A 115,343-nucleotide genomic window follows, 5' to 3' on the forward strand; every position below is an offset into this window, starting at 1 on the left:
TAATCTCCGGCAAGATCTATTTCAAAACTACCGTCTCCATCTTCAAATAAATAACGCAGGTCACTCGAATCCATCAAGATACACCCTCCCGGGCGGAGTAACTGTTTCATCTTTTTAAAGAAAGCGGGCATGTTTTCCAGTCTACCAATAATGCCTGAACCATTCATCAACATTAAAATGGTATCAAATTGCCCGGTAAATTGTTCATCAAACAGATTGACTAAGCGGGCGTCATTGATTCCGCGCTGCTTCATGACTTCTACCGACAGCGGAGAAATATCGATGGCACATACTTCTTTATCCATTTCCTGAAGGGCCAGAGCATGACAGCCACTTCCGGCTCCCACATCTAAAATCTTTCCTGTGGCTAATTGCAGAGCTGTACGCTCGAGCATTGGCATCGTTTTTATATTACGGAAGAGTTGCCCGACAGGTATTTCATCTTCATCAAACTGTGAAGAAAAAACACGTAAGCGGTCGGCTTTATGATGATTGAAGTAATCGGCTATGGCGGTACCCATCGGATCCTTATCGGCCGTTAGTATGCTTGTTTCCATCAGGTCATTATTTGTTGTTGAGGGGGCAAAGATAGATAATTCGTAGAAAAGGATTATCTTTGTGCACAGAAAATTATGAAATAAAGAAGTTAGATTATGAGCTTAGAAGATGCAATGATGGGTGGAATCGTTTTTAAGGGTAAGAAAGACGGTCCGAAACAGGATGAGAAGAAAGTAAAGACGAAAGCGAAAAAAGCGACTTATATCAAAGGATTGCACGGCTCCGGTGCAGCCAAAATGAAAGCGGAGATAAGGAAAAAGAGGGCGAACAGGCATAAAAAATAGTGATAGAATGAAGCCTCTCCCCAACCCTCTCCGTGGGAGAGGGAGCTAAGTTAGTTTTGTAACTAATTGATAAACAGTAGTATCTGTACTCCCTCTCCCACGGAGAGGGCTGGGGAGAGGCTTCATTTATTACTGTTTTTGCGGTAATATCTCAATCCAGTAATCATCCGGATCGTTAATGAAATATAGGCCCATTGCGGTATTTTCAAAGCATACACAGTTCATTTCTTTGTGGTATTGGCGGACAGCATCATAGTTTCCTGCTACGCGAAAACATAAATGACTTTCATTCTCTCCTAATTCATAGGGTTCTGAATGGTCTTTCAACCAAGTGAGCTCCAATAGAAATCCAGTTTCGTTATCTGTCAGATATACCAGAATGAATGAACCGTCAGAAGCTTCTTTCCGATGGTGTTCTTTTAGTCCGAGCGCTTTTTCGTAAAAGGTAATGCTGCGTTCCAGATTGGTGACGTTGATGTTGAAATGGTCAAATCTACTTTTTATTTCCATGATGTAAAATTTAATAATGAATGAATGTGCCAATATACCAATGTGCCAATTTACCATGCGGCATAATGGCGCAGCCAATTGGCACATTGACATATTGGCACATTGAATAATTATTTAATCCAAGCTTTCACAATTTCCCCTATATAAGTACGTGGCTGTCCCTCCATTGGAGTTTGCGACGGAAGCTTTTTACATTCAAGTATTATAGATGGTTCAGATTGATTCGTAGGATAGAATCTTACGGAATAAGTATCTGCCTTTTCTATTTGTTCATAAGATTGCTCCGGAGAGAATATGGTGAAAACAACAGGTTTACCATTCATTTTTCCTAAAGAACCTCCGGCATTGGCTGTCATCATAGTCATATTGAAAGCATTCTTACCGATAGCGACAACCAAGTTTCCCGCTCCCATTTGGATGGCGTTAGCCGGTATTTGGTCGGGAGTTATTTCTTTGTAGCCGGGTACATTGGCAGCTGATGGATTATTGTTTACGGAAGGATCGGTTGCTATTACAGGATTGGCTGGAGTAATAACTACCGGTCCGGGGGTGATTACCGCTTGTTTGCCCGGTTGTATAACCGGTTCGGTTGCAACTCCTGCGGCTCCTAATGCTTGGGCTGCACCGGTAAACAGATTATCGGCAAAGTCAACGGTTTTTCTACGCCATTTGGCCAGTCCGCGTATTAATTTTGTTTTTGCCTTATTGAGTGCGTATTTATCGGAAATCCAATCCTCTGCTGTATACTTCTCGTTTTCGCCATAAGTGAAACGTATTTTTTCCACCTCCATAAAACACTTTTCCGGTTTGCAGGTGACGGTGATCTGATAGTTTACCCAAGTACGGTCCAGCGACAGGGCACTTGACTTGAATACGATCCATTCTTCGCCTACGCCTGCAATTATTCCTTTCTCTTTGTCCGAATAAGCAACTCGGCTTCCTTGGTTTTTGTTCTCTTTGAGCCTTGTTTCCATCCATTTCATCATTCGGTCGAATATCTCATCTTGTGACATTCCGGGAATATTGAACTCTTTGGAGAATACTACTTTGCCATCCACTTCGGGAACTGCACCTGCGAGATATTTGCTGTCATCGTTTTTATCTTTCTGTGCCATTACGCTCACCGGCAGGCATAGAAGGAACAATACAAAAAAAAGTTGTGTCAATCTGTTCATAATTCTATGTTTTATTTAGTAATATCAAATGTTTCGCCCCGGTGAGTGATGCTGATGAAGCGGCATCCATTCGCTTCGGCTACACTCCGGAAGGCGTTGCCGCCTTCATAATCTTCGCTGAAGTGCATGGGTACAAATATAGTAGTTTTTATTTGTTCGATGAATTGTTCGGCACCTTTCATATAATCTTTTCCCATTCGCCGGTCCACCGGAAACATAACGAGATCGATGGCGGAAATTTGTTGTTTAAGGTACTTGACTTCTGCCAAGAAATCTCCGTTGGCTTTACGTATTTCTTGTTCGGTCGATTCTTCACTCCAATGCCAGTTGTTGAGATCGCCGGCATGGAATATGCTCATCCCTTGTAAATGGATAAGAAAAGAAATGCCGACATCTGTAGAGCCGAATGCATCGATACGTAAATTGTCGTCTTCGTAGGATTCTCCTTTATTTATATATATGGCGTCTTCCGGATTGGCGCGACGATGCTTCAGGATATCTTTTGAAAAGAGATATATGATGTCCAGGCGCTGTTCTTTCCACGTCAATATTTCACGGTTGAAGTGATCGGGATGGAAATGAGTGGAAAGTACGTACAGCTTACCGGGTTTTTGTAGCAGGCAGTCGTGTACGATGCCTTGATTTCGTATGGTTTCCGATGAGTCTTTGTAGTAATCGATGATGATAGTTACCCCTTCGGCTTCGATGGCGAATCCGCTATGGTAGATATAATCCAGTTTCATAGGCTAATGGTTTAGAGATGCAATATTACATATTCTTCTTGTGACGGACAAGAAAAAACAGGAAAATCAAGGGGCAAGGCGTTCTACTTTCCAATTTCCGTCTTTTTGCAGACTGTATAAGAAGCGGTCGTGTAAACGGTTGGGCCTGCCTTGCCAGAATTCTATCCGAGTGGGAGTAACCGCATATCCACCCCATTCCTGTGGACGTTCTATCTCTTTCCCAATCCATTGGGTGGCTTCTGTTACGAAACTCCGTATAAGTTGCATCCGGCTGCCGATTGGGCGGCTTTGCGGAGATATGCGTGCTCCGATACGGCTTTTATACGGGCGGGTTTTAAAATATTCGTCCGACTCGTGAGCTGGAACTTTACCGGCAGTTCCTTCTATGTGCACCTGTCTTTCTAATGGATGCCAGACAAAAGAGAGTGATATATGCGGATTTTTTGCGAGTTGCTTTCCCTTGCGACTTTCATAATTAGTGTAGAATATAAACTTGCCATCGTGTATATCTTTCAGTAATACAGTGCGGGTAGACGGCTGGCCTTCGGGTGATACCGTGCCTACGATCATTGCCGTAGGTTCGTTTACTTGGGCATTAATGGCCTCTTGGAGCCATTGACTGAACAATAAAAGCGGATCATCAGGGAGTTCGCTTTCCCCTAATCCGCCTTTTGTATATTCTTGCCGGATACCGGCGAGATTGATTTTCATAATTTCTATTAAATGAATGCTTTACATCGGGACTTCTATCAATAAGATATGGGAATCTTTTAATGTTTCGATTTCAAAGCTGTTTGTTTCGTACACTCCCATGCCATCACGACGTTTCAATACAGTGCCGTCTACAACAATTTCTCCTTCGATCAGGAAAATGTATACGCCGCCGTGAGTCTGATGCATGTGATAACCTAATTTTTTGCCGGTTTCCACTTTTCCGATAGAAAACCAGGTGTCTTGTAGCAATGAGGCAGGCGTACTGCCATCGGGCGAAACAATTGGTACCAGTTCGTTTTTACGTTCCAGTTCACGGATGCTGTAATCATTGTAGGCAGGGTGTGTGTTTCGTTCGCGTGGCATAATCCATATTTGTAAGAATTCTACCGGTTCCGTGGTGCTACCGTTTATTTCACTATGGAAAATTCCTGTTCCGGCACTCATCACCTGAATGTCTCCCACAGTAATGACACGGCTGTTCTTTTTGCTGTCTCCATGTTCCAACTTTCCTCTCAGGGGGATGGAGACAATTTCCATGTTTTTGTGAGGATGCGTCTGGAATCCTTTTCCCGGTGCAACGCGGTCATCATTCAATACGCGAAGCGCACCGAAGTTGATACGTTCCGAATCGAAGTATTCGTCAAAACTGAATGTATGATGACTGTCCAGCCAATCGTAAAGTGAACGTCCGCGAGTATCTGCTTTATGTATTACCTTTTTCATAATTTCTCTTTTGTTTTATGGGTTTATATATGCTGTTAACATTTCGGGAGAGGGAAAGGTTCTATTTCTTCACTTCATTTAGCAAGGGTTTATGATTTATAAAATCGCGGATATTCTGTAAAGTGGTGGTGGCGATATTTCCCAATGCTTCTTTGGTGAAAAAGGCTTGGTGGGAAGTGACGATCACATTGTTGAACGATAACAAACGGGCCAGTACATCGTCATCAATGATCCTGTCTGATTTGTCTTCGTAAAAATATTCACCTTCTTCTTCGTATACATCCAGTCCGGCAGAACCGATCTTTTTATTTTTCAATCCTTCGATAAGGGCATTCGTGTGGATCAGTTGTCCGCGTCCGGTATTGATAATCATCACTCCGTCTTTCATCTTACTGATGGAGTAGTCATTGATGAGATATTTAGTCTGTTCGGTGAGCGGGCAGTGTAGCGAAATGATGTCTGCGCTATGATAGAGTTCGTCCAGCGAAGTGTATACCACTTGATTTTCACGGGCGAAATTATAGTCCGGATATACGTCGTATGCCAGTATGTTCATGCCGAACCCGCGTAGAATGTGGATAAGTATCTTAGCGATTTTTCCCGTACCGATGATTCCTGCTGTTTTTCCATGCATATCGAATCCCATGAGGCCGTGTAGAGAGAAGTTTCCGTCGCGTGTACGCCAGGAAGCGCGTGGGATTTTGCGATTGAGGGATAACATGAGGGCTACGGTGTATTCTGCTACGGCATAGGGAGAATATGCCGGCACACGTACTACGGTTATTCCATTGGCAACGGCTGCATCGATATCCACATTATTATATCCGGCACATCTCAATGCTAAGAGTTTCACACCATTGGCAGCCAGTGTACTGATTACCTCTGCATCGGCCGTATCGTTAACAAAGATACAGACGGCATCGACCCCTTGTGTCAATAACACATTATTTTTATTCAGATGTCCTTTGAAATAACGTATCTCGAATCCGAATTCTTTGTTTTTCTCATTGAATGAAGCTTCATCATAAGGTTTAGTTCCGAAAAATGCAATTGTATATGCCATAATTTTCTGTTTTTAGTTTATATAATAAACACTTATGTAGGGAGGATTGTTTCGATTATCGACACGTCTTTGATGCGTATCTTATGATTTTGTTTCATTAGAAACAGTTTGTACTTTCTACTAATTTGGCTCTTGAAATGAAAATAAATGCACAAATATAATTCTTATGTGCAATATTGTTGTACCTTTGCGGCCGAAATAACTTAAAAAAGATTTAGATGAGAAAATTATCCTTGATTAGCATTGTGTTGCTGATCGTTTCAATTCCAACTTTTGCGGGAGGTCTCCTGACAAATACCAATCAACATGTTTTATTTTTGAGAATGTTGGCTCGTGATGCTTCAACAGATATTGATGCAGTATATTCCAATCCTGCCGGTCTGGCTTTTATGGAAGACGGATTTCATCTCTCTTTTAATGGTCAGAGCGCATTTCAGACGAGAACGATTACCTCCACATTTGCTCCTTTTGCCGGATTCGGCGGGAATGCGACAAAAGTATATAAAGGAGAAGCATCAGCTCCATTTGTTCCCAGTGTGTTTGCTGTTTATAAGAAAGGCGATTGGGCGTTTTCCGGAAGTTTTGCAGTAACAGGCGGTGGCGGAAAGGCTACTTTTAATGAAGGGCTTGGTTCTTTTGAATCACAAGTATCTGTTATTCCAATGGCTATGAAAGCGGCCGGAGCAGGTTTAGTGAACGGAGGGCTGCTTCCTGAAAATCCATTTGCAAATACGGACAGGTATTCTGTAGATAGTTATATGCGTGGAAAGCAAATGATTTTCGGTGTTCAATTGGGTGCCACTTATAAGATAACGGATTATTTATCTGTTTTTGGTGGGCTTCGTATGAATTATGTAAGTAATGGGTATGAAGGACATATTCGTGATATTCAAGCTAATATCGGCGATAAAATGGTAAATCTGAATCAGACGTTTGCTGCTTATGCGGATCAGTTCAATAAATTGGCAGCGGCGGCGGAAGTTGCCGGCCAACCGGAAGCTGCTAAAAAATATGCAGCTGCGGCGGCAATGGCTACCGATTATGCAGGGAAAACTCAAGACAAATATTTGGATTGCGATCAGACCGGTTGGGGAGTAACACCTATCATCGGTGCTGATTTCAAGATGGGTAAATGGAATGTAGGTGTGAAATATGAGTTTAATACCAAATTGAATGTAGAGAATAAGACCCGTGTGGATGATACTAAGCTATTTGCTCCCGGTGTAAATACTCCTCATGATATCCCGAGTCTGTTGACAGTTGGCGTTTCTTATGAGATTCTTCCTGTACTCCGTGCTTCTGTAGGTTATCATCATTTTTTCGATACCCATGCCAAGATGGCTGATGCTACTAATCTTATTACCGGCGAAAGAACCGGAAAACAACATTTTATAGATAAAGGTACTAATGAATATTTGGCCGGTATAGAATGGGATGTATGCAAATGGGCACAGATTAGTGCCGGTATGCAACGTACTAAATATGGTGTGGAAGATAGTTATCAAAGCGACATGAGTTTTGCTGTCAGTTCTTATTCTTTCGGTTTTGGTGCTGGCTTTAATATAGCTAAAAATCTGAAATTGAATATTGCTTATTTTTGGACTGATTATGAGGATTATACGAAAAAGTGGAGTGATTACAACGGAATTTCTGCTTTGGCAGGACAAGCTATCCCGGGTACTGATGTCTTTTCGCGTACCAATAAAGTATTTGGTATCGGTCTTGATTATAAATTCTGATAAGGTGAACTAACTTTCAATAATTATATAAAAGGAGATTTCACTCTTGCTTTTTCAAAAAGCAGTGAAGTCTCCTTTTCCATTTTGATCGAGACGAAAAGTCTTTCTTTTTAGAACGAGTATTGCACTAATAAATTCATTCTATTAGCATGACGGGTAGCATCGTTGAAGTCTGTGCGCCATCCTCTTAAATACTCGGCGCCTACTTGCAGGTTACTGGTTACATTCCAGAACATGTTGGCCACCAGGTATTGTCCTTTACGGTAGGCGTCCGGATTGTCGCTGGGGTAATTGTGTTCCGAATAGAGTCTTGATAAGCTATAAGTGCCCGATACGAATACGTTTTTGCAGATGTTATACTGTAAGCCGGCATACCAACCCAACATAGGAAGGGTTTGCATTCTGCCTTCTTTTTCCGGATTCGGAACAAGATCCACATTCAGATTACTCAAATCATTGAGAAACTGACCGATGCCTTTACCATAATTAAGTTGCCCGAACACCTGCCATTTGGGAGTAACAGTGAAAGTGGTCGATGCTTGTAGTCCGAAGCCGGTAGTTGAATAGGCTTTTTGGTAAACATCACTTGAGTAAGTCATACTGCGGATGATAGCTGCCAGACGAATGTGACTGTTTTTATTCCAATTGTATTGAGCGGAAGCGGCAAAATCCGGCATACGTTGGGTGCTGATAGATACTTTATCGGTAGTTGTACCGTCTACAGAAGGCATTTCGGCGGCTATTCCGAATTTCCAGTTTTTTAATCCGCTATACAGATAGCTTAATTGTGTAGTACGGTAAAATGCAGAGCCGTTAGGTCCGGCAAAGTCGATGGTGGCGGGTAGTGCTGCCAAGTCCATGAACGAACCGTAGCTGTATCCCAATGTAAATCCTAAGAATGAAGCATATGCATTTTGAAGTTCGAATGTTTTGCCGTCTCCCCGGAAATTTCCGGCTGTATAAACTACAAAATCTCCTAAATTCTTCGTATGACCTACCAGTTTCAAGAAGAGAGTGGAAGTACTGGCATCCATCTGGAACTGATTTTTCACATAACCGTTTCCTTTATTGGGGATAAGGGCGGGATAGAAGTCCACGTCTTTTACAATACCCCCGAAGTCATATTCTGCAGTAGCACGTACATATCCTCCAATGCCGAGGGCAAATTTTCCTTTTTGGTCCGTCAGTAAAAAGCGTGGAGCTTTCGGTTCATGGAAACGTTTAAGTTGGGTTTCTTCCATTATCCGGATAATTTCATCTCCGGCTTTATCCCTTGAGACAAACATGATGGAGTTTGGTTCTTTATCTTCAATGATTACTTTTTTCTGCGCATTTGCGCAGAGTGGGAGTAGGCTCATCCCAAGTAGCAAGGCTACTGATTTAAATTTTGTTTTCATTATAAGTTAAGTTTTAGGTGAATGTGCAAACAACAACTTAAACGGGAAAAGGTTGAAACCCCTCAGGGAAAAATAGTCAAATATTGCGGAAAAATTGTCATGGTGTATTATGTGAAAATGCTCCATCTTTGTACTCAGTATAAATTATGATAATAGAGGAACGATGGATAAACTAACATGCAAAATAGTAGAGATGGAATCGGAATTGCGTCATTTTGCTTTCAAACTGACTGCAGATCAGGATTCTGCCAATGATTTAGTACAGGAATGTATGTTGAAGGCATTGGATAACAAAGAGAAGTTCGTTCATGCACAGAATTTTAAAGGTTGGATGTATACTATCATGCGCAACCTTTTTATTAATAATTATCGCCGTGCCACCCGTGAGATGTCTATGATTGATGATAATTATACAATCAGCCAACAAAGTATGATTGAAGCGGAAGATGCAGACCGTTTTGAATATGCTTACGATCTGAAGGAACTCCATAAAGTGATCAATGCTGTACCGGAATCAATGCGTAGGCCTTTTCTCATGTATGTTTCCGGCTTTAAATATACTGAAATAGCAGAGAAGATGGGGCTTCCGGTCGGCACGATAAAGAGCCGGCTATTCTTTGTGCGCAAGCGGTTACAGAAAGACTTGAAGGAATTTGGAAATTAGTGATAGTCGATTTCAAAAAAATGTCTTATCTTTGCCGTCCGAATTAATAAACGTATGATGCCGTGAATAGCGGTCGTGTATTCTAGAACACCACGTAAAAAACAGGAGTATGAAAGAAAAAGTATCAGTTCCCTTCATGTTGCTTGGCATATTATTTAATGTATGTCTGATCGCAGCCAATCTTCTTGAAACAAAAGTGATTCAGGTGGGTAGTATTACCGTTACTGCCGGTTTGCTTGTATTTCCTATTTCGTATATTATCAACGACTGCATTGCCGAAGTCTGGGGATTCAAGAAAGCGCGTCTTATTATCTGGAGTGGTTTTGCCATGAACTTTTTTGTGGTAGCATTGGGGTTGATTGCGGTTGCTATTCCGGCAGCACCTTTTTGGGAGGGTGAAGAACATTTTGATTTTGTTTTTGGAATGGCTCCCCGTATTGTGATAGCCAGCCTGACGGCCTTTTTAGTGGGGTCATTCCTCAATGCCTATGTGATGAGTAAAATGAAAGTGGCGAGTGGCGGTAAGAATTTCTCGGTACGTGCCATTTTGTCTACGATAGTGGGAGAGACGGCTGATTCACTCATTTTCTTTCCGGTCGCTTTCGGAGGTGTCATTGCTTGGCCGGAACTTTTGATAATGATGGGTATCCAGATTATACTGAAATCGATGTACGAAGTCATTATCCTGCCGGTTACCATCCGGGTGGTGAATGCTATCAAGAAAATAGACGGCAGCGATGTCTATGATGAGAATATCTCCTATAATATACTAAAAATTAAAGAAATTTGATCAATGATGAATAAAGATACCGCTCTGGTTATTTTCAGTGGAGGACAGGATTCTACGACCTGTCTGTTTTGGGCAAAACGTGAGTTTAAAAAAGTGTGTGCATTGAGTTTTCTTTACGGTCAGAAACATCAGAAGGAAGTGGAACTGGCGCGTGAGATAGCCCGTAATGCCGGTGTGGAGTTTGAAGTGATGGACGTTTCCTTTATCGGAAAGTTAGGGCATAATTCCTTGACGGATACCACCATGGTGATGGATCAGGAGAAGCCGGCCGATAGTTTTCCGAATACATTCGTGCCGGGGCGCAATCTGTTTTTTCTTAGCATTGCTGCCGTATATGCCCGTGAGAGAGGTATTAATCACATTGTGACCGGTGTGTCACAGACTGATTTCAGCGGGTATCCGGATTGTAGGGATGCTTTTATCAAGTCTCTTAACGTGACGCTGAATTTGGCAATGGACGAACAGTTCGTTCTTCACACTCCCCTTATGTGGATCGATAAGGCACAGACTTGGGCGCTTGCCGATGAATTGGGGGTACTGGAGATTATCCGTAATGATACGCTGACTTGCTACAATGGTATACAGGGAGATGGATGCGGGCATTGTCCGGCATGTAAGTTGCGGCGTCAGGGGTTGGATGAGTATTTGTTAAGTAAAAAATAAATTTTTGAGATATGGCTAAGTTAGAAGACCAGCTTTCCCTTTTAGGGAGGAAGACCGAATATAAACAAGACTATGCTCCCGAAGTTTTGGAAGCATTTGATAATAAGCATCCTGAAAATGATTATTGGGTACGTTTCAATTGCCCTGAGTTTACCAGCCTTTGTCCGATTACTGGACAGCCTGATTTTGCGGAAATACGTATCAGCTATTTACCGGATGTAAAGATGGTGGAGAGTAAAAGTTTGAAGCTTTATCTTTTCAGTTTTCGAAATCATGGCGCTTTCCATGAGGATTGTGTCAACATTATAATGAAAGATCTCATTCGGTTGATGGATCCTAAGTATATTGAAGTGACGGGAATCTTTACTCCACGTGGCGGTATTTCTATTTATCCGTATGCCAACTATGGCCGTTCCGGAACGAAATATGAAGAGATGGCGATGCATCGGTTGATGAATCATGAGTAAAACTCTTTTGGATGATACAAGATGTGCCGGCAAAGTAGGGTAAACACTACATGCCGGCACATTTTTTATACTTATATACTTATGGACTTATTCTTATTTTACGATAAGCTTAACAGTCTCTATTCCGTTTTCTGTATTAATAACCACCAGATAAGTACCTGCACTCAAAGTGCTGATATCCAAGTTTTGTTCTGCCGTACCATTGCCGATTGCGGTAAGAACCGTCTGGCCTACTAAGCTGTGGATACTGATTTTTTCAATATTCTTTCCAACAGTTTTAATGGTAATCGCTTCGCTGGCAGGATTGGGGTAAAGTTGCAGGGTTGTTTCTATTGCTGTACCGTTCTGTAATCCTGTAGAAGCATTTTTGCTAAAGTTAGGACGTACATAAGGATAACCATATCCGGGTAACTCGTTGAGGAAACCGTTTTTACCAACTGCAATTAGACCGTTTGCAGTTTGGTCGCATACAAGTCCCATGTTGTTGCTTCCTTCCTGCTTAACTTCGAACATATATTTTCCGGGAACTACATTGAGTTCAGGAAGTTCATATGTGATTTTCTCTCCACCTTCTCCTCTAACTACAGATTTACTAACCAAAGGTTGTCCCATAGAAGAGTCGCTGGTATCTATTTTGTATACGTTCAGTGTCAGCTTATCATTTGCCTGAGCAGGTTTAGGCATGAATCCGAGAGTGATTGAAGTCAATACATCTTCTTTCAGGATAGTGAATGCCGTACCGAATGCCGTACCGGCAGTTTTACCACCTACACCAAATTCAAAGTCTGACGGATTGTCCCATGCATAGGTTGAATCGGATACCATGGTTGCGATACCCAAAGCGTTGTCTTCCGGATAGTCATCTTTGGAGATACTTGCTAAGGCCATGAAGGAGAATGCTTCGTCTTCATTACTTACGGCATTTACCAAGTTTACATCCATTGTCTCTTCTTTCACTTCACCTACGGCCAAAGTTGGGATAGTAGTTGTTGCCAATACCTCGTTGTTACCTTTAATTTCCAGTTTTATGTCGTTTTCAACTTGCTTACCGTTGTTTACAATAGATACTGTAAACTGGTGTGCTGTGTTGATGTGATATTGCGGAACAATTCTCGGAAGTTGTATTTTCGGAGTTATCGACTCTACTTTTACGTCATGGTCGGCAATTTTGCTTACCGCGATATCATGAATTTCGAGATATGCCAATTCGGTAGAAGTGAAGCAGATGACATAGTTACCTTCTTCTGCTACAGTAAATTGCACTTCTTTCTTGGTGACGGTGTTTTGAGTGTTTTCTTTGAATTCTTTGATTTTTGTCCATGTTGCCATGTCGCTACCGCTTTTTCCGAATGCTATGTAGAAGTAATCATATTTGAGCCCGCCGATCAACAACTCGTCTCCGGCATTATAGCTGAAAATGATTCTGTATTCACCCGGTTCCATGTAGATACATCTGGATGACAGGGTAGAGGTCGTATTAGCCTTGTAACAACCGGACTGACTGTTCCATTCCCAACCATTGGCGGTAACAGGATTCCAGTTAAGTACATCAATGGCTTTTTTAAAGCTGGATTCGAAAGGAACTTTTGTTGGTGATAAATTAACAACACGTCCTTTGACGGTATCATTGCTTGTCACTGTCTGGTTGTCACAATTTGCCACTACTTTTACATTATATGCCTGATCTATGCCGGAGAAATCGGCCGGGGTAGTGAAAGTAACGTCCAATGAACCTCCTACGGCAATCTTATCAGTAAAGTCTTGTGTTATTTTATTGGCATCGTCTATTTCGTAGTAGAGACTAAAGCCATTGATAGCACCGGTACCGATGTTTTTTACCGTAACTCCGATGGGAGCAGTTCCTAAATTACAATCCGAAGCCGGAAGTACCAGATTTTCTAATGTAATATCCGGAGTTCCTTGGAATCCTCCTTCGTCTATAGCAATATTGTCAAGCCAAAATCCTGCCCGATTTTTCTCTGAAATAACATGGAATGAGAAATAATAATCTCCGGCTTCTTCAACGTTGAAATCATTAATGCTGACTTCCCATTCATTGATGCTGACATCTGTTAGAGTTGTCAGTACTTTCATGGTAGAGAAATCTTTTGATTTACCATAAAGAACTTTCATACTTTCTTTATTTCTGGTGGTAGACGTGCGGTAATAGAAAGAGAGACAGTGAGTTCCTGTTTTTAGTGTGACGGGTTCACGAGTCGTCAGATAATCATCTGCTGCATTGTTTCTTTCGTATAGATACTTTGCCAAACCTGTACCGCCATCTGCATCCGGAGAAGAGGTCTCATCGATATATTCCCATGTCTTACTGTCATTATTGGCATCTGTAACAGTCCAATTAACTGAGAAATTGTTTTTGGTCGCGAAATCCTCGTAAAAGAGGTGACCATCAGATCTTGTCTGTGCTCCAACCAGAATTGCTGATTGCATAGCTGCTAAAAGTAATAGTCTTTTCATAAATTCACATTTTTTAGTTCACGATTGCTTTATCTATTGTTTGATAAATTTTAGGGGAATGGAATTTCCGCTGTCATCGGTATAACTTCCTACAAGCCCAAGCCAACCTTCGACGGCAGGAACTTCAAGTCCCAAAGCGTGTCCCATTTCGAATGTTACTACTTTGTTTTTGAAGATTCCCGTTATCGGGTCGGTGGTTTTTACCCATCTGCCGTTGGATACGGCTTTGTGAGTTAATTCGACATTGTCTCCATTGTATGTACCGATTACCTGGCTTGCAGCAATGGTCAGTTTGTATTCTCCCTGGTTTTCGGTTGCTTCTACTTCTACGAGTGCAGCACCTCCTTGTCCGAAGTCAAGGTATAGTTGTTCGAAAGAGTCGTCTACGGAGGTGAGTGTGCAGGCATAGTTAGTTACTCCATTAGGCGTTTGGAGTTGGCTTTTGCCCTCCATCATATATTTACCTTCCAAAGGGCTGTTTTCCAGAATATTTACTTTACATATTGCGTTACTTCCTGCTGTCGCTCCTTCTACGTGGGCGATAGCTATCGAGAAGGAACGGTTCTGTTCGATCTCGTCATTGGCTATGGAAAGAAGCGTTTCGATATTTACACTTTCTACTCCGGCAGGGATTACTAAATTGTAATCGGTAATGAGAATGTCTTTGTCATTTTCAAAACCACTGTTGTTGTCCTTCATTTCTATACGGACTTTTATAAGTCCGTTATTTTCTCCTTTTACCACTATGGGGAGATTCAGGGAAGAGGTCAGTTCTTTGATTTCAATTTCTGCAGATTGAAACTCAACGGTGGCCGTTCCGGTATTGAGGTTGTCATCGTCATTGCAAGCTATCATAATAAGTGGCAAAAGCAATATTGCAAATCGTTTCAGATAGTTCATAATCGTATTTCTCTTTTTGAATAAAATTAATAACCCGGGTTTTGTTGATACTTAATCTGCGGATTGGCATCTGTTTCCGCTTTAGGAATAGCCCATAACCAGCGTGTATTATCTGCTTTTATATTCAGGTCCATACCGAGCTCATAAGATAATTGTACTGATTGGGGATTTTGACGTTTGAATCCCTCTCCATAGCGTTTCAGATCGGTTAGGCGGAATCCTTCTCCATACAGTTCGCGTTCACGTTCGGCACGAATCAGATGTCTGAGACTTAAACCGGAAACCGGATTGAATGATATGGAAGCGTCGCGAGCATACATTAATTCATATAAAACATCATATGCAGCCAGTTCGTCTTCTCCTTCACCTCTCATATAGTAAGCTTCGGCGGCGATGAGGTATTGTTCGGCAATGCGGAAAATTTTGGGCTTGTTTACATAATTGTTAACTCCTTCGTACATTTCCGGATTACCCGGATATTTGGTGAATACCGCCAACCTATGCTTCTCGTTGGTTGAAAATGAGATATCTTCCATTTTGAAGTAACAATTGACACGTATGTCGTTTTCCCGGAATGAATTGATAATGTCGCGTGAAGGAAGGAAAACGGGCTTATGGTTTGTTTCGTCTAAGAAATAATTTCCCATGGCAGGTGCTAACTCTTGCTTGGAACTGAATAATTGGCAAATTACTTCTGTACTGACATCATTACGCCACATTTCTTGCATCTGGGCTGCATTGTTGATAAGCGGATACCGGCCGTCTTTTATAAGTCCTTCCGCGCAGTCGATAGCCGTGTCATAATCTTTTGTCAGCAAGGCGATTCTTGCTTCAAATGCGGTAAGCGCATCGGTCGATAGGTACTCGAAAGAATGTTGCCCGGTGGCTATCATATTCTCTTTGGCCTGTTTGATGTCATCTTTTATGAAACTGTAGGTTGCAGCCAAAGTTGCCCGGGACGGGTATTTTGTATTATCGGCAGAAGGTGAATATTCGTCCACAATGGGCACTCCATAAAAGTTTTCTGCTGTGGCAGGGTCATATGTCGCACAGAATTTATCAACCAGGATAGAGTAAGCTATGGCGCGGATCAGATGAGCTTCTCCCAAGTAGTTTTTGACGGTAGGCAGTTCGCTGTCCGAAAACTTGCCTTCTGTCTGTAGTCTTTTGATGCCTTCGATCAGTAAATTGCATTGGGCTATGGTTACATAGCTATTGCTCCATATGGTGCTGAAAGTACTTTCCGAAGCATTTGCTTCCCAACGATACAGTGCACCGAGTTGATTTCCGAAATAGGAAAGAGGGAGAAATCCGTCGGCTTGTATTTCGGCTGCTAATACATTTGTGGAAACTGCAATAATGCGTAAGTCTCTGTACATTCCCGTCCGTAATTTCTGACAGTCGGCGAATGATTCTATAGCACTCTCTAAAGGTATCTTGTCATATGGATACTTGTCCATATTGCAGGATGCCAGTATAATTGTGAAAAGGAGGGTGAATATGATTGATTTTGATGTTTTCATATAGCTGTCTCTGTTTTTCTTTAGAATTTAACTTCAAGTCCCAATGTATACTGTCTTGAATTAGGATAATCTCCCAATGCAAGGTTTGAGTCTATCTCCGGATCGATTCCTGAGAATTGTGTGAATGTGAGGAGATTACGTCCGGTGGTAAATATTCTGACTCCCTCTACGATTTTTGTTTTCTTCAATATACTTTTGGGGAGTTCATAAGAGATTGTCACATTTTTCAAACGTACAAAGGCGGCATTTTCCAGGAAATAGTTGGTGCGTAGCAGATTCTCACTGGCTACTCCGTAGCGAGGAACATCGGTAATATCACCCGGCTTTTGCCACATGGTCAGCATTCTTTTGTTCATATTGACCATGTTCGAATTGGTGGGATTTTCAGTAAAGAAGCGGTCATTGTTGATCAGGTATCTTTCTCCGATCCATGAGAAGTCAATCATTGCAGACAAGCCTTTCCAACTGACTGAGGTACCGAAACCGCCACTGCAGGGAGCAAACATCTTCTTTCCGGTGAACTGCATGTTGTCCATGGTGAATGTTTTGGTTTTGTTGCCGTTCAAGTCATAATACATCAAAGCGCCGTCACGTGGATCGACTCCGGCACACAGCACGGAAAAGTATTCATTGGGATCGTGTCCTACTTGATATTTCAACCCGTATTGTGGAAATGCCAACTCGTCTAAACCATTGAACAATGATTGGATTTTTGTTTTGTTATAATTGAAATTCGCATATACATTCCATCTGAGGTTGTTAGTGTTCAGAACTTCAAGATTCATATTAAGATCTACACCGGTATTCAGTAGCGTTCCTACATTGCCCATACCTGTGGAATGTCCGGTAGTCATAGAGAAAGGAACGTTCATGAGCATATCTACCGTCTTTTTCTGATAGTACTCGACACTGAAGTCAAGACGATCGAATACCTTTGTCGAAACGCCGGCAGAGAAGTTCTTCAAAGTTTCCCAAGTCAGATCTGAATTGCCTACTGTACCGATTACCCAACCACTCTGATTATTATAGTTGTATGAACCGCCGCCGGCCACCATACCCAAAGAGGCATAATTACCGATTTCAGAATTACCGGTGGTACCGTAGCTGATTTTCAGACGTAAGTCGTTCAGCCATTCTACATCGTTGAGAAATGCTTCATTCTTGATGTTGTACATGGCACCGATAGAATAGAAAGAAGCCCACCGGTGGTCTTCGCTAAAACGTGAAGAACCGTCCCGACGATATGAAGCGTCCAGATAGTATTTCTCGTCATAGTTATATTCTCCTCGGAAGAAGAAAGAATTGAATACATACTCGGAACGTGCTCCGTTCACTTTGGCTGTTGCCGAAGAAACTGCGGATAATTGAGTTAAGCGACTATCCTCGATTCCTTTACCGGATGCTGAAAAACCGTCTGAGTTGTGCATGATGGATTCTTGACCGGCCAGTAACGTCATAAAGTGTTTTCCTTTGAAAGTGTGTTTATATTCGGCCGTATTGGTGAAAGTCCAGTTACTTCCCCTCTGGAATTGTTCGGCCACGTCTCCGTTAAACTCATTATCTTCCCAAGGGTAATTTACACCTCTATATTTATATATATAGCCTTCAAAAGCTTGTGCTCCTTTTAAAGTAAGTCCTTTAAACGGGGTGATTTCAATAAAGGTATTCAAGTTGCCCATGATGCGCTCATTCTTTATGGATGAGTTTTGGAAAATCTTCATCGGGTTGGTGTATCCTGTTCCGGGCAATAGCAGTAAATCCTCACCACGTGACCACGTACCGTCTTCGTTTTCTATAATCTCGTATGGGAAGTCGATAGGTCTGCCTGTACGGGCCAGTATCAACGGAGAGTTTACCCAAGCACCTTCATTATTATCTCTGACTCCCAGAGTCGTGGCATAATCCTGATAAGAGATAGCTGAATTAACTCCGAATTTCAACCAGTTGTTTAGTTTGGTATTTAGATTGACTCTGAAATTTTCGCGGGTTACTCCCGATTGATAAGAGGTTCCTTCCTGGTCGAAATGCCCTGCACTGATGTAATAGTTTGTAGAGCCGGAAGCACCACTGATATTGGCATCTACGGAATAAGTAGGGGTATTGTCTCTCAATACATAATCGGCCCAATCCATACTTAAGCCATATTTCTCTATTCTGGCTTTATCAGCCATGAATTGAGGATTGGTGGCTAATGAAGGATCACACATCAATTTGAATTGAATGAACTCTTGTGCGTTCATCATATCTTTTTTGAAGTCGGGTAATTGTGAAATACCATATTGCCCGCGAATGGTAATGTTGGCTTTTTCACTGGTCTTTCCTTTTTTAGTTGTAATGTAAACAACTCCATTTGCTGCACGTGCACCGTAAATGGAGGTGGAAGATGCATCTTTCAGTACGGTTACATTTTCTATATCATTAGGGTTTAGTGATGTAAATACATCACTCGATACAGGTGCGCCATCTAATATATATAAAGGTGAAGTTCCTGCATTTAAAGAGGTATATCCACGGACACGCATGGAAGAAGATGCCGTAGGCTCACCGGAGGAGGTAAACACTTGCATACCGGCTACTTGTCCTTGAAGTGCATCGGCAAAATTCATTGTCGGCTTGGCTTCTAACGCTTTATTGCTGACCGTAGAAACAGAACCGACTACGGAGCCGAGCTTTTTGCCTGTGCCGTAACCCACAATCACAACTTCATCGACTAATTGTGAGTCCGACTTCATGATAACTTTCATGTTGGGTTTGATTTCTCCTTCATAAGTAGCCATGCCAATAAATGAAATCCGTATTTTTTTTGCGGAAACGGGGATGTCTGATAAGACAAAATTTCCATTGGCATCGGTGATAGTACCGATACTGGTACCCACAAGTAAAACAGAGGCACCAACAACAGGTAAATCGTCCTCTTCTGAAATGACCACACCTGTTACTTTGGATGTCTGTGCCGTTACTACATTTATGCTCGTTAGCAAGCATGCTATTAGCAACATAAATTTTCTAATCATAAGTTTTCTTAAGGTTTAATTTTGTATTGTACACGATTGAATGCATGCAAATATATAAATAAATATGAGATTATCAATTTAAATACGAGACAAATGTGATAATAATATCAAATTGTTACTAATATTGGTTCTCTTTGTGACTTATAATCATTAGATGCTGTCTTTTTTTTATATTAATAGCTGTTTTATGACGATGTAATGAATATTTTATAGCAGTTGATGGGGTATCTTATTTTCTCTTAAATTTCAATTTTAATGAGTGATATAACAGGGTATTTTTCTATTGAATCTACATTCTGTTTTTTATTTATTTATATTTACATGTCACCTTTTCATTGAATTCTCTTGGTTTTATATAGGTGTTGTGTCTTCTGAATTAATGTATCATTTCTCGTAGAGAAACATGTCATTGCTCGTAGAGGAGTGAGGGGTTTCTCTACGAGTTTCGACTTATTTCTCGTAGAGGAAAAATAGTAAATTGTAACTGATTGGTAATTAGGGGTTTATTGGCTTAATTCCCTGTTGTGTATTTTTGATAAGGAAAATGCTTTTTCCCTTTCCGTCTTTTTTTTTTCGTTGCTCTGAAATTGTTACAGATTTGTGTGGACTTCGGAGATGCTTATGGTTGTTTTTAGGAATAGTTAGGTCGGGGGAAGGTGATGAATTAGTTGTACTATGGTATACATGGTAATAATTATCAGTTATTCGTCGAAATTGTATATTTATACATTTTCTCGTAGACTAAGAAAATGAGGCTAAATGTACTGTATTTATTTATTTGTTAAATAACAATGAGTCAGAATGATGGAATATAAAAAGTTATTCATGATGGTAGGGACCGCCATTTAAAATCGTCATTGCTCTATATATTTGTTCTACAAAAATGAGCCGTATCATTTGATGGGAGAAAGTCATCTTCGACATCGAAATTTTTTCGTGTGCTACATCATATACTTTTTGTGAGAACCCATAAGGACCTCCGATGACGAACACCAACCGCTTATTGACCGTGTTCATTTTGCGTTTCATCCACTCCGCAAATTCCAGAGAACGCATTTCCTTTCCATGTTCATCGAGTAATACGATGACATCTCCCGGTTGGAAGGCTTTGCAAATGAGTTCCCCTTCCTTTTCCTTTTGTAGTTCCATCGAAATGTTTTTGGTGTTTTTAAGTTCGGGGATTACTTCCATATCAAAAGTAATGAAGCGTTTCGTGCGCTGAATATAATCGTTGATGGCGGTGATATAATGTTGTTCTACGGTTCGTCCTACGACGAGCAAAGTCGTTTTCATGTTGATACAGTTCTGATTATCGCACAAAAATAGCTGTTTTTTATTGTTTTCTGCAATAAATGCTTACCTTTGCGTATCATTAGGTATCAGATTTTGCTGAAAACTGATGTCTGAAAAGCTTGTGGTTATGAAAAAACGGGTACTTTTATGGATTGCCGGATTGATGTTTTCCGTATCTACGCTTTTGGCACAGGATGTGCCGGTGGGTGTAGTTCTGGCATTTAAGAAAGGAAGCTCTCAAGAGCTGAATAAATTCTTGGGTGATAAGGTTGATCTCATCATTCAGAACCGCTCTACCAACACTGACAAGCAGGCTGCTGAAAGTACAATGAATACTTTTTTTGCCGACAATAAAGTTAGTGGCTTCAATGTAAACCATCAGGGGAAGCGTGACGAATCGAGTTTTGTTATAGGTACCTTGACTACTGCTAATGGAAACTTTCGGGTGAATTGTTTCTTCAAAAGAGTTCAGAACAAATATTTAATTCATCAAATAAGAATTGACAAAACCAATGAATAAAGAAAAAGAATTGATAGACAAGTTGATCGATCTTGCCTTTGCAGAAGATATAGGTGACGGCGATCATACTACTCTCTCATGTATCCCCGCCACTGCAATGGGGAAATCCAAATTGTTGATTAAAGAAGCCGGTGTATTGGCCGGAGTTGAAGTAGCGAAAGAAATTTTCAATCGCTTTGACCCTACAATGAAAGTAGAAGTTTTTATCAATGACGGTACGGAAGTGAAACCGGGTGATATAGTGATGGTGGTAGAAGGCAAAGTGCAATCGTTGTTGCAGACGGAACGTTTGATGCTGAATGTGATGCAACGTATGAGCGGTATCGCTACAATGACCCGTAAGTATGCTCAGAAACTGGTGGGTACTCATACTCATGTGCTCGACACCCGTAAGACTACGCCGGGAATGCGCATTCTGGAAAAGATGGCAGTCAAGATCGGCGGTGGTGTGAATCACCGTATCGGACTTTTTGATATGATCCTTCTGAAAGATAATCATGTGGATTTTGCCGGTGGCATTGATAAGGCCATTACTCGTGCCAAGGAATATTGCAAGGAAAAAGGCAAAGATCTGAAAATAGAAATTGAGGTCCGTAATTTTGATGAATTGCAGCAAGTACTCGATTTGGGCGGGGTAGATCGCATTATGTTCGATAACTTCACACCGGAGATGACAAAGAAGGCGGTTGATATGGTAGCTGGAAAATATGAAACCGAATCTTCCGGTGGTATCACTTTCGACACGCTGCGTGATTATGCAGAATGTGGAGTCGATTTTATTTCCGTAGGAGCTTTGACGCATTCAGTGAAAGGTCTGGATATGAGTTTTAAAGCCTGCTGATAGGGCTTGCTATATTATTAACTGAACTTCCATAGGCTTGCAAACAATCTTGTCTGCCTGATGGAAGTTTTTTTATGGGTAGTCTGTTTTTAACTTCTTTTAGATATTCTTTTTGCAGCATTCTTTCGAATGTTGCGTCTAACTAACAAACGACGCAGAGAGGCGTCTGTAAAAAAGCACTGACATTGGAAAACGAGATAGAACTGATAAAGGGCTGCCGGGCAGGAAAGGATTCCGCCCGAAAGGAACTTTATACCCTCTATTCCAACAAGATGCTGGCGGTTTGTTATCGCTATACAGGCGATGTGGATGCGGCTTATGATGTATTGCATGATGGTTTTATTAAAATTTTTACTCATTTTTCGTTTCGTGGAGAGTCGTCGTTAGGCACATGGATAACAAGGGTGATGGTGACTCAGGCACTTGACTATCTCCGACGGCAAAAGCGTATCACTCAAGTGATAGTGCATGAGGAACAGATTCCGGATATACCGGATATAACAGAAAATGGGAGCGATATATCTGAAGAACAACTGATGGCTTTCGTTGCTGATTTGCCAGATGGTTGTCGAACCGTATTCAACCTTTATGTGTTTGAAGAGAAGTCGCATAAGGAAATAGCCGAAATTCTTCATATCAAAGAACATTCGTCTACTTCACAACTTCACAGAGCCAAATATTTGTTAGCAAAAAGAATTAAAGAATATAGAAACCATGAAGAGAGAAAATGATGAAATAACCGACTTGTTCCGTTCTCGTCTCGGTCATGCTGAAATGACGGTGAGGGAGGGCTTCTGGGAAGAACTGAACGAGGATGTGGCTGCTTGCTGCCAGCAACGGCGCCGGGTATTGTTCTTCCGGGTGGTTGCCGCCGCTTCCGTATTGCTCGTATTGGCAGCATCATCAGCGGCTTTTTGGTTTTTCTCACCCAAAGAGGAGATGGAGGAAGCATTTACACAGCTTGCTGTGTCGGGAGTGGGAACGTTGGATGGCGATAGGGCGAATCAATCATTTTCACCCTCCCGGACCGAACCTGTATTACACAAACCCACACCGGGTAAAATGGCTGTATTGTCCCATGCTGATGAAGAGGATGACGATTCGGTATCTGTGACATTATCCGTGTCATTCAGTTTTTCGGCTACGGCTACCAATAACGGCTATGTAAGAGATAGAAATGCGGGGGATAATATCTGGAAGACAAGTTCGGGAAACGATGATATAGCTCCGGTTGCGGTAGAAAAAGAACCGGATATGGCTTCTGTTGTATCTAAAGTGGAAAAGAAACGTACTTGGGCTGTAAAAACCACTGTCGGTACGGCGCTTCCGGCAGAAAAACGGAAATATAAGATGCCTGTTATGGCAGGAGTAACAATCGAAAAAAGATTGGGTGAATATTTGGGCATAGAGACCGGATTGGCGTATTCAAATCTCCGTGCCAATGGTCAGGGGCTTCACTATCTGGGTATTCCGGTTAAAATGAATGTGTATTTGGCCGATCTGAAGAAATTTGATTTATACGCTTCTATAGGGGCGGTTGCTGATAAGTGTATAGCCGGTGCACCCAGTAATAATTTCAAAAACGAACCGGTACAATTGGCTGTGACGGCCGGAGTGGGAGTAAGTTATAAAGTAAATGACCGGATTGCGCTTTTTGCAGAGCCGGGAGTATCACATCATTTTGATACGGATTCGAGAATTGAAACGATACGTACCAAACGCCCCACTAATTTTAACCTTTTATGCGGACTTCGCATGACTTATTAACCATATAATAATGTGTGTTATGAAAAAAACATGGATGATGCTGTTTGCTGTTTTGATGGCGCTTATGCTTACGGGATGTGGTAAAGAGACCTTGGACTATAATAATCCGGATGTCGACCTTTTTGTGAAACAACTGAAATCCGGAACTTACAATACTAAAAATGAAAAAGGAATTGTTGAAGTTCCTCATTTTACGGAAGAGGATATTCCCGAATTACTTGCTTATGCGGAGGATTTGAGTGTGATACCTGCATTTCCTTCCGTGTACAATAGTAACAGTGGCAAGATACGTTTGGGCGAGTGTATTTTGTGGACTGTAGAAAGTATTCGTCTTGGAATTCCGGCTTCTATGGGATGTCATATGGTCGAAGTGAATGCTGAGAACTATGAAGCTATTTACTTCTTGTCCGATGAAGAAATTCTGGATGCGGCTGCCCGTTATCGTCGTTGGTGGGAAACCAGAAAGTATCCCCGGACGGCTTGGACGATTGATCCCTGTTATGATGAACCGCTTTGCGGAAGTGGTTATCGCTGGTGGTAGTCTAAACAACTGAACATGGCTAAACGTTTTATTATATTGCTGCTGATTTTGTCAGTGGCCGGGGAGTTGTATACTTAATGGACAAGGATGACGGAACATACATTAATGATGCTTTGATCCTATAAATGATAAATGAAATTTGAGAATGACGAAGTGCTTTATATTGTTTTTATTGATCTGTTTGTCTGTTCCTGTGGTTTATTCTCAGGAATGGACGAAGAAGGATTCGTTAAATCTCAGTCGTGTATTAAAAGAGGAGGGCGAGATAAAACTAAATCCGGAGGCTGTGAAACAGATTGATTTCGGTTCGGATATAATGGGAACTCCGTTGATGTCGACGGAGAAGAACTGGATGCTGCCGGACGAATCTCTTCCTTCTGCCTTACCCAATACCTTACCGTTGGAAAAAAGACAGATGCTTTCTCTGCATCCCTATAAGGCGAATACTCCTTACGACTGGGATCCGGTTTATCAGAAAAAGATACAAGTAGGTAAGGATACTTGGAGAGGAGACCCTTTTTATCGGATCAAGACATTCAGAGGGTATACCAATACATCGAAGGCGCCGTTGAGGGTTATGGTGATAACGCAGCCTTCCCTGACCGAGATTGAAGCTATAAAGTTGCAGTATAAGCCGTTATTCGGACAGTCGAATGGCTCGATGGCAGGTGTGGCTATCGGCGGTTTTAATTTCATGTATGTTTTTACAAAGGATTTTTGGGATAAAAAGGGACGTGAACGCCGTGCCCGCACCTTAGAAGTGTTGAAAACCTACGGTGATTCGACTACCGTCCTTGTTCCGAAGCCTGTATTACAATTCATTACCCATTGAACTATCTAAAAGGTGAATTTGTTAAATTAGTAAAATGGAAGGCTTCTCCATACAAAGATGGGGAGAGGAAAATAAATTTAAATAGATTCGATTTATGAATAGAATTTCTACTCTTTTGGGTATTCGTTATCCTATTATTCAAGGAGGTATGGTATGGTGTAGTGGTTGGCGTCTGGCGTCGGCAGTAAGTAATTCCGGAGGGTTGGGACTTATTGGTGCCGGGTCTATGCATCCCGAAGTTCTGCGTCAACACATTCGAAAATGTCGGGCTGCTACCGATTTGCCTTTCGGAGTGAATATTCCATTGATGTATCCGCAGATAGAAGAAGTGATGAATATCGTGGTCGAAGAAGGAGTGAAAATCGTCTTTACTTCTGCCGGTAATCCGAAGACATGGACCGGATGGTTGAAAGAACGTGGAATTACGGTGGTGCATGTTGTCTCTTCTTCTAAATTTGCAGTGAAGAGCGAAGAGGCCGGTGTGGATGCGATTGTGGCTGAAGGATTCGAAGCCGGAGGGCACAACGGACGTGAAGAAACCACTACGTTCTGTCTTGTTCCGGCTGTTCGCCGGGCTACTACTCTGCCCTTGATAGCTGCCGGTGGTATTGCAACCGGTGAAGGAATTCTGGCAGCCATGGTATTGGGAGCGGAAGGTGTACAGATCGGGACTCGCTTTGCGCTTACCTATGAGAGTTCAGCCAGTGATGTATTCAAAGAATATTGCTTACGGCTGAATGAAGGTGACACTAAATTATTATTGAAAAAATTGGCTCCTACCCGTTTAGTGACCAATAGTTTTCGGGATGCGGTAGAAGCAGCAGAAGATCGTGGGGCGTCTGCCGAAGAGTTGCGGGAGCTTTTGGGAAGAGGACGAGCCAAAAAAGGAATTTTTGAGGGTGATCTTGAAGAAGGAGAATTGGAAATAGGACAAGTAGCTTCTTTATTTCGGCAGCAGCAGTCTGTGGCGGAGGTCATGAAAGAATTGCTTGAAGAGTATGAGAGGAGAAAACAAACGCTGACTACCAATTTGTTTTAGACAGAAGCCTCTCCCCAGCCCTCTCCGTGGGAGAGGGGGCTAAGTTAGTTTTGCAACTAATTAATAGACAAGGGTATCTGTACCCCCTCTCCCGCGGAGAGGGCTGGGGAGAGGCTTCTTGTCTTTCTTATTTTTTACTAATCCCAAATACGTCGGCTACAGCTTTGTATACCACTTTTCCTTCTACTATATTCAGCCCTTTTGCAAGTGCCGGATCGTCTTCGCAGGCTTTTTGCCAACCTTTATCGGCAAGAGCTGTCACATAAGGTAAAGTAGCGTTAGTCAGAGCGAGAGTCGATGTGTAAGGTACTGCTCCCGGGATGTTGGCGACAGCATAGTGTACGATTCCGTCTACAATATAAGTAGGATCACTATGGGTAGTCGGGTGCGATGTTTCGAAGCAACCTCCCTGGTCGATGGCTACATCTACCAATACAGTGCCCGGCTGCATCAGTTTCAGCATATCACGGGTGATCAGGTGAGGCGCTTTATCTCCCGGTATAAGGACAGATCCTATCACCAAGTCTACGGTCGGCAATTCCATTTTCAGGCGTAATTCCGAAGCGTAGAGAGTCTTTACATTGGGAGGCAGAGTTTCGCTTAAATAACGCAATCGTGCCAAATTTATGTCGGCGATAGTTACGTCCGCTCCCATGCCGGCAGCCATTTGTGCAGCATTACTTCCCACAATGCCACCGCCCAATATCAGCACTTTTGCCGGTTTTACTCCCGGTACGCCTCCTAATAATATCCCCTTCCCGCCTTGCGGGCGTTCCAAAAAACGAGCCCCTTCTTGGGTAGCCATTCTACCGGCGACTTCACTCATCGGTATTAACAAAGGTAATGAATGGTCGGCTTTTTCTACAGTTTCGTATGCCAGGCAGACCGATCCGTTTTCGATCATTGCCAGTGTCAGTTCTTTATCGGAAGCAAAATGAAAATAGGTGAATAATAATTGTCCTTTTCGGATAAGCTTGTACTCCGGGGCTATCGGCTCTTTCACTTTTACAATCATTTCGGCAATGGCATATACTTCTTCCATGGTAGGTAGAATCTGCGCTCCCACGGCTGTATAGGCTGCATCGGGAAAACCACTGTTGATGCCTGCGGTATGCTGTATGTAAACAGTATGCCCGCGTTTTACAATTTCGGCAACTCCGGATGGAGTCATACCCACACGGTTTTCGTTGTTTTTGATTTCCTTTGGTACTCCGATAATCATAACGTTACTGTATTAAGGGTTAAACATGTACGAATGTACGAAAAATGCTTGTGTACCAATGCATAATAGGAGATGTTTAACAGCATATTGTCAGAAATAGTATCCGCATTAGTTGGATGGAAAGGTAAAATTATCCCTTTCACTGAGGGATGATTTGTTACTCCTTTATTTTAATATTTATCCGGAATGACGTACATTTGTCCTCTTAAAGAAATAATGTACCGCATGAAACTATATATCACAATCTTATTGTTCATTTATTGCATGCCGTCTTTTTCGCAGGAGAAGCAGCGACAGGCATCTTTTGTCCCTCCATTCGATTTTCCTCTGACATTGAGTGGAAATTTTGGAGAGATACGGGCCAATCATTTTCATGGTGGACTTGATTTTAAGACCGGTGGTGTTATCGGAAAGCCGGTTCGCGCATTGGCCGACGGGTATATTTCTCGTATTCGCGTCACACACGGTTCGGGCTATGTACTCGATGTGGTTTACAACAATGGATATTCTACAATCAACCGGCATCTCAGCGGGTTTGTAGGGGCGATTGCAAAGCGGGTGGAAGATCTTCAGTACGAAAAGGAAAATTATGAAGTGGAAATAATTCCCGAACCGGGTGAGTATCCGGTAAAAGCCGGTCAGCAGATTGCCCGGAGTGGGAATACCGGTTATTCTTTTGGTCCGCATTTACATTTGGATGTATTTGAGCCCTCTTCTGGTGATTATATTGATCCGATGCCGTTTTTTTTGAAGCATATCAAGGATACTACTGCGCCTAAGGCAGAAGGTATAATGCTGTTTCCCCAACCGGGTAGGGGAGTAGTGGAAGGAATACAGAAGAACCAAACTTTTCCTCTGAATAATAATGGCCGCCCTATCGAAGCATGGGGCGTAATCGGAGCCGGTATCAAAGCGTATGATTATATGGACGGTGTACACAACCGTTATGGTGTGCATACGGTAGTCTTGACCGTAGATGGGCAGGAGGTATTCCGTAGCACGGTAGATCGCTTTTCGCAGGAAGAGAACCGGATGATAAATTCCTGGACTTGCGGGCAATATATGAAGTCTTTTATTGATCCGGGGAATACTCTTCGTATGTTGGAGGCTGCCAATGATAACCGGGGATTGGTTACTATCGATGAGGAAAGAGATTACCGGTTTCTCTACACGTTGACAGATGCGTTTGGCAATACCTCCCATACTCGTTTCACTGTGCGTGGAAAGAAGCAGCCGATTGAACGTTTACAACATCGTGAAAAGTATTTCTTTGCTTGGAATTGTACTAACTTTTTGCAGGAACCGGGTCTGACTCTGATTGTGCCTAAAGGAATGCTTTATGATGATGTGGCCTTGAATTATCAGATGAAAGCGGATAGCGGCGCTGTGGCTTTTACATATCAGTTGAGTGATGAATCTGTTCCGTTGCATGGCAGTTGCGAGTTACGTATCGGGCTGCGTCGTATGCCGTTGGCGGATACAACAAAATATTATGTGGCGCGTGTCACTCCCAAAGGACTTTACGGAGCCGGCGGTACTTACGAAGACGGATTCATGAAAACGACTGTTCGTGAGTTGGCTACTTATACGGTAGCCATTGATACGGTTCCTCCTGTGATCACTCCGGTCAACCCGAAGAATTGGGGGCGTACAGGGAAGATAGTCTATACCATTAAGGATAAAGCAACCGGTATCCGTTCTTATCGTGGAACTATTGATGGGAAATATGCGTTATTTGGAAGACCTAATTTAACCCGTTCCCAGTATATATGTGAACTTGATCCGAAACGCGTGGAAAAAGGAGGGAAGCATGTAGTGGAAATGGTTGCAGTAGATGGTTGTGGCAATGAAACCGTAGTACGTGACACCTTCGTGTGGTAAGGAATACAATCATATTTAAGTATATAGAACAATGAACAAGAAACTGATTCTTTGTGCTGCCTTTCTTGTGGCGGCAGTGGCGGATACTTTCGCCTGTACCAATCTCATTGTCGGAAAGAATGCTTCTGCCGACGGTTCGACCATCGTTTCCTATTCTGCCGATTCATATGGGCTGTTTGGAGAGTTATATCATTATCCGGCCGCTACTTATAAGAAAGGAACCATGCTGGATGTATATGAGTGGGATACCGGAAAATATCTTGGAAAAATAGAACAGGCTCGCCAGACTTACAACGTCATAGGTAATATGAACGAGTATCAGGTAACCATTGGGGAAACTACTTTTGGGGGGCGTCCGGAATTAGCAGATTCTACCGGGATTATCGATTATGGCAGCCTTATATATATCGGTTTGCAACGTTCGCGTACAGCTCGTGAGGCCATTCGGATTATGACTGACCTTGTACAGGAATATGGCTATTATAGCGAAGGAGAGTCTTTTACCATTGCCGATCCCAATGAAATATGGATTATGGAGATGATCGGTAAAGGTCCCGGTATACGTGGTGCCGTATGGGTGGCTGTACGCGTGCCCGATGATTGTATCTCTGCTCATGCCAACCAGGCGCGTATCCAGCAGTTTGATATGAACGATAAGGAGAATTGTCTTTATTCTCCGGACGTGATTTCTTTTGCCCGCGAAAAGGGATATTTTAATGGGGTGAATAAGGACTTCAGCTTTGCCCAAGCATATGCTCCACTTGATTTCGGTGCCCGCCGTTATTGTGAAGCCCGTGTCTGGAGTTATTTCAATATGTTTACCGATCAGGGAGAGGCATACCTTCCTTATATACAGGGAGAAACAGACGAACCGATGCCGTTGTTCGTGAAGCCTAACCGTAAGATTTCCGTACAGGATGTACAGAATGCCATGCGTGATCACTATGAAGGGACTCCCCTCGATATCAGCAATGATTTTGGTGCCGGCCCTTATAAGATCCCATATCGTCTTTCGCCGCTTTCTTTTAAAGTGGGTGATCAGGAATATTTCAATGAGCGCCCTATTTCCACTCAGCAAACCGGTTTTGTTTTTGTTGCGCAAATGCGTGCCAGTATGCCCGATCCGGTGGGTGGTGTACTTTGGTTTGGTACGGACGATGCCAATATGACGGTATTCACCCCGGTATACTGCTGTACGGATAAAGTGCCTGTATGCTATTCCCGTGTAGGTGGAGCCGATTATATCACTTTCTCTTGGGATTCTTCTTTCTGGATTTTCAATTGGGTATCCAATATGGTATATCCGCGTTACGATTTGATGATCGGTGATATCCGTGCTGCACAGCAGGAACTTGAAAGTACTTTCCACGAGGCACAGGCCGGTATTGAAAATATGGCTACGCGCATTTATCAAAAGGATCCGGCCGGAGCCAAGGCTTTTCTCACCAATTATACTAATATGACTGCTCAAAGTACTTTCGATACTTGGAAGCGGTTGGGAGAGTTTATCATAGTGAAATACGCTGACGGTGTGATTCGCAAGATGAAAGATGGTAAGTTCGAACGTAACTCTATCGGTCAGCCTGCCGGTGTGGTTCGTCCGGGTTATCCGAAAGAATTTCTTGAAGAATATGTAAAACAAACAGGCGAACGTTACAAAGTGAAATAATTATTTAATATATGGATATTCTGTGCTGAAAACCGCATGTCGATTGATGTATCGGCCATTATCACATTAACACAATATTCATTTATTTATTAGGAATTCTTATTTAATTCTTTTACATTTGTGACTTATAGAGATTAATGAATCATTAACCAATAAATAACAATCTAAATGGAAAATCAGGAACTCATCAAGCAGGTGACTGAGAAAGCTGAAAAATGGCTTACCCCGGCATATGATGCCGAAACTCAGGCTGAAGTGAAACGTATGTTGGCAAATGAAGATAAAACCGAGTTGATAGAAGCTTTCTATAAAGATTTGGAATTCGGTACAGGCGGTCTGCGCGGTATCATGGGTGTAGGTACCAATCGCATGAATATCTATACGGTAGGGGCTGCCACTCAAGGGCTTTCCAACTATTTGAATGCTAATTTTAAAGATATTCCGCAGATTTCCGTAGTGGTAGGATACGACTGCCGCAACAACAGTGATCTTTTTGCAAAAATTTCCGCAGATATTTTTGCTGCTAACGGTATCAAAGTATATCTGTTCGAAGATATGCGCCCGACTCCTGAAATGTCATTTGCTATCCGTCACCTCGGTTGCCAAAGCGGTATTATTCTGACAGCTTCTCATAATCCGAAAGAATATAACGGTTACAAGGCTTATTGGGATGATGGTGCACAGGTATTGGCACCGCATGATAAAGGAATTATCGATGAAGTGAATAAGATAACTTCTGCTGCCGACATTAAATTCCGGGGTAATTCTGATGCCGGTTTGATTCAGATTGTCGGCGAAGACATTGATAAACCTTATCTGGAAAAGGTTAAAACCATTTCTATCGATCCGGAAGCTATCGCTCACCAGAAAGATATGAAGATTGTTTATACTCCGATTCACGGTACGGGTATGATGCTTATTCCGCGTGCATTGAAGATGTGGGGTTTTGAGAATGTCCATACGGTTCCCGAACAGATGATTAAGGATGGTAACTTCCCGACAGTTGTTTCTCCGAATCCCGAAAATGCCGAGGCATTGACTATGGCTGTCAATCTGGCTAAGGAAATCGATGCCGACCTGGTAATGGCGAGTGATCCTGATGCCGACCGTGTGGGTATTGCCTGTAAGGATGATAAGGGCGAATGGGTACTTATCAATGGTAACCAGACTTGCTTGATGTATCTTTATTATATCATTACCCAGTATAAGAAATTGGGCAAGATGACAGGGAAGGAATTTGTAGTGAAAACAATTGTTACTACCGAACTTATCAAGAAAATAGCTGAGAAGAACGGCATTGAAATGCTCGATTGCTATACCGGTTTTAAATGGATTGCACGCGAGATTCGTTTGCGTGAAGGTAAGCAGGTTTACATCGGCGGTGGTGAAGAAAGCTATGGTTTCCTTGCCGAAGATTTTGTACGTGATAAAGATGCCGTATCTGCTTGTTGCTTGATTTCCGAAATTGCTGCATGGGCGAAAGACAATGGCAAAACATTGTATCAATTGCTGCTGGATATCTATGTGGAATATGGTTTCTCTAAAGAAAAAGGTATTAGCGTAGTAAAACCCGGTAAGAGCGGTGCGGAAGAAATCAAGCAGATGATGGTTGATTTCCGTAATAATCCTCCGCGCGAACTGGCAGGTTCTAAAGTAATCCTTTGGAAAGACTTCCAGACTTTGAAACAGATTGACGAAGACGGTCGTGTAACCAAAATCGATATGCCGGATAAGTCGAACGTACTTCAATATTTCACTCAGGATGGCGGCAAGGTTTCTATCCGTCCTTCGGGAACAGAGCCTAAGATTAAGTTCTATATCGAAGTGAAAGGAGAGATGGGCTGTCGTAATTGTTTTGCCGGTGCTGATGCAAGTGCCGATGAAAAGATCAAGGCTGTGATGAAATCACTCGGTATCTGAGTACTTCCCTTGCGGGCAGATACTCCAGATAATGGAAAATGATAGATAAAAAGGGGCTATTACCGGATTATGCGGTGATAGCCTCTCTTTTTTGTATTCTTTTTGTTTCTTTAGTCTATCGGGCTTAATCATTCTGTGTTAAACGTTGTTCTATGTGCAACATCTAAACCAATTAATATATGAAAGATCTGATAGCCGGCATCAAATACGATGCCTCGAAAGTGATTAGTCGGGCCATTGGGCCGAGTAAAGAATTTTGCATGGGATATATGAATCCGGGTATGCCGGATGGCGGAGGGTATATATCGACTATGAAACTTTCCGTTGGAACGGTCGATATCAAAGGACTTGATGTCGTGACCGAAAGTATTCTTGCCTATGACCGTTGCGGAAGGAGCGATGCTTATTTCGGACAGGTTAATATGCTGAATACCTCTTCTGCATTTTGCGGACTGAATGGGGCGATATGGGGATTGGATCTTGCCGTACACGAAGATATTGTTTCTGGAAAGGCAGTTCCTATGTACATGCAACCGCAAGTTTCCGGAAAAGAGATCCCCGTGTATAATGTTCGTCCTCTGCTGGATGCTACCGAACGTCTTTTTGGAAAGGAGAAACAACAGCGTTTTCCACCTATGCCGGGAGCACATATTGTTTGTGCCGGACAGGATGTCAGTGCGCGCGGACCATTGTGGGTGTGGGCCTGTATCGGAGTGGCTGTTCCTAAGAACAGGGATGTGGCTGCCTGCTTGTTTGTAGAAGATGCCGATACTTATGGCAATGATTCTACCACAGAGAGTGAAATGATCGGTTATCTTGAGGGCACGCTCCGTAAAGTGACCAATAGCATTGCGCTTTACGGGAAAGATCAGGAAGTGGAATACGAATGTATTTATGCCGGATATAAATATGTATTTGTTGAGTCCGATCAGGTTGGTTGTGCATTGGTGACTGTTCCTGCCGTTTATTTGGCGCAGAATGTTTTGCCCGAGGGTATGGATGCGTTTTCCTTGCACGGACTGCCGCTTGTTGAATGGGAGAAGAAATTGGATTTGAAAGAACTCACTTTCATGGAATAGCTCACGGGGTTTGTTTAAAAAGCAGGTCACGAAGATACATGGGTTTATTGATACTTTTGGAGGATGAATGCTGTTTTCATTCCATTCATAAGTTGTTCGTTTGTAGTTTATATGTACTTCGTGGCCTGTGTTTTTGTCATTTTCCGTTTTCTATCCACCAGTCTATCATTTTTCTTGCCAGACTTAGTTTTCTTGGCAATTCGGGTAAGTTGTCCCGGGTATAAAAGGCTCCGGAACTCAGCTCCTCATCCTGCAACGTGAGTTCTCCACCTGCATAGTCAGCGATAAATCCTACCATCAGTCCACTGGGATATGGCCAAGGCTGATTGGCAAAATAAGTGATATTCTTTACGTCCAGTCCGGTTTCTTCTTTCACCTCGCGCGCAACGCATTCTTCCAAAGTTTCTCCGGTTTCCAGAAAACCGGCCACAAGGCTGTTGAATGTACCTTTGAAATTGCGTGCATGTACCAGCAATAATTTATCTTCTTTACGGATCAGAACTAATATTGCCGTAGAAATAGAGGGATACATCTCGTTTCCGCATTTGGGGCATTTTTTCATGATAGGTGCTTTTTGCTCCATTGCTGTGCCGCATGCGGGGCAGAAACGACTATTGCGATCCCAGTGTAGTATTTCGGCTGCTTTTCCGGCAGTCTGATATTGCTTCAGTGGAATGAAATCGTAAGATGCACGTAGTCCGGTCATCATATACTTATCCGATTCTTCTACCGGATAATCAATGGCAATCGCTTTACAGGGATGCCCATCCAACATACATATTTCATGTATGTTGGTCTCCGGAGAGATATGGATCGGAGGTTGCCCGGCACAGGGGATTGAAAATCCGTTATCTGTTTTTTTAAGTAATAACTGGTCTTTATAGAAAATGATCCACCAGGTAGTTGTTAGTTTACTCATCTTTTTAATAACTTTTTTAATTCTTCTTCATTGAACCATTGTTGTTGTGACGGACGTCCCGTACCTCGGACGGCAGAAGTCTCTTGTGTTGCAGGGATTCCCACTTGACGGGTATGTACAATTTGGCAGGAGATATCCATCGTGTCCAACGGATCTCTCCTGCGAGGTTTGAAACTTGAATATTCTTTTGGAAATTCAACGCCTAATTCATCCAATAAAACTTTTAGTTGACGGCGCGGTCCTTTCGCTTTCGGGTTATCTTTCATTTGATACATCAGCTTGCGATGTTGGTCAAACGGCTCCTGGTATTCCCGCAGCATTTCCCGGTTGACGAAAGTAATGTAAGTGACCGTACCGTTTCCTGCGTATTCTATGATACTCAGCCCTTGGTTGTGTGCCAGATATTTTGTATGCCTGTGCGTACACATTGCCGTGTCGTGTATCAGTTTGGAATAAAAGAAAAGTATAAAATCGTGTTCGTCCTTGAAAGGAATGCCTTTGGGAGTCATATACCGGCTTTTGATACGTTTCATGTAATGCGGTGTCACCCGGCTGCATCTGAAACGGTCGATGAGATAGATACCTTTTTCACCATATTCGTTGGTATAGAAGGTATAGAAAGCTTCGATAAACATTTTATTGTTTAAAACGACGAGCATAATGTTCCATTCGATTCCGGTATGCGGAGAGGTGACACGTACGTGACTCTCCACCGGAAACGTCAGTGAACATCTCAATCGGGTACCGCTTCTCGCCATTAATTCCCGGTATTCTTCGGACAAGAAAGTCCATTCTTTACTTAGTTCTGCTTCTATCTGTATAGGTAGGAGGTTGTTGCTGTATTCTTTCATGAAAAAATCATTATGTTCGCTTGCGGCGTTATCTCTTAGAAGAGGATGATAAATTTCAGACAAAGGTATGAAAATTTTCAATACCTATTTCATTCACGAAATATTTGTCGTGAGAAACCACAACTACCGTGCCTGTATAATTTTTGATTGTCGCCGTGATGATTTCGATGCTTTGAATATCCAGATTATTCGTAGGCTCATCCAGAATGAACATGTCCGGAGTATTGTCACTGATCATCAGACAGCAAAAAGCAAGTCTCATCTTTTCACCGCCACTTAATTTCCGGCAAGATTTGTCCCATACGGTTGCCGGAAACAGGTAGCGGTTGAGTATGGTTTTTATTTCATGTTCAGGTAGATTACGACTATTAAAGGTTTCCGCCTGTTCGAGGACACTCTTGTCATTTTTAATAATGGAATATTCCTGATTGAGGTAAACGTATTTGAAGTCTATACGGGAAAGGCTCCCTTGTGTGGGGACAATCTCTCCGGTAATGAGTTTCAATAAAGTTGTTTTTCCCGATCCATTTACTCCTTTGATACAGAGACGGTCACCGCTTTTTAGCTGAAAACTCAAGGATTCTTTCCATAATGCGTCATTATTGTTATAACTGAAATTGATATCCTTGGCCGTAATCAATATCTTACCGGTATGTAGCGAAGAAGCATTGAAATCAGTTTTTAGCGCTGCCGTACCGGTAAGGGTATTTCTGAGTCGGTTCATTTCATTTGTCAGTTGCTCTGATTTTTCGGCATGTATGTTATTTAGTTTGGTTGTACTTTTTTCTGCTTTATCTTTTAGGGTATTCATTGCTATGCGAGGAATCCTTTTTTTTATATTCGCTTTTTCTCCACGTACGTTTTGTTTATTTTTTCGTTCTGCCATTTCTCTGGCTGTTTTCTTAGCCAGACGTAATTCTTTCTCTTTTTCTTCGAGTTGCTGCTGTAAAGCATTCATCATGATACCTTTCTGTTCTTTGTAGAATTCATAATTTCCTCCATATACGTTTATGCCGCTCCGGGTAAGTTCGCAGGTAGTATTCAGTAAGTTGAGCAGTGTCCGGTCGTGGCTGACGATAATCAAAGTAGAAGAGGTCCTTTTCACAAATTCATAGAGTTGTTTTCTGCCTTCTGTATCCAGGTGGTTGGTCGGTTCATCCAACAGGATGACAGAAGGGGCATGTATTTCCATACCTGCCAGAAACACCCGTGTTTTTTCTCCGCCGCTCAGTTCGCACATCGATTGTGACGTTGATTTATCATGTATTCCCCAAGAAACTAATGCAGTTTGTACCCGCTCTTCAATATTCCAGTCATCATTCAGAATATGAAAGTTTTCTACGGAAGCATCACCGTTCAGGATAGCATGTAGTGCTCTAATTTTCGTATCTATCTGCAATGCTTCTGCAATAGTCTGATTATCGTACTGTCCGAAGTGTTGAGGGATGTAATATAAATCATCCGGACGAATGATTGTACCCGATGAAGGGGGAAGCCATCCCGCAATAATCTGTAAGAGAGTTGATTTCCCTGATCCGTTATTACCGATTAATGCTACTTTTTGTCCTTTATTTACAGATAGATCGAGGTCTTTGAATAGAATATCTTTATCTGCGTGTATGTATGTGATTTTTTGAATGGATATACTCATGCTGATTATGGTTTTGAAAGTTTAAAGACTGGGATTGGTCATCACGAAAAAGTAGGGAGGAGAGAGATAAACACAATAGTGGCCAAACATACACGTTTGTGATGCTCAGTGTCGATAGAAAAATAGCATGTAAAAAGTGATGTTTACCGAAATGTGTTGTCTTACTTGGATATTCTCATCGGAGTAGTTTAATTAATTCCGGGGGCAAAGGTAAGATAAAAAATGAAACTCCCAACACTATATTAGTATCAATATTTAATTTCCTACTAATTTCACGGACAATTTTAAGGTCGACTCATATTAAATATAGTCGCTAAGGCGTGAAAGACTCATTCTGATTAGTTTGGAAAAAGATTTTTGATTGAAATCCATTTCAAACATGTGGAGCTTAAGAACATCTACCCTTGGAGGATAGGAAAACTTTTAAAACAGATCGATGGTTTATATAGTGAGAAAATCGCACGTCTGATTTTAACATTGTTAATCCTGTTTTCGGCATATGGTTTCTTCCGTTGCAAAACATTAATTTCTTTACCTGTAAAGAAGCGTATTCTTACCAACAAGAATACGTATTTAACACAGTATTAAAAGCGTATTCTTACAGGCTAAGAATATCAGTTTAATTGTTTATTAAATAAGTGATTAATTCTTTGATATACAGTGGTTAACGCCATTTGTATTTGTCTCCCGGTATGGAATATCCCCTATTGGTTCGAAAAATGACTCTTTCCTGTACTTGTCAAATTAGCAACTTCAGTTGTGTCAAATTGCTTTTTATCATTACTTATAAAAGTTTCTCATATGCCATGCGGCTTCCTCTTTGATATAATATTTCACCACAATAACTGAATCCTAACTTTTCTAACATTCTGTGCATATAGAAATTATCAAAATTGGTATCTACTTTGAAACTATGAATGCCTTGACTGCGGCTTAGCTCTTCTACTTTCTGCATAAATAGAGAGGCGATTCCTTTTTGTTTCATTTCATTGGCAACGGCCAGCCGATGAACAACTACATAAGGTTGTTCGCTTAACCAGCTACCGTCAATGGAATTATAGGCAGGTTCCCCGTCAAAGACTACTGCGGCATAAGCTATGATATCGGCTTCACTGCACAATACATAGGCATAACCGTTACGAATGTCATTAGCTATATTTTCCGGTAAAGGATATGTTTCGTCCCATTGCTGTTTGTTTTGCCGAAGCATTTGTGCTTTGGCTTGCAAGATGATTTCCCATATTCTGGCAGCATCTTCGGTGGTTGCTTTTCGAAATGTCAGTTGCATATTGTTTTATAAATAACGTCTTACTGTGATAATTCTTTGAAATGAAAAAGTCTTGTTGCAAAAATAGAAAAAAGAAAGGAATCTTACCCTATAATAGTAAAAATAGCACCTGCACTTGCCGATAATTTAAGCAGGCAGGCACAGGTGTTGTTTGAGGAATTTAAAAAAAAAGTTTTTAAGTTTCCTGTTTAATCGAATGTGAATAATTGATTCAGGACTTCGCTCATACTCGGATGCGTGAAAATAAAATCACGCAGGAAGCTGTAATGTTGTCCGGACTTCATGGCTACATTGACGATATTGATCATTTCCGATGCATCTGCACAGAATAAAGTACATCCCATGATTTTTCCGGTGTGCGCATCGACGATTGCCTTCAGCATGCCATCTACCTTTTGTAATGTGCGGGCACGCGCTACGGCTGTTGCCGGTAAACGGGATACTTTGAATGAATAACCTTTTTTTATGGCTTCCTCTTCCGTGAGACCGACGTGTGCCAAAGGAGGATCTATGAATACAGAGTAAGCAAGCGGGTTGCGATCTTCCGTTGTCCGTTCTTTGTCACCGAATAGCTTGTTACGAATAATCCGGTAATCGTCCAAAGAGACATAAGTAAATTGCGGACCTCCTTTCACATCTCCCATCGCCCATATATGCGGAGTGGTAGTATGCAGATGTACATCTGTGATGATTGCACCTTGTGAATCGACTTGTACGCCTGCTGCTTGAAGATTTAATCCGTCGATCATCGGTTTACGTCCTGTTGCCAATAGGATGGCATCTCCATCTATAAAATAAGGAGTACCGTCCGAAGCGTCCGTATAGGCCAGCGTAACGCCGTTGGCCGTATCATGAATTGATTGTGCGCGGGCATTCAAACGGATTTCGATACCTTTTCTTTCCAGAACCTCCCGTACACTGTTGGCAATATCCCGGTCTTCACGCGGCATGAAGAATCTGCCCCCTTCCAGGATGGTTACTTTACTTCCGAATTCGGCATACATAGATGCGAATTCAAGTCCGATATATCCACCGCCTACAATAATGAGGTGTTGGGGAAGTAGTTCCATATCCAGTAAGGTTGAACTGGTATACACCCGCTTGCTATCACGGATACCGTCGATGGCGGGGATAATACTCGTAGAACCGGTATTGATGAAAATTTCTTTTCCTTGCAATTCTATTTCTTCATCGGGGAGTGTTACTTTTACTGTGTCAGGACATATAAAGGAAGCAGTTCCGGTATAGATCGTTACGTTCGGACGGTTGGCCAGGTCATCGAAATTCTTGTCACGCAGGAATGAGGTTAATTTGTCTTTACGGGCAATGGCTAATTTATAAAAGTTACTTTGCTTTTTGTAATCCCCCTGATACATAATTCCGGATATTTCTGCTTCATGTATCAAAGCCTTGGTTGGTATACAAGCTACATTTATACACGTACCGCCATACATTTTGTCAGAGCGTTCTATCAGGGCTATTTTCCAGCCACGATTGGCCAGTTCGGCAGCTAATGTCTTTCCACCTTTGCCGAAACCTATAATAATTGCATCATATTGTTTCATAATTCTTGTCTTTTTAAGAGGTTATTATTTAGAACATAACATTTGGAAGATGACATTTGTTTCGATTGTTGAATGAGAACGGTGAGTGTGATTGAAGCCAGTTCGATGAATAAAAGGTATTTTTAACCATAATAAATTAAATTCATTAAATAACTGTGTATCAATAAGAATTGTTTGTGTAAGCATTTAAGATGTGAAGTAACGGTGAAACGCAGATGTGAAATGATAATTGTATGGTTAAAATGATATACAACGTTTGTGGATTGTAATATCTTGGTTTATAGCATGTTATATAAAAGAATTTTTTCTCGTAGAGGAGTTGGTTGAAACTCGTAGAGAAACCACTCGTTCCTCGTAGAGAAACGAAACGTTTCTTTACGAGAAAACGATGGGGGTTTTATAAAAAGTTACAATATGTGTGGGTTCGACGTAAAAGAGAAGCCTTTTATTGTATGATTTGTTGAATATCTATAAATTGTTTCCGGCTTCTTTATCTGTGTAATTTCTATTCTACTATTTTTCTTGTTTTTCAGCTTCATTACGGAATTGAACGGTACTTTGTCCGGTCATATTCTTAAAAAAACGACTGAATGAAGACTGATCTTCAAAACCTAACAGATCGGCTATTTCTTTGGAACTCTTTGTGCTGTACAATAAGAGACGTTTAGCCTCAGCCTCTATCCGTTCATGAATGATACGGAGTGGGGAGGGGAGTTTGCAAGTTGAAAAAATATTCGATAGTGTTTTCGGGGATTTATGCAGCATATCCGCGTAATCCTGCACTTGTTTCTTTTCCCGATAATGGGTATCTACCAAAATAAAGAACTGGCGGATAATTTCGAAACTATACTCTTTTTCTTGAGTAATATTCAATCGATGGCGTGCAATGCGTGTACTTTGAATAATGAAACGCTTCAATTGTATACGAAGCATTTCCTCCTGCAAATTGTCTGTGACGGAAAACTCTTTACAGAGGGTGTCGGCAATGTCATTCAGGGTTTTCTGTTCCGCTTCGTTCAATGTGAAACGTATCACATGCGAAGAACCGTTGAATAAGAATCCACTACAGGATACTTCGTGGTCATTGCCATAAATACAGTAAAAGTTGCTGTTGAACAACAAAGTCAGATAGTCTCCGTCAATAGATTTAAATTCCAGATGCTGCAAGTTGGAAAGGGAGATTATCTCATTTTTTGCAAGCATTATTTCCTGGTGGTCTATTTCCAGCGTTATACTTCCGCTTCTTACCCAGATAAATTTGTAAAGGCTCTTTTCTTTTTGCAGAGTTTTGTCTGCGTGATAAGAATCGGTAAGAACGAGCTTACCTTTTAATTTGGTATTGAATTGTTGAGTCATCATACTTTCATTGCTGAGGCGTCAAATGAAAGAGGCAACAGTACGCCGATACTTTTTACCTCATAAATGGCTTTTTTCCCATAGAGAAGAATGCGAATGGGCCGTTGGTAACGTTTTTCAGTTTCCAGTATCACCTGTCGGCACGCCCCGCATGGTGGGATCGGGAGATCGATAAAATCTTTTTCCGTTCGGGCGGCAATGGCAAGCGTAGTTACCGGCTGATCCGGATATTGTGAGTTGGCATAGAACAAAGTAGTACGTTCGGCGCACAACCCCGATGGATAAGCGGCGTTTTCCTGATTGGTTCCGGTCACTACAGTGCCATTGGCAAGAAGGGCGGCGGCACCTACGGAAAACTTGGAATAAGGAGCATAGCTACGGCCGGTTGCTTCCATGGCAGCCGTCATCAGAGCCTGATCCGTTTTAGTAAGTTCATCAAACTCATATACTTTGATAGTACTGGTAATCGTCAGGTCTTTCATCTTTATCAAGGGTTTTTGTTCTACAATTAATGTTACAAAGTTAGGAAAGAGATTGATAATCCCAATTATTTTTATGATTTTTGTGGCATTTAACTCACATTATCTATTTATAAAATGGACAAAAGACTTCTCAGACTTATTGTAGTGACTATTGTGCTTGTTTGCTCTGTGGGTGCACAGGCTCAACGCCGGAACTCACGTTATGTGACTTATATCGATAAATACAAGGATCTTGCCATAGAGCAGATGAAAGAACACAAAATTCCTGCCAGCATCACGTTGGCACAAGGGTTGCTCGAGAGCGGTGCGGGAATGAGTGAGTTGGCACGTAAGAGTAACAATCATTTTGGTATCAAGTGTGGGGGAAGTTGGAAAGGCCGTACGGTGCGACACGACGATGATGCCCGTCAGGAATGTTTTCGCGCTTACAAAAATCCGAGGGATTCTTATGAAGATCATTCTACGTTTCTTACCCGGGGGGCTCGTTATGCCTTTCTTTTTAAACTCGACATAACCGATTATAAAGGGTGGGCACGCGGATTGAAGAAAGCCGGTTATGCCACAGATCCTTCCTATGCTAATCGTTTGATTACGATTATCGAAGATTATGATTTGTATAAATATGATGCTCAGGGAGTCTACTCAAAACGGAAATTAAGAAAGCACCCGTGGTTGCTGAATCCGCATCCGGTATACATCGCCAATGATATTGCTTATGTGGTTGCCCGTAGCGGCGATACTTTTAAAGAACTGGGTGATGAGTTCGGGATCAGTTGGAAGAAACTGGTAAAATACAATGATCTGCAGCGCGATTATACGCTGACACAGGGGGATATTATCTATTTGAAGGCGAAAAAGAAAAAGGCTCCGAAGCAGTATAATGTATATATAGTGAAGGATGGAGACTCGATGCATACCATTTCGCAGAAATACGGTATTCGTTTGAAGAATCTTTATAAAATGAACCGGAAAGACGGTGATTATATTCCGGAAGTTGGTGACCGTTTAAGGTTGAGATAGTCGGTTATTTATGCCTTATGATTCTCTAAATTCGTACAGGGTGTTCGAAAACGAACACCCTGTCTTTTTCTTTTTTATCTTGTTTTCAGATGATTATGAATTTGGCACGGATTTGGTATCCCTGATAGCGAATGATGACTGATGATTTATAAGCCATCATTCATAAATCATAATTCCTAAATAAATATAAGATGGACAGAGAAATTCCCAAAGAGATACGCAAGAAAGAGCGTAATAAAAAGATTATCCGTTTTTCAGCTATTGCTGTCACGATTGTTGTGGTTATCAGTATTCTGATTTCCCTGATGCGTACGGGAGTGAAGAAAAAAGACATTATACTCTCTGCCGTTGATCAAGGAACGATTGAAGTCAGTGTCAGTGCATCGGGGAAGGTGGCACCTGCTTTCGAAGAGATTATCACGTCTCCCATCAATAGCCGTATTGTTGAAGTCTATCGTCGTGGTGGTGACAGTGTGGATGTGGGAACACCGATTTTGAAGCTCGATTTGCAAAGTACGGAAACGGAGTATAAAAAACTGCTCGATGAAGAAGAGATGAGACGTTATAAATTGGAGCAGCTTCGTGTCAATAACCAGACGAAACTTTCTGATATGGCTATGCAGATTAAAGTGTCTGCCATGAAGTTGAACCGGATGAAGGTAGAGCTTCGCAACGAACATTATCTGGATAGCCTGGGTGCCGGTACTACCGATAAAGTACGTCAGGCTGAACTGAGTTATAATGTAGCCCAACTCGAATATGAACAGCTCAAACAACAGTATGATAATGAAAAGGAAGTTGCTGCCGCCGAGCTGAAAGTGCAGGAACTCGATTTCAACATTTTCCGGAAGAATCTTGCCGAGATGAAACGTACATTGGATGATGCGCAGATTCGTTCACCGCGTAAGGCCATTCTCACTTATATTAATAATCAAGTGGGTGCTCAGGTTCCTCAAGGTGGTCAGGTAGCTATTATTTCCGATTTAAGTCATTTCAAGGTAGAGGGTGAAATAGCGGATACTTATGGTGACCGTGTGGCTGCCGGTGGAAAAGCGATCGTGAAAATCGGTACGGAAAAGCTGGAAGGAGTGGTCAGCAGTGTGACTCCCTTGTCTAAAAACGGGGTAATCTCTTTCTCTGTACAATTGATGGATGACAATAACCGCCGTTTGCGTTCGGGACTGAAGACGGATGTATATGTGATGAATGCTGTGAAAGAAGACGTGATGCGTATTGCCAATGCCTCTTACTATGTGGGACGTGGTGAATATGATTTGTTCGTAATGACATCGGATGATGAAATTGTGAAACGTAAAGTGCAGTTGGGTGATTCGAATTTTGAATTTGTAGAGGTGGTGAGCGGATTGCAGCCGGGCGATCGGGTGGTAGTGAGCGATATGAGCCAGTATAAGAATAAAACGAAACTGAAGCTAAAATAGAGGATATTTCTTGCCAAAATGAAAGTGCCTTTTATATGGAGTGGGGATAATAAATAAGAGATCAAAAGAATTTGAATAATTATAAAGCTCCCTTCAAATCGGAAATAAAGGACATTAAAACGCTTCTTTATCAAAAAAATATGAGGATATAATTTTGATGTAAAAAAATAGGATATTTGGCGGTAGTTCCAATGGAGTTACCGCTATTTTTGTGTATAGCTCTAAAATATTTATTAAAAAGTTACTCAATTGATAAACTTCTTCTGTCTTTGCTGTATGAACAGAAAGATAATAGCATACAAAAACTACTATAAAGATTTTTTTTGATATTCTGGATAAAGATATGCAAGAAAAAGTCCTATATGGATTACTCTTATTAAAAACTCAAGATAGACTACCGGCAAAGTACGTGAAGTTTTTCAAAGATGGTTTATATGAGTTAAGGATAGAGTGATAAGATAATATCCATCGGATTTTTTTCTGTTATGATGAGGAACATATTGTTGTATTGTTCAATGGTTTTCAAAAAGAGGCGCAGAAAACACCAGATAGAGAAATTGATAAAGCATTAAAACTAAAGAAAGAATATAATGAGCGAAAAAGAACTAAAGATGTTTGATGTCGATGTACAGTTGGATACTGTGTTTGGCAAAGAAGGGACTCCGGAGCGTAAGGCTGCCGAAGATAGGGCGAATGCTTTCTCTACCGGATAGATAATTGAAGAGGCAAGGAAGAAAGCAAACATGACACAGGCAGAATTTGCCGAAAAGATAGGAACTAATAAATCTTATATTTCTCGTGTGGAAACGGGAAAGACAGAACCTAAGGTTTCTACCTTTTATCGTATTGCTTCCACTTTGGGATTGAATGTTGAGTTGACTCCTGCCATGTGGTTTCTGTTACGTAACAGGTTTGATTTTTTATTTTCTTATAATAACGATTAGAGACATAATATTTTATTAAGGATGTAACAGTTGAACTGTATTTTTTCTAATGGACTGTGGAATTATTCCACAAATATGTGGACTGAATCTACAGCCCTTTTTTCATTTCTTAGTTTTCCTTGAATAATTAATGTTTTTATTTACTGACGTTTAGAATTAATTTGTTTCTTCAACGCCTTTAAGGTACAATTATTGAGGTATACAAGCGCAAATAGGTGTTTGTAGATTTAAAATAATTAACCAATGAGAAACTTTAAAGTAGTATTGTTTGTACTGAGTTGCCTGTGTGGTATACATGTTCAGGCACAACAATTGGAAATAAAAGGTGTGGTGACATCATCAGACGACAAACAGCCACTTATCGGGGCTACCGTTTCTGTAAAAGGAGCACCGAGTCGGGGAGTAGTGACGGATATGGATGGTCGCTATACCTTACATGTGGAGCCATCGGATAAAATTCTGGTTGTATCCTATGTCGGTATGAAAACGATAGAGGTAAGAGTGCCGAAAAGTGGAGTATTGAATGTGGAGTTACGTCCCGAATCACTGAGTTTGGACGAGGTGGTGGTAACAGGATATGGTAATTTCTCAAAGTCGTCTTTTACCGGTTCGGCCAATACTTTACGGGCCGATATGCTGAAAAACGTGCCGGTACTTTCTGTTGAACAGAAATTGCAGGGAATGACAACGGGAGTGAACATCACTTCCAGTTCCGGCCAGCCGGGCGCCAATCAGAGTATTCGTATCCGTGGTATGGGGTCGTTCAATGCATCTAACGAACCTCTGTTCGTCATTGATGGCGTACCGGTCACTTCCGGTAATATGGGTGCCGGTACGGGTGCTGATGCTGCTTATATGAATAATGCCAAAACCAATGTGATGAGCACGCTTAATCCTGCTGATATTGAAAATATCACAGTGATAAAAGATGCCGCCGCCGCTTCTCTTTATGGATCGCGTGCTGCGAATGGAGTGATCCTGATTACTACAAAGAAAGGAGCGGCAGGACGTACTAAAGTTACTTTGAGTGCCAGTGGAGGTTTCTCTAATGCCGCCGTCAACTTCCGTCCTACATTGAATGGGGAACAGCGTCGTGAGATGATTTACGAAGGTTTGTATAATTCTGCTGTAGATCAGGGATTAGAATCTCCCGAAGAGTATGCCAACGCCAACATCGATACGTATGCAGGAATACCGGAATTAGGATATACTGATTGGCGGAAAGAATTGATTCGTACCGCCCATAATCAGAATTACGAAGTTTCTGCTTCGGGAGGAAATGAACGTACTACTTTCTACGCTTCTCTTGGTTTCAACCGACAGGAAGGATTAGTGGAGAATTCCAGCTTGGATCGCTATTCCGCCCGTCTGAACATGACGCAGAAGATAGGTAGCCGGGCCGAAGTAGGAGGGAATATGATGTTCACCCAGATGAATCAGGAGATGAATGAAGAGCGCGGTTCCAACATCAATCCGTTTCTTTGTGTAGCGGTATCTGCCACGCCTTCCATGCCGGTACGCGATGCTTCTGGCAATTATGTAGGCTCTTATGCCGGCACCAATGTGAATCCGCTTCGCGACATCCGTACTGATTATAACCGAAGCCGTATAACACGTATGTTCTCTACCGGATACGCTTCTGTAGATATCATTAAAGGATTGAAGTTGAAAGAGACCCTGAGCTATGATTATGCCGTACAGAAAGATTCCCGTTACCTGAATCCTCTTAGTGGGGCAGGACCGAAGAGCGGAAGTGATGCCCAGACTTCGAAGGGGTTTACCGAATATGGTAAGCTATTGTCGTCTACTTCATTAAACTATACCCGTACATTTGCCGCCAAACATCATCTTGATGTACTGGCTGCTTATGAACTGGAAAGCTATCAGAGCGATAAAGCGATGGGAGAGAAGTCCAAACTACCCTCAGATGTATTGCTCGAACCGGATAATGCTGCCGTATTGAAAAGTTTTGTTTCTTCTACGCAGGCATACAGAATGATTTCTTACCTCTCCCGCTTGAATTATGATTATGATGACCGTTACTACATTGCCGGCAGTTACCGTCGCGATGGTAGTTCACGTCTGGCACCGGAAAGCCGTTGGGGAGATTTCTGGTCTGTCTCCGGTATGTGGCATCTGAGCAATGAGTCTTTTATGAACGCTGTGAAACCGGTATTGAATGATGTGAAAATCCGGGCTTCCTATGGTGTCAATGGTAATCAGCCGGGAGCTTTTTACGGATATATGGGATTGTACAGTTACGGACAGAATTATATGGGAGCCGCAGGCTCGTATGAATCTGCACAAGCCAATCCCGGTTTGAAGTGGGAAAAGAATTACAATCTCAATATCGGTCTTGATCTGGCTTTTATCAATCGTATTTTTGTGAGCCTCGAATACTATAACCGCGATACCAAAGACCTGCTTTACAATCGTCCTATCAGTGCTACCACCGGTTTCCTGAATTATCTGGCAAATATCGGTCAGCTCAACAACAAAGGAGTGGAATTCGAGTTACGTACCATCAACTTTGCCAGTCCGGACTTTAACTGGACATCGGTCTTGAACCTGACGCACAACCGTAATAAGATCGTGACACTGGATGGAGATATGACACAGTCTATCGAGGGTTCCTGGTTTATCCATAAGATCGGTCTTCCTTATAATAGTTTCTATGTGAAAGAGTTTGCCGGAGTAGATCCGATGACCGGAAAAGCCCTTTATTATCTGAATACGCAAGATGAACAGGGTAATTATAATAAAGAAAAGACCGATGATGCTTCCAAGGCGCAAGCCATCCCGTATAAATCTGCCGATCCGAAGATTTCGGGAGGATTCACCAATATCATCTCTTACAAATGGTTTGATCTGGGACTTACCTTTACCTATTCATTGGGCGGTTATTCTTTCGATAAAACAGGTACACTGATAGAGACTGATGGCAGTCAAGAGAAGTCATACAATTTGCCCGTATATGCTTTAGACCGTTGGCAGAAACCGGGAGATATAACTGATGTGCCCCGTTTCGTGTTGGAGCAAAGCGCCGGTCCGCAAAACTCGTCCCGCTATATTCACAGTACTGACCATATCCGGCTTAAGAATCTGACAATCGGTTTCACGTTGCCGGGACAATGGACGCGGAAAGCTCTGATAGAAAATGCACGTATCTACTTCTCCGGCAGTAACCTGCTGACGTGGGCCAAGTGGAAGCAGTATGATCCTGAAGTACCGGTTAACGGTGAGGTATTCTGTGAAGCTCCCGCTATGCGTACTTTTAATTTTGGTGTTGAGATAACTTTCTGATTTTTTCAATTCTTATTAATTTTCAGATATATGAAACGTATATTTATATATATATTCGCGGCCACATCCTTTTTTTATTCTTCCTGTTCCGGCGATTGGCTGAATTTGAATCCGTCTACTTCCGTTACCTCCGAACAAGCCATCCGTACGCTTGAAGAGGCACAGATTGCTTTGAACGGCATTTATCGTATTGCAGCTTCGCACAGCTATTATGGCGATAACTATCTCTATTATGCCGATTGCCGGGGCGAAGATGTCCAGGCGCGTATCAGTAAAGGGCCCGGCAAACGTGTGTCGCCTTATTATGAATTTAATGTAACGGCAGATGATGCCTTGAATATTACACGTGTATGGAATCAGCCTTATATCGTGATTCATCAGGCAAACAGTCTTTTGGAGAGAATAGAATCCGGTGCGGTAGCCACGGATAATGTTACTGAACTCAATTGTATCAAAGCCGAGGCGTTGGCTTTGCGCGGATTGGCTCTTTTTGATCTTACCCGTCTGTTTGCTATGCCTTATACATTGAACAACGGTGCGTCTTTAGGAGTGCCTATCGAGACTGAAACTACGCTGCCTACCCATCAGCCTTCCCGTAATACGGTGGCCGAATGTTACCGGCAGGTGATTGACGATATGACCGGTGCTTTGGATCTTTCCGCATTGTCTACCGGCAAAAAAGATGGTTATCTTAATGTGTGGAGTGTCAAGGCATTACTTTCACGTGTTTACCTTTACATGAATAATAATGAAAAGGCGCTCGAACTGGCCAAAGAAGTAATGAATAACGGAGGATTGTACAACCTGTTCACACACGATGAATATCCCACCGTATGGGGAAAAGATTTTAATTCGGAATCTCTCTTTGAGTTTTACTATACTCTTTCGGAACCTGATGGCGGTACCGGAGGTGAAGGGGCTCCGATGGTTTATGCCGATAATGTGAAAGACTGGAATAATCTGGTGCTTACCAAGGCTTTTCTCGATTTGCTGGGAGAAGACCCCGATGATGTGCGGCATGCACTGAACTGCCTGCCGCAAAAGCCGGATGAAGATATATTGCCCGAAGGCTCTACCGGTTATCCTAAGTATCTGAACAAATATCCGGGTAAAACGGGCGATAATCCGCAAGACAACGATATTTGCATCATTCGCCTTTCCGAAGTCTATCTGAATGCTGCTGAAGCAGCGTTTAAGTTAGGGGGAGCAGAAAACCTGAAATTTTCTTTGGATTGTCTCAATGCGATAGTAAGTCGTGCCAATCCCGTGAAGTCGGTAAAAGAATCGGAATTAAGTCTGGAGCGTATTCTGAAAGAACGTAGAAAAGAACTGGTAGGAGAGGGACACGCTTTTTTTGATGCCATGAGAAACGGATTATCCGTGAATCGTACAGGCGGTTGGCATTTGGCTTCCGTAGCTGATGCGGCGGTTATTACTCCGTCTGATCCGAGGGTAGCATTACCTATTCCGCAGACGGAGATAGATGCGAATCCGAATATGGAGCAGAATCCTCGTTAGTCTGTTCTGCTTATAAAGTAACAAAGGCCTGTACTTTCTATATGGTAAGTACAGGCCTTTGCCGGTTATACTGCTTGGGGTTAAGGTACCAGTATTTTTCGGATACTTATCGTATTTTTGGTAGCTATTCTCACGATGTAGTTTCCCGAGGGTAGATCGAAAGAGGTTTCCGTACCGGATGTTTCATGTTTGCGGATCATTGTTCCGGCATAGGTGTATACTTCAATATAACTGTTCCCGGAGATTCCTTCTACATAGACTGTATGGGCCGATACATAAGCGGTGATTTCATCTACCGGTTTGTTTCCGATGCCGGTTCCGCTTCCTTTCAGCCAGCGTGGATCACCGATAACGCCTCCGGTGGTGCTTGCACCGGCTAAAGGGGAATTACTGTCGATACTGAAATCTCCGTTGTCCACGTCAGGAAAATCGATTGTAGTCAGTCCGGAGAGGATTCCTTCTCCTAAAGTTAGGTCATTGACGGTTTTACTCCCTATGTTGTCACAAAGATAGCTTTCGAAGCCGGCAATGAGATTTTTCTCGGCGAGCAGGACACCTTTACTTGTAGTGTTGAGTACGGATGGCGTAAAATCAGCTCCCGGATAAGCACCGTTTATCAGATTGTTTCGGAATGTATAAGTACCGTTGAATGCTGTTTCCTCTATCTTGCATAAACTGAATGTGTTGGTGCTGCTTTTACCGCCTTTGGACCATCTGCTTACGGTATTGTTTTCAAAGGTAAAGGTGAAATCGAGCGCTTCGCCGTAGTTACGCGTCCAAAACAGATGTTCTTGCGGATAGTTGTAAAAGGTGGAATGAGTGATCACTACTTTTTGTGTGGCTCCGCCATTGTTGTAGATGTAACTATAACCTGTTGCCTGGTCGGGGTGCACAATGCAGTTGTCTATTATCAATTCTCCGTTTACGCCTTTACCGCTTATCGTCATCAGTCCGCGTTTGGAGGTTTCGATACGGCAGTTTTTGAATTGCAACGACCGGAGGTATGCACCTTCACTCAGACTGATAAAGTAGTTCACGTTGGCCGGCTCGATTGTCAATCCGTCAAAGACCAGACTACCGTCCTTTTCGCTTTTTCCGGAGATCTCATTGTTGAATTTCAATACCGGTGCAGCCCCTTCTGCCGCTTTCAGGGTGATGGCGCGCCCTCCGGGGATACCGATTGCTTCGGTATATTCTCCGTTGGCGAGCAATAATACGCTTCCGTCAGCTGCTGCATCGAAAACGATTTTTAAGGTAGAGGGAGTTACGTTGATGAGCCCCGGGGTATCGCCACCGTCATCGCCTTCTTGGTTTTGTTTTTCTGTAATGTCTGCAACAAGGCTGTTGAGATATACTTCAAGATTGGTGTAACCTTCTTTGCTAAGCGTGGATGTTTTTCCGTCAGAGGAGTCATTGGGATTCAGCCCGTTGGCAGTTTCCCATACATCGGGCATACCGTCTCCGTCCGTATCCTTGAGTTGGTCGGCAGTCACGCCGCCATCACTTAATTCAGGCCAAGGGCTGGAAGCTCCGGCGGGCATTACGTCGGTAGGCCGGTCGATGAGCCCCGGTTTCTTGGAGGCATCCGATGAAACACTTCCCTTGTAAGTGGCCGTACCTGTTTCTGTCTCTTTAACGATACGTTCGTCAATGATGTCTCTCTCTTTCGAACATCCGGCATAAAGCAAGACTTGCTTGAAAGCCTGTTCTGCGGTATGGGTGGTCACAAATTCGGTTTCGAGCGGCGCACTCAGTTTCATCTCTGCCTTTACCTGATCGTTGAATGTATTGTCACACTCTTTGTTGTTGATCTGTTCGTAGATGCCTTTTGTCCAGTTGTCGGCGGTGACATTGGCGTTTCCCTCTATCACATTTCCATCTACATAGAATTGTCCCCATACGTGTTCCATCGGTTTCCATGCGTTGGGAGTACCGTCGGAATTGGTACAATAAGCGGTTGTTCTGACACCGATTTTGGCAATGCGGTAACGTACGGCGCTATTGGGAGTAGCCGGTCCCGGCTTATAGTAATTGTTCACGATATTTACTTTCATGCCTTCGCCACCATAACATCCGTTGCCGGCCCAGTTATAGAATACATTATTGCGCAGATCCATATATTCACGTTCCTGTGTTCCGGGACGCGGGCCGAGACGGGGGACACGACTTTCATGGTGGGCCATCAGATTATGATGGTAGGAAGCATGGGCGCCTCCCCAGTTACCGCCATAACCATGTACTCCTTTGCTGTGTCCTGAACTGCGTAAACTTTCGGATACGATACACCATTGCACAGTGGTGTTTTCCGAGCCGTATACGGATAAGCATTCGTCCACCGACCAACTGATGGAGCAGTGGTCTACAATGATGTTCTTTCGGTCCATACCACCGAGTCCGTCGGGCTCTCCGCCGTTGGCTATGCTTTCAGTACCTACGCGGAAACGCAGATAGCGGAGGATAACATCGTTGGCTGAGATAATGACGGGATAGTCGGCAATGCAAATACCTTGTCCCGGAGCAGTTTGTCCCGCAATGGTGATGTAGTCATTGGAGATTTTCAAATCGCTTTTCAGATAGATCGTTCCTGCCACATCGAAAACAATGATGCGTGCTCCCTTTTGCTTGACAGCATGGCGGAGGGTTCCTTTGGCCTCACTGTCTTCAAGGGTTGTCACGTGGTAAACGTTGCCGCCCCGGCCACCGGTTGTATATCGGCCGTGTCCTTCGGCACCCGGGAAAGCCGGAAGCAATTGTGCTGCTACAGATGCCGGCAGGCATAATAGCAACATGAGAAGATAGATGGTTTTACTGGTTTTCATTGAGTATCTATTATAAATTAGAGTTCTGTTTAACCTCCACTCGCTGTAAAAATCATGCTGTATGGCTTCTTCTTCTTCAGGAAAGAGGGGGAAGCCGTGCAGGATAAGTTTTATGTCGAACTCAGGTTATCTGTTTTATTAGGTAATAACGATTTTTTCATTTTGCCGGCTTCCGTCGGTCAGGATATAGGTCACGATGTATATGCCCGGTTGCAATGCCGGCAGGCTGATTTCGCTTTTCTTTACCTGCGGATACGAAGAATATACTTGTATACCCGACATGCCGGTGATATTTAGAACGGCTACTTCACGATCCGTAACGAAAGGACGTACGATAGAAGTGCCTGTATCACCGACCAGTCCGTTCAGATAATTCTCCAGATTGGAATATCCGTTAGCCGTGAGGATGCCGCCGTCTGCCGGATCGTTTTTATCCAGTCCGTTGGCTTCTTCCCAACTATCGGGGATACCGTCACCGTCGGTATCTGTCGGAACTGTTTCACCGGCTTTCGGTGTGAGGTCCGGCCAGGGAGTCCAGTTGTCGCCTGCATCGGCGGGCTTCAAGTCTTCTTGTGAATTGATCATACCCACAAATTTGATGTTGCCGGGATCCGGTTCTGTTTTATTCCATTTTATCGCTCCTCTGTCTACCGGCTTTAATTCTCCGGCAGCTTCGGCGAGAATACGCGTATCCACTTCATCCAGTTTGGGAAGTTGTGCTCCTGCCTGTTTGATAACTTTAAGATAAGCCTCTTCTGCTGTTTCGATGGTCAACTCACTGTTAGCTGATGGGGCCGTGAGTTTTATTTCATTTATTTTATCGATGCCGGCACGCAAGTTTACGGCTTTTTGGGAGTTGTTTTCATCGGCATATATCCAGTTGTTGGCGTTTACCTTCGAATGGTCTCCTTTGTTTTTGTCATTCTTATATTCATTTGTTTCAAACATGTTGCCATCGATATACCATTCTCCCAGGCCGGTAGCGCTGGAAGCATCGTGCGAACAATCGGCGAACCAACGGTCTTGAAAAGTGTTGGTAGCCGGTCCCGGCTTATAGTAGTTGTTGATGAGGTTGGTACGCGAATAAGCTCCCTCTACGATGGAATGTAATTGTCCGCCATATAAGGCACCTTTATTGCCCCAGTTGAAGTGTACGTTATTGATGATTTCCGTATCTACGAAAGCATCGTGCCCACTGGCAGATTTATCACGTGCTCCGTTTACCAATGGAGTACGTCCTACGCAGTGTGCAAACAGATTGTGATGGAATGTAGAGTGTTCACCTCCCCATTGGGCACCGTATCCGCGTGCACCTTTATCATGCTTGGATACATAGAGCGGTTCGCTCAATATACACCATTGCATAGTAGTGTATTTGTTGTCGTACATTGTCACGTTTTCTTCCATCGACCAACTGAAAGAGCAATGATCGATGATTATATTTTCGGTGTTCTCTATACCTAATGCCGAATAATTACTGCCGGACAGGTCTCCTGCACGGAAGCGGATGTAACGTACGATGAAGTTTTTACTGTGGATATAAATATTTGCCCCGGAGATACAGATGCCGCCACCCGGTGCCGATTGTCCGGCAATGGTCACATTCGGTCTCGGACATTTCAATCTTTCTTTAAGATTGATAGTGCCGCCCACTTTGAAGAGGATGGTTCGCGGCGTATCGTCTCCTGTGGTTAATGCCCAACGGAGTGTCCCTTCTATAGGCTCTTCGGACGAAAGATAATCATCGAGACTTGTTACGTAATACACTTTGCTTCCGATAGCGGGATCTGTGGTACGTCCGCCGGTTGCAAACCGTCCCCAGCCTTCGGCACCCGGAAAAGCGATTTGTTGGTTATCGGCCTGTGAATATACAGGCGAAAGTGGGAGTAACGCTATGCAGCCCAGTAGAGCATGTTGACGTAAAACTTGTTTGGGAGTAATGTTTTTCATCATGTTTCTCATGTTTTGTTAATGATTGGAGATTATTTTTTATTTTCTTGCAATATTACCCGATTTATATTAATCGCGTGTGTAATATCTGTTGTAAGTGGATGGCAACCAATTATTGCTCATGGATAATCAATAATTCCACATTCATTTTATTTTCGGAGATAGATACCCGATAGCAGAAAGACAGGATTTTTTCCTTTTTAGCGGACCGTACTTTTTGTATGGGAGACTGTATGCTGGCATTTGTTTATGAAAGTTTGCCGTTGTGTTCATTTTCATATCCGTAAATAGTCCGCCTTTGCGAAAAGTGTTCATTTTCGGACAGCTACATTTTTAGCTAATATTCAGAATATAAGTAATTTATGTTTTTGGCATATCATTTGAAATCCTTTTAGTGATAAAATACGAAATTGAAAATTCTATTAAATACAAAAAGTTATGATTACATTGACTTCGCTCTCTAAAGTTTACCGTACAAATGAGATTGAAACGGTAGCCCTTGAAAACGTGAACTTGACAGTGGATCGTGGTGAGTTCCTCAGTATTATGGGTCCTTCCGGTTGTGGGAAATCTACATTACTGAATATTATGGGATTGCTCGATACACCGACTACCGGTACGATCGAGATCAACGGTACCCGTACCGAAGGGATGAAAGATAAAGAGTTGGCTGCTTTCCGCAACAAGACTTTGGGATTTGTGTTTCAGTCTTTCCATCTGATAAATTCATTGAATGTATTGGATAATGTGGAGCTTCCGTTGCTTTATCGCCATGTGAACAGTAGTGAGCGTAAACGCCTGGCACAGGAAGTACTTGAAAAGGTAGGGCTGAGTCACCGCATGCGCCATTTCCCTACACAACTTTCCGGCGGTCAATGCCAACGTGTAGCCGTTGCACGTGCCATTATCGGTAATCCGGAAATTATTCTTGCCGATGAACCGACCGGTAACTTGGACTCGAAGATGGGGGCTGAAGTCATGGAACTTCTTCACCGTCTGAATAAGGAAGACGGACGGACCATCGTGATGGTGACCCATAATGAGGAGCAGGCCAGACAAACTTCGCGTACTGTTCGTTTCTTCGACGGACGCCAGATACAGTAATGATCCCGGACTACTCGCAGACCATTTTATAACTTAAAGAAATCATACAGATCATGAAAACAAATATATTCATAACTACTATCGTGCTTGTATTAGGAGCATTTTTCACTTTCTCACAAGCGCAGACCGACAAAACGATCACTCGTAATGAGTCCGTTTCACAATTCTCTTCCATCCGGTTCGAAGCTGTGGGCGATGTGAATTTTGAACAGTCATCCGAATATTCGCTACGCATTGAAGGCCCCCGGAAATTTGTAGAGAAGGTACTTGTAAAGGTAAAGAATGGAGAACTTATCCTTACTTACAAAGAGCAGAACAATAAGTCCAAAAGAGTGAAATTTTATATTACGGCTCCCGACCTCTCCCGTGTGAATATGGAAGGCGTAGGTGCTTTCCGTTGTGAGAAAAAGTTGGAAATGAAGGACCTTGAATTGAATATGAAAGGGGTAGGCTCCATCCGTATTGCCGATCTGGAGTGTAAAACGCTTCGTGCCCGAATGGAAGGGGTAGGGAAGATAAATGTCCATGTTCATTGTGTGAAGCTGGTAGCCAAAGCCGATGGAGTGGGACATATGACGTTGTCCGGATATGCCCGGAGCGCCGATGTCACCAGTGACGGCATAGGAGGTGTGAATACCCGTAATCTGCAAGTCGGAGAATAGAGGGATTTGTCAAATCGTAAATGATCTCAAAATGATTAAACTATATTTCAAACAAGCATTGGCACAATTGCGCCAGCAGCCCATCATCAGTCTCGTCAGCATATTGGGTACGGCGCTTGCCATCTTTCTCATAATGCTGGTGGTGATGATTCAACAGGTGAAAGTAGCCCCTTTCTCGCCTGAGAGCAACCGCGACCGTTTTCTGCATGTACGCTTTATGAGTATTACCAATAAAGAATGGGGAGGAGGTTCCAGTAACGGACCGATGAGTGTACAGACAGCCAAGGCATGTTTCAAGTCGCTTACAACTCCCGAAGCAGTAACCATTTATTGTGTTGCTGCCATAACTACTCCGGCTTCCATGCCGGGTACACCTGCCATCAGTATAGATATGCAACAGACGGATGATACTTACTGGCAAGTTTTTGACTTTGCGTTTGTCGATGGGAAACCTTATGATCAGGCTGCCTTTGAATCGGGACGTCCGGTAGCGGTTGTCACTGAAAGTGTAGCCCGCAATTTGTTTGGTACGACAAAGGCTGCCGGGCGCGAATTTTTGTTGAATCATGCGCCTTATACGGTAGCGGGAGTGGTGAAAGATGTTTCAGCTTTGGCGGATGCTGCTTATGCACAGGTATGGATACCTTATACTTCTACCGATCTGGCTCAAGATACGTGGAGCGACAATCACATGGGCATGATGAGTGCCACTATTCTGGCACGTGACCGTGACGATTTCGATGCCATTCGTGAAGAATGCGAGAAAGTCCGCCTGCAATATAATAATCTGTTGGCTGAAAACGGATATGAGTTGATTTATCGTAACCGTCCTTACGATCAGGAAAAGCAGGCGATAGCTTACGCCGCCAATTGGGAACCGGACCTGTCGGCGGCCCGGCGTCAACGGGTAATTATTTTTATCATTCTGTTGCTGGTACCTGCTATTAACTTGAGTAGTATGACACAGAGCCGTTTGCGCCAGCGTGTTTCCGAGATTGGGGTACGCCGCGCTTTTGGCAGTACCCGCACGGAGATGATCGGACAGATTGTGATGGAAAACTTAGTGGTCACTTTGCTGGCCGGTGCTGTGGGATTACTTTTCAGCATATTGTTTGCTTATCTCGGCAATGGATTGCTATTTGCCCAGGCTTATAGCATTACGCTCAATCCGCCGGAAGTAAATGCTTCCATTCTGTTGCAGCCTTCCACTTTTATGTATGCGTTGCTTTTCTGCTTTGTACTCAATCTTTTAAGCAGTGGTTTTCCTGCCTGGAAAGCGTCACGTACCAGTATTGTAAATGCGTTGGGAGGTAGAACCCACTAAATCGAATGAATGATGAACAAGAAACTATTTACACAGATAAAAAATGAATGGCACTCCAATCTTTGGATAGCGACGGAGTTGCTGTTGGTGAGCGTAGTGATGTGGTATGTTGTGGATTATATTTATGTGCAGTACAAGGTTTATACCGAACCGCGCGGATTCGATATTTCAAACTGTTATCTCGTGAGCATGGGGCAGCTTACCGACAAGAGTCCCGACTTCATACCGAATGATACGCTGATTGCCGAAGAAATAGATGAACTGGTCAACCGTATTGCTCGCCGTCCGGAAGTGGAAGCGGTGAGCCTGTCGCAAAATTCATATCCGTATAACGGGAGCAATAGCGGGACGGAAGTGAGATACGATACTTTGCAGTCTTATGGTTATGTGGTCCGCCGGTTTGTGACACCGGATTTCTTGAGAGTGTTTCGTTATCAGGGGACAAGGGGAGAGACTCCGGAACAGTTGGCAGAGATGCTTACGAAAGAGAATTTCCTGGCATCGGATAATTTGTATGAACGGAAATACGGCGTGAAGCTGACTTCATTGGTAGGAAAACAATTTTATCTGTTTGGAGATTCAGCGAAAACGTATAAGTTAGCTGCTTCTTTAAAACCGGTACGTTACTCGGATCATGAACAGGCTTTTTCTTCTTATTGCATGCTTTACAAATTAGGCCGCAGTTGGTATGATACTCATCTTGAACTTTGTGTACGTGTGAAAGAAGGACAGGATGTCGATTTTATGAACCGTCTGAAAGCGGATAGCGAGAAGCAGCTCCGGGTAGGAAATGTTTTTATTGCCGATGTTCGTTCATTTGCCGATATCCGGCGTAATTTCGAACAAGCTTCTATGAATGAGCTTCGTAATTACATTTTCGGTATGGTCTTTTTGCTATTGAATATTTTTTTAGGATTGTTGGGCACTTTCTGGTTTCGTACACAACAGCGCCGTAGCGAGATCGCCCTGCACAAAGCATTGGGAGGAACGAACCATACGATATTCAACCGCCTTCTGTCCGAAGGTCTGTTACTGCTTTTGATAGCTACCGTACCGGCCATTATCATAGACTGGAATCTGGCTCATGCCGAACTGAACTCCTGGATGAACGGAACCACATTGGAGACCGGCCGTTTTATTATCACCGTTGTTCTGACTTTTATTCTCATCGTCCTGATGATTGTGATAGGCATCGGCATTCCGGCGCGTAAAGCTATGAAGATACAACCGGCAGAAGCCCTGCGCGAAGAATAAAGGAATTGTAATTGTAAATTATAAATCGTCAAATCGTAAATCCTCTCCATGTTCAGACAATATTTTAAACAGGCCTTTCATCTTCTGATGGAGAATAAGTTACTTTCTGCCATCAGTATTGCCGGTACGGCACTTGCTATTTCGGTAGTGATGGTGATTATCATTCTGCTGTATGCAAAAACGGCTAATTACGAGCCGGAAATGAATCGTGACCGTACGCTTTATGTGAAGTGGTCGAGTGTTTATGAGAAGGAGGATAAAGACGCACGTAATTACAGCCGCCTGTCTCTTTATGATATACAGCAAATTTTCTATCCTCTCACGACTGCAGAAGCCGTATCTGCCATCTGTGAATATGGGCGTATGCTCGCTGTGGTTCCGGGGGGAGGAGAAGAGATCAACTGTCAATTGCTTTATACCGATGCTGATTTCTGGAAGGTATTTGAGTTTGGATTTCTTGCCGGACAACCCTATGATGAGGTTGCTTTCAAGGCCGGGCTGAAACAGGCTGTGATATGCGAGAGTGTGGCTCGGCGTCTGTTTGGTGGGGTAGAGACGGCAGTAGGGCGTCATCTTGAACTTAACTTTGTAGAGTTTACGGTTTGCGGTGTGGTACGTGATGTCAGTAAGTTTGCCGAACAGAGTTATTCGGAAATATGGTTGCCTTATACCACTAATACGGATATCAGCCGTATTGATCTTTCCGGATGGACCAAAGGGCATACAGGCAGTTTCCAGTGTTTTATCCTGGCCCGTTCTTCGACCGGCTTTCCTGAGATTCTTGCGGAAGTGAATACGAACTTGGCAAAATTGAATGCAAATGATCAGGATATGCAACTGGATTTGCTGGGGCAACCCGATACATTTTTTATTCAGATGCTTCATAAATACGCCCATGGAGGTATTCCGGCAAAAGAGGTAGTCATTCACTATGTGATTATTATTATCGTTATTCTGCTTGTGCCGGCTATCAACCTGTCCGGGTTGACGCAGAGCCGCATGCGGAAACGCCTTTCAGAAATTGGAGTGCGTAAGGCTTTCGGTGCCAACCGTTCGGTCTTGTTGAAACAGGTACTTGCCGAGAATCTGTTGCTTACGCTGATCGGTGGTGTGGCAGGACTTCTGTTCTCTTATTTTGCTCTTTGGCTGTTATCGGATTGGCTGTTGGCATCTGCATTATCGGTTGGAGGTACGGCCGCCATGAACGCGTCCATGATAAGTCCGTGGATATTTTTTGCAGCCTTAGCTTTCTGCTTGGTTCTTAATCTGCTTTCTGCCGGTATTCCAGCGGTTCGTGTGGCTCGTACAACGATTGTCAATGCACTAAATGAAAGGTAATTAATATGTTCAGACACATTCTTACAATTATATGGAATAACCGTCGTCACAATGGATGGCTGATAGCCGGTTTGTTTGTGATGTCTACTTGTATGTGGTATGCGGTAGATTATGTTTACACGGTTACGGTCAATCAGACCCGTCCTTTAGGATTCGACTGGCACAATGTGTATGCCCTCAATATCGGGGTACTGACCCCTGAAAGCCATAAATTTTTATCGGACAAACTTCATACCAAGAATGCTACAGGTGATTTTTACACTTTCATGGATCGCTTGGAACATCATCCGGCTGTGGAGTCTGTTTGTTATACACGCATGCATAAACATTATGTATGGACGAATCAAGGTGCCTCTCTTATTTACGATACAATTACTTGCAACAGTTGGATGCGTACCGTCAGTTCCGGATATTTCCGGGTATTTCGGGTGAAAGGGGCGGATGGAAGTTCTCCGGAACAGTTGGCAGGCAGGGCCAATCTTACCGATATTATCATTACGGATAATTTGGCATGCCAGCTCTTTCCCGGACGTTCTGCTGTGGGTGAATGGGTAAAAAACACCTTGAATGGCGACAGTGTACGTATTGCTGCCGTATGCGAAAATCAAAAGTATAATGAATTTACCTCCCACCAACGGGCTACCTACATACCGTTGCATTTCACACAAAAGCGTCCTTTTTACTATCTGGAGGCTCCCTATTTGGGTGTGTACATTCGTGTGCATCCCGATTCCGACGGTGATGATTTTATTCGTAGATTCCGTAAAGACATGCGTGAACAGTTGATGATCGGCAACTTTTATCTTGAAGATATGCGCCCTATGACCGATTTCCGGAACGAGCAATTGAAAGAACCTCGTAATGATTTGTATACCTATCTATCAGTGGCGGTATTCTTTTTATTGAATGCTTTTCTGGCAGTGTTGGGCACTTTTTGGTTTCGAACGCAGCAACGTCGTTCCGAACTCGGATTACGTGTAGCTTTGGGCGGTTCAAGAGTCAGTCTGTGCAGGCTTCTTTGGGGAGAAGGGGTAGTATTGCTCACATTGGCATTCATTCCGGCAATAGTAGTGGCGGCAAACTTGGGATTGGCAGAAATTGTATCCGATTATCCGGTTGAATTCACCTTGTTCCGTTTTGTTGCCGGTATTTTTATCACTTATCTATTGTTGGTATTTACCGTTTTTCTGGCTGTTTGGATTCCCGCACGTCAGGCTATGAAGATACAACCGGCAGAAGCATTGCGTGAAGAGTAAAAAAATAAAATTATATATCTGCGTTGCTTTCAAGATAATAGCGTATATTTGCGTGCATATTGTGAAACAACGCAGTTATGTAACTTTATGATCCGACAACGTTATTATACTCTTCTGCTTCTTTTATTTACGGCATTTTTAGAGATAGCTGCTGCTGAACAGACCTATAATGTTCTTTTTATACAATCATATACGAATCAGACTCCTTGGCACAATGACCTGACCCGTGGATTGCGTGACGGTTTCAGCAGTGAGAAGGTGAAAGTTAAAATCACGACGGAGTATCTGGATGCCGATTATTGGGCTTATCGATCCGAGCAGGTCATCATGAAGCGTATCTGCGACCGGGCAAGGGAAAGGGGCACCGATCTGATCGTGACATCCAGTGATGAAGCTTTCTATACCTTGTTTAATTGTGGAGATTCGTTACCCCGTCAGATACCGGTTGTCTTTTATGGTATTAAATATCCGGATGATGCGCTGATCTCTACTTTGCCGAATGTTTGCGGTTTTACCTCTAACCCCGACTTTTTTCTTTTATTGGAACAGGCGCATAAGACATTTCCGGAACGGAAGGAAGTAATTTGTGTGAATGATAACAGCTTTCTGAGTCTTGCCGGAAAAGAAGACTTCATGAATGAGTGGCAACGTTTTGTGAAGCGTTATCCAGATTATAAATTGCAGACCTATAATGTGCAGACGGGTAGTACGAGCAGTATAATCTCTTCTGTTTGTTATCCGCGCAATAGTCATGGACGTATTGTAATTGTTCCGAAGTGGTCTCCTTTCATGGCGTTTATCGGTAAAAACTCAAAGGCTCCTTTCTTCTCCTGTCAAAGTATTTCCTTGACCAATGGCGTATTCTGTGCCTATGATGCCGATCCGTATACCTCTTCGCGTATGGCGGGTGTACGGGCTTCCAAAGTGCTACGGGGAGCTTCTCCGGAGGAGGCCGGGATATCTGAGACTCCGGTCGAGTTTTTTTATGATTATAAGCAACTTGAGTTTTTTAAGGTAGACAAAGACCGGGTGAAACCGGGCATTATACTCAACGAACCTTATCTGGAAAAGTATAAGTTCTTTTTTATACTGTTTTATGCTTCTATCTTAGGCCTATTGATTTTGTTGGTTATTTGGCTGTTCCGGGTTAACCGGCGGGAGGCGAGACGCAGGGTACATGCACAGACTCGACTTTTGGTGCAGAGCCGTCTGGTTGCGCAGCGTGATGAGTTTGACAATATTTTCCATTCCATCCGTGAAGGTGTAATAACGTACGATGCGGACTATCGCATCCATTTTACCAATCTCTCTCTATTAAAGATGTTGCATCTTCCTACCGATGTCTCTGTCCGTCCTTATGAGGGGCTTCCGGCCGGTTCTATTTTTAAGATATATTCAAATGGAAAGGATATTCTGCGGGAGATGTTGAAGGAGGTGATTACGAAAGGGAAGAGTTGCCAGATTCCTCCCGACTCTTTTATGCAAGAAGTGCACAGTGGAATTTATTTTCCAGTTTCGGGAGAGATGGTGCCTTTACATGCGAATGGGGAGGTAACCGGAGTTGCTTTTTCCTGTCACAATGTATCCGATGAAGAGATGAAGAAGCGTTTCTTTGATTTGGCAATAGAAGAGAGTTCCATTTATCCGTGGCAGTTTGATATCCGTACGAATGTCTTTACATTTCCTTTGGGATTTCTTCAGCGTTTTGGCTTTGACGGTTCGGTTGTTACCATTTCGCGTGACGATATGGAAAAGACGGTTCATCCCGAAGAATTGGAACACATACAAAAACAGTTTGATTTAGCGTTGAAAGAGGGACGCAGTATCCGTATGAGTTTCCGCCAGCACAATGAAAACGGTGGATACGAATGGTGGGAATACAGAACTTCCGTGCTTGGAGGGTTGACGGCTGATACTCCATATAGTATTTTGGGAGTTTGCCAGAGTATCCAACGGTATAAAACAACCGAAGAGGAATTGACGATTGCCCGTGATAAGGCATTACAGGCCGATAAGCTGAAGTCGGCATTCTTGGCCAATATGAGCCATGAGATCCGTACTCCGTTGAATGCTATTGTCGGTTTTTCCGACTTGTTGAGCGATACCAGTGCTTTCACGGAAGAAGAGGTGGCACAGTTTATTGCTACCATTAATAAGAATTGCAGCCTGTTGCTGGCATTGATCAATGATATTCTCGATTTGTCGCGTATTGAATCCGGAACGATGGACTTCCAGCTTTCACGGCACAGTCTTCCTTTACTGTTGAAGAATGTACACGACTCCCAACAGTTGAATATGCCTCCCGGTGTGGAGTTGCTGCTGGATATTCCAGAAGGCAGTAAGAAATATATGGTGACGGATAACGTGCGTTTGCAACAGGTGGTAAATAATCTGATAAACAATGCTGCTAAATTTACGACGAGCGGTTCAATTACTTTCGGGTATACGGAGGACGAAGACGGATACACTTCCTTGTTTGTGGAGGACACCGGTAAAGGGATTTCCAAAGAGGGAGTAAGGCATATTTTTGAGCGTTTCTATAAAGTGGATAATTTTACCCAGGGAGCCGGATTGGGACTGAGTATCTGCCAGACGATCGTAGAACGCCTGCACGGAACGATCAGTGTCACGTCTGAAGAAGGGAAAGGTACCCGGTTTACAGTCCGATTGCCTGATATCAGCGAATAAACGGCAAACGACGTTCGCTTGCGCACAAAGTGTTCGTTTTCGAACAGTCGAAGAATGAATTAATGTGCCGAAAATAAGTGATTTATCTTTTTGGCATACCGTTTGGACTCTTTGCTCACAGAAAATAATACTTTTATGAGAAAGAAGAATATACTGCTTGTTTTAGCGGCTTTTGTGTGTCCATTGATTCTTGAAGCACAAGACGAACGGAAAATAACACTCGGTGAAGCGATTGCTTTGGCTCGTACGCAGTCTGTTGATGCAGCTGTGGCTTTGAATGAATTGAAAACATCGTATTGGGAATACCGTACATTTCGTGCTGATCTTTTGCCGGAAGTCAATCTGACGGGGACATTGCCCAATTATAACAAATCATACAACTCCTATCAAAATTCAGACGGGACGTATGGCTTTGTCCGTAATAACTATTTAGGGCTTAGCGGAGATTTGTCTATCGATCAGAATATCTGGTTCACGGGTGGAAAGTTATCCCTTACTACGTCATTAGACTACATTAAGCAGTTCGGCGGGGAGGGGAAAGAAAAGTTTATGTCTGTGCCGGTCAGCTTGGAACTGACGCAACCCATTTTTGGCGTGAATAAATTGAAATGGGATCGTCGTATCGAACCCGTACGTTATGAAGAGGCAAAGGCGGCTTTTATTTCTGCTACGGAAGATGTGACCCGAAAGACCATTACCTATTTTTTTCAGCTGTTACTGGCTAAAGAGGTATTGGCTACTGCCCGGCAGAACCAGTTGAATGCAGAACATCTCTATAAGGTGGCGGGAGCCAAGCGGGAGATGGGACAGATTTCTGAAAATGAGCTATTGCAACTGAAACTTTCTGCTTTAAATGCGAAAGCTGCTGTAACGGAGGCTATGAGTGATCTCAATGCCAAGATGTTTCAGCTTCGTGCCTTCCTCGGAATGGGCGAGAATGAGAAATTGGAACCGGTATTGCCCGAATCGGTTCCGGATGTGCAAATAAAATATGATGTAGTACTAAATAAAGCATTGGAACGGAATTCTTTTGCACAGAATATTCGCCGTCGGCAACTGGAAGCAGATTATGAGGTAGCTACCGCACGCGGTAACCTGCGGAGTGTCGATCTTTTTGCAAGCGTCGGTTATACTGGCTTGGATAATGAGTTTGCCGGTGCTTACAATCATTTGCTCGATAATCAGATTGTACAGGTAGGAGTGAAAATCCCTCTTCTTGATTGGGGAAAGCGTCGTGGTAAAGTGCGTGTTGCCAAGAGTAACCGGGAAGTGGTTCTTTCGAAAATCCGTCAGGAACAGATGAATTTCAATCAGGATATTTTTCTGCTCGTGGAACATTTCAATAATCAGGCACAGCAATTGAGCATTGCCAAAGAGGCCGACTTGATAGCCCAGCAACGTTATAAAACGAGTATCGAAACCTTTCTGATCGGCAAAATCAATACGTTGGATCTAAACGATGCGCAAAACTCTAAAGATGAGGCGCGTCAGAAGCATATATCGGAACTTTATAATTATTGGTCTTATTTCTACCAGATTCGGAGTCTCACATTGTGGGATTTTGAAAGGGGGACGAAACTGGAAGTTGATTTTGAAGAAGTGATTAAATAATGTGCCAATATATCAGTATGCCAATGTGCCAATTTCCATGCGGGATGCTATTCTTTTGATATAGCGCAGCACATTGGCACATTGGCATATTGGCATATTGAATAATTATTCTTATTTTTGCGCATATAAAACCACATACACATATGATACTAATCATTGATGATGACAGTGCTGTCCGTTCTTCTCTCAGTTTTATGCTGAAACGTGCCGGTTATTCGGCTTTGGCAGTTCCCGGTCCCCGTGAAGCGATGGATGTTGTTCGTTCTGAAACTCCGGATCTCATTCTGATGGACATGAATTTTACCCTTTCCACTACCGGAGAGGAAGGTCTGACGTTGCTTAAGCAAGTGAAAATATTCCGTCCCGATGTGCCTGTTATCTTGATGACGGCATGGGGAAGTATTCAATTGGCTGTGCAGGGTATGCAAGCCGGGGCATTTGATTTTATAACGAAGCCTTGGAATAATGCCGCTCTGCTGCAACGGATAGAGACGGCATTGGAATTGTCTGCTACGCCTGCCGAAATACCGCAGGAACAGAGTGATGCGCTGAATCGCAGTCATATTATAGGAAAGAGTCAGGGACTGACGGACGTTTTGAATACCATTGCCCGGATTGCCCGTACCAATGCTTCCGTGCTTATCACGGGAGAAAGCGGAACGGGTAAAGAACTGATAGCCGAAGCGATTCATATCAACAGTCAGCGTGCGAAGCAGCCATTTATAAAAGTGAACTTAGGCGGTATATCCCAGAGTCTTTTTGAGAGTGAAATGTTCGGTCATAAGAAAGGAGCTTTTACGGATGCGAGTGCCGACCGTATCGGACGTTTTGAAATGGCAAACAAGGGTACTATCTTCTTGGATGAAATTGGAGATCTGGACCCGTCGTGCCAAGTGAAACTGCTTCGTGTCTTGCAAGATCAGACATTTGAGGTGTTGGGAGATAGCCGTCCCCGAAAAACGGATATCCGTGTTGTTTCTGCAACGAATGCCGATCTACGTAAGATGGTAAGCGAACGTACTTTCCGTGAAGATTTGTTCTATCGTATTAATCTGATCACAGTAAAGCTACCGGCTTTGCGTGAGAGACGGGAAGATATTCCTTTATTGGCCCGCCATTTTGCCGATCGTCAGGCCGAAGTAAACGGATTGCCCCGCACAGAATTCTCTGCCGATGCACTTCAGTTTCTTACCCGCTTGCCTTTTCCGGGAAATATCCGTGAACTGAAAAATTTAGTGGAACGTACGATTCTGGTTAGTGGCAAACCGATACTCGATGCCTCGGATTTTGATGCCCAATATCTTCGACAAGATGAACCGAAAGCTGCTGCGGGTAGTGTGCTTGCCGGTATGACGCTGGATGAAATTGAACGTCAGACTATATTGCAGGCGTTGGAACGTTATAAAGGAAATCTCAGTCAGGTAGCTATGGCATTGGGCATCAGCCGTGCGGCGCTCTATCGGAGGTTGGAAAAATATGGAATTAGTTATTAGCCACTAACCCACTAATCACGTGCGTCTTAAAGGATACTTTTTTATACTTACCTTCTTTCTGATCATTCTTGGTGGAGTGATACTCTACTTTGGTGGCTGGATTTATCGGCCTTTATTATATGGATCGGAAATATTGATTGCTTTCCTGCTGATTTATCTTATTCTGTTTTATAGAAAGATAATAAAGCCGTTGGATACCATTGGTAGTGGTATGGAATTGCTGCGCGAACAGGATTTTAGTAGCCGGCTGAGCCTTGTGGGGCAATATGAAGCCGACCGGGTGGTAAATGTCTTCAATCGGATGATGGAACAGTTGAAAAACGAACGTCTCCGTCTGCGTGAACAGAATCATTTTCTGGACCTGTTGATAAACGCTTCTCCGATGGGGGTAATCATTACCAGTCTTGATGATGATGTGTCTCAGTTGAATCCGATGGCTGTAAAAATGCTGGGTGTCCGTTATGAAGAGGCGCAGGGGCAGAAACTTTCTTCCATAGATTCTCCGTTGGCTGCGGAACTGGCTGCTATTGCCCAAGGAGAGACCGTGACCGTTCGATTGAATGACTCGAATATTTATAAATGTACACATTCGTCATTTATAGACCGGGGTTTTCATCATCCGTTCTTTCTTATCGAAAGCCTGACGGATGAAGTGATGAAAGCAGAGAAGAAAGCCTATGAGAAAGTGATTCGTATGATCGCACATGAAGTGAACAATACAACGGCCGGTATCACCTCTACGCTCGATACGGTGGGGCAGGCTCTTTCCGAATCGGAAGGGATGGAAGATATTTGTGAGGTCATGCAGGTGTGTACGGAGCGTTGTTTCTCCATGAGTCGTTTTATTACCCGCTTTGCCGATGTAGTGAAAATCCCGGAACCCAATTTGGCTCCTGTCAATCTTAATGATCTGGTATTTTCTTGTAAACGATTTATGGAAGGAATGTGTACGGATCGGAACATTGCTATTACATTGGATATCGATGAGGAATTGGGAGATGTCAACTTGGATATTGCTTTGTTTGAGCAAGTATTGGTAAATATCATCAAAAATGCAGCCGAGAGCATCGGAAAGGATGGAAAAATACAAATACGTACCTCTTCTCCGGCAAGCATTGAAATAGTGGACAACGGTGAAGGAATAACAAAAGAGACTGAAGCTAAACTCTTCAGTCCCTTCTTTTCAACCAAACCGAACGGGCAGGGAATCGGTCTGGTGTTTATCCGTGAGGTATTGATGCGTCACGGATGTTCGTTTTCGCTTCGCACTTATGCCGATGGGCTGACACGGTTTAGAATAATATTTAATTAGTGATAAGTGAGTAGTATCGTTTATCACTTATCACTACTCACCAACTCTACTTCTCTTTCCATTCTTTTGCATATTCGTCCAATATGCGTTTGATGCCTTGGCCTATTTTTACATAGTCGGCTTCGTTCAAGTTGGCAAGAGAAACGCGGACGCTCCACTTGGGACCGGCAAAGCCACCGCCATTTAACAATACGAGTGATGTTTCGTTGGCGAGACGGAATACTACGTCTAATGGGTTGTAGCTCTTTTCCAAATATGTAACAAATTCATCGCCATAGAATTTTCGGGCCCATACCAGCATATCTATTTCGGAGTAATAACCGGCGCGTAACGGGTCTTCTACCAATGAGAAACCGGTGTTGTCCCACAAAGCATTCAGACGGCGACGGATGATATTCTGCATCTTTGTTTTATAATAATCTCCTTTGTCTAATAGGGAGAAAGAAGCGAACAGACTCATTTGCATTTGCTGTGGTAGTGATAATCCTGCTGTATGGTTTAGCGCTACCTGACGGCTGTCGGCTACCATACGGTCGATGAATTTCATTTTTTCCGGATGTAAATCGAGGCTGGAATAACGCTTGGATAATATGGCTTTCTGCTCTTCGGGCAGGCGGGCAATCATCTTGTCATAGATATTGTCCTCATGGAGGGCAGTGACGGCAAGTCTCCATCCGGTTGCTCCGAAATATTTGGAGAAAGAATATACGCACAGTGTATTATGCGGTAACTCTGCCATAAGTGAACGGAAGTGCGGTATGAATGTGGCATACACATCATCCGTAATGATCATCAAGTTCGGATTATCATTTTTTACGATATTGACGATACGCGCGGTTGTTTCCGCACTTAATGCATAGCTGGGCGGATTGCTCGGATTGGTGATAAAGAGCGCTTTAATCTCCGGATTTTTTAGCTTATCGATGTCTTCGTCCTGGTATTGCCAGGTATGGAGTCCGTCGGCTGTCATTTTATCGGCAGAAATCTCTGTGACATTAAACTGATAACGGCGGAGCTGCGGTATTTCTATGTAAGGGGTGAATACGGGTACGAGCAAAGCGATGTTGTCTCCTTGGTTCAGCAGGAAATTTTCCTGTAAGGAATCAAAGATATAACACATGGCGGCTGTACCTCCTTCGGTGGCGAAAAGATCGAATGTGCCTTTTGGAGGACGCCGGTCACATAATTCTTGGCCTAAATAATCCTGTATGAGGAGTTCGGTGAAATGCAGGATACGATCCGGCACAGGATATTGGTCACCGATGACGGCTTCCGCCCATTCATGAACGAGCGTATCCGGATCGGCAGCATGTTCCATCAGTAAATAGTTATAACTGTCTTTTAATAATTTTACTCCCGGTTCTTTACTGTTGTCTTTTAAAAATGCTTCGAAACGTGCGGCAATGCCTTCTTTTTGTGGGATTCCGGCAATGCCTTCGGGTAAAGATTGTACACGTGTACATTCGCTAAGTCCGAATTTTCCTAAAAGAAAAAAGGCTTCTCGGGGTTCCGTGGCTATCCAGTTCGGATTACCACGCCCGGCATTGAGCATGGTATGAGCCATTTTTTTTACGCTCTCGTCTGCCATGTCGATAAGGCGGTTCTTTAATTCAAATGGACTGATGGATTCCATCTTTTTGGCAAAACTTTTAGTGATGCCTGTGGTATTTGATTTCTTTTCCATAATTAAGTTTGGTTTATTTAGCCTCTCCCCAACCCTCTCCGTGGGAGAGGGAGGACAGATACTATGGTTTATAATTTGATTGCACATCTGACTTTACTCCCTCTCCCACGGAGAGGGTTGGGGAGAGGCTCCTTACATCATCAGCACGATAAATACCCCCCAGATAATCAGTAACGTATTACCTACTGCATAGGTCACCGTATACCCCAGAGCAGGGGTTTCACTTTCGACAGCATCCTGTATGGCTCCCAATGCGGCGGTAGTCGTTCTTGCTCCTGCGGTACACCCGAGGGTCAGTGCCGGGTGAAATTTAAATAAGTATCTTCCCATTAACAGGCCACTGATCAATGGGATGGTAGTAGCTGCTGCTCCGACAAGGAAGAGGCTTGCACCTACTTCTTGAAAGCCGGTGACGAAACTTGGACCGGCGGCAATACCCACCACGGCAATGAACATGTTCAATCCGACGTTGTTCAGTACCCATAAGGAAGGTTCGGGGATACCGCCGAAAGTCGGGTGTTTACTGCGTAGCCATCCGAAGAGGAGACCGGCAATCAGTGCGCCGCCACTTGTTGATAAACTTATCGGGATACCACCCAAATGAATAGATAGCGCGCCGACCAATCCACCGACGAGAATACCGAGCCCAACGAATATCATATCCGTTTGATTGGTAGGACGATCGATGTATCCCATTTGTTTGGCAGCAGTTTCCACTTCATGCTTCATGCCGGTCAGCTCGAGCATATCCCCGGAATCTACCACGGTCTGTGCCAGTACAGGAACATGGATACCTGCACGCTTGATGCTGCGGATACTGACACCATGCATGAATTTTTGCGAACGGATGGCTGATACGGTTTCTCCGGCAAAAGTTTTTCGTGTCACCATTACGGGGAGTGTTTCGGCAGGAAAGTCGAGTAGCTGTGCATCTATTACCTCCGGTCCGAGCCAGTCTTCTTCACCAATCACAAATTCACGGCGGCCACTGAGTACCACTTCATCGTTTTCTTTCAGGATAAGATTGGGCGTTACTTCTTTTACGACCCCTCTTTGGCGGATGCGTTCTACGAAAAGGCGTTTCCCTTGTTCATTCAGGTAACTTTCAAGATCGGTAACGCGTTTTCCTTTTCCAAACCATTTATTGGTTATTTTGTAGGCGCGGAATACGACGGGTCGCAAGGCGGGGGCAAATCCCGGTTCATCGGCTTCCGAGCTCCCCATTTGAGCTTCCAGTTCCCGGCAGTCGGCTTTTACTTTTTCCAGCCCACCTAAAAATTTCGGACCGAGTGATGCCAGTATCCAAGCGGAGCCGGCTGTACCGAAAATATAGGTTACGGCATATGCCACGGGAATTGCATTGATGAAAGTGGCTTTTTGCGCATCGCTGATACTGAGTCCGTTGATTGTATCTTCGGCCACTCCGATAACGGCGGAAATCGTTTGTGAACCGGCTAACAGTCCGGCTGCCTCCCCTACGTGGTAACCCATTATTTTTGCCAATGCCCAAGCGGAAACAAGGCTGACGATACACATCAGTACGGCAAACCCCACTTGGGGCAAACCGTCTTTTTTCAGTCCGCGAAAGAACTGCGGTCCTACTTTGTAGCCCACGGCGAAAAGAAAGAGCAGAAAGAATACTGCTTTCATCGGGCCGTCTACTGTAATATCTAATTGTCCTACCAACACGCCTACCAGCAGGACGCTTGTTACGGTACCGAGTGAGAACTTTCCTATTTTCAACCGGCCTATCCAGAATCCTGCAAAAAGTGTTAGAAAAATGGCTAACTCAGGATGTACCCTCAGTTGATTTATAATCCATTCCATAATTAAGTTGTTTAGGTTTATATATTCGGTTCGTTTAATACTTAGTACAACAGTATTTCGTGAAAAGTGTTTCGTTAAACCTTCATTTCATCATGTTAAACTTTCTGTTTGATAGCGTACCTGTATGTATCGATCTGTTTATGTATTGATGTGTTAATTTATAAAAAAAAGGTAACAGGCAGAGTTTGTTTAATAATTGATATAGAATGATATATCTGAGATTGGTAAATTCGGACTACATAGGTTATAAGTACTCTTTAAGGGGATAATATGCCAAATAGAACAATTAATCCGACTATTAGAACTTCTTTAGGTATGCAGGAGAGCCTAACTTTGTAGGCAATTTTAATTTATCTAAAACAACAGAAATGGAACAAGAAATTAAACCGGCATCAGGACGTCTTGGCGTCTTGGTTGTAGGTGTTGGTGGCGCAGTTGCTACCACTATGATAACAGGAACACTGGCTTCTCGCAAGGGATTGGCAAAACCAATAGGTTCTATTACACAGATGGCCGCAATGCGCATGGAAAATAATGAGGAAAAACTCATTAAAGACATCGTACCTTTAACAGATTTGAACGACATTGTATTCGGTGGATGGGACATTTTCCCTGACAATGCTTACGAAGCTGCTATGTATGCTGAAGTATTGAAAGAAAAAGACCTGAATGGGGTGAAAGAAGAATTGGAGGCTATCAAACCGATGCCCGCCGCTTTCGACCATAATTGGGCCAAACGTCTGAACGGAACTCACATCAAGCAGGCTGCTACCCGTTGGGAAATGGTAGAACAACTTCGTCAAGATATCCGCGATTTTAAAGCTGCTAACAACTGCGAACGTATTTCAGTGTTGTGGGCTGCAAGTACAGAGATCTATATTCCTCTGTCGGAAGAACACCAGTCATTGGCTGCCTTGGAAAAAGCAATGAAAGAAAACAACACGGATGCCATTTCTCCAAGTATGTGTTATGCGTATGCTGCTATTGCAGAAGGTGCTCCGTTCATCATGGGTGCTCCTAACTTGTGTGTAGATACTCCGGCTATGTGGGAATTCTCCAAGAAGATGAATGTGCCTATTTCCGGTAAAGACTTCAAGAGCGGTCAGACATTGATGAAAACGGTGTTGGCACCGATGTTCAAAACTCGTATGTTAGGCGTTAGCGGTTGGTTCTCTACTAATATCTTAGGTAATCGCGACGGTGAAGTTTTGGATGATCCTGCAAACTTTAAAACAAAAGAAGTCAGCAAATTATCTGTGATCGATAACATCTTCGAACCGGAGAAATATCCTGACTTGTATGGTGACGTATACCACAAAGTACGTATCAATTATTACCCTCCTCGCAAAGATAATAAGGAAGCGTGGGATAACATCGACATCTTCGGATGGATGGGCTATCCGATGGAGATAAAAGTAAATTTCCTTTGTCGCGATTCTATCCTTGCTGCTCCTATTGCACTCGACTTGGTTCTGTTCAGTGACCTGGCTCTTCGTGCGGGCATGTGCGGTATACAGACTTGGTTGTCATTCTTCTGCAAGAGCCCGATGCATGATTTTGAACATCAGCCGGTACATGACTTGTTCACACAATGGAGAATGGTAAAAGAAACATTGCGTAATATGATCGGTGAAAAAGCACCGAGTTATCTCGATTGATACTGATAGAATGAAATATGCACTCATTGCAGCCGGACAAGGTTCACGTTTGGTCTCAGACGGAATCCAAGTACCTAAACCTTTGGTGAAGGTAGGAGGTGAACCTTTGTTGGGGCGCTTATTGCACATTTTTCTTAATAATAATGCAGACTCGGTCTGCATTATTATTAATGAAGAAATGACAGAGGTCCGTGATTTCCTGGAACAGCAACATTTGCCGGTGCCGCTTCACGTTGTGGTGAAGTCTACTCCCGATTCATTTCATAGCTTTTATGAACTGATGCCTTATTTGAAGGGAGAAGGTAAATTTTGTCTTACTACGGTAGATCCGATTTTCCGTGAACCGGAGTTTTCGGATTATATCCGTGCTTTTCGGGAGAGTGATAAAGAGGATGCCTTGATGGCAGTAACCGACTTTATCGATGACGAACGCCCGTTATATGTCAAGACCCATCCTGATAATCTGAAAATTGTGGGGTATGCCAGTGAATCGTATCCCGATTGCCGGTACATTTCCGGGGGAATTTATTGTATGAATCAAAAGGCTCTTTCTCTGTTGCCTGCTGCCATGGAGAAAGGAGTATCTCGTATGCGTGGCTTTCAGCAGTATTTAGTGGACGCTGGACTGCAGGTACAGGCCTATCCTTTTTCAAAGGTAATAGACATCGATCATGCAACAGACGTTGAAAAAGCCGAACGCTTTTTAGAAGAACAGACTATTAAATGAAATCATATACTTTTGCGGGAATACAGCGATATTCCCTTTTCTCTCCCAATCATGTCGGGAACGATGCTGCTATCTTTTCTGCTGTGGCCCAGTATCTGGAAGAAAATGGCCATAGGGTCAATCTATATACCGAGCAGGAGTTTCTGACCAATCCTTTAAATGAGAAGTTTGTTTTCACAATGATGCGTAGCAAAGCTGCTGTCCGTAACTTGCAAAAAGTTGAAAGAAAAGGAGTGGTGGCTGTCAATTCTGCTTTCGGCATTGAGAATTGCACGCGTGAGCAGATGACTGCTTTATTATTAAAACATCAGGTTCCTCATCCCGAAAGCCTTATCTGGGATGTTCACGAGGAACTTCCGGTTAGTCTTATCGAATCGGAATTCGAACCCTGCTGGGTGAAGCGTGCCGATTTTCATGCCATCCATAAAGAAGATGTGACGTATATACGGACTTGTAGCGAGTTGCGGGAAGTGATGGCCGAATATGCGTTGCGCGGTATCGAGCGTGTCGTGATAAACAAGCATCTGGCAGGTGATTTGATCAAGTTTTACGGTGTTTCCGGTACCGGATTTTTCTATTGGTTCTATCCGTTGGAAGGACATCATAGCAAATTCGGTTTAGAAGCTATTAATGGTGCTCCGAAAGGTATCTCCTTTTCAGAGGATGTGTTGCGTCATATTTGTGATGAGGCGGCGAAAGTGCTGCAAGTCGATGTATATGGCGGTGATTGCATCGTATCTCCGGACGGTAGCATTCGTATTATCGATTTTAACGATTGGCCGAGTTTTGCCCCTTGTCGTAAAGAAGCGGCCATAGCCATCGGGCAGGCTGTTCTGCAAAAAACTAAAAATGCGGATTTATGAGTAATGAAATAAGTAAAAACGGATTGGAAGCAACTTTAAAATCGGCGGATACCGAAGAGTGGATCGATTTGTTGTTTTACCGTCCTGTCGGTTACCGATGGGCGCTTCTTTTTCATAAAATGGGAGTTACTCCCAATGCGATAACGATTGCTTCCATCTTTTTGGGAGTTGCGGCAGGGATATTGTTTTATTACAACGATCTTTTGCTGAATGTGATAGGCATGTGCCTGTTGGTTTGGGCCAACATGTACGACAGTGCCGACGGACAACTGGCACGTATGACCGGACAGAAGTCCGAGATCGGACGGATATTGGACGGTGTGTCCGGTGATTTCTGGTTTATCTCTATCTATGCAGCCATCTGTTTGCGCTTGACTCCGGAGTGGTCTTATTGGATCTGGATACTGGCAGCCGTGACCGGCTTGTGTCATAGCAAGCAGGCAGCAATGGCCGATTATTACCGGAACATTCATCTTTTCTTTTTGAAAGGGAAATCGGGTAGCGAACTCGATAATTATGTGCAGCAAAAAGCCATTTACAACTCTTTGTCCTGGAAAAAAGATTTCATCCGGAAACTCTTCCTTTGGTTTTATTGCGATTATACCCGTTCTCAGGAGCGTCTTACTCCGGCTTTCCAACGTTTTTTCGCTTTGTTGCAGCAACGATACGGTGCAGTGGCTCCACAGGAGATCCGTGACGAATTCCGCCGGGAGAGTCTGCCGTTGATGAAATACACCAACATTCTCTCTTTCAATACCCGGGTGACCGTTCTCTTCATCAGTCTGCTCATCAATGAGCCGTGGCTGTATTTTGTTTTTGAACTCACGGTGCTGAACGGACTGTTGATTTATATGATCTGGCAGCACGAGCGGTTGAGTAATAAGTTGTACAAAGAAATACAGATGTCATAATGAATAGCAAATTCCGAAATATCTTTCTGGTCTTTGGAGTGGTGGCTGTGGTTATCATGCTTTTCACGTTCGATGTGTCGTACGATGATTTGCTGAATAATTTAAGGCGTGCCGGTTTTTACCTTCCGTTGGTTTTATTACTTTGGCTGTTTATCTACTTGATAAATACCCTTTCGTGGTATATCATTCTCCGGAGTGGAGGAAAAACCTCTCCGTTGGGTTTTATGCAGTTGTATAAGTTTACGGTTTCGGGATTTGCCCTCAATTATGTCACTCCGGTGGGACTGATGGGAGGAGAGCCTTACCGGATCATGGAGCTGACTCCGTTTGTAGGGATGGAAAGGGCTACTTCGTCGGTCATTCTCTACGTGATGATGCATATCTTTTCGCATTTCCTGCTGTGGCTCAGTTCCGTATTTATTTATGTCTGTGTTTATCCGGTAAGTTGGGAGATGGGGATTGTTTTGGGATTGATAACCGCTCTCTGCCTGTTTCTCGGCACTCTGTTTGTGAAAGGATATCGTCATGGCATGGCGGTGGCATGTGTACGTATGGGAAGCCACATCCCTTTTTTGAAGCACCGTGTCATTCGTTTCTCGGAAACCCATAAGGAGAAACTTGAAAATATAGACAAACAGATTGCTTTGCTTCATCAGCAGAAAAAGAGTACTTTTTACAGTGCTTTGTTTTTGGAATATTCGGCGAGAATCGTCAGTTGTCTGGAAGTATGGCTCATTCTGAATGTGCTGACTACAAATGTCAGTTTTGTAAACTGCATCCTCATCGTGGCTTTTTCTTCCTTGCTGGCCAATTTGCTGTTTTTCCTTCCCATGCAGTTGGGAGGGCGCGAAGGTGGCTTTGCTTTGGCAGTGGGAGGACTTTCCCTATCGGGAGCCTATGGTGTGTATGCGGCACTTATCACACGGGTACGTGAGTTGTTCTGGATCGTTATCGGTCTTGCATTAATGAAAATAGGAAATAAAAAATGATACATACGGAAAAAGTAAAAGCGCTGGCTTTTGATTTTGGCGGTACACTCGATTCGCCGTTTATGCATTGGATGAAAATTTATCTGAAGCTCTATGGCGAGGAGTTGCACTTACCGCTTACGGGAGAGAATTTCAGAGACTCTTATGTGTATGCCGAACAGATGATGGAGCGCTTGCAACTGGTGAAAACCTCACATTCATTGCTTGAAACACAGTCTTTCAAAACCCGTTTGCAATTTGATGATCTGATCAGAAGGGGGATTCTGCCGGATACGCAAGAGAACAGGGAAGAACTGCCGGAGCGTGCGGCACGTCTTGTGACTGATTTTTCTTCCCGTTATGTGATTCTTTCGAAAGAGGTGTTGGAACCGTTGTCAAAACGGTATACATTGTTGTTGGTATCCAATTATTATGGTAATTTGAAGAAGATAGTAACCGATTTGGGTATCGTATCTTATTTCTCTTCAATAACCGATTCTACACTGGAAGGAATCCGCAAACCGGATGCTGCTTTGTGGAAGTTAGCTATCGACCGTGCCGGATTTGCTCCGGACGAGGTGGTCGTGATAGGCGATTCGGTGAAGAACGATATTCTTCCGGCTTTGTCTTTGGGGTGTCAGGTGGTGAAAGGGTGTCCTTCTATGGCTGATGTAACCGAAGATGTGTCCTGCATCACTTCCTTGAAAGAACTGCTGGACATTTTGTAACAGGCTCTCTTTTAATTGGAGAAGTTATTATTGTTTGCCTTACACTTTTTTCTGGCAGGTACTCCTTTTTCTCAAAGGAAGAGAAGCCATGCAGTGTGATTTTTACATCGGATGGAGGTGAAATAGATAATTTAAAAAACAGAAGTCGATGAATAATTTTATCTTTTACAGTCCCACCGAATTTGTATTCGGTAAAGATACGGAAGCGCAAACAGGCGCTTTGACTGTTAAGTATGGTGCTAAGAAAGTGATGATTGTTTATGGAGGCGGTTCGGTGATACGCAGTGGCTTATTGTCACGTGTGGAAAGTTCACTGAAAGGAGCTGGAATCGAATACTGCATGTTGGGTGGCATACAGCCCAATCCGATCGATACCAAAGTGTACGAAGGTATCGATCTCTGTCGGAGTGAAAAAGTCGATTTTTTGTTGGCTGTAGGCGGTGGATCGGTGATAGATACTGCCAAAGCGATAGCTGCCGGCGTTCCTTATCCCGGTGATTTTTGGGATTTCTATATTGGTAAGGCCAAAGTGACGAAAGCTCTGAAAGTAGCGGTAGTGCTTACCATTCCTGCCGCCGGTAGCGAGGGTTCCGGTAATACCGTTATCACTAAAGTTGATGGCTTACAAAAACTTAGTCTCCGTGTGCCCGAACTGTTGCGTCCTGTTTTTGCGGTGATGAACCCCGAACTTACCTATACGCTTCCCCCTTTTCAGACGGCTTGTGGCATTGCCGATATGATGGCGCATATCATGGAACGTTATTTCACCAACACGAAGGAGGTGGAAATCGCTGATCGTCTTTGTGAAGGAACCCTTCTTGCTATTATCAAAGAAGCGTCTACGGTGATGAAAGAACCGGAGAATTACGGTGCCCGCGCCAACTTGATGTGGTGTGGAACTATTGCCCACAATGGTACATGTGGAGTCGGTTGTGAAGAAGATTGGGCTTCTCACTTTCTGGAGCATGAGATCAGTGCCATTTACAATGTGACTCATGGTGCCGGCCTTTCCGTAATTTTCCCTGCCTGGATGACTTGGATGACAGAACACAATATGGATAAGATTGTTCAATATGCTGTTCGTGTATGGGGTGTTCCGGAAGCAAATGATAAAAAAGCGGTTGCTTTGGAAGGGATTGCCCGGTTGAGAGCTTTTTTCAAATCCATTGGTTTGCCTGTTACTTTTAGAGAGTTGGGTATTGAGCATCCGGATATTGACCGTCTGGCCGATAGTCTTCATCGAAATAAAGGCGAGTTGGTAGGCAATTATGTGAAGTTGACAAAAGAAGACAGTAAAGAAATCTACCGATTGGCTTTGTAAGGAAAATACCAATATACGTACTGCCCCGTTACATATATCCTAATTTATCGTTAGGTATATTGTAACCATGTTAATAACGTATTCTTGTATACGGAGAATAGTTGTTATTGATTATGAAAAAAATATTTATTCTATTGATATATAATAATTTAATAGGCGCAATTTCTATTTTAGAAGTTAGAAAGAACTTTTTGAATTGGAGGGATGCTTTATTTATACTTGTCAATTAAGTAACTTCGTTATTGTCTGTATTGGACATTTCATATTGACAGATTTCTGTTGTTTATATGTAATGTGTTGATTCTTAACAAGTAAAAAGTAATTTTTTATATTACATAAGAGTATGTATTTTTGATTGTGTTAACGATATACTTTTACTATGCAAAAGTGTATATTCTTCATATGGAAAAACATATACCTTTATATGATAAAAATCTATTGTTAATTATCTATGTTAATATGTTAGTGTAAAATGTGAGAGACAGCATCTTTTTATAAAAAATCCGGTTTGGATAAAGAGTGTATAGAGTAGGAAGGCATTCATTTAGAAAGACAGTGTAGCTGGCGAGAGAACGTAATAGATGATATATCGAAAAAACTATACCCTAAAAGTTAGATATAAAACTTTTAGGGTATAGTATTATTATAACCAGAGGTATATCAAGATTATCCGAAGTTATTGGCGTTTTTATTTTGTACCGTACGCACCAAAGTGAGCCTGTACGGCTGGTGAGGTATATGTTTTTCCACCTACGCTTAGTCCGGTCGTACTGAAGTATGGAGCTGCAAAAGTCTCGGAAGCGGAAGCTGCACCCGACAATACGGGAGAACCGGATTGTACATGGAAATCCCAATTGTCATTGTAATCGTACGAAGTAAGTTTTGTGCTATTGATGTCAAAATTCACAAACTTCGGATCTTTGGAATCTGTTTGGGTAGCGATGATGCTGTGGGCATCGACAACGCCTTGATAGTAGCTTTTGTGTGCATAATTGTAGCCTTCCCAAGCATAGGCTACGCCACTCTCTTTTTCGCCGTTGAATACGATATCACTTTTTTGATTGCCTGAAGCATAGTAATTGTAATCGATGACAGAAGCTGAGGCATAACCCTCTTCCGGATCGTTGGGCAGATTGTAAGAAGGAGTTTGAGCACGGAACTTACAGTTTACCATTAGATTGTTGAATACATTGGCCAAAACATTCTTTTCTGCATATACACAACCGCCTTTTTCTCCGTCGCGGCGCCATCCTGCATTTATGATAGTATTGTTGTAAGCTTGTATTTTGGCCTGTTTTCGTGTTTCGCTCTGACCGGAACTCGACAGTTTCAAACCATTGGTGTTAGGACTGAACATTACATTGCCCGCTACATCTGCTACACAACCACATTTTACATTTACAGCTTCAGCACCATCAAAACCGTTGGCAGCAAAGATGTTGTTGGCAATAATGGCGTTACCTCCCATCATGTAGATACCGTCCGACCAGCCGTTGCGCAGGATGGAGTTGGTGATGACATAACGTCCGTTTATATTATTTGTTGTAATTTGCGGATATGCATCGTCACCGGCAGTGTATTCTTCTCTGTTGGCTGCAGGAGAACCTGTTATTACTTGCCCACCGGTATATTCGATGATGGTATGGTCAATCAGCATCTCTGCGCAATTGGCTGTTGCCACGATACCACCCCACATGGCATCTTCGTTGAAAATATTATTGTGTGTACGTAGTTCTTCGGCTATGGAGAAACGTATAGGGTTTGTAATTGTACCTTTACAATAAAGGTTGCCGTCAACGGTAAATTCGATGGGGGCGTGATTGGCTCCTACACCATCCGTGCTGAATATAACCTGTACCCCTTCTTCGATGGTTAGTGATTTGCCGGCAGGTACGGTGAGGTGTCCCGTTACGTTGATGGTTGAATGGGCTTCCCAGATACCTTCCACTTCTCCTGATACGTTTTCGGTTGTTCCCTGTTCCTCATCATTATTGCCTTTGATATCATTGTCGTCGCTACAGGCAGTCCAGGTCATAGCCATCAGGACTGCATAAATAAAATAATGTTTTAGTTTCATAATTGAATGAATATTGGTTAATGAGTAATTTTTTAATAATGGATAATGAGTGTTTAATCTGTTTTGGGGTGAAAAGTCAGAGCCTGAAACGTGCTCCGATCATCAGTGACTGTCCATGCCATGATTTACGTTCCACCAGATTACTGTTATCACGTTCGCTATCTACATTTGCGGTACGTTCGCTTTGGTGTACATAGCGTAATACCGGTATGTTGAGTAAGTTAGATGCTTTCAGGAAAAGACAGAAACCACGTGGCAGTGTTTTTTCAATTGAAGCATCCAGTTGAGTATATCCTTTTTCCCAGATATCGTTGTCTGCCCAATTGGAGATATCACTTAATCGTTTGCCGGTGTATCCCATGGCTAACTGTCCTTCCCATCCGTGTTTGCTGTCTTTCAATAGAAAAGAGATATTGGCTACATGAGCTGCTTGTCCGAATAAAGGGCGTGATTGGGTGGTGGTAGTTACTTCCGACCCCTGCATTACACGTTTTTCTGTTGTTATTTTAGAATAGGTATAGGTGTAGTTGGCTTTGATACCCAGCCAGTTGAAGTATTTTAAAATATCCACTTCCAATCCCCAATTGTTGGCCGTACCAAAATTCATTGGTTTGTAATAGGTATCCTGCCCTTCATTGAGTAGACCATATTCGATCGGGTCTTTGATATTTTTATAGAACAGTCCTACCATGAGTTGTTCGGATGATCGGGGAAAGAATTCATAACGCAGGTCGATATTATCAGCTACGGTATGCTTTAGCTCGGGATTTCCCTTCTCCTTATAGTCTTCATTGATGATGGAGTAGGGTACGATTTCAAAAAAACTGGGACGGTTGATGGCCCGTGCATAGGAGAAACGCAGGTTTCCATTGGAATGTATTGCATATTTGGCATGAAAGCTGGGTAATATGTCGGTATAGCGTTGGTTACCTTCGGGAGCGGCGTTTTCCGTAGGAAACTTTAAAGTATATCCTTGATCGGTATGTTCTATACGTACGCCGGCAATAAGTTCCCATTGACTGATTGTATATTTCACCATACCATATCCGGCCCCGACTTTTTCAGTTGCATCATAGTTTAACGGGTCGCTGATATTTCCGTAAGCACGTGGCGTGAACTGTATTTCATCAAAGTTATGCCAGTCTTTGTCGATATATTGCGGATTACCCGAACCTGTAGCGGAGTTGAATGTATATTCATTAAAAAAACTGTCACGTTTCTTGTCACGATACATACCTCCGGCCAAGAAATCCAATACGCTGTTGCTGCCGGTTTTCCATTTATAAGAGAGGTCGATATATCCTGCGAGGTCTTTGTCTGAGTTGTGCTCCCAACGGCGTGTAGCTGCACCGGAGGATGCTACGTGCGAACCGATGAGGAATATTTCGGCATTGTCCGGGGTTTCATTGTACGCTTTTGAGTAGACAGCCGACCAGTTCAGCTTCAATGTGCCATCATTCAAAAAGAGATGTTCTCCCCTCAACGTAGAGTTGTATATGTATTGATGAACCCATTTCATCCGGATGGCACGGTCTTGATCGTCTGAGCCATCACGTACTTCGGCTTCGTCCATATCCATATAGCCGTTGTACCAGGTCAGTTTATGATTGCGGTTAAAGTCATAGTCGAGATTGGCATGCGCGCCGATACGGGTCTGTTGTGTGGAGTAATTCCTGTATTCGATGCCGTTACGCGTTTTCCCCGGTTGATAATAAAGTTCGCTTTCTTTTCCGCGATAGGTATTTAGGTAACTTCCAGCCAGCATAATACCTAACCGTTCGTTGAAAAAACGATCTCCGTAGGAGAGGCCGGCAGTAAGGTCGGGTAACGGACGTTTCCATGTCATATGGAGATTGTCGGTAGTGAAATCCTTCATGGTGACTTTATAGTTTTTGGGAAATCCTGCCGCTTCATAAGGAGATTTTGAAGAAATGTCATTATGAGCAAACGATTGGAAGTCTCGCCCGAGGTACATTGCATTGTACCCTGTGGAAAGATTGACCGTGAACTGACGTTCCGACGGAGCGTCTTTCATTACAAGGTTGACAGCTCCGCCGATTCCGTCGCCTTCAAGGTTGGCGGTGAGTGATTTGGTCACTTCCAGACGGTCGAGCATTTCTGAAGGAAAAATATCAAGTGGTACAAAGCGGTTTTTATTATCCGGACTCGGTATTTTTACTCCGTTTACTAACGTATAGTTATATCGTTTGTCCATCCCCCGAAGGATGGCATATTGTCCTTCTCCGCTGCTATTACGTTCAATGGTTACTCCCGACATACGCTGTATGACATTGGCTACCGTAATATCCGGAGAGAGTTCGATGGCTTTTGCGCTCATTACATTCACCACGTTCATTGCCTGTTTTTCAATGGCACGTGCTCCGACTTCGGTGCGTCCCGGATTACGGGCAGTGATAGTGACACCTTCCAGTAGAATGTCATCGCTATCTAATGGGATTTCTATTTCCGAGTCTTTTTGTTCTATCTGGAGTTCATAACGCTTATAGCCTACATATGTACATATGATTGTAAATTTCTCATGGGGTACTGAAAGGTTGAAACTTCCATCCAGTCCACTGACTACACCTTTTGTAGGGTTTTCTTTTACTATGATGGAGGCTCCGATAATTTCCTCCCCTGTTTTTGAATCTCTGATTTTACCTTTAATTTCTCTGGCATTTGCACCAAACGATAATAGTAGGAGTAAACTGATAGCTGCTTTTAATTTCATAAAGAATGTTTAACCTTTGTTTTTCCGGTGCAAAAGTAGAGGGCATGAATTTCATCACTGTTGCAGGAATATTTCATTTTTATTACCAAACAGGATGCCGGTATGGTGTAATAGAAATGTAATTGTTTTGTCGTTTTTTGGTAAAAGTCATTGCGATGGAAAACCATTACCTTTGCAGCGTTTTCAATAATATATTATATTAAAAGTATGAAAATTAGAAATCTATTTTTTCTTGCCCTGTTGATTATAAGTAATTGGGCTGGTGCTCAGATCACCGATTATTCTGTCTTTGAGGATAAATTGAATTTTTACGTAGCCAATGATTTGGGACGTAACGGATATTACGATCAGAAACCTATTGCTGAATTAATGGGGATAATGGCCGAAGAGGTAGGTCCTGAATTTATTCTTGCTACGGGTGATGTACATCATTTTGAGGGGGTACAAAGTGTGAATGATCCTTTGTGGATGACAAATTATGAACTTATTTACTCGCATCCAGAATTAATGATAGACTGGTTTCCTCTGTTGGGTAATCACGAATATCGTGGTAATACGCAGGCAGTATTGGATTATAGTAAGGTGAGTCGCCGTTGGGAGATGCCTGCCCGTTATTATACTAAGACATTTGAAGAAAAAGGGACTACATTGCGTGTGGTTTGGGTAGATACGGCTCCGATGATCGATAAGTATCGTCAGGACAGTGAGCAATATCCTGATGCTTGTAAGCAGGATTATCAGAAACAACTGGCATGGATAGACTCTGTATTGACTGTTGCCAGTGAGGACTGGGTGATCGTAGCCGGACATCATCCCATTTATGCGGAGACTTCGAAGTCGGATAGCGAACGCATTGATATGCAGGCGCGTCTTGATCCGGTTCTTCAAAAACATAAAGTAGACATGTACATTTGCGGACATATCCACAATTTCCAACATATACGTGTCCCGGGAAGCAATATTGATTATGTCACTAATTCGGCTGGTTCATTGGCGCGTAAAGTGAAGCCGATTGAAGGAACGGTTTTCTGTAGTTCTGATCCGGGCTTTTCTATTGTTACGGTTAGTTCAGAGAAACTGGAATTGCGCATGATTGATAAGAAAGGTAACGTATTGCATACGGTGACCAGGCAAAGAAAATAAATGTTGTCACATCTGTAAATGTTACAGTCTGTACCGGAAAAAGATAACGACGTTTAATGGTTTCCATGGATAATAAAGTTTTGGATATAAACATTATTGTCCGTGGGAATTGTTTGTTTTAATATTTCCGGAAAAAATCGGCCAAATAGATCAATATGTTATAAGCTTGATAGATTTTGCCAATGGACAATTGGCCTCTTTGAGCCCTTTGGCCAGCATCTTGGCGTTTAGTTCCGCACCTTTTTTAGAGGTGTGTGTATGGTCATGATTATAGTAAGCGGCGGCTTTTTCCTGTCCCTCCTTATCCAGATAATCGGCCGTGAGGTTATGCAGATCGATAAACAGGGCGCCGGTTTGTTCGGCCACTTCCCGCATCCATATTCCATATGTATCGTTCCGTCGTTCTATTTTTCCGTTTTTCCATCGGTTGCGTGGAGTTAGACTTACCAGAACAGGGATACCTCCTTTTTCGCGCACATCGCCTACGAATTTGCGAAGGTACCATCCGAAGGAGTAGACGACTTTGTATTTTCGGGTTGCTTCCATCCGGTAAACATGACTGGTGTCTGCTGTTCCACGGATTACTCCCCGCGCTTTTTTTGTGTTTATATCTCCTATGTCGTTATGTCCGAACTGGATAAATACATAATCTCCCGGTTGTATGCTGTTGTATACCCTGTCCCAGTGTCCTTCGTCAAGATAAGTACGGGTACTGCGGCCGGCAACAGCACAATTCATGAGTGTAACTTTTGTAGTGTCGAAAGCACAGCCGGCTACGCTTCCCAATCCCCACATACCATCCTCTTCTTTATCGGCATTCTTTACGGTAGAGTCTCCGGTAAAGAAAATAACAGGTTTGCCTTTCTTACGTTTTAATCCATTTACAACAGGCGTCTGCAATGGCTTGAGGTACTTTTTTAATTCCAGTTTTTTACAGGATGCGATACCTTCGGCAGCCGATCCGGCATTGATTTGTGCACCGAACTCGCTGGTATGTATCTTATCGAGGTAAAACATGTAATTGACTTTCTCCCTACCGAAACGTTCGAACTTATTTGCTGTGATATCTTCAAGATCGATGAACGGTACTTTCTGCTCTTTGCATATTGCTTTTATCCAGGGAGTGAAAGAGTCGTCTTTTCGTACGATGCGTTTTCCATCGGCTGTCCAGGCATTGCGCGGAGTGAGCGATAAGAGTACGGGATTGGCACCGGCAGCTCTGGTGTCGGCTATGAAGCGGCGCATGTATTCACCATAGCTGTATACGGTTTCCCGGATATCGGTTTCTTTGATGGTGACAAGTAGGGAGTCTTTACCTGTTCCCGGTATACTGGCACGTGCTCTTCCTTCGTCAAAAGGGCCATTGTCATTATGTCCAAGTTCAACGATTACCCAGTCTCCGGGCTTTAATCCTTTACGCACATCCGGCCATAAACGGTTATAAAAGGTGCGGCTGCTTGTACCTCCTAATGCATGATTTTCTACGGTTATGCGGTTTTCATCAAAATATTGTCCTACGAAATATCCCCATCCCCATTGTCCGTTGTTGCCGTTGCCAAGTGTGCCGGTACGCATGGTAGAGTTTCCTACCAGAAACAATACAGGGTTGTTTCCTTTGCGTGAAGAACCGGCTTTCGGTCTTACCGTGTTCGCTTTGTTCAGGCTGTCTAATGTAAGGTCGGTGACTTTGTTTACGTCGACCATTCCCCGGGGGATTTGAGTGGATTGGTTCTGTGCGGTTAAAACTCCTGCCCATATGCAGGCAACGACTGTAAATATGTGTTTTCTCATGTGAGTGGTGGTGTTATGTAATTCTTGGTATAACAAAGAAAGGCAACCTGTTCAGCTGCCTTTCTTCTATCACTTAATCTCGATTTCTTCCTTCATGTCGATCTCCTCTCCGTTGGAATCATAGAATACGTATTCCAGGAAAGCGAGCTTCTGACTCGGAATGATCTTAATGCCGAATCCGTACTTCATCTGCCACTTGCGTTTCAGAGAAACGAGTCCCTGATTGACGTACGCAGCGATGTACGGGTGGATGTGTAACGAGAATTTCTTTATCTTCAATTTATTGACCAGGTAATCAATTTTACTCTCTAATGTATCTGTGAACAGGATAGACGACTTGATCGTGCCTTTACCAAAGCAGGTGGGGCAGGTTTCGGTCGTATTTACATCCATAGCCGGACGTACACGCTGCCTTGTAATCTGCATCAGGCCGAATTTGCTGAGCGGCAGAATGTTGTGGCGTGCCCTGTCTTTCTGCATGTTGGTACACATACGTTCGTAAAGCTTTTGGCGATTTTCCGCTTCATTCATGTCAATGAAGTCTACGACTATGATACCCCCCATATCTCTCAATCTTAATTGGCGTGCCAGCTCGTCGGCGGCTCCCAGGTTTACTTCGAGTGCGTTACCTTCCTGCCCGTTGGCATTCTTGGTGCGGTTACCGCTGTTCACGTCTACTACGTGAAGCGCCTCAGTGTGCTCAATAATCAAGTAGGCACCACTCTTGTAGGATACTGTTTTGCCAAAAGATGATTTGATCTGTTTGGTGATACCGAAATTGTCGTAAATGGGAAGTTGCCCTTTGTACAGTTTTACGATGTCTGCCCGGTCGGGGGCGATAAGTGAAACGTAGTCTTTGATCTCATTGTACACCGCCTCGTTATTGACGTAAATATTTTCAAAAGAAGGATTGAAGAGGTCGCGCAATAGTCCTACGGCACGGCTTGTCTCTTCATAAATCAACGTCGGGAATTTGGTGGCTTTTTGTACTTTGGTGATAGCTTCTTCCCAGTGCTTGAGCAATACTTTAAGTTCTCCGTCGAGTTCGGCAACACGTTTTCCTTCGGCTACCGTACGAACAATCACACCGAAGTTTTTCGGTTTGATACTCATTAGTAGTTGCTTAAGGCGGGCGCGTTCTTCGCTCGATTTAATTTTTTGTGAAACAGAAACCTTATCATTGAAAGGGATCAGTACTAAATATCTTCCGGCAAATGAAAGTTCGGAAGTAAGTCTCGGTCCTTTTGTTGAGATCGGTTCCTTTACAATCTGCACCACTACTTCTTGTCCTACCTTTAGCGTATTGGCTACTGTGCCGTCTTTGTCCAGGTCGGGAAGCAGGGTTGCTTTAGAAATTGAATTTAGCTTTTTCTTGTCGCTTAAAGTTTGCTTTACGAACTTTTCGAGTGAATTGAATTGAGGACCCAGGTCTAAATAATGAAGGAAAGCATCTTTCTCGTAACCAACGTCCACGAAGCAGGCATTTAGGCCGGGCATCAATTTCTTGACACGCCCCAAATACATATTACCCACCGAAAAGGAGATATTTCTTCCTTCGCTTTGAAGTTCCACCAGGCTCTTGTCCTCGAGTAGGGCGATGGATACTTCTTTGGGTTGTACGTCTACTACTAATTCGCTTGTCACAATTGTTTCCTAATTATTTGGTTTTAAAAAATGAACAAATGAATTTGAATCTTGTTCATTGGAATCGGGCATTTAAACAAAGAACAAACTCGAAAGACATTCGCTTCACAAGTTTGTTCCTTATTTTTGTCCAGATCAGACTAAAAATTACTTTTTGCTTTTATGTCTGTTCTTTCTTAGTCTTTTTTTACGCTTGTGCGTAGACATTTTATGTCTTTTTTTCTTTTTTCCGCTTGGCATAGCTTGAAATTTTTATGGTTAATACTCTTGTTTATTATTTCTTTACGGCGATTGTAAATGTCTTCGCTGGCTTAAATGCCGGAATATTATGTTCAGGGATGATAATTGTAGTATTCTTGGAAATATTACGAGCTGTTTTCTGAGCTCTTTTTTTCACTACGAAGCTACCAAACCCACGAAGGTAAACATTCTCATCTTTCGCCAAAGAATCTTTCACTGCGTCCATAAACGCTTCAACAGTTGTCAATACTGCCACTTTGTCAATTCCGGTGTTCTTTGCAATTTCGTTTACAATATCTGCTTTAGTCATTTTTCCTTAAAAAAAATATTATTACTATGTTCTTTCTAATTTTTTGGACTGCAAATATATAGCTTTTTAAGCACTCAAAAAAATATATTCTGAACAATTTTAGAAAAAAGTCTCTTCCTTAAGTTTTGTTAGATTAAAAAAGAGCTACTTTTGCATGAAATAAATACTTCAATCTGTCGATATGATAGTGTATTAGCTGTTTGTGAGGTATCTCAGAAAGGGGGAAGGAGGTATTTTAGTGATTATATTGATACATTGTTTGGATGAATAATTTCAGTGAAATATTGATTAATTGGTATCGCGAACATAAGCGTGAATTGCCCTGGCGGGAGTCTTCTGATCCTTATCTGATATGGATTTCAGAAATCATTTTGCAACAGACGAGAGTGGTTCAGGGATATGATTATTTTATACGTTTTATTAAACGTTTTCCGGATGTGACGTCACTTGCCGAAGCCGATGAAGATGAGGTGATGAAATTTTGGCAGGGATTGGGATATTATTCCCGTGCACGCAATCTTCATGCGGCGGCCCGTAGCATGAACGGTGTGTTTCCTAAAACTTATCCCGAAGTATTAGCTTTGAAAGGGGTGGGAGAGTATACGGCTGCCGCTATTTGCTCTTTTGCTTATAATATGCCTTATGCGGTGGTCGACGGAAATGTTTACCGGGTACTTTCCCGCTATTTGGGTATTGAAACACCGATCGATTCCACTGAAGGTAAAAAGCTGTTTGCTTCATTGGCTGGAGAATTTTTGGATAAATCGCGGCCGGCTGTCTATAATCAGGCAATCATGGATTTTGGGGCTATACAGTGTACTCCGCAGAATCCCGCTTGTCTTTTTTGCCCTTTGGCCGGCAGTTGTATGGCTTTGTCAAAAAGTATGGTAGCACAGCTTCCTGTAAAGCAACATAAAACGAAGACGACAGAACGTTTTTTGAACTACATATATGTACGCGCGGGTGCCTGTACTTTTATTAATAAACGGACGGGAAACGATATTTGGAAAAATCTTTTCGAACTGCCTTTGATAGAGACAGCATCATCTGTTATGGAAGAAGAGTTGTTGGCGCTTCCGGAATTTATAAAATTGTTTGATAAGGAGGAAGTGCCGGTGGTTCGTTCCATCTGCCGAAATGTGAAACATGTGTTATCGCACCGGGTTCTTTATGCTAATTTTTATGAAGTTGTTCTGCCGGAAAAAACAAAATCTTTCTCATCGTATTTAAAGATAAAAACGAGTGAATTAGAGCAATATGCCGTGCCAAAACTGATACATGCCTTTCTGGAGAAATATGTATAAAAACTTGTTTCGTGTTGTATTTCTATTTAATTTTGGCACAAAATAATATAAATATAGAATAATATGTCAGTTAATAAAGTGATATTGTTAGGAAATGTCGGTAAAGATCCGGAGGTTAGATATCTGGATACAGGTATTGCTGTGGCTACTTTCCCATTGGCTACTACCGATCGTGCATATACTTTGGCTAACGGAACGCAGGTGCCCGAAAGAACAGAATGGCATAATCTTGTTTTATGGCGTGGATTGGCGGAGACGGCAGAGAAGTATGTTCATAAGGGCGATAAACTTTACATTGAAGGAAAAATCAGAAGCCGTTCTTACGACGATCAAACGGGAGCAAAACGATATATCACTGAAATATTTGTGGATAATATGGAGATGTTGACACCGAAGAATACAGTATCCGGAACTTCTTCGTATGCTCCGGCAGTGCAACCACCCGTTGCTTCGACAACGCAGCCGCAACAATCGCAGGCTGCCCCTATGCAGAATAATCCGGCAGATGATTTGCCGTTTTAAAAAAGACGATGAATAGTTAAAAACTTATCAGTTGAAAGTTGAGAATTGAAAGTTGAAAATTGCTATACAGCATGATGATACTGTTAATTTTCAACTACTTGTTTTAAATCCTCAACTCTCAATTTTCAACTTTCAACTTTCGACTTTCAACTTTCGACTTTCAACTGGTAAAGGCTTTCATCCATATCAATAATTGTTTAACTAAAAACCAAGATTTTGGACCCAGACGCTTATTTATGCCAGTTGGCAGATATTTTTAATGGTATAACTGTAAACCCACCTTCTTTTTCGGCAATTGTAGCTATCGTTTTAGCCGGTGTGCTTCTGCTCGCCTCCGGTTTCGCTTCCGCATCGGAGATTGCTTTTTTCTCATTATCTCCTTCCGATCTCAATGAAATAGACGAGCGTAATCATCCTTCCGATGAAAAAATCAGTAGTTTGCTTGGAGATTCCGAAAGTTTGCTGGCAACCGTGCTGATCACTAATAATTTTGTGAATGTTACCATCATCATGCTTTGCAATTTCTTCTTTATGAATGTTTTTGTTTTTCATTCAGCGCTTGCGGAGTTCTTGATTTTGACGGTGATTCTTACATTCCTGTTGTTGCTTTTCGGTGAGATCATGCCTAAGATTTATTCAGCACAGAAAACGCTGGCTTTCTGTCGTTTTGCAGCTCCGGGTATCTGTGTTTTACGGAAAGTTTTCCGCCCTGTTTCTGCCCTTCTCGTGCGTTCCACAACTTTTCTGAATAAGCGTTTTACGCGTAAGAATCATAATATCTCAGTCGATGAACTTTCACAGGCATTGGAACTGACGGATAAAGCCGAACTTACTGAAGAGAATAACATACTTGAGGGTATCATTCGTTTTGGTGGAGAAACAGCCAAAGAGGTAATGACTTCACGTCTCGACGTAGTCGATTTGGACATACGTACCTCTTTCAAGGATGTGATGAAGTGTATTGTGGAGAATGCCTATTCACGAATTCCCATCTATTCCGGTTCTCGTGATAATATTAAAGGGGTACTTTATATAAAAGACCTTTTGCCTCATGTGAATAAAGGGGATACTTTTCGCTGGCAATCGCTGATACGTCCGGCCTATTTTGTGCCTGAGACAAAAATGATAGATGATCTTTTACGTGATTTTCAAGCCAATAAAATACACATTGCTATTGTTGTCGATGAATTCGGAGGAACTTCCGGCATTGTGACCATGGAAGATATCATTGAAGAGATTGTAGGTGAGATTCATGACGAATACGATGACGAAGAACGTACTTATGTGGTATTGAATGATCATACTTGGATATTTGAAGCTAAAACCCAATTGACCGATTTTTATAAAATCACGAAGTTGGATGAAGATGATTTCGAAAGGATGGCCGGTGATGCCGATACGTTAGCCGGACTTCTGCTCGAGATAAAAGGGGAGTTTCCCGCACTTCATGAAAAGGTTTCTTATCTGAATTATGATTTTGAAGTACTGGAGATGGATAATCGCCGTATTTTGAAGGTAAAGTTTACTATCAATGAGCCTCCGTCGGATGAGGATGCATAATTATGGCATTGTTTCTTTCTCATAAAGAACCTTTGTATCGGTGGGGTGTCTGGAAAATGGATGAATCTGTAGATACGCTGCTTGATCTGCTTCCGGAGCGGGAATATTATGAACGGGAAGTGCAGCGTTTTGTCGCTTCTCATCGCCGGTTGGAGTGGCTTTCCGTCCGTGCGTTGCTGTTTCGCCTATTGGGAGAGCATAAGGAAGTCTGTTATCAGCCGAGTGGGAAACCGTATCTGGCGGATCATTCATATTTCATCAGCATTTCCCATACGAAAGGTTATGTGTCGGTTATTCTGAGTGATAAAGTGCCGGTAGGCATCGATATCGAGCAGTACGGACAACGGGTACACAGAGTGGCCCATAAATATATGCGGGAGGATGAATCGGTTCGTCTTTATAAAGAAGATGCTACCTGGAGTCTTTTATTGCATTGGTCTGCTAAGGAGGTGATGTTTAAATGTATGGATACGGACGGGGTCGATTTTCGCCAACATTTACATATAGAACCTTTTTTGCTTCAAGAGCAGGGCGATTTTACCGCTCATGAATATAGAACCGAACAGAAGCGTAGTTTTCGGATACATTATTTGCTTCACCCTGAGTTTGTAATGACTTGGAGTATTGATTGATAAAAAATGAGATAACATGAATTTGAAATATTATTTGGGTCTTCTTTTTTGGATACCGGTGATGGTCCAGTCTCAGAATGCTCCGGTCACTGTCTCTCATGAACGTTCTGCAAAGGGAGAAGTTACTTTTTATGCAGACAATACATCGTATTCTCCGTTTACGGTTGCTCTCACTTTTACCCGCCTAAGCGGAACTTCCTCTTTTCAGGAGGGAGAAACGTATAAGTCGACAGCAAAACATGGTAGAACACGATTGATAGTTTTGAGACCGGTTTCTGAAAATGAAGGGATTGGCTTTGCTTATCGTTTCAACACGGCTAAGGGTGATTTTCGGACGAAGACAGATACGAACTTTGTGTATCCCCAAAAGAACACTCTGAAAAGTTGCAGATTGTAACTGATAAGCATAAAAAAAGTCGTATCATTATTCAAAAGTAGAGTTGATACGACTTTTTTTTATTACCGATATTTATAAAGGTTTGGATCCATCTTCTTGGTTTTCTTTCTCTTTATTCATTTTGTAACTGAGTGCTCCCGAAGGGCATTTTCTGATCTGTGCGATCAGTTCCTCTGTGGTCGCGTTTTCTATCTGTACCCATGGCCTTTCTTTGGGATGGTATACGTTCGGTAGCATTTTTACGCAGATACCTGCATGTTGGCAAAGCTCCGGTTGCCAGATAATGGTCATTTCGCCATTTGTATATTCTATTTTCTTTCCCATGTTTATTATTTTTTTATTGGATATGAAAACCTTTCATCACAATGCGTCTCCATTCCGGATGTTTATGAATGTAGCCGGCAACGAACGGACAAAGTGGCACAAGGCGTAAATCTTTTTGTTCAATGTCCTTCAATGCTTTTTCAACTAATTGAGAACCGACTCCTTTACCTCCCAATGCACGAGGGACTTCTGTGTGAGTCAGGTAGATTTCTCCGTTCGGAGTTTTTATATATTCTATTTTGGCTATATGGCCATCGATACGGAATTCGTATCTACGGCTTTCTTCATTATCAATGAGTTCATATTCCTCTGTCATAATTTTCTTCATTAATTGTTTAATTTATATCTTAATAAACAGTTTATCCGGAGGTTTTGTTTGTTTGTTCTCCGGAAATTTGTAAATCAGGGCACTCTGTTTTGATTTTTAAGGGCATGTTTAAATTTTCTTCTTAAATATTAGAGTACAATCTTTAAAGGGATATGATTATTACCCAAAAGGAGATACAGACACTCATGGACGCACCGATGAAGAACACCTATCATGAACTTGTACGGGACTTGTTCGTCTTTTCTGTTTTCACGGGTTTGGCATATTCGGACGTGAAGAACCTCACCGCCGACCGCCTGCAAACATTCTTTGACGGCAACCTATGGATAATCACCCGACGGAAGAAAACCAATACCGAATCGAATATCCGTCTTTTGGACGTTCCCAAGCGTATCATCGAGAAATACAAGGGACTTGCAAGGGACGGTCCTGTTTTTCCCGTTCCGAGCAACGGCAGTTGCAACAAGACACTCAAAGAGATAGGCAGACAATGCGGCTTCAAGGTGCGGCTGATCTATCATGTAGCCCGTCACACGAACGCCACGCCCGTGCTTCTGTCACACGACGTACCCATCGAAACCGTGAGCCGCCTATTGGGGCACACGAACATCAAGACCAGCAGATATACGCCAAAATCACCGCCCAGAAGATAAGCCAAGACATGGAAACCTTGTCGCACAAGTTGGAGGAGATGGAGAAGAACATCTGCCGAGCCATTTAGTTACCTTAAAACAGCATACCGATGAAAGAAGAAAGGAATATCATCACGATAGATGAATACGGCAATATCTCCCTGCCGACCGACATAGGCGCAACCGCCATGACCGAGTGGGAAATCTGCGAATTGTTCGGGGTTATCGCCCCAACGGTTCGGGCAGGGATAAAGGCACTCTGCAAGAGCGGAGTATTGAAAGAGTACGGTATCGAACGCCTTATCCGCCTATCGGACAGAAGCAGCATAGAGGTTTACGACCTCGAAACGATAGCCGCCCTCGCTTTCCGTATCGAATCGTTCGGGGCGGCGAAAGTCCGTAAAGTGTTGTTGGAGAGAATAACGCATCGGTGAAAAGAGAAAACAACGGTTATCGTGTCTGTCGTTGCCGACACCGAGTCGAGCCGTCGATGGATGGCGTAACGGTCTGTCGGTCGGGGTATCTTCTGAGCCGCAATGCTCCGTATCGCTGAAAATTCCCCAATAAGGCAAGGGGCAAGCCCCTCTGCACATCCCGTCGGGGACGGCTCTTTGCCACTCCCGAAGATACAAAGAATCATTGTTTCACAAGCTAAAAAAGAAAGGAATATATATGGGTTTCGTAGTATTGCACATGGAAAAGGCGCACAGTTCCGACAGCGGAACGACCGCCCACATCGAGCGTTTCATCATACCGAAGAACGCAGACCCGACACGGACGCACCTGAACTGAAAGCTCGTTGCCTACCCCGACGGGATTAAAGGCCGTTCGGCGGCTATGCAGAGAAGATTGGAAGAAGCGGGGCTGACACGCAAAATCGGAAACAACCAAGTACGGGCAATCCGCATCACCGTGTCGGGAACGCACGAGGACATGGAACGCATCGAAAGGGAGGGGCGTTTAGACGAGTGGTGCGCCGACAATATGAAATACTTTGCCGACACGTTCGGAAAGGAGAACATCGTGGTGGCGCACCTGCATCGGGACGAGGAAACGCCGCACATACACGTCACGCTCGTTCCCATCGTCAAAGGAGAGCGCAAGCGCAGGAAAAGGGAGGAACAGACGAAGAAGCGATACTGTAAGAAGTCGACCGATACCGTAAGGCTGTGCGCCGACGATATTATGACACGCCTAAGGCTGAAATCCTACCAAGACACCTACGCCGTGGCGATGGCGAAATACGGGCTGCAAAGGGGCATTGATGGCTCGAAGGCACGGCACAAGTCCACGCAGCAGTATTACAATGAAACGAAGAAACTCACCGACAGCCTCAAAACGGAGGTAGTGGATTTGCAGCGTCAGAAAGAAACGGCGCAGGAGGAACTCAAACGGGAGAAAAAAGAGATACAGACCGAGAAGCTGAAAGGGGCGGCGACCACCGCAGCAGCCAACATCGCCGAGAGTGTCGGTTCTCTTTTCGGCAGTAACAAGGTCAGGACGTTGGAGAGGGAGAACACCGCCCTGCATAGGGAGGTCACCACGCACGGGGAAGCCATCGAAGCCCTGCAAACCCGAATACGGACCATGCAGACCGACCACAGCCGACAAATGGCGGAAGTAGAGCGGAAGCATCGCAGGGAGATAGCGGACAAGGAAGCGAAGCACAAGGAGGAAATATCGTTTCTGAAAACGGTAATCGCAAGGGCGGCGGCATGGTTCTCCTATTTCCGTGAAATGCTCCGTATCGAAAACCTCTGCCACTTTGTCGGGTTCAGCGACGGGCAGCCGGCAATGCTCGTCAAGGGAAAGCCGTTGGAGTATGCAGGGGAACTCTACTCGGAGGAACATAAACGGAAATTCAAGACCGAAAAGGCTGGGGTTCAAGTGATGAAAGACCCCACGGACGGGACGAAATTAGTTCTTGCCATCGACCGAAAGCCCATTACCGAGTGGTTCAAAGAGCAATTCGACAAGCTAAGGCAGAACATACACCGACCCATACAGCCGTAAAGGAAAGGCAGGGGGATTTAGGGGAAATAGAGAAATAATCAGCTGTATCACAATCACTAAATTTAAGTCAATCAAATTATTGGCATTCTATGTGCATAAACGAAATAAAAGTAGTAAATTTGCCAAATAATGACAAATTGAAAAAATATTCGAACGTTATTCGCACAAAAGGTCAAAGCGGCTAGAGTCCGAAGCGGATTGTTGCAAAAGCAATTGGCTTCGGCTTTGAATATAGATGTCCCTATGTATAGCCGAATAGAACGCGGAGACAGGTAAGCTAAAAAGGAGCAAGTGGTATTGCTTTCGGACATCTTGAATATCGAACGGGAAGAGCTGTTGAGCCTTTGGATTGCGGATAAGATAAATGCAATTATCGGAGACGATAAAAACATTGCGGATAAAGCATTGAAGACTATAATTGACAATAGAAATGGAAATAAAGACTATACACACGCTTATCAACGGAGATAGCAGGAATCTTTCTCTTATGCCGGACAAGTCCGTCCATTTGATCATTACGTCGCCCCCGTATTGGCAATTGAAAGATTATGGGAATGACGGGCAAATAGGATTTCATGATAGTTACGAAAGCTATATCAACAATCTGAATATGGTCTGGGCGGAGTGCAATCGAGTATTGCATGACGGTTGCCGTTTGTGCATAAATATAGGAGACCAATTCGCTCGTTCCGTCTATTACGGACGTTATAAAGTGATTCCCATAAGAACCGAAATCATACGTTTTTGCGAAGCTCTCGGAATGGATTATATGGGAGCCGTAATTTGGCAGAAGCAAACAACGATGAATACGACAGGGGGAGGAGCTGTTATGGGTAGTTTTCCCTATCCTCGAAACGGTATTTTGAAAATAGATTACGAATTTATCCTCATTTTTAAAAAACAAGGTAAGGCTCCCGTTCCTGCTATCGAGCAAAAGCAATGTTCGGAAATGACCAAAGATGAATGGAATACATTTTTTGCTTCCCATTGGAATTTCGGCGGGGCTAAACAAGACGGGCACATTGCAGTATTTCCTGAAGAATTACCGCGCCGTTTGATAAAAATGTTCTCTTTTGCCGGAGAAACGGTATTCGATCCGTTCATGGGTAGCGGAACAACGGCTTTAGCTGCACGTAATCTGCAACGCAACTCCATCGGATACGAAATAAATCCCGATTTCAGAAAGTTTTATGAAGAAAAAGTGTCGTCATCCATATCGTTCGGAACGGTAGAATATAAATACCGAACGGACGGGAACGCTTTCGATATAGCAAGCAAGATGGAAACCTTACCGTATCTTTTTCGCGATCCCCATAAAATGGGGAATAAGATAGACATCAAGCGTTTGCAGTTCGGTTCTCGAATAGACAAAGATAAAAAAGAAAGAGAAGAATATTTTTCGGTCAAAACGATTTTATCTCCGAATACAATCGTTTTGAATAACGGACTTACCGTACGATTGCTCGGTATCAAGGAAAAGCCATGCGTCAACGGTAATGCTACGAAATTTCTTTTGGAGAAAACCAAAGGACGCAAAGTATTCTTGCGTTACGATACGATAAAATACGATGATGAGGATATGTTGCTTTGTTATTTATACTTGGACAACAAGACCTTTATCAATGCACATATGTTGAAAAACGGGTTAGTCGATGTAGACTATTCTTTCGATTTCAAATATAAAAGTAAATTCGAAAAACTGATAAACGCATAAAAAGTTATGGATAAATATTCTATGAATTTCGGAAAAAAAGAACGCGTACTGAACTACGCTTGCCAAACATACCAATTATCTCGCCCGAATAAAGTAGGTGCTGTAATGGCTCTTATTCGCGATTGCCAACCTTTTTCGTTCGATGAATGGCAATCATGGTATTTCGAAAATGCTCATACCGCAGGAAAAAATCCGACGAAAATCACAGTCGAAAGTCTCCATGAATTGGGTGAACGGTTGTATGCAAAAATTACGGAAGTCGTGATTCCTGAATGGGAAGCAGCTTTTCGTGAATTGACAGAACAGGACTGTATCGACTATATATACAATCTGACTATAAATCGTACTTATGACGGTTATATACGAGAAAAGTCTGTAATCAATGACGGATTGGCTAAAGTTTTTCCTAATATAGACTTCGAAGAAAGCGATCCCGAATTGGATCATGCAGGAGATATCGATTATATCGCAAAAATCGGAGATAAAGCCATAGGCATACAAATCAAACCGATAACAGCGAGTGCCAATTTCGGTAGTTATTCGCTGACTGAACGAATGAAAGCGAGTTTCGAATCGTTCAAAGAACGATATGGCGGTAATGTGTTTATCGTATTCAGCTTAGATGGAGAAATTGCCAATAAAGAAGTAATAGAGCAAATTAGACATGAAATAAGTCAAATGTTGTACGTGTAGAATAGAAAAGATATACACATATCGATTCTCATGACCGAACGGATTTGAAGACAACTTGAATATATACGGTAACAAGTTATATATTGTTCATTTATGGCAGCTAAGAATATTTGTTTAGATTTCTAATTGCACTATTTCATTGCTGGGAATACCCCACATGCAATGGATGCAAAAATTCATAATGAATCCGAGCGATATTTATTAAAAGCAATTTCTGAGTTACAAAAATATGTAGGGTGTGATATATCCGTTAGGGTTGAAGCTAAAAATGAAGGTGGTATAATTGACAATTTATTACTCATTTGTGATAAAATTGATATTTCAGGTATTTTAACTGCTTTGCTGGCTGGATTTGTAGGTTCGTTTTTCCGTCCTGTAATTCATAAAACAGACGAAATTAAGAATCGAATAGAAATAGCAGAAAAAATTAAAAGTGGTGATTTTTCCAAAGAAGAAGCAGAGATACTATTACAAGGTGACAAACAATTAAAGAAATGGATTAGTAAGTACTATGAAGTCCTTTCGAAAGAAGAAACAATAACCAAAATAGAAGCAAATATTCCAACTGGAGATAATCAAAATAATACTGCAACTATTGAAAAAAAGATTTCTACGGTCATGTTATTCAAGAGGGAACAAGTACTACAACAGAGATAATAAATGGAACAACTATTTATATTGTTTCTCCTGTTTTAGTAAAAGGTCGAAAATTGCCTTGGAGAGGAATTTATTCAGGACTTCCAATTGAATTCAAGATAGATGACAAGGATTTCTTGGAGCAAGTTTATGACCAAGAAATTAAATTTGGAAATGGAACTTCAATTACATGCAATTTACAGATAGAAACAAAAACGACAATTAAAGATGATATTGAAGAAGCAAAAACGTATTACATTGTCAAGCTTATAACACAATGGTCTGATGATGAGCATTTTCAATATGACACTAAAAAGTATAAAAAAATAAAGAAAGAACAAAACCAACCTAAGTAAGCTACATTATTTAGCGATGATTTTTTCGAGTGATTTGTTATTTCGTCAAAAATGGCTATCTTCGCATTCAGAAAGAGTTATTTGACAGCATAGCACCGCAAATCACTGAAAATTGCACGGTTGCTAAATCATATATCCAAAATGCAAAATCCGACTGATTTGCATAACTGCCTGTCAAACAGTGTTATCTTCCATATTCTTCCCATTCAGATTCGGTGGTAAAAATGCAAAAAACGACGGAAAAGTGAAGGCGTTCCGTTACGAATACATTACCTGTTGAGGTGTTCCAGGGTATCATACTTGCAAGGTTAAAACAGCCTGAAAGTAAGGTGTTTCCAACCATACAGGAGTGATTTTTCGGGAAACGGTATGAAATTTTCTCTTTGAGAGACGCTATTTCACCGATTGTCAGTGTTTTGCATACCAATGATTAGCTCTAATGCACGTAAATTTGCAATCAAAAATAGAGCTGATTATGAATGAATTGAAAGTAACTTTCTATCTAAAGAAAAATGAGACGAGAGTCGACGGTACTGTCCCCATCTTGGGACGGATACGAATCGGCATGTCAATGGTACAGTTCAGTGCCAAAGTGTATGTTCAGGAAAAGTTGTGGGATGTAAAGTCTGGCAGGGCAAAAGGGAAAAGCAAGGCGGCACAAAATGCCAATGCCGAGCTTGAAAAGTTGTGCGTGGCCATACATTCCGCATATAAAGAACTTAAACTGAAGAGCGACAATGTCCTTGCCATTGATGTGAAAAATTCTTTTCAGGGCATTGCTTCCGAACAGGACACACTGGTCAAGCATTACGGGCATCTCAATGACAAATTCTATCAAAAAGTCGGTGTCAGCCGTTCCATAGATACCTACAAACGGTATTGTGTGGCTCTTAACCATCTTAAGAATTTCCTTCAAAAGAAATACAATGTAAGGGATATGGCATTCCAATCCCTTAATCCCACATTCGTGAAAGCATTTGACCTGTATCTCCGTTCCGACCTGCAAATGGCATCCAATACCATAGTCAGTATCGTGGCTCGTTTACATCTTGTAATCAAGTCCGCCATGGATAACGGGTTGATAAGACAAGATCCGTTCATGGACTACAAATATGTAACCGATTCTCTTGTAGCCAAATGTCTGTCCGAAAAAGAATTCAATCTGATTCTTACGACACCACTGCCAAAAGACAATATGAATCTGGTGCGTGATGTCTTCATATTTTCCTGCATGACCGGCCTGGCATTCAGCGACCTCCGCAATCTGACACCCGAGAATATGAAACAGGCAGAAGACGGTGTCTGGTGGATACATACCGCGAGAAAGAAAACCGGGACTCCTTGTCATATTCCATTGATGGAGCTGCCGTTGCAATTGATAGAGAAGTATAGGGGCATATCAGACAAAGGGCGGTTGTTCCCTATGTTGAGTTGCAGCAAGACAAACATCAATCTCAAAAAGATTGCAAGAATCTGTGGCATAGAACGTTGTCTGACATTTCATCAAGCGAGACATACATACGCCTCGTTAATCACTCTGTCACAGGGAGTTCCAATGGATACCGTCCGTGAGTTGCTGGGGCACAGAAGTTGGAAAAGCACCCGTATCTACGCTCATCTTACCCAAGAGAAGATAGGGGCAGACATGGGTGATTTACAATCACGAATCGGAAAAAAGTTCATTTTGTCAGATAATAACATATCCCAACAGACACTATAAGCATATGAATAACAGGAAAACCACATACAGTACTTTCGCAGTTGTTTTCTATATCAACAAGCAGAAGGTCAAGAAGAACGGCTTGTGTCCACTGATGGGCAGGATATCCATAAATAAGGAAATCGCACAATTCTCAGCGAAGATGGATATTGATCCGGCACTGTGGGACGCTAAAAGATACAGGCTTAAAGGCAAGAACCGTGATATTCAGGAAATCAACTGTGCCATAGAGAAATTAATGGCTGATATACACCGCTATTATAATGAAATCCTTGCGGAACAAGGATATATAACGGCAGAACTTGTCAAGAATGCCATCAACGGCGTAGGGATGAGAAAACGTAAATTATTGGAATTGTATCAGGAGTATATTGAAGAGTTCTCGCAACAAGTAGGCCTGACACGTTCTTCCGGCACACTGCATAACCATCGTGCATCATATAACAGGTTGAAGAAATTCATCCAAGCCTATTACAATGTCAATGACATTGCACTCAGACATCTGGATTACAGCTTCATTGAAAAGTATGACCATTATCTGAGGGCGGATATGAAACGTTCGCTCTCTACCGTTGAAGGTTTTACCATCATGCTGAAAACCATAGTCAAGAGAGCAATCGCACAAGGGACTCTCCTTAAGAATCCCTTTGCCGGCTATTTCCCTGAGAAAGCGATGAAAAAATACCGGCACTTGGAATTGGATGAACTGAAACGCCTGATGGAAACTCCCATACAGGAAAAATTTCTCTGCTATGTAAGAGACTTATTCGTATTCAGCACGTTCACCGGCATCTCGTATATAGACTTATGCAATTTACGGAAAGAGAATTTTTACCATACTGAAGACGGTAAGCTGTGGGTTCGGTTCAACAGGCAAAAGACTAAAAGCGAATGTATCATTCAGGTTTTGGATTTACCTCGGCGAATCATGGATAAATACAAAGATCAACGTGTGGATGATAGAATCTTCAAAGTTCCCGTCCGTTCGGCATTGACAGCCAATTTCAGGAAACTGGCTGAGAAATGCAACATTGACAAACGAATCACATTCCACATGGCAAGACATAATTTCGGTTCATTGATAACTCTGTCACAAGGAGTTCCGTTGGAATCAGTATGCAAAATGATGGGACACAGAAATATCAGCACCACACAGCTGTATGCGAAACTGACACATCAGAAAGTTAATGAGGACATCAAGCGAATCAGCATGAAAGTCCAGTCCAAATATGAAATTCCGGAATGGAACAAGGGTTGCGATAATGTTAAAAACATACACTACGGACAAAGGGAGCAGGGAAATCAATAATATATCTTGGTCAGACATATAATATTCCGTCAGTCGCATATTTCCTTGCCTGCCCATTAAGTTAGTACAGACTTTCCTGAAAGCGAAAAGGTCAGGCGGCCGTACCGTTTCGGGCAGAATCTTCCTTTGCAAAGCAAAGAGTATTCAGCCCGAAAACCTTTTCCCTTTCACGTCTGTACAATAGACGCTGACGGCAGCGGAAACAAGCGACCGACGGAAAAGTCGGATAAAGCACCTGAATGAAAAACAGCATATAGATGGGTTAAAACCAAACACCTATCTATATGCTGCTCTTATTTTCTTGGGAGGGATAATTTTTAGGAACACAATGAAATGGGCAGACGGCAAACTGCGCTCCTTCCAGAAAAATCAAAAGGTTGTTTTCGCTCTTGGCGGTGTTCCAATAGCCTGTAATAGCTATAATGTGCGGTTATAGACCATTTGGGTTAACCGGCAGCCCGTCTATTTCAACCTATACGCTTCTTTGTACCCTTTCATCAAGGTGCGCTCGATGTCGGAATTGCGGTACAGAATCTTGCCGCCAACCTGCGTGTATGGCAGGATGCCGTTGTTGCGGTAGTCCTGAAGAGTTCTGCGGCTTACTTTCAACAAGTGCGCCACCTCCTTGTCTGTCAGCAGTTCATCGTTGAATACTGCTGGCTGTTGCTTGCTTAGCAACTTTTCGAGCGAAGCCAAAAGCCTGTCGAAATTCGAGTGTACGCTCTTTACCCACTCGTGATCTTTTTCTCTGATTCCATTACTCATACGGTTCTATTATTGGTTATACGTTTCTTGGTCAAATGCTACTGCCTTTCCATTGTGCCCCCTTGCGTCTGTCTTCCACAGCAGAAATGACAGGTTCCACATCTTCGGAGCGGTAGTAGGTCCTGTTACCTATTTTGGTAAAGGCAAGCGTTCCGTTGTCACGAAGGGTCTGCAAGGTTCTCGGACTGATGCGTAGTTTCCGGCACACGGCATGATTATCCATCCAGCCGTTCTTTTCCCTTTCTCCATACGACTTGCAAAGGTTGTCGATTCGTTGTACGAAGTAATCCAACTTCGCAGCCACCTCTTCAAAGGCTTGTTTCTCAAAACTGATTATTTCCATAATTGTCACTGTTTATATTGTTCATACTATTTTTTCGTCGGTTCTGCAAAAGTAAGTCGGCTTTGCGTCTTACCATATGCGTTTCAAACATGTGGTTGTCTATGGCATAATTGGCTTAAGACACCGCCTTGTTTTTACTGTTCCCTGTGCAAAGTAATGTAGTAATCGTCACACTGCAAAGGATTTACAGATTGCTGACGGTCTGTTGCATCACTTGTCATCATGTTACATAATCAGTGGACAAAATGTACTGGCTAAGAATACTGATTTCAGGAAACAAACTTCTCTCAACTAAATGACATAAGCAGATTATAGCAATTAGCACCGTTGCTTCAATGGCTAAACGCATAATCCACCATAATTGCCACACTGTCTCCATTTACTTGATTCTGTGAACTATACACACTTCCTTTGCAGACGATAATCGGTCAAGGTGCATACCGAGACCACTGTATTAACCAATTAAAATCCATAATTTATGGGAACAACAAAAAAACTTGGGAAAGAACAATGGGAGACTATGACAGGCACGGTAATGTCTCAGATTCTTCCCGATGGAGACAAACTTGAAATCGAAAACGAGGCAGAAGTTGGTAGGCAACCCGAAACGTCTCCGGCTCCCCAACGCAGAGTAAGCAGCCGACAACGCAAGCTGTCGTTGGACGAGTATCGCAGTACCTTTCTGCAAGTGCCGAAAATCGAAGACCGCAAACCCGTTTTTGTCAGTTGCGAAGTGCGCGACAGGTTGGATGAGTTTGTGCGCAAGCTCGGGAATCGCAAAATGAGCGTGTCGGGATTACTTGAAAACATCGCCAGACAACATCTTGAAATCTATTCGGAAGACTTCGAGCAGTGGCGCAAATTGTAGGAAAAATCTGCATTACTGCCGTCAGGCATTCTTGAATCCACTGATGCGTGTAACTTCTGTTTTTGGAAGGGAGCGAGGTTATCTTTCGGGCATCCCAAAAAACTTCGCTCCACTCCCGAAATCGTGGAGACAATCCGCTCCCAATGGTCGCAGATTGTAAGATACATCATCACAGTGAAATGGCTAATCACAATAAACCAAGTAAAATGAGTAACAGCAATAAAATCAAACCCAAAGGGAGACCGAGAGCAAGCAGCTTTCGCAAACTCTCCAAATCCGTAACAGTGAAATTCTCCAAGCCCGATTACGACCGTCTGTGTCTTCGTAGCAGACAGGCCAATCGGACACTTGCCGAATACATCAGAGATTCTACGTTCAACACACAGATTGTGGCCAAGCATTCCCTGGAGGAAGCGGTCACTATCGTAGCCTTGTAGGAATGGCGAACAACCTGAACCAGCTTACAAAACTGTCACATCAGATTGGACTGTACCGTACCGCCAATATGGTAACGGAACTGCTTGAAAAACTGAAAGCGATAATGCACGAATATAAAACTTAACAGTGAGGTAACAATGATAGGAAAAATCAAGAAAGGAAAATCATTTGGCGGATGCATCCGCTATGTAATGGGCAAAGATAATGCAGAAATCATTGCTTCCGATGGCGTATTGTTAGGTAATACTCATGAAATAACGGACAGTTTCAACTATCATCGTATGCTTAATCCAAAAATAAAACAGCCTGTCGGACACATCGCTTTGAGCTTCAAACCGGAAGACAAGCCCAAACTGACCGATGAACTTATGGCTAAAATAGCAATGGAATATATGGATCTGATGGGCATTAGGAACACCCAATTCATATTGGTAAGGCACAATAATACCGACAATCCGCATTGTCATTTGGTCTACAACCGCATAGGGTATGACGGCAAGGTAATCTCTTCGCAAGGTGATTACAAGCGTAACGAGATAGCGACAAAAAAGCTGAAAGACAAATACGGATTGACATATGCCGAGGATAAAAGCAAGACCAACGTGGAGAAACTGCGTTCTGCCGAACAGGTAAAATATGAGATTCACAACTCCGTGAAGGATGCGTTGCGACATTCTAAAACATGGAAAGAGTTCAATGACAGTCTGGTGGAACAAGGTATCATACTTGAATTCGTAAAAAGAAGCCGTGATATAAAGTCGGTAAATGATATACAGGGTATTCGCTTTACCAAAGACGGACTGACCTTCAAGGCTTCACAAATCAGCCGTGATTTCAGTTTCGCAAAACTCAATGCCCGATTAAGTTGGAATACGTCTGATACAGAGCAGAGCCTTGACTCTAAAAAGCAGAAACATAAACTGATATCCGATAATGCTCTCAATACCAATATTATTGAAAGTAACGGTTTGGGATTGCTTTCTTCTTTTGGCGAAACTCCACCGGAAGAACAAATCCCATACGATGAACTATTGCGCAAGCTCAAGAAGAAAAAGAGAAAAGGCTTGGGTCTGTAATAAAATTATCGAAACGTAAAACATTAAAATCAAGATAAATATGAAACAGGAAGAATTAATGGAAAGCATCTATGGATGCCTGGAGAGAATAGAAAACAAGGTGAACGGTCTATCCATGCCCCAATCGGTAGACGGAAATTCCGAAGTGTACAACACAAATGATGCTGCAATGCAGGAGTTCAAACAGGACTTGAACGGCATCAAGACATCGTTCAACCGCCTTACAGAAAGCATCGTTGCCATCCGTGGCGATATCACCGATTTACTGAAACGCAACTCTATGGTAAACAAGGTCATGGAATCATTGTCTGTGCAGAACAACGAACATCAGCACAGCCGGAAGCAACAGAACGATTGTTCCAATAGAATCATCAAGATGTTGGCCGATCTGGGAACAAAGCAGACGCAGGAATCCGATGAGATAAAATCTCTGTTGCGAACCACCGATGAGCGTATCAAGGATGGTGTCTATTACGAAAAACACCACAGTTTCAGTATCGAATCTCCCTTTATCTTTTGGGGCTTTTGCGGAATGTTTGCCATGATAGTCGTCTTGGCTGTGGCACTGTATTTCGCCAAGCAACCGGATTACGACCGCATCGACAACGACTTGAAGTACCGCTACATCAAGATGAAAGGAGAGATTACCCCGAACGGTATATCAGAATTGGAAAACATCTTTGAACTCAATCGTGATAACGACAAAATCCGCCAGATGCGCAAAGATGTGGAATCCTACGAAGATGCAGTACACAAACGAGCTGCCCTTGCTGAGCAAGCCCGATTAAAAGAACAGGCAGCAAAGGAGCAGGAGGACAAGGCAAAATCCATCAAATCCAAGCCAATACAAACTGACAAACCTAAAAAGTGAGCGTATGGCAAGAGTAAAAGTTGCGAAGTGAACGGAAATAGAAAGCCAGCAGGTTATCAATAATCATGTGGCTTTCTTTAATATACCTTATTCATTAAACAAAATGCCATCTTTTTGAAAAAATACACCATGTTTTTGAAAGAATACTCCATATATTAGTGATAATCACAGGAAAATTTGTATCTTTGCAAAATTTTAATGGGATCATACAACATCATACATTAGTATATGCAGAAAGGTGCAAATATCAATAGAATAAAAGCTGTGCTTGCGGAACAAAATAGAACAAGCAAATGGCTCGCTGGAGAATTGGGCAAAGATCAAGCTACTATATCAAAATGGTGTACCAATACATATCAGCCAAGTTTGGATACATTGGTGAAAATAGCAGAACTGCTCAATGTTGATGTTAGAGATTTAATTGTAAAAACTGAAATTAAATAAGTTCATGTATAAAATAGAATGGGATAAAGATACCGGAGGTGTTTTGTTAAGTGCCAAAGTCACTAAAGAGACTTTAGGTATTGCACCTCGTCCTGTTTGGTTTGAAGAACTTGATTTACTTGGTCTTGACCGTCTTGGTTGGACTTACCCACGAACAGAAGAACCACTTATGTGGGCAGTTAATAAACAATATTTCTATCGTGGCGACTTGATGTTTGAGGCTAAAGGTGCTAATATTTACGATGCGCCAACAATCGTTTTCCAATCGGGTAAAGAGACAGCCACTATAAAACCGATTGACGTGAAAGAAATGTTAAGGCGTAATAGCGATCAAATGTTTTTGATTGAGAATGAGGCTATCGAATTTATTCGCGATACCTATATGGCTTATTCTGGTGTGAGTAAAGCCAATGCACTATCAAAAGCTAATCAAGAGGTTGACTTTGAAGCACTCGCAGAGAAGGTAGAAAAACGTACTAAACAAAAAATGGCAGTAGTAAAGCAGGATTGCGACAGTTTCGATATAGTACCGCTCAAAACAGCCAATGCCGAAGGTAAACGTGTGTTGCTCTCTACTCGTATAGATAGATTTATTGCATCATTTTCTGGTGGAAAAGACTCGCAAGTAGTGCTTGACCTTGTAACACGTGCCATACCTCCCACTGCTTTCGAGGTGATTTATTCCGATACCGGTTATGAATTGCCTCCGTCATTGGAGCTTTATGAAGAAGTGAAACGCTTTTATGGCGAGCGTTTTCCCGCATTGAAGTTTTCCACCACGCGTAACCACGAATCGGTTCTCAATTACTGGGATAAAATAGGGACTCCTAACGACACCCACCGTTGGTGTTGCTCTGTAATGAAGACCGCACCGCTTTATCGCTCACTTAAAGTGGAGGGTAACAAGCAAGCGCGTGTGCTTACGTTTGATGGTGTCCGAGCAGAAGAATCTACTCGAAGAAGTGGGTATAACAGAATTGGAAATGGCAAACATATCTTTACATACAATGCCCATCCTATTCTTCAATGGAATGTCGTTGAGATTTTCTTATATTTGATTATTCGCAATATTCCATTAAATCCAGCTTACCGCTTTGGATTTTCACGTGTTGGTTGTGTTATTTGTCCGTTTGGGTCTGATTGGTCTGATTTTTTGGTTAGTAAATTATACCCTGATTTCAGAAAACCTTTTTTAGATAAGTTGCAATTTTGGGTTGAGACATCGGGTATTAAGGATCCCAAAACTTTTATCAAGACTAAACGTTGGCACATATCTGCACTTGGTAGTCCATCCTTGTCTAATAAAGATAGAGTTTTGATAAGTAGTTCCAACCACGTTACAAAACTCAAAATTTCAGCCGATCCAAATATCTTTTTTGAATGGCTTAAAGTTCTTGGAACGTACACTATAGGCAACACCAAAGGCTCTTTTTCTGGAGCTATTCAAGTCGGCAAAGATATTATCTCATTTAGTGGCAATAAAACAGCCGCTCATATTGAGATTAAATTCAACACAAGTGATTCTCGCTTTGCAAATAATCTAATGCGAATCGCTCAAAAAGCGGCATATTGTGTTCAATGCGAAGTTTGCGAAGTCCAATGTCCTACTGGAGCTTTGAAAATTGTGCCGCATTTGTCTATTGGATCACAATGTGTGCATTGCTTGAAATGTATTAATTTCCACGAAAAAGGTTGCATTGCAGCCGATTGTTTAAGAAAAATATCTGGTAAAATAAAAATGGATTCTTCATTATCAATAAAGGGTTATAAAACATTTGGTCTTCGTGATGAATGGATAGATGAATATGTAAGTGATCCTGATAACTTTTGGTCAAGCACATTGTTAGGCACTGCTATGTTTGATTCTTTTAAGGCTTGGACTAAAGACGCTGGATTACTTGACACCAAAAATAGCCCTACAGAATTTTGCAAGTTAATGCAAGAAATTTATCGAGATAATCCCTCGTTGTTTTGGGAGATTATATGGATAAATCTTTCATATTCGTCTTTTATAGTCAATCGATTTATTAGCCAAATTTCTGTCGGAGACATTTTTGACAAGAAAACAATCTCTGATAAAATCAGTACTTCAGAAAGTGTTTCTTCACTGACAACATTAAACAATGCTATTGGGGCACTAATGGATATGTTCAAGAATTCGCCTATTGGCGATGACCTTGTTCAAGGTGAAGAATTTGAAAAAAAACGTATCAGAAGAAGTTACGATGATTTGAGCCTTGAAGCTCTTGCGTATTCATTATATCTATATGCCGAAAAAAATGGCAGCAAGGAATTCCGTGTTTCAGACCTTTACAATACTGACGGCTATAAAAGTGCGCCACTGGAATTTGGCATATCAAAAAACTCTCTTTTGAAGAAGTTGCGTGCGCTTTCATCTGATGCAAATAGGGTTTTATTAGCTGAATTAAATATGGGATTAGACCATATTACATTAAAAGAAGATTTGGATTCTATTTCTGTACTTAAAATATTGACAGCGTAATGAACTATGTTTTAGATATGTATCGACTTATGTTTACCTCTTTAAGAAGAGGTAACACGCAAGGTGTGTATTCTAAAGCAAAACCCGTTTTTTTAATAACACTACTTGATTATATTCCACTTTATGAAGACAATAAATTGAAATGGGGAGATGAATTATTCCATGAAAATTATCTTCATAATTTCGAAATGGAAGAAAATCTGAAACCCACTCCTATGTGGAAGCCTTTTTTCTACCTATCTTCCGAACCATTCTATGCTCTTGTGTGGCGAGAAAATCCGCCATACAATTTATTGAAGCATCCCTCGGCAAAGCTCTTAAAAGAGTATCTGGATTACGCCAAACTTGACGATGAGTTGTGGAAACTGCTGCAAGATGAATCGAATAGAGCATATCTACGAGAGTGCATAATTAAAAACTATTTCAATTGAATTTCAATTTTATACTTGACAATGGCAACGACATATAACGATATCATAAAAAAGCGTAGCGGTAGGGCTGCGTACAGCATAGAAGAAGAAAAAGGGAATCAATGGGCATCGTTCATTCCCAACGAGCAGTTTAATACCGTTCTGCGTACAGTACTTCGCTCGGTGCGAGGCAACGATATTGATGCCCATAAATCGTTTTGGATAAACGGCACATACGGCACAGGCAAGAGCCATGCCGTATCTGTTATCACGCATTTGCTCTGCGACACTGTTGACAATATAAAGGAGTGGGTGGACTATGAATATGGAGCAGACAAGTTCGATCTTATTCGCAATCAAATCTATAGTTTGCGTGAAGCCAAACGTTTGTTGCCTGTCAAGATTGAAGGACTGCGTGATATGTCGCACGTGTCCGACCTGCCATTGGTGCTTCAAACTGCCGTTGTCAAAGCACTCAATGAATTGGATATTGAATTAGCCGTTGATACTGATTTCGATGCACTCATACAGCATATTCAAGATAACCAAGTGATTTGGGATGACCTTATCGCCCGTTTTGCCGAATTGCGCTCAATTGCTTCTACCCGTGAGAAGTTGATACAGAAACTATCAGGAAAAGATATGGCGACTTTCCAAAAGGCAAAGTCAGCCCAACGCCAAGCAAACATGACAATTCTTCTGAATCAAGAGAATGTTGGGGCCTGGCTTATCGAGGTACAGGAGAAGCTCCGTGTGGAAACTGATTACAGAGGCTTGCTGATTATTTGGGATGAGTTTACCGATGTTATGGAAGATTCTATAGGTATTCCCGTACTTAAAGCCCTTCAGACTATTGCACAAAAGTTTGCCAACGAGGGGAACGATAGTTTCCTCTTCTTGATTTCTCATCCGTCAGCCTTCAACAAACTGGGCAACGAGGAAACCAAGCAGACCGACGGACGCTACCACCGTATGAAATATAATATGGAGTCGGTGTCGGCATTCAAAATAATGTCTCGCAAATTTGAGATTGTCGACCAGGAACGCCACCAATCAATGACCGATTTTTTCTATTCGACCAACCATAATTTGCTTGACCTATACACAGCAACGTCCAACGACCCGAAAGAAACTCGTGGAGATTTAATCAACCTCTTTCCTATACACCCGGCTACCGCCAACCTTGCCACACACTATGCCACTGTTGTCGGTTCATCAAGCCGAAGTGTATTTGAGTTTATCGGTCAAAATGAGGCAATGGAAGATTTCTTGGAAAGTGAAACAGCTTTTGCCAATCGTCAAACCGTTACAGCAGATTATCTTTGGGATTTCGTTCTGAAAGTATTCCAAGATGATGTGGTAAACTATGGAGCTGTTACTGAACGTTTCAATACATACCGCTTGCAAGTGGAAAACCATGGTGAAGCGGCTTATGCTGTTTTCAAAGGTATCTTGCTACTCAACGCATTCAACAACATATCTGCCGAAAATAACAATGACCTCGTAACACCGACAGAAGATAACATCGTAAATCTTTTTCTCGGTACTCAGTATGAGAATGAAACCGAAGATGCGCTCAATTGGTTTAACGATCAAGGTATAATCCAACGTGCGCCTGGTGGAATCTTCTCTGTTCAATTCTCTGCTTTGCCTTCGCATGAAATTGAAGAACTGAAGCAATCGCTTGCTAATGATACAGATAAATTCCGCTTTATTTCGAGTGTACTCAACTTTGGAGATACAGCTGCTTCATACTTTACTAAAAAGTATGTTCAGAAAATTATTCGTCCTTATGCTTTTCACTTTTATTCGGAAGCATCCAATGATGCATTGTTGAAAGACAAAATTAAACGCGCAAAAAGAGAGACACGTCCGAGCGATCTTTATTTGGCACTATTATTTTCAAAAAACAATGCTGAAATAGCTCATCTCCGTGAGTTTGCCGAACAAGCATCTACTAACGGTGCAAACGAAGATAAAGATTTGAGAGACATTATATTCATTGTCTTCGATACGGCATTTGGCGATAAACAATATGACCGGTTCATTGAATACATGGCAAACTACACCTCCGCCCAGTCGCATGGTTTTCTCGACCAAGTGAATGTGCATCGCAACCACGCCGCAGATATGATAAAGGAATGGCTACAAGATGCTCAGCGTGGTAATGCCACTATTTATGTAAACGGACAACAAATTCCCATCTCGGTTAAACACCTTCCATCGTATCTCAATAATACGGTAGCTCCTATTATCTTCCCTCAAGGACCTGATGCTATAGAAGCAATTAGACAGAAAGCTCCAAATCCATTCTGGAAGCCTATAGTATCAGAAGTGATTATTCGCACATTCATTTTCAGCACCAATAAGTCGGAGCTTACTGAGGGGGCAAGTAACATTAAACCTTTGCTATATCTCATACAAGATGCTATTGACGAAAACCTTGAATGGCGTGCAGATATGCCCGACAATCACCCATTCAAGATGGTCTTTGACTTCATCCAAAACAAAATTAAATATGCCGATAAGTCGCTGCTATTCAATTTTGCCGATAAGTTTGACGACCTTCGAAAACCACCATACGGGCTGTCGGGTAACTACGCATCTGCAGCTATGGTTGCTTTTGCTCTACGTAGTTGGGAAAACAAGATTTTCGACACTTTAGGAAAACCCATCGACAAAAATAGTTTGGTAACGATCATTACCGAACTGTTTAATGTCTGGGGGAAAGGAAAAAACTCAAATAAATTGAGCTTCAAATTTCAGACACCAGAAGAGGGTAAATTATGTAAAACTCTCGTTAAGACTTTCAAACTTGACAAATTGAAAGGTTACAGCGATATATCAAGTCTTAAAGATGCTCGTTTTGCTATAACCGGCTCTTTACTCGAAGAAAAGGGATATCCGCTATGGGCACTCAAATATATGGATGACGAATTTGTAAATTCTCATCCTGCTATTCTGCTTAACGAAGAACTCCAGCATTTGTTTGATAACATCGTTGCTATCTGTGGCGAAAAGGATATTAAAAATCCGGCTTTCGTCAAAGACACTCTCGAACTTATAGAAAACTATCGTGCCGATATACCAGACATTATGGCAAAGCCCGGTAACTTCCAAAACGGATTTAATAACTTCTTGCTTAGTCAACCCGGTATCGGTTTACAGAACTTTGAAATTGATTCTGCTTATGAATTTGTGAAAAAGCATCTTGAATCAACTGTAGGCTATTGGTCTGAAGAAGAAGTTGTAGTAGCCTTGAAAGACTGGCGTATTGCTGAAAATGACAAAATAGAAGCAGAGCGTCGTCGCGAGGAAGAAGAACGACGCAGATTAGAAGAAGAGGAACGTGAGCGAAAATTGGAAGAAGAACGCCACAAACTCGAAGAAGAGGCTAAAAATGCAAAGAACAAAGCTTTGCAAGAATTGAAAGGAAATCCGGAACAAATAGTTCGTAAGAAAGTTTCCGCCCAACAATACATTGATTCTATTGACTCAGTAGATTCACTCCGTTCACTTCTCGACAAGGTGATCGATTTAGGTTACGAATTTATTATTGATAAAATTCTCGAATCATCAAATAAATAGAAGTAGCCTATGTATCAGTCGTTCAACTCACTTGATGAGCTTTTTGCATATATGTATGAAGATAAGCACTGGACAGGTGCCAATGCTTCTCATTTTGACAGGTATCCTGTCAGGTTCGTGC

General features: G+C 42.6%; 93 protein-coding genes and 6 pseudogenes (2 of these 99 cut by a window edge). 65 read left to right on the forward strand and 34 right to left on the reverse strand.

Annotation, left to right across the window (positions count from 1 at the left end; genetic code table 11):
• On the reverse strand, positions 1-557 hold the 5' portion of the coding sequence (locus HMPREF1532_RS13005) for a class I SAM-dependent methyltransferase (RefSeq protein ID WP_005930257.1). 169 nt of this gene lie to the left of the window's left edge; the window shows 557 of its 726 coding nt (coding positions 1-557); it begins with the start codon at positions 555-557; its stop codon lies off the left edge, out of view.
• Positions 558-653: 96 nt separating this feature from the next.
• Here HMPREF1532_RS13005 and HMPREF1532_RS13010 point away from each other — a divergent pair, with 96 nt between their 5' ends.
• Positions 654-842, forward strand: coding sequence for a hypothetical protein (locus HMPREF1532_RS13010; protein WP_005930259.1), 189 nt, complete (start codon positions 654-656; stop codon positions 840-842).
• Between the two features lie 129 nt (positions 843-971).
• Here HMPREF1532_RS13010 and HMPREF1532_RS13015 read toward each other — a convergent pair whose 3' ends face one another.
• The 6 genes from HMPREF1532_RS13015 to HMPREF1532_RS13040 all read right to left on the reverse strand — a co-directional run bounded on the left by HMPREF1532_RS13015 (position 972) and on the right by HMPREF1532_RS13040 (position 5,770).
• Positions 972-1,352, reverse strand: a complete 381-nt coding sequence (locus HMPREF1532_RS13015) for a VOC family protein (RefSeq protein ID WP_005930262.1) — start codon at positions 1,350-1,352, stop codon at positions 972-974.
• A gap of 110 nt (positions 1,353-1,462) precedes the next feature.
• Positions 1,463-2,527 carry a DUF4468 domain-containing protein gene (locus HMPREF1532_RS13020; RefSeq protein ID WP_005930265.1) on the reverse strand — a complete coding sequence of 355 codons (1,065 nt, stop codon included), beginning with the start codon at positions 2,525-2,527 and terminating at the stop codon, positions 1,463-1,465.
• Between the two features lie 11 nt (positions 2,528-2,538).
• The gene (locus HMPREF1532_RS13025; RefSeq protein ID WP_005930268.1) at positions 2,539-3,270 is read right to left on the reverse strand and encodes an MBL fold metallo-hydrolase; all 732 of its coding nucleotides are present in this window, start codon (positions 3,268-3,270) and stop codon (positions 2,539-2,541) included.
• 66 nt (positions 3,271-3,336) lie between these two features.
• Entirely contained in the window at positions 3,337-3,981 is a 645-nt protein-coding gene (gene pdxH / locus HMPREF1532_RS13030) for a pyridoxamine 5'-phosphate oxidase (protein ID WP_005930272.1), read from the reverse strand.
• A gap of 21 nt (positions 3,982-4,002) precedes the next feature.
• The gene (locus HMPREF1532_RS13035; protein ID WP_005930274.1) at positions 4,003-4,707 is read right to left on the reverse strand and encodes a pirin family protein; all 705 of its coding nucleotides are present in this window, start codon (positions 4,705-4,707) and stop codon (positions 4,003-4,005) included.
• A 61-nt stretch (positions 4,708-4,768) separates the two neighbouring features.
• Complete coding sequence (locus tag HMPREF1532_RS13040) at positions 4,769-5,770, reverse strand: 2-hydroxyacid dehydrogenase (protein ID WP_005930277.1); 1,002 nt, start codon at positions 5,768-5,770, stop codon at positions 4,769-4,771.
• A gap of 218 nt (positions 5,771-5,988) precedes the next feature.
• On the opposite strand from HMPREF1532_RS13040, the gene HMPREF1532_RS13045 reads away from it, so the two are divergent.
• Positions 5,989-7,509 carry an OmpP1/FadL family transporter gene (locus tag HMPREF1532_RS13045; protein WP_005930279.1) on the forward strand — a complete coding sequence of 507 codons (1,521 nt, stop codon included), beginning with the start codon at positions 5,989-5,991 and terminating at the stop codon, positions 7,507-7,509.
• A 110-nt stretch (positions 7,510-7,619) separates the two neighbouring features.
• Here the strand turns inward: HMPREF1532_RS13045 and HMPREF1532_RS13050 are convergent, their stop codons facing one another.
• Complete coding sequence (locus HMPREF1532_RS13050; RefSeq protein ID WP_005930282.1) at positions 7,620-8,906, reverse strand: DcaP family trimeric outer membrane transporter; 1,287 nt, start codon at positions 8,904-8,906, stop codon at positions 7,620-7,622.
• Positions 8,907-9,069: 163 nt separating this feature from the next.
• Between HMPREF1532_RS13050 and HMPREF1532_RS13055 the strand changes: the two genes are divergently transcribed.
• The 4 genes from HMPREF1532_RS13055 (at position 9,070) to queF (ending at position 11,490) form a co-directional block, all read left to right on the forward strand.
• On the forward strand, positions 9,070-9,570 hold the full coding sequence (locus HMPREF1532_RS13055; protein WP_005930288.1) for an RNA polymerase sigma factor: 501 nt from the start codon (positions 9,070-9,072) through the stop codon (positions 9,568-9,570).
• Positions 9,571-9,679: 109 nt separating this feature from the next.
• A complete protein-coding gene (locus HMPREF1532_RS13060) occupies positions 9,680-10,360 on the forward strand; it encodes a queuosine precursor transporter (protein ID WP_005930291.1) in 681 nt (226 codons plus the stop codon).
• Between the two features lie 6 nt (positions 10,361-10,366).
• The gene (gene queC / locus HMPREF1532_RS13065) at positions 10,367-11,023 is read left to right on the forward strand and encodes a 7-cyano-7-deazaguanine synthase QueC (RefSeq protein WP_025819945.1); all 657 of its coding nucleotides are present in this window, start codon (positions 10,367-10,369) and stop codon (positions 11,021-11,023) included.
• 11 nt (positions 11,024-11,034) lie between these two features.
• The gene (gene queF, locus HMPREF1532_RS13070) at positions 11,035-11,490 is read left to right on the forward strand and encodes a preQ(1) synthase (RefSeq protein WP_005930298.1); all 456 of its coding nucleotides are present in this window, start codon (positions 11,035-11,037) and stop codon (positions 11,488-11,490) included.
• Positions 11,491-11,583: 93 nt separating this feature from the next.
• On the opposite strand, the gene HMPREF1532_RS13075 is transcribed toward queF, so the two are convergent.
• The 5 genes from HMPREF1532_RS13075 to rlmH all read right to left on the reverse strand — a co-directional run bounded on the left by HMPREF1532_RS13075 (position 11,584) and on the right by rlmH (position 20,695).
• Positions 11,584-13,965, reverse strand: a complete 2,382-nt coding sequence (locus tag HMPREF1532_RS13075) for a T9SS-dependent choice-of-anchor J family protein (protein WP_005930301.1) — start codon at positions 13,963-13,965, stop codon at positions 11,584-11,586.
• 33 nt (positions 13,966-13,998) lie between these two features.
• Positions 13,999-14,865 (reverse strand): hypothetical protein, encoded by an 867-nt coding sequence (locus tag HMPREF1532_RS13080; RefSeq protein ID WP_005930304.1) that lies wholly within the window; start codon positions 14,863-14,865, stop codon positions 13,999-14,001.
• 26 nt (positions 14,866-14,891) lie between these two features.
• The gene (locus tag HMPREF1532_RS13085) at positions 14,892-16,388 is read right to left on the reverse strand and encodes a RagB/SusD family nutrient uptake outer membrane protein (RefSeq protein WP_005930306.1); all 1,497 of its coding nucleotides are present in this window, start codon (positions 16,386-16,388) and stop codon (positions 14,892-14,894) included.
• Positions 16,389-16,408: 20 nt separating this feature from the next.
• Positions 16,409-19,402, reverse strand: coding sequence for a SusC/RagA family TonB-linked outer membrane protein (locus tag HMPREF1532_RS13090; protein WP_005930309.1), 2,994 nt, complete (start codon positions 19,400-19,402; stop codon positions 16,409-16,411).
• 819 nt (positions 19,403-20,221) lie between these two features.
• Positions 20,222-20,695: a 23S rRNA (pseudouridine(1915)-N(3))-methyltransferase RlmH gene (gene rlmH, locus HMPREF1532_RS13095; RefSeq protein WP_025819947.1), complete on the reverse strand. Its 474-nt coding sequence runs from the start codon at positions 20,693-20,695 to the stop codon at positions 20,222-20,224.
• A 127-nt stretch (positions 20,696-20,822) separates the two neighbouring features.
• Here rlmH and HMPREF1532_RS13100 point away from each other — a divergent pair, with 127 nt between their 5' ends.
• The 7 genes from HMPREF1532_RS13100 to HMPREF1532_RS13130 all read left to right on the forward strand — a co-directional run bounded on the left by HMPREF1532_RS13100 (position 20,823) and on the right by HMPREF1532_RS13130 (position 26,235).
• Positions 20,823-21,215, forward strand: a complete 393-nt coding sequence (locus HMPREF1532_RS13100) for a DUF4783 domain-containing protein (RefSeq protein ID WP_005930314.1) — start codon at positions 20,823-20,825, stop codon at positions 21,213-21,215.
• The gene (gene nadC, locus HMPREF1532_RS13105; protein ID WP_005930317.1) at positions 21,208-22,056 is read left to right on the forward strand and encodes a carboxylating nicotinate-nucleotide diphosphorylase; all 849 of its coding nucleotides are present in this window, start codon (positions 21,208-21,210) and stop codon (positions 22,054-22,056) included. The genes HMPREF1532_RS13100 and nadC overlap by 8 nt, the downstream gene beginning before the upstream one ends.
• 185 nt (positions 22,057-22,241) lie before the next feature.
• Positions 22,242-22,787, forward strand: coding sequence for an RNA polymerase sigma factor (locus tag HMPREF1532_RS13110; protein WP_005930319.1), 546 nt, complete (start codon positions 22,242-22,244; stop codon positions 22,785-22,787).
• Entirely contained in the window at positions 22,771-23,823 is a 1,053-nt protein-coding gene (locus HMPREF1532_RS13115; RefSeq protein WP_005930321.1) for a porin family protein, read from the forward strand. Before HMPREF1532_RS13110 ends, HMPREF1532_RS13115 begins: the two co-directional genes overlap by 17 nt.
• A gap of 19 nt (positions 23,824-23,842) precedes the next feature.
• Complete coding sequence (locus HMPREF1532_RS13120; RefSeq protein WP_005930323.1) at positions 23,843-24,364, forward strand: DUF4943 family protein; 522 nt, start codon at positions 23,843-23,845, stop codon at positions 24,362-24,364.
• 145 nt (positions 24,365-24,509) lie between these two features.
• Positions 24,510-25,196, forward strand: coding sequence for a DUF4858 domain-containing protein (locus tag HMPREF1532_RS13125; protein WP_005930325.1), 687 nt, complete (start codon positions 24,510-24,512; stop codon positions 25,194-25,196).
• A 94-nt stretch (positions 25,197-25,290) separates the two neighbouring features.
• A complete protein-coding gene (locus HMPREF1532_RS13130) occupies positions 25,291-26,235 on the forward strand; it encodes an NAD(P)H-dependent flavin oxidoreductase (RefSeq protein WP_005930327.1) in 945 nt (314 codons plus the stop codon).
• Positions 26,236-26,362: 127 nt separating this feature from the next.
• Here HMPREF1532_RS13130 and ald read toward each other — a convergent pair whose 3' ends face one another.
• Entirely contained in the window at positions 26,363-27,457 is a 1,095-nt protein-coding gene (gene ald / locus HMPREF1532_RS13135; protein WP_005930329.1) for an alanine dehydrogenase, read from the reverse strand.
• Positions 27,458-27,682: 225 nt separating this feature from the next.
• Here ald and HMPREF1532_RS13140 point away from each other — a divergent pair, with 225 nt between their 5' ends.
• The 4 genes from HMPREF1532_RS13140 (at position 27,683) to HMPREF1532_RS13155 (ending at position 34,006) form a co-directional block, all read left to right on the forward strand.
• Positions 27,683-29,338: a M23 family metallopeptidase gene (locus HMPREF1532_RS13140; protein WP_044097536.1), complete on the forward strand. Its 1,656-nt coding sequence runs from the start codon at positions 27,683-27,685 to the stop codon at positions 29,336-29,338.
• 31 nt (positions 29,339-29,369) lie between these two features.
• Positions 29,370-31,007: a C69 family dipeptidase gene (locus tag HMPREF1532_RS13145; RefSeq protein ID WP_005930332.1), complete on the forward strand. Its 1,638-nt coding sequence runs from the start codon at positions 29,370-29,372 to the stop codon at positions 31,005-31,007.
• A gap of 168 nt (positions 31,008-31,175) precedes the next feature.
• On the forward strand, positions 31,176-32,927 hold the full coding sequence (locus tag HMPREF1532_RS13150; RefSeq protein WP_005930333.1) for a phospho-sugar mutase: 1,752 nt from the start codon (positions 31,176-31,178) through the stop codon (positions 32,925-32,927).
• Positions 32,928-33,106: 179 nt separating this feature from the next.
• Entirely contained in the window at positions 33,107-34,006 is a 900-nt protein-coding gene (locus HMPREF1532_RS13155; RefSeq protein ID WP_005930334.1) for a histidine decarboxylase, pyruvoyl type, read from the forward strand.
• Positions 34,007-34,142: 136 nt separating this feature from the next.
• Here the strand turns inward: HMPREF1532_RS13155 and nudC are convergent, their stop codons facing one another.
• From nudC to HMPREF1532_RS13195, 7 genes are all read right to left on the reverse strand, one after another.
• Complete coding sequence (nudC, locus tag HMPREF1532_RS13160; protein WP_005930335.1) at positions 34,143-34,925, reverse strand: NAD(+) diphosphatase; 783 nt, start codon at positions 34,923-34,925, stop codon at positions 34,143-34,145.
• Positions 34,922-35,776 carry a hypothetical protein gene (locus tag HMPREF1532_RS13165; RefSeq protein ID WP_224206275.1) on the reverse strand — a complete coding sequence of 285 codons (855 nt, stop codon included), beginning with the start codon at positions 35,774-35,776 and terminating at the stop codon, positions 34,922-34,924. Before HMPREF1532_RS13165 ends, nudC begins: the two co-directional genes overlap by 4 nt.
• A gap of 55 nt (positions 35,777-35,831) precedes the next feature.
• Positions 35,832-37,427: a ribosomal protection-like ABC-F family protein gene (abc-f, locus tag HMPREF1532_RS13170; protein WP_005930338.1), complete on the reverse strand. Its 1,596-nt coding sequence runs from the start codon at positions 37,425-37,427 to the stop codon at positions 35,832-35,834.
• Positions 37,428-38,211: 784 nt separating this feature from the next.
• Positions 38,212-38,715 carry a GNAT family N-acetyltransferase gene (locus HMPREF1532_RS13180; RefSeq protein WP_005930340.1) on the reverse strand — a complete coding sequence of 168 codons (504 nt, stop codon included), beginning with the start codon at positions 38,713-38,715 and terminating at the stop codon, positions 38,212-38,214.
• Positions 38,716-38,903: 188 nt separating this feature from the next.
• Positions 38,904-40,280, reverse strand: a complete 1,377-nt coding sequence (locus HMPREF1532_RS13185; RefSeq protein ID WP_005930341.1) for an FAD-dependent oxidoreductase — start codon at positions 40,278-40,280, stop codon at positions 38,904-38,906.
• A gap of 513 nt (positions 40,281-40,793) precedes the next feature.
• A complete protein-coding gene (locus tag HMPREF1532_RS13190) occupies positions 40,794-41,636 on the reverse strand; it encodes a helix-turn-helix domain-containing protein (protein ID WP_025819079.1) in 843 nt (280 codons plus the stop codon).
• Positions 41,636-42,118: a cytidine deaminase gene (locus tag HMPREF1532_RS13195; protein ID WP_005930345.1), complete on the reverse strand. Its 483-nt coding sequence runs from the start codon at positions 42,116-42,118 to the stop codon at positions 41,636-41,638. The genes HMPREF1532_RS13190 and HMPREF1532_RS13195 overlap by 1 nt, the downstream gene beginning before the upstream one ends.
• Positions 42,119-42,232: 114 nt before the next feature.
• Here HMPREF1532_RS13195 and HMPREF1532_RS13200 point away from each other — a divergent pair, with 114 nt between their 5' ends.
• The 6 genes and pseudogenes from HMPREF1532_RS13200 to HMPREF1532_RS13225 all read left to right on the forward strand — a co-directional run bounded on the left by HMPREF1532_RS13200 (position 42,233) and on the right by HMPREF1532_RS13225 (position 50,342).
• On the forward strand, positions 42,233-43,138 hold the full coding sequence (locus HMPREF1532_RS13200; protein ID WP_005930347.1) for a glucosaminidase domain-containing protein: 906 nt from the start codon (positions 42,233-42,235) through the stop codon (positions 43,136-43,138).
• A gap of 191 nt (positions 43,139-43,329) precedes the next feature.
• On the forward strand, positions 43,330-44,577 hold the full coding sequence (locus tag HMPREF1532_RS13205; protein WP_005930349.1) for an efflux RND transporter periplasmic adaptor subunit: 1,248 nt from the start codon (positions 43,330-43,332) through the stop codon (positions 44,575-44,577).
• Positions 44,578-44,853: 276 nt separating this feature from the next.
• A pseudogene (locus HMPREF1532_RS13210) lies at positions 44,854-45,196 on the forward strand (type II toxin-antitoxin system RelE/ParE family toxin).
• Positions 45,168-45,521: pseudogene (locus HMPREF1532_RS21630) on the forward strand (helix-turn-helix domain-containing protein). The pseudogenes HMPREF1532_RS13210 and HMPREF1532_RS21630 overlap by 29 nt, the downstream one beginning before the upstream one ends.
• A gap of 243 nt (positions 45,522-45,764) precedes the next feature.
• On the forward strand, positions 45,765-48,824 hold the full coding sequence (locus HMPREF1532_RS13220; RefSeq protein WP_005930354.1) for a SusC/RagA family TonB-linked outer membrane protein: 3,060 nt from the start codon (positions 45,765-45,767) through the stop codon (positions 48,822-48,824).
• A gap of 30 nt (positions 48,825-48,854) precedes the next feature.
• On the forward strand, positions 48,855-50,342 hold the full coding sequence (locus HMPREF1532_RS13225) for a RagB/SusD family nutrient uptake outer membrane protein (RefSeq protein ID WP_005930356.1): 1,488 nt from the start codon (positions 48,855-48,857) through the stop codon (positions 50,340-50,342).
• 80 nt (positions 50,343-50,422) lie between these two features.
• On the opposite strand, the gene HMPREF1532_RS21965 is transcribed toward HMPREF1532_RS13225, so the two are convergent.
• Positions 50,423-53,131 (reverse strand): DUF4957 domain-containing protein, encoded by a 2,709-nt coding sequence (locus tag HMPREF1532_RS21965; RefSeq protein ID WP_005930358.1) that lies wholly within the window; start codon positions 53,129-53,131, stop codon positions 50,423-50,425.
• Positions 53,132-53,299: 168 nt separating this feature from the next.
• On the reverse strand, positions 53,300-55,114 hold the full coding sequence (locus tag HMPREF1532_RS13235; RefSeq protein WP_005930359.1) for a hypothetical protein: 1,815 nt from the start codon (positions 55,112-55,114) through the stop codon (positions 53,300-53,302).
• Positions 55,115-55,549: 435 nt separating this feature from the next.
• On the opposite strand from HMPREF1532_RS13235, the gene HMPREF1532_RS13240 reads away from it, so the two are divergent.
• From HMPREF1532_RS13240 to HMPREF1532_RS13285, 10 genes are all read left to right on the forward strand, one after another.
• A complete protein-coding gene (locus HMPREF1532_RS13240; protein ID WP_005930364.1) occupies positions 55,550-56,215 on the forward strand; it encodes an ABC transporter ATP-binding protein in 666 nt (221 codons plus the stop codon).
• A gap of 53 nt (positions 56,216-56,268) precedes the next feature.
• Positions 56,269-56,877, forward strand: coding sequence for a GIN domain-containing protein (locus tag HMPREF1532_RS13245; protein ID WP_005930366.1), 609 nt, complete (start codon positions 56,269-56,271; stop codon positions 56,875-56,877).
• Between the two features lie 31 nt (positions 56,878-56,908).
• Positions 56,909-58,201 carry an ABC transporter permease gene (locus HMPREF1532_RS13250; protein ID WP_005930368.1) on the forward strand — a complete coding sequence of 431 codons (1,293 nt, stop codon included), beginning with the start codon at positions 56,909-56,911 and terminating at the stop codon, positions 58,199-58,201.
• Positions 58,202-58,213: 12 nt separating this feature from the next.
• On the forward strand, positions 58,214-59,455 hold the full coding sequence (locus tag HMPREF1532_RS13255) for an ABC transporter permease (protein WP_005930370.1): 1,242 nt from the start codon (positions 58,214-58,216) through the stop codon (positions 59,453-59,455).
• A 48-nt stretch (positions 59,456-59,503) separates the two neighbouring features.
• The gene (locus HMPREF1532_RS13260) at positions 59,504-60,793 is read left to right on the forward strand and encodes an ABC transporter permease (protein WP_005930372.1); all 1,290 of its coding nucleotides are present in this window, start codon (positions 59,504-59,506) and stop codon (positions 60,791-60,793) included.
• A 5-nt stretch (positions 60,794-60,798) separates the two neighbouring features.
• Positions 60,799-62,049 (forward strand): ABC transporter permease, encoded by a 1,251-nt coding sequence (locus tag HMPREF1532_RS13265; protein WP_005930374.1) that lies wholly within the window; start codon positions 60,799-60,801, stop codon positions 62,047-62,049.
• Positions 62,050-62,139: 90 nt separating this feature from the next.
• Positions 62,140-64,737, forward strand: coding sequence for a sensor histidine kinase (locus HMPREF1532_RS13270; RefSeq protein ID WP_182422694.1), 2,598 nt, complete (start codon positions 62,140-62,142; stop codon positions 64,735-64,737).
• A 135-nt stretch (positions 64,738-64,872) separates the two neighbouring features.
• Positions 64,873-66,348 (forward strand): TolC family protein, encoded by a 1,476-nt coding sequence (locus HMPREF1532_RS13275; RefSeq protein WP_005930377.1) that lies wholly within the window; start codon positions 64,873-64,875, stop codon positions 66,346-66,348.
• Between the two features lie 143 nt (positions 66,349-66,491).
• Positions 66,492-67,841, forward strand: a complete 1,350-nt coding sequence (locus HMPREF1532_RS13280) for a sigma-54-dependent transcriptional regulator (protein WP_005930378.1) — start codon at positions 66,492-66,494, stop codon at positions 67,839-67,841.
• 19 nt (positions 67,842-67,860) lie between these two features.
• The gene (locus HMPREF1532_RS13285; protein ID WP_005930380.1) at positions 67,861-69,153 is read left to right on the forward strand and encodes a sensor histidine kinase; all 1,293 of its coding nucleotides are present in this window, start codon (positions 67,861-67,863) and stop codon (positions 69,151-69,153) included.
• A 46-nt stretch (positions 69,154-69,199) separates the two neighbouring features.
• Here the strand turns inward: HMPREF1532_RS13285 and aspD are convergent, their stop codons facing one another.
• Together aspD and aspT are read right to left on the reverse strand one after the other, a co-directional pair.
• Complete coding sequence (aspD, locus tag HMPREF1532_RS13290) at positions 69,200-70,837, reverse strand: aspartate 4-decarboxylase (RefSeq protein WP_005930382.1); 1,638 nt, start codon at positions 70,835-70,837, stop codon at positions 69,200-69,202.
• A gap of 132 nt (positions 70,838-70,969) precedes the next feature.
• Positions 70,970-72,664 carry an aspartate-alanine antiporter gene (gene aspT, locus HMPREF1532_RS13295; protein WP_005930384.1) on the reverse strand — a complete coding sequence of 565 codons (1,695 nt, stop codon included), beginning with the start codon at positions 72,662-72,664 and terminating at the stop codon, positions 70,970-70,972.
• A gap of 368 nt (positions 72,665-73,032) precedes the next feature.
• Between aspT and HMPREF1532_RS13300 the strand changes: the two genes are divergently transcribed.
• The 7 genes from HMPREF1532_RS13300 to HMPREF1532_RS13330 all read left to right on the forward strand — a co-directional run bounded on the left by HMPREF1532_RS13300 (position 73,033) and on the right by HMPREF1532_RS13330 (position 79,840).
• On the forward strand, positions 73,033-74,322 hold the full coding sequence (locus HMPREF1532_RS13300) for an inositol-3-phosphate synthase (protein ID WP_005930386.1): 1,290 nt from the start codon (positions 73,033-73,035) through the stop codon (positions 74,320-74,322).
• Between the two features lie 10 nt (positions 74,323-74,332).
• The gene (locus tag HMPREF1532_RS13305; protein WP_005930388.1) at positions 74,333-75,049 is read left to right on the forward strand and encodes a nucleotidyltransferase family protein; all 717 of its coding nucleotides are present in this window, start codon (positions 74,333-74,335) and stop codon (positions 75,047-75,049) included.
• A complete protein-coding gene (locus tag HMPREF1532_RS13310; protein WP_005930391.1) occupies positions 75,046-75,912 on the forward strand; it encodes an ATP-grasp domain-containing protein in 867 nt (288 codons plus the stop codon). The genes HMPREF1532_RS13305 and HMPREF1532_RS13310 overlap by 4 nt, the downstream gene beginning before the upstream one ends.
• On the forward strand, positions 75,909-76,823 hold the full coding sequence (locus HMPREF1532_RS13315; protein ID WP_005930394.1) for a CDP-alcohol phosphatidyltransferase family protein: 915 nt from the start codon (positions 75,909-75,911) through the stop codon (positions 76,821-76,823). Before HMPREF1532_RS13310 ends, HMPREF1532_RS13315 begins: the two co-directional genes overlap by 4 nt.
• Positions 76,823-77,812, forward strand: a complete 990-nt coding sequence (locus HMPREF1532_RS13320) for a lysylphosphatidylglycerol synthase transmembrane domain-containing protein (protein WP_005930396.1) — start codon at positions 76,823-76,825, stop codon at positions 77,810-77,812. Before HMPREF1532_RS13315 ends, HMPREF1532_RS13320 begins: the two co-directional genes overlap by 1 nt.
• Entirely contained in the window at positions 77,809-78,519 is a 711-nt protein-coding gene (locus tag HMPREF1532_RS13325) for an HAD family hydrolase (RefSeq protein WP_005930399.1), read from the forward strand. The genes HMPREF1532_RS13320 and HMPREF1532_RS13325 overlap by 4 nt, the downstream gene beginning before the upstream one ends.
• 148 nt (positions 78,520-78,667) lie before the next feature.
• Entirely contained in the window at positions 78,668-79,840 is a 1,173-nt protein-coding gene (locus tag HMPREF1532_RS13330; protein WP_005930403.1) for an iron-containing alcohol dehydrogenase, read from the forward strand.
• A gap of 688 nt (positions 79,841-80,528) precedes the next feature.
• On the opposite strand, the gene HMPREF1532_RS13335 is transcribed toward HMPREF1532_RS13330, so the two are convergent.
• Positions 80,529-81,917, reverse strand: coding sequence for a hypothetical protein (locus HMPREF1532_RS13335; protein ID WP_005930406.1), 1,389 nt, complete (start codon positions 81,915-81,917; stop codon positions 80,529-80,531).
• A 76-nt stretch (positions 81,918-81,993) separates the two neighbouring features.
• Positions 81,994-84,648, reverse strand: a complete 2,655-nt coding sequence (locus HMPREF1532_RS13340) for a TonB-dependent receptor (protein ID WP_005930408.1) — start codon at positions 84,646-84,648, stop codon at positions 81,994-81,996.
• Between the two features lie 207 nt (positions 84,649-84,855).
• On the opposite strand from HMPREF1532_RS13340, the gene HMPREF1532_RS13345 reads away from it, so the two are divergent.
• Positions 84,856-85,791 (forward strand): metallophosphoesterase, encoded by a 936-nt coding sequence (locus tag HMPREF1532_RS13345; protein ID WP_005930410.1) that lies wholly within the window; start codon positions 84,856-84,858, stop codon positions 85,789-85,791.
• A gap of 150 nt (positions 85,792-85,941) precedes the next feature.
• Here HMPREF1532_RS13345 and HMPREF1532_RS13350 read toward each other — a convergent pair whose 3' ends face one another.
• The 3 genes from HMPREF1532_RS13350 to HMPREF1532_RS13360 all read right to left on the reverse strand — a co-directional run bounded on the left by HMPREF1532_RS13350 (position 85,942) and on the right by HMPREF1532_RS13360 (position 89,776).
• Positions 85,942-87,582 (reverse strand): rhamnogalacturonan acetylesterase, encoded by a 1,641-nt coding sequence (locus HMPREF1532_RS13350; protein ID WP_005930413.1) that lies wholly within the window; start codon positions 87,580-87,582, stop codon positions 85,942-85,944.
• A gap of 69 nt (positions 87,583-87,651) precedes the next feature.
• Positions 87,652-89,226, reverse strand: coding sequence for an Rne/Rng family ribonuclease (locus tag HMPREF1532_RS13355; RefSeq protein ID WP_005930416.1), 1,575 nt, complete (start codon positions 89,224-89,226; stop codon positions 87,652-87,654).
• 274 nt (positions 89,227-89,500) lie between these two features.
• The gene (locus HMPREF1532_RS13360) at positions 89,501-89,776 is read right to left on the reverse strand and encodes an HU family DNA-binding protein (protein ID WP_002561408.1); all 276 of its coding nucleotides are present in this window, start codon (positions 89,774-89,776) and stop codon (positions 89,501-89,503) included.
• Positions 89,777-90,039: 263 nt separating this feature from the next.
• Between HMPREF1532_RS13360 and mutY the strand changes: the two genes are divergently transcribed.
• From mutY to HMPREF1532_RS13385, 5 genes are all read left to right on the forward strand, one after another.
• A complete protein-coding gene (gene mutY / locus HMPREF1532_RS13365) occupies positions 90,040-91,080 on the forward strand; it encodes an A/G-specific adenine glycosylase (protein WP_005930420.1) in 1,041 nt (346 codons plus the stop codon).
• 63 nt (positions 91,081-91,143) lie between these two features.
• Positions 91,144-91,602, forward strand: a complete 459-nt coding sequence (locus tag HMPREF1532_RS13370; RefSeq protein ID WP_005930423.1) for a single-stranded DNA-binding protein — start codon at positions 91,144-91,146, stop codon at positions 91,600-91,602.
• Positions 91,603-91,818: 216 nt separating this feature from the next.
• Entirely contained in the window at positions 91,819-93,162 is a 1,344-nt protein-coding gene (locus HMPREF1532_RS13375; RefSeq protein WP_005930426.1) for a gliding motility-associated protein GldE, read from the forward strand.
• 2 nt (positions 93,163-93,164) lie between these two features.
• Positions 93,165-93,794, forward strand: a complete 630-nt coding sequence (locus tag HMPREF1532_RS13380) for a 4'-phosphopantetheinyl transferase family protein (protein ID WP_005930429.1) — start codon at positions 93,165-93,167, stop codon at positions 93,792-93,794.
• Positions 93,795-93,810: 16 nt separating this feature from the next.
• The gene (locus HMPREF1532_RS13385; protein ID WP_005930431.1) at positions 93,811-94,191 is read left to right on the forward strand and encodes a hypothetical protein; all 381 of its coding nucleotides are present in this window, start codon (positions 93,811-93,813) and stop codon (positions 94,189-94,191) included.
• 72 nt (positions 94,192-94,263) lie between these two features.
• On the opposite strand, the gene HMPREF1532_RS13390 is transcribed toward HMPREF1532_RS13385, so the two are convergent.
• Positions 94,264-94,515: a (4Fe-4S)-binding protein gene (locus tag HMPREF1532_RS13390; protein ID WP_005930434.1), complete on the reverse strand. Its 252-nt coding sequence runs from the start codon at positions 94,513-94,515 to the stop codon at positions 94,264-94,266.
• Positions 94,516-94,528: 13 nt separating this feature from the next.
• Entirely contained in the window at positions 94,529-94,831 is a 303-nt protein-coding gene (locus tag HMPREF1532_RS13395) for a GNAT family N-acetyltransferase (RefSeq protein WP_025819081.1), read from the reverse strand.
• Between the two features lie 170 nt (positions 94,832-95,001).
• Here HMPREF1532_RS13395 and HMPREF1532_RS13400 point away from each other — a divergent pair.
• From HMPREF1532_RS13400 to HMPREF1532_RS13445, 10 genes and pseudogenes are all read left to right on the forward strand, one after another.
• Positions 95,002-95,564, forward strand: a pseudogene (locus tag HMPREF1532_RS13400) (site-specific integrase); the annotation flags it as partial.
• A gap of 21 nt (positions 95,565-95,585) precedes the next feature.
• A pseudogene (locus tag HMPREF1532_RS13405) lies at positions 95,586-95,978 on the forward strand (hypothetical protein).
• Between the two features lie 169 nt (positions 95,979-96,147).
• Positions 96,148-97,488: pseudogene (gene mobV / locus HMPREF1532_RS13410) on the forward strand (MobV family relaxase).
• Between the two features lie 147 nt (positions 97,489-97,635).
• Positions 97,636-97,764 (forward strand): helix-turn-helix transcriptional regulator, encoded by a 129-nt coding sequence (locus HMPREF1532_RS21925; RefSeq protein ID WP_224204055.1) that lies wholly within the window; start codon positions 97,636-97,638, stop codon positions 97,762-97,764.
• Positions 97,765-97,918: 154 nt separating this feature from the next.
• On the forward strand, positions 97,919-99,202 hold the full coding sequence (locus HMPREF1532_RS13420) for a DNA methyltransferase (RefSeq protein WP_005930451.1): 1,284 nt from the start codon (positions 97,919-97,921) through the stop codon (positions 99,200-99,202).
• Positions 99,203-99,208: 6 nt separating this feature from the next.
• Complete coding sequence (locus HMPREF1532_RS13425; protein ID WP_005930455.1) at positions 99,209-99,895, forward strand: MjaI family restriction endonuclease; 687 nt, start codon at positions 99,209-99,211, stop codon at positions 99,893-99,895.
• 162 nt (positions 99,896-100,057) lie between these two features.
• A complete protein-coding gene (locus HMPREF1532_RS13430; protein ID WP_005930457.1) occupies positions 100,058-100,552 on the forward strand; it encodes a hypothetical protein in 495 nt (164 codons plus the stop codon).
• A gap of 53 nt (positions 100,553-100,605) precedes the next feature.
• A complete protein-coding gene (locus HMPREF1532_RS13435; protein WP_005930459.1) occupies positions 100,606-100,887 on the forward strand; it encodes a hypothetical protein in 282 nt (93 codons plus the stop codon).
• A 475-nt stretch (positions 100,888-101,362) separates the two neighbouring features.
• Positions 101,363-102,607 carry a site-specific integrase gene (locus HMPREF1532_RS13440; protein ID WP_005930461.1) on the forward strand — a complete coding sequence of 415 codons (1,245 nt, stop codon included), beginning with the start codon at positions 101,363-101,365 and terminating at the stop codon, positions 102,605-102,607.
• A gap of 4 nt (positions 102,608-102,611) precedes the next feature.
• Positions 102,612-103,916 carry a site-specific integrase gene (locus HMPREF1532_RS13445; RefSeq protein WP_005930463.1) on the forward strand — a complete coding sequence of 435 codons (1,305 nt, stop codon included), beginning with the start codon at positions 102,612-102,614 and terminating at the stop codon, positions 103,914-103,916.
• A gap of 462 nt (positions 103,917-104,378) precedes the next feature.
• Here HMPREF1532_RS13445 and HMPREF1532_RS13450 read toward each other — a convergent pair whose 3' ends face one another.
• Positions 104,379-104,681, reverse strand: coding sequence for a helix-turn-helix domain-containing protein (locus tag HMPREF1532_RS13450; RefSeq protein ID WP_005930464.1), 303 nt, complete (start codon positions 104,679-104,681; stop codon positions 104,379-104,381).
• A 31-nt stretch (positions 104,682-104,712) separates the two neighbouring features.
• Positions 104,713-105,024 carry a helix-turn-helix domain-containing protein gene (locus tag HMPREF1532_RS13455; protein WP_005930466.1) on the reverse strand — a complete coding sequence of 104 codons (312 nt, stop codon included), beginning with the start codon at positions 105,022-105,024 and terminating at the stop codon, positions 104,713-104,715.
• A 478-nt stretch (positions 105,025-105,502) separates the two neighbouring features.
• On the opposite strand from HMPREF1532_RS13455, the gene HMPREF1532_RS13460 reads away from it, so the two are divergent.
• The 9 genes and pseudogenes from HMPREF1532_RS13460 to pglZ form a co-directional block, all read left to right on the forward strand.
• On the forward strand, positions 105,503-105,892 hold the full coding sequence (locus HMPREF1532_RS13460) for a DUF3408 domain-containing protein (RefSeq protein WP_005930467.1): 390 nt from the start codon (positions 105,503-105,505) through the stop codon (positions 105,890-105,892).
• 206 nt (positions 105,893-106,098) lie between these two features.
• Positions 106,099-106,454: pseudogene (locus HMPREF1532_RS13465) on the forward strand (plasmid mobilization protein).
• A 13-nt stretch (positions 106,455-106,467) separates the two neighbouring features.
• Positions 106,468-107,406: a relaxase/mobilization nuclease domain-containing protein gene (locus HMPREF1532_RS13470; RefSeq protein WP_005930471.1), complete on the forward strand. Its 939-nt coding sequence runs from the start codon at positions 106,468-106,470 to the stop codon at positions 107,404-107,406.
• 40 nt (positions 107,407-107,446) lie between these two features.
• Complete coding sequence (locus HMPREF1532_RS13475) at positions 107,447-108,277, forward strand: hypothetical protein (protein WP_005930474.1); 831 nt, start codon at positions 107,447-107,449, stop codon at positions 108,275-108,277.
• 228 nt (positions 108,278-108,505) lie between these two features.
• On the forward strand, positions 108,506-108,721 hold the full coding sequence (locus tag HMPREF1532_RS13480; protein ID WP_005930477.1) for a helix-turn-helix transcriptional regulator: 216 nt from the start codon (positions 108,506-108,508) through the stop codon (positions 108,719-108,721).
• A 4-nt stretch (positions 108,722-108,725) separates the two neighbouring features.
• The gene (locus HMPREF1532_RS13485; protein ID WP_005930481.1) at positions 108,726-111,224 is read left to right on the forward strand and encodes a phosphoadenosine phosphosulfate reductase domain-containing protein; all 2,499 of its coding nucleotides are present in this window, start codon (positions 108,726-108,728) and stop codon (positions 111,222-111,224) included.
• Positions 111,224-111,655 (forward strand): hypothetical protein, encoded by a 432-nt coding sequence (locus HMPREF1532_RS20575; RefSeq protein ID WP_005930485.1) that lies wholly within the window; start codon positions 111,224-111,226, stop codon positions 111,653-111,655. The genes HMPREF1532_RS13485 and HMPREF1532_RS20575 overlap by 1 nt, the downstream gene beginning before the upstream one ends.
• 21 nt (positions 111,656-111,676) lie before the next feature.
• Positions 111,677-115,222, forward strand: coding sequence for a hypothetical protein (locus HMPREF1532_RS13495; protein ID WP_005930488.1), 3,546 nt, complete (start codon positions 111,677-111,679; stop codon positions 115,220-115,222).
• 9 nt (positions 115,223-115,231) lie between these two features.
• Positions 115,232-115,343: the beginning of a BREX-4 system phosphatase PglZ gene (gene pglZ / locus HMPREF1532_RS13500; protein ID WP_005930492.1), read on the forward strand. The gene runs 2,321 nt beyond the window's last position; 112 of the gene's 2,433 nt are visible here — the first part of the coding sequence; it begins with the start codon at positions 115,232-115,234; its stop codon lies off the right edge, out of view.

The sequence above is a fragment of the Bacteroides salyersiae WAL 10018 = DSM 18765 = JCM 12988 genome (assembly GCF_000381365.1).
Lineage (GTDB): Bacteria > Bacteroidota > Bacteroidia > Bacteroidales > Bacteroidaceae > Bacteroides > Bacteroides salyersiae.

Excerpts from the sequence above, each read along its gene's own strand:
- HMPREF1532_RS13010 (WP_005930259.1), top strand. The coding sequence starts at position 654 with ATGAGCTTAGAAGATGCAATGATGGGTGGAATCGTTTTTAAGGGTAAG.
- HMPREF1532_RS13015 (WP_005930262.1), bottom strand. The coding sequence starts at position 1,352 with ATGGAAATAAAAAGTAGATTTGACCATTTCAACATCAACGTCACCAAT.
- HMPREF1532_RS13020 (WP_005930265.1), bottom strand. The coding sequence starts at position 2,527 with ATGAACAGATTGACACAACTTTTTTTTGTATTGTTCCTTCTATGCCTG.
- HMPREF1532_RS13025 (WP_005930268.1), bottom strand. The coding sequence starts at position 3,270 with ATGAAACTGGATTATATCTACCATAGCGGATTCGCCATCGAAGCCGAA.
- pdxH (WP_005930272.1), bottom strand. The coding sequence starts at position 3,981 with ATGAAAATCAATCTCGCCGGTATCCGGCAAGAATATACAAAAGGCGGA.
- HMPREF1532_RS13035 (WP_005930274.1), bottom strand. The coding sequence starts at position 4,707 with ATGAAAAAGGTAATACATAAAGCAGATACTCGCGGACGTTCACTTTAC.
- HMPREF1532_RS13040 (WP_005930277.1), bottom strand. The coding sequence starts at position 5,770 with ATGGCATATACAATTGCATTTTTCGGAACTAAACCTTATGATGAAGCT.
- HMPREF1532_RS13045 (WP_005930279.1), top strand. The coding sequence starts at position 5,989 with ATGAGAAAATTATCCTTGATTAGCATTGTGTTGCTGATCGTTTCAATT.
- HMPREF1532_RS13050 (WP_005930282.1), bottom strand. The coding sequence starts at position 8,906 with ATGAAAACAAAATTTAAATCAGTAGCCTTGCTACTTGGGATGAGCCTA.
- HMPREF1532_RS13055 (WP_005930288.1), top strand. The coding sequence starts at position 9,070 with ATGGATAAACTAACATGCAAAATAGTAGAGATGGAATCGGAATTGCGT.
- HMPREF1532_RS13060 (WP_005930291.1), top strand. The coding sequence starts at position 9,680 with ATGAAAGAAAAAGTATCAGTTCCCTTCATGTTGCTTGGCATATTATTT.
- queC (WP_025819945.1), top strand. The coding sequence starts at position 10,367 with ATGAATAAAGATACCGCTCTGGTTATTTTCAGTGGAGGACAGGATTCT.
- queF (WP_005930298.1), top strand. The coding sequence starts at position 11,035 with ATGGCTAAGTTAGAAGACCAGCTTTCCCTTTTAGGGAGGAAGACCGAA.
- HMPREF1532_RS13075 (WP_005930301.1), bottom strand. The coding sequence starts at position 13,965 with ATGAAAAGACTATTACTTTTAGCAGCTATGCAATCAGCAATTCTGGTT.
- HMPREF1532_RS13080 (WP_005930304.1), bottom strand. The coding sequence starts at position 14,865 with ATGAACTATCTGAAACGATTTGCAATATTGCTTTTGCCACTTATTATG.
- HMPREF1532_RS13085 (WP_005930306.1), bottom strand. The coding sequence starts at position 16,388 with ATGAAAACATCAAAATCAATCATATTCACCCTCCTTTTCACAATTATA.
- HMPREF1532_RS13090 (WP_005930309.1), bottom strand. The coding sequence starts at position 19,402 with ATGATTAGAAAATTTATGTTGCTAATAGCATGCTTGCTAACGAGCATA.
- rlmH (WP_025819947.1), bottom strand. The coding sequence starts at position 20,695 with ATGAAAACGACTTTGCTCGTCGTAGGACGAACCGTAGAACAACATTAT.
- HMPREF1532_RS13100 (WP_005930314.1), top strand. The coding sequence starts at position 20,823 with ATGAAAAAACGGGTACTTTTATGGATTGCCGGATTGATGTTTTCCGTA.
- nadC (WP_005930317.1), top strand. The coding sequence starts at position 21,208 with ATGAATAAAGAAAAAGAATTGATAGACAAGTTGATCGATCTTGCCTTT.
- HMPREF1532_RS13115 (WP_005930321.1), top strand. The coding sequence starts at position 22,771 with ATGAAGAGAGAAAATGATGAAATAACCGACTTGTTCCGTTCTCGTCTC.
- HMPREF1532_RS13120 (WP_005930323.1), top strand. The coding sequence starts at position 23,843 with ATGAAAAAAACATGGATGATGCTGTTTGCTGTTTTGATGGCGCTTATG.
- HMPREF1532_RS13125 (WP_005930325.1), top strand. The coding sequence starts at position 24,510 with ATGACGAAGTGCTTTATATTGTTTTTATTGATCTGTTTGTCTGTTCCT.
- HMPREF1532_RS13130 (WP_005930327.1), top strand. The coding sequence starts at position 25,291 with ATGAATAGAATTTCTACTCTTTTGGGTATTCGTTATCCTATTATTCAA.
- ald (WP_005930329.1), bottom strand. The coding sequence starts at position 27,457 with ATGATTATCGGAGTACCAAAGGAAATCAAAAACAACGAAAACCGTGTG.
- HMPREF1532_RS13140 (WP_044097536.1), top strand. The coding sequence starts at position 27,683 with ATGAAACTATATATCACAATCTTATTGTTCATTTATTGCATGCCGTCT.
- HMPREF1532_RS13145 (WP_005930332.1), top strand. The coding sequence starts at position 29,370 with ATGAACAAGAAACTGATTCTTTGTGCTGCCTTTCTTGTGGCGGCAGTG.
- HMPREF1532_RS13150 (WP_005930333.1), top strand. The coding sequence starts at position 31,176 with ATGGAAAATCAGGAACTCATCAAGCAGGTGACTGAGAAAGCTGAAAAA.
- HMPREF1532_RS13155 (WP_005930334.1), top strand. The coding sequence starts at position 33,107 with ATGAAAGATCTGATAGCCGGCATCAAATACGATGCCTCGAAAGTGATT.
- nudC (WP_005930335.1), bottom strand. The coding sequence starts at position 34,925 with ATGAGTAAACTAACAACTACCTGGTGGATCATTTTCTATAAAGACCAG.
- HMPREF1532_RS13165 (WP_224206275.1), bottom strand. The coding sequence starts at position 35,776 with ATGAAAGAATACAGCAACAACCTCCTACCTATACAGATAGAAGCAGAA.
- abc-f (WP_005930338.1), bottom strand. The coding sequence starts at position 37,427 with ATGAGTATATCCATTCAAAAAATCACATACATACACGCAGATAAAGAT.
- HMPREF1532_RS13180 (WP_005930340.1), bottom strand. The coding sequence starts at position 38,715 with ATGCAACTGACATTTCGAAAAGCAACCACCGAAGATGCTGCCAGAATA.
- HMPREF1532_RS13185 (WP_005930341.1), bottom strand. The coding sequence starts at position 40,280 with ATGAAACAATATGATGCAATTATTATAGGTTTCGGCAAAGGTGGAAAG.
- HMPREF1532_RS13190 (WP_025819079.1), bottom strand. The coding sequence starts at position 41,636 with ATGACTCAACAATTCAATACCAAATTAAAAGGTAAGCTCGTTCTTACC.
- HMPREF1532_RS13195 (WP_005930345.1), bottom strand. The coding sequence starts at position 42,118 with ATGAAAGACCTGACGATTACCAGTACTATCAAAGTATATGAGTTTGAT.
- HMPREF1532_RS13200 (WP_005930347.1), top strand. The coding sequence starts at position 42,233 with ATGGACAAAAGACTTCTCAGACTTATTGTAGTGACTATTGTGCTTGTT.
- HMPREF1532_RS13205 (WP_005930349.1), top strand. The coding sequence starts at position 43,330 with ATGGACAGAGAAATTCCCAAAGAGATACGCAAGAAAGAGCGTAATAAA.
- HMPREF1532_RS13220 (WP_005930354.1), top strand. The coding sequence starts at position 45,765 with ATGAGAAACTTTAAAGTAGTATTGTTTGTACTGAGTTGCCTGTGTGGT.
- HMPREF1532_RS13225 (WP_005930356.1), top strand. The coding sequence starts at position 48,855 with ATGAAACGTATATTTATATATATATTCGCGGCCACATCCTTTTTTTAT.
- HMPREF1532_RS21965 (WP_005930358.1), bottom strand. The coding sequence starts at position 53,131 with ATGTTGCTATTATGCCTGCCGGCATCTGTAGCAGCACAATTGCTTCCG.
- HMPREF1532_RS13235 (WP_005930359.1), bottom strand. The coding sequence starts at position 55,114 with ATGATGAAAAACATTACTCCCAAACAAGTTTTACGTCAACATGCTCTA.
- HMPREF1532_RS13240 (WP_005930364.1), top strand. The coding sequence starts at position 55,550 with ATGATTACATTGACTTCGCTCTCTAAAGTTTACCGTACAAATGAGATT.
- HMPREF1532_RS13245 (WP_005930366.1), top strand. The coding sequence starts at position 56,269 with ATGAAAACAAATATATTCATAACTACTATCGTGCTTGTATTAGGAGCA.
- HMPREF1532_RS13250 (WP_005930368.1), top strand. The coding sequence starts at position 56,909 with ATGATTAAACTATATTTCAAACAAGCATTGGCACAATTGCGCCAGCAG.
- HMPREF1532_RS13255 (WP_005930370.1), top strand. The coding sequence starts at position 58,214 with ATGAACAAGAAACTATTTACACAGATAAAAAATGAATGGCACTCCAAT.
- HMPREF1532_RS13260 (WP_005930372.1), top strand. The coding sequence starts at position 59,504 with ATGTTCAGACAATATTTTAAACAGGCCTTTCATCTTCTGATGGAGAAT.
- HMPREF1532_RS13265 (WP_005930374.1), top strand. The coding sequence starts at position 60,799 with ATGTTCAGACACATTCTTACAATTATATGGAATAACCGTCGTCACAAT.
- HMPREF1532_RS13275 (WP_005930377.1), top strand. The coding sequence starts at position 64,873 with ATGAGAAAGAAGAATATACTGCTTGTTTTAGCGGCTTTTGTGTGTCCA.
- HMPREF1532_RS13280 (WP_005930378.1), top strand. The coding sequence starts at position 66,492 with ATGATACTAATCATTGATGATGACAGTGCTGTCCGTTCTTCTCTCAGT.
- aspD (WP_005930382.1), bottom strand. The coding sequence starts at position 70,837 with ATGGAAAAGAAATCAAATACCACAGGCATCACTAAAAGTTTTGCCAAA.
- aspT (WP_005930384.1), bottom strand. The coding sequence starts at position 72,664 with ATGGAATGGATTATAAATCAACTGAGGGTACATCCTGAGTTAGCCATT.
- HMPREF1532_RS13300 (WP_005930386.1), top strand. The coding sequence starts at position 73,033 with ATGGAACAAGAAATTAAACCGGCATCAGGACGTCTTGGCGTCTTGGTT.
- HMPREF1532_RS13305 (WP_005930388.1), top strand. The coding sequence starts at position 74,333 with ATGAAATATGCACTCATTGCAGCCGGACAAGGTTCACGTTTGGTCTCA.
- HMPREF1532_RS13310 (WP_005930391.1), top strand. The coding sequence starts at position 75,046 with ATGAAATCATATACTTTTGCGGGAATACAGCGATATTCCCTTTTCTCT.
- HMPREF1532_RS13315 (WP_005930394.1), top strand. The coding sequence starts at position 75,909 with ATGAGTAATGAAATAAGTAAAAACGGATTGGAAGCAACTTTAAAATCG.
- HMPREF1532_RS13320 (WP_005930396.1), top strand. The coding sequence starts at position 76,823 with ATGAATAGCAAATTCCGAAATATCTTTCTGGTCTTTGGAGTGGTGGCT.
- HMPREF1532_RS13325 (WP_005930399.1), top strand. The coding sequence starts at position 77,809 with ATGATACATACGGAAAAAGTAAAAGCGCTGGCTTTTGATTTTGGCGGT.
- HMPREF1532_RS13330 (WP_005930403.1), top strand. The coding sequence starts at position 78,668 with ATGAATAATTTTATCTTTTACAGTCCCACCGAATTTGTATTCGGTAAA.
- HMPREF1532_RS13335 (WP_005930406.1), bottom strand. The coding sequence starts at position 81,917 with ATGAAACTAAAACATTATTTTATTTATGCAGTCCTGATGGCTATGACC.
- HMPREF1532_RS13340 (WP_005930408.1), bottom strand. The coding sequence starts at position 84,648 with ATGAAATTAAAAGCAGCTATCAGTTTACTCCTACTATTATCGTTTGGT.
- HMPREF1532_RS13345 (WP_005930410.1), top strand. The coding sequence starts at position 84,856 with ATGAAAATTAGAAATCTATTTTTTCTTGCCCTGTTGATTATAAGTAAT.
- HMPREF1532_RS13350 (WP_005930413.1), bottom strand. The coding sequence starts at position 87,582 with ATGAGAAAACACATATTTACAGTCGTTGCCTGCATATGGGCAGGAGTT.
- HMPREF1532_RS13360 (WP_002561408.1), bottom strand. The coding sequence starts at position 89,776 with ATGACTAAAGCAGATATTGTAAACGAAATTGCAAAGAACACCGGAATT.
- mutY (WP_005930420.1), top strand. The coding sequence starts at position 90,040 with ATGAATAATTTCAGTGAAATATTGATTAATTGGTATCGCGAACATAAG.
- HMPREF1532_RS13370 (WP_005930423.1), top strand. The coding sequence starts at position 91,144 with ATGTCAGTTAATAAAGTGATATTGTTAGGAAATGTCGGTAAAGATCCG.
- HMPREF1532_RS13380 (WP_005930429.1), top strand. The coding sequence starts at position 93,165 with ATGGCATTGTTTCTTTCTCATAAAGAACCTTTGTATCGGTGGGGTGTC.
- HMPREF1532_RS13385 (WP_005930431.1), top strand. The coding sequence starts at position 93,811 with ATGAATTTGAAATATTATTTGGGTCTTCTTTTTTGGATACCGGTGATG.
- HMPREF1532_RS13390 (WP_005930434.1), bottom strand. The coding sequence starts at position 94,515 with ATGGGAAAGAAAATAGAATATACAAATGGCGAAATGACCATTATCTGG.
- HMPREF1532_RS13395 (WP_025819081.1), bottom strand. The coding sequence starts at position 94,831 with ATGACAGAGGAATATGAACTCATTGATAATGAAGAAAGCCGTAGATAC.
- HMPREF1532_RS13420 (WP_005930451.1), top strand. The coding sequence starts at position 97,919 with ATGGAAATAAAGACTATACACACGCTTATCAACGGAGATAGCAGGAAT.
- HMPREF1532_RS13425 (WP_005930455.1), top strand. The coding sequence starts at position 99,209 with ATGGATAAATATTCTATGAATTTCGGAAAAAAAGAACGCGTACTGAAC.
- HMPREF1532_RS13430 (WP_005930457.1), top strand. The coding sequence starts at position 100,058 with ATGGATGCAAAAATTCATAATGAATCCGAGCGATATTTATTAAAAGCA.
- HMPREF1532_RS13440 (WP_005930461.1), top strand. The coding sequence starts at position 101,363 with ATGAATGAATTGAAAGTAACTTTCTATCTAAAGAAAAATGAGACGAGA.
- HMPREF1532_RS13445 (WP_005930463.1), top strand. The coding sequence starts at position 102,612 with ATGAATAACAGGAAAACCACATACAGTACTTTCGCAGTTGTTTTCTAT.
- HMPREF1532_RS13450 (WP_005930464.1), bottom strand. The coding sequence starts at position 104,681 with ATGAGTAATGGAATCAGAGAAAAAGATCACGAGTGGGTAAAGAGCGTA.
- HMPREF1532_RS13455 (WP_005930466.1), bottom strand. The coding sequence starts at position 105,024 with ATGGAAATAATCAGTTTTGAGAAACAAGCCTTTGAAGAGGTGGCTGCG.
- HMPREF1532_RS13460 (WP_005930467.1), top strand. The coding sequence starts at position 105,503 with ATGGGAACAACAAAAAAACTTGGGAAAGAACAATGGGAGACTATGACA.
- HMPREF1532_RS13470 (WP_005930471.1), top strand. The coding sequence starts at position 106,468 with ATGATAGGAAAAATCAAGAAAGGAAAATCATTTGGCGGATGCATCCGC.
- HMPREF1532_RS13475 (WP_005930474.1), top strand. The coding sequence starts at position 107,447 with ATGAAACAGGAAGAATTAATGGAAAGCATCTATGGATGCCTGGAGAGA.
- HMPREF1532_RS13480 (WP_005930477.1), top strand. The coding sequence starts at position 108,506 with ATGCAGAAAGGTGCAAATATCAATAGAATAAAAGCTGTGCTTGCGGAA.
- HMPREF1532_RS13485 (WP_005930481.1), top strand. The coding sequence starts at position 108,726 with ATGTATAAAATAGAATGGGATAAAGATACCGGAGGTGTTTTGTTAAGT.
- HMPREF1532_RS20575 (WP_005930485.1), top strand. The coding sequence starts at position 111,224 with ATGAACTATGTTTTAGATATGTATCGACTTATGTTTACCTCTTTAAGA.
- HMPREF1532_RS13495 (WP_005930488.1), top strand. The coding sequence starts at position 111,677 with ATGGCAACGACATATAACGATATCATAAAAAAGCGTAGCGGTAGGGCT.